The sequence below is a fragment of the Streptomyces sp. NPDC002835 genome, from assembly GCF_053591995.1.
This window is the reverse complement of sequence record NZ_JBSFUW010000001.1, coordinates 341367-454295: the sequence shown is the minus strand read 5'-3', so window position 1 is coordinate 454295 and position 112929 is coordinate 341367. Positions and strand designations below refer to the sequence as shown.

The 112929-nt window shown below is 72.2% G+C and carries 99 protein-coding genes, 4 tRNA genes and 1 pseudogene (2 of these 104 running past the window's edge); 47 read left to right on the top strand and 57 right to left on the bottom strand.

Annotation, left to right across the window (positions count from 1 at the left end; translation table 11 throughout):
• Positions 1-14, bottom strand: partial view of a sugar ABC transporter substrate-binding protein gene (locus ACWD01_RS02035; RefSeq protein WP_451157075.1) — the 5' end (the start) only. Its footprint begins 1102 nt before the window's first position; 14 of the gene's 1116 nt are visible here — the first part of the coding sequence; its start codon is at positions 12-14; its stop codon lies beyond the left edge, outside the window.
• 332 nt (positions 15-346) lie between these two features.
• Between ACWD01_RS02035 and ACWD01_RS02030 the strand changes: the two genes are divergently transcribed.
• The 3 genes from ACWD01_RS02030 to ACWD01_RS02020 all read left to right on the top strand — a co-directional run bounded on the left by ACWD01_RS02030 (position 347) and on the right by ACWD01_RS02020 (position 2528).
• Positions 347-664 (top strand): DUF6412 domain-containing protein, encoded by a 318-nt coding sequence (locus ACWD01_RS02030; RefSeq protein WP_451157073.1) that lies wholly within the window; start codon positions 347-349, stop codon positions 662-664.
• 99 nt (positions 665-763) lie between these two features.
• Positions 764-1504 carry a YidC/Oxa1 family membrane protein insertase gene (locus ACWD01_RS02025; protein WP_451157071.1) on the top strand — a complete coding sequence of 247 codons (741 nt, stop codon included), beginning with the start codon at positions 764-766 and terminating at the stop codon, positions 1502-1504.
• Positions 1505-1667: 163 nt separating this feature from the next.
• Positions 1668-2528, top strand: a complete 861-nt coding sequence (locus ACWD01_RS02020; protein WP_451157069.1) for a fumarylacetoacetate hydrolase family protein — start codon at positions 1668-1670, stop codon at positions 2526-2528.
• Positions 2529-2934: 406 nt separating this feature from the next.
• Here ACWD01_RS02020 and ACWD01_RS02015 read toward each other — a convergent pair whose 3' ends face one another.
• Positions 2935-3426 (bottom strand): heme-degrading domain-containing protein, encoded by a 492-nt coding sequence (locus ACWD01_RS02015; RefSeq protein WP_451157067.1) that lies wholly within the window; start codon positions 3424-3426, stop codon positions 2935-2937.
• Positions 3423-4514 carry a Gfo/Idh/MocA family oxidoreductase gene (locus ACWD01_RS02010; RefSeq protein WP_451157065.1) on the bottom strand — a complete coding sequence of 364 codons (1092 nt, stop codon included), beginning with the start codon at positions 4512-4514 and terminating at the stop codon, positions 3423-3425. Before ACWD01_RS02010 ends, ACWD01_RS02015 begins: the two co-directional genes overlap by 4 nt.
• Positions 4515-4582: 68 nt before the next feature.
• Between ACWD01_RS02010 and ACWD01_RS02005 the strand changes: the two genes are divergently transcribed.
• Together ACWD01_RS02005 and ACWD01_RS02000 are read left to right on the top strand one after the other, a co-directional pair.
• The gene (locus tag ACWD01_RS02005; RefSeq protein ID WP_451157063.1) at positions 4583-5776 is read left to right on the top strand and encodes an ROK family transcriptional regulator; all 1194 of its coding nucleotides are present in this window, start codon (positions 4583-4585) and stop codon (positions 5774-5776) included.
• Positions 5777-5905: 129 nt separating this feature from the next.
• A complete protein-coding gene (locus tag ACWD01_RS02000) occupies positions 5906-6853 on the top strand; it encodes a hypothetical protein (protein WP_451157061.1) in 948 nt (315 codons plus the stop codon).
• Between the two features lie 71 nt (positions 6854-6924).
• Here ACWD01_RS02000 and ACWD01_RS01995 read toward each other — a convergent pair whose 3' ends face one another.
• Entirely contained in the window at positions 6925-7704 is a 780-nt protein-coding gene (locus ACWD01_RS01995; protein WP_451157059.1) for an HAD-IIA family hydrolase, read from the bottom strand.
• Between the two features lie 251 nt (positions 7705-7955).
• Between ACWD01_RS01995 and ACWD01_RS01990 the strand changes: the two genes are divergently transcribed.
• From ACWD01_RS01990 to ACWD01_RS01980, 3 genes are all read left to right on the top strand, one after another.
• Entirely contained in the window at positions 7956-8612 is a 657-nt protein-coding gene (locus ACWD01_RS01990; protein WP_451157057.1) for a hypothetical protein, read from the top strand.
• Position 8613: 1 nt separating this feature from the next.
• Complete coding sequence (locus tag ACWD01_RS01985) at positions 8614-9318, top strand: class F sortase (protein WP_451157055.1); 705 nt, start codon at positions 8614-8616, stop codon at positions 9316-9318.
• A 173-nt stretch (positions 9319-9491) separates the two neighbouring features.
• Positions 9492-10520: a glycoside hydrolase family 6 protein gene (locus ACWD01_RS01980; protein WP_451157053.1), complete on the top strand. Its 1029-nt coding sequence runs from the start codon at positions 9492-9494 to the stop codon at positions 10518-10520.
• A 76-nt stretch (positions 10521-10596) separates the two neighbouring features.
• Here ACWD01_RS01980 and ACWD01_RS01975 read toward each other — a convergent pair whose 3' ends face one another.
• The 3 genes from ACWD01_RS01975 to ACWD01_RS01965 form a co-directional block, all read right to left on the bottom strand.
• The gene (locus ACWD01_RS01975; RefSeq protein WP_451157051.1) at positions 10597-12549 is read right to left on the bottom strand and encodes a galactose oxidase-like domain-containing protein; all 1953 of its coding nucleotides are present in this window, start codon (positions 12547-12549) and stop codon (positions 10597-10599) included.
• Entirely contained in the window at positions 12546-14495 is a 1950-nt protein-coding gene (locus tag ACWD01_RS01970; protein ID WP_451157049.1) for a glycosyltransferase family 2 protein, read from the bottom strand. Before ACWD01_RS01970 ends, ACWD01_RS01975 begins: the two co-directional genes overlap by 4 nt.
• Before the next feature lie 480 nt (positions 14496-14975).
• Positions 14976-15049: transfer RNA gene (locus ACWD01_RS01965), tRNA-Lys, on the bottom strand.
• 229 nt (positions 15050-15278) lie between these two features.
• On the opposite strand from ACWD01_RS01965, the gene ACWD01_RS01960 reads away from it, so the two are divergent.
• The 3 genes from ACWD01_RS01960 (at position 15279) to ACWD01_RS01950 (ending at position 18595) form a co-directional block, all read left to right on the top strand.
• Positions 15279-16580 carry a peptidoglycan-binding protein gene (locus ACWD01_RS01960; protein ID WP_451157047.1) on the top strand — a complete coding sequence of 434 codons (1302 nt, stop codon included), beginning with the start codon at positions 15279-15281 and terminating at the stop codon, positions 16578-16580.
• 94 nt (positions 16581-16674) lie between these two features.
• A complete protein-coding gene (locus tag ACWD01_RS01955; RefSeq protein WP_451157045.1) occupies positions 16675-17886 on the top strand; it encodes an SPFH domain-containing protein in 1212 nt (403 codons plus the stop codon).
• 121 nt (positions 17887-18007) lie between these two features.
• Positions 18008-18595 (top strand): lytic polysaccharide monooxygenase auxiliary activity family 9 protein, encoded by a 588-nt coding sequence (locus ACWD01_RS01950; RefSeq protein WP_451157043.1) that lies wholly within the window; start codon positions 18008-18010, stop codon positions 18593-18595.
• Between the two features lie 113 nt (positions 18596-18708).
• Here the strand turns inward: ACWD01_RS01950 and ACWD01_RS01945 are convergent.
• The 6 genes from ACWD01_RS01945 to ehuB all read right to left on the bottom strand — a co-directional run bounded on the left by ACWD01_RS01945 (position 18709) and on the right by ehuB (position 22786).
• Positions 18709-18782 (bottom strand) — tRNA-Lys (locus ACWD01_RS01945).
• Between the two features lie 91 nt (positions 18783-18873).
• The gene (locus ACWD01_RS01940; protein ID WP_451157041.1) at positions 18874-19632 is read right to left on the bottom strand and encodes an IclR family transcriptional regulator; all 759 of its coding nucleotides are present in this window, start codon (positions 19630-19632) and stop codon (positions 18874-18876) included.
• 167 nt (positions 19633-19799) lie between these two features.
• Positions 19800-20555, bottom strand: a complete 756-nt coding sequence (gene ehuA, locus ACWD01_RS01935; protein WP_451157039.1) for an ectoine/hydroxyectoine ABC transporter ATP-binding protein EhuA — start codon at positions 20553-20555, stop codon at positions 19800-19802.
• The gene (gene ehuD, locus ACWD01_RS01930) at positions 20545-21198 is read right to left on the bottom strand and encodes an ectoine/hydroxyectoine ABC transporter permease subunit EhuD (protein WP_451157037.1); all 654 of its coding nucleotides are present in this window, start codon (positions 21196-21198) and stop codon (positions 20545-20547) included. The genes ehuA and ehuD overlap by 11 nt, the downstream gene beginning before the upstream one ends.
• Entirely contained in the window at positions 21198-21935 is a 738-nt protein-coding gene (gene ehuC, locus ACWD01_RS01925) for an ectoine/hydroxyectoine ABC transporter permease subunit EhuC (protein ID WP_451157035.1), read from the bottom strand. The genes ehuD and ehuC overlap by 1 nt, the downstream gene beginning before the upstream one ends.
• Positions 21932-22786, bottom strand: coding sequence for an ectoine/hydroxyectoine ABC transporter substrate-binding protein EhuB (gene ehuB / locus ACWD01_RS01920; protein ID WP_451157033.1), 855 nt, complete (start codon positions 22784-22786; stop codon positions 21932-21934). Before ehuB ends, ehuC begins: the two co-directional genes overlap by 4 nt.
• 69 nt (positions 22787-22855) lie before the next feature.
• Here ehuB and ACWD01_RS01915 point away from each other — a divergent pair, with 69 nt between their 5' ends.
• On the top strand, positions 22856-23356 hold the full coding sequence (locus ACWD01_RS01915) for a DUF3830 family protein (protein ID WP_451157031.1): 501 nt from the start codon (positions 22856-22858) through the stop codon (positions 23354-23356).
• Positions 23357-23575: 219 nt separating this feature from the next.
• Here ACWD01_RS01915 and ACWD01_RS01910 read toward each other — a convergent pair whose 3' ends face one another.
• Together ACWD01_RS01910 and ACWD01_RS01905 are read right to left on the bottom strand one after the other, a co-directional pair.
• On the bottom strand, positions 23576-24958 hold the full coding sequence (locus tag ACWD01_RS01910) for an amidase (RefSeq protein ID WP_451157029.1): 1383 nt from the start codon (positions 24956-24958) through the stop codon (positions 23576-23578).
• The gene (locus ACWD01_RS01905) at positions 24939-25901 is read right to left on the bottom strand and encodes a D-2-hydroxyacid dehydrogenase (RefSeq protein WP_451157027.1); all 963 of its coding nucleotides are present in this window, start codon (positions 25899-25901) and stop codon (positions 24939-24941) included. Before ACWD01_RS01905 ends, ACWD01_RS01910 begins: the two co-directional genes overlap by 20 nt.
• Before the next feature lie 95 nt (positions 25902-25996).
• Here ACWD01_RS01905 and ACWD01_RS01900 point away from each other — a divergent pair, with 95 nt between their 5' ends.
• The 3 genes from ACWD01_RS01900 to ACWD01_RS01890 all read left to right on the top strand — a co-directional run bounded on the left by ACWD01_RS01900 (position 25997) and on the right by ACWD01_RS01890 (position 28765).
• Positions 25997-26830, top strand: coding sequence for a maleate cis-trans isomerase family protein (locus tag ACWD01_RS01900; protein WP_451157025.1), 834 nt, complete (start codon positions 25997-25999; stop codon positions 26828-26830).
• Positions 26827-27555 carry a maleate cis-trans isomerase family protein gene (locus tag ACWD01_RS01895; protein WP_451157023.1) on the top strand — a complete coding sequence of 243 codons (729 nt, stop codon included), beginning with the start codon at positions 26827-26829 and terminating at the stop codon, positions 27553-27555. Before ACWD01_RS01900 ends, ACWD01_RS01895 begins: the two co-directional genes overlap by 4 nt.
• Before the next feature lie 88 nt (positions 27556-27643).
• Positions 27644-28765, top strand: a complete 1122-nt coding sequence (locus tag ACWD01_RS01890) for an LLM class flavin-dependent oxidoreductase (RefSeq protein ID WP_451157021.1) — start codon at positions 27644-27646, stop codon at positions 28763-28765.
• Between the two features lie 44 nt (positions 28766-28809).
• On the opposite strand, the gene ACWD01_RS01885 is transcribed toward ACWD01_RS01890, so the two are convergent.
• The gene (locus ACWD01_RS01885; RefSeq protein ID WP_451157019.1) at positions 28810-30651 is read right to left on the bottom strand and encodes a putative bifunctional diguanylate cyclase/phosphodiesterase; all 1842 of its coding nucleotides are present in this window, start codon (positions 30649-30651) and stop codon (positions 28810-28812) included.
• A 472-nt stretch (positions 30652-31123) separates the two neighbouring features.
• Between ACWD01_RS01885 and ACWD01_RS01880 the strand changes: the two genes are divergently transcribed.
• Positions 31124-32302 (top strand): M6 family metalloprotease domain-containing protein, encoded by a 1179-nt coding sequence (locus ACWD01_RS01880; RefSeq protein WP_451157017.1) that lies wholly within the window; start codon positions 31124-31126, stop codon positions 32300-32302.
• A 50-nt stretch (positions 32303-32352) separates the two neighbouring features.
• Here ACWD01_RS01880 and ACWD01_RS01875 read toward each other — a convergent pair.
• From ACWD01_RS01875 to ACWD01_RS01845, 7 genes are all read right to left on the bottom strand, one after another.
• A tRNA-Lys gene (locus tag ACWD01_RS01875) sits at positions 32353-32426 on the bottom strand.
• Positions 32417-33034 carry a bifunctional DNA primase/polymerase gene (locus tag ACWD01_RS01870; RefSeq protein ID WP_451157015.1) on the bottom strand — a complete coding sequence of 206 codons (618 nt, stop codon included), beginning with the start codon at positions 33032-33034 and terminating at the stop codon, positions 32417-32419. Before ACWD01_RS01870 ends, ACWD01_RS01875 begins: the two co-directional genes overlap by 10 nt.
• Positions 33035-33382: 348 nt before the next feature.
• Positions 33383-33721, bottom strand: coding sequence for a hypothetical protein (locus tag ACWD01_RS01865; RefSeq protein WP_451157013.1), 339 nt, complete (start codon positions 33719-33721; stop codon positions 33383-33385).
• Positions 33722-33795: 74 nt separating this feature from the next.
• Positions 33796-35169, bottom strand: a complete 1374-nt coding sequence (locus ACWD01_RS01860) for an AAA domain-containing protein (protein ID WP_451157011.1) — start codon at positions 35167-35169, stop codon at positions 33796-33798.
• On the bottom strand, positions 35166-36794 hold the full coding sequence (locus ACWD01_RS01855) for a hypothetical protein (protein ID WP_451157009.1): 1629 nt from the start codon (positions 36792-36794) through the stop codon (positions 35166-35168). The genes ACWD01_RS01860 and ACWD01_RS01855 overlap by 4 nt, the downstream gene beginning before the upstream one ends.
• Positions 36785-37930, bottom strand: a complete 1146-nt coding sequence (locus ACWD01_RS01850) for a hypothetical protein (protein ID WP_451157007.1) — start codon at positions 37928-37930, stop codon at positions 36785-36787. Before ACWD01_RS01850 ends, ACWD01_RS01855 begins: the two co-directional genes overlap by 10 nt.
• Positions 37860-38738 carry a phosphatase PAP2 family protein gene (locus ACWD01_RS01845; protein ID WP_451157005.1) on the bottom strand — a complete coding sequence of 293 codons (879 nt, stop codon included), beginning with the start codon at positions 38736-38738 and terminating at the stop codon, positions 37860-37862. Before ACWD01_RS01845 ends, ACWD01_RS01850 begins: the two co-directional genes overlap by 71 nt.
• 140 nt (positions 38739-38878) lie before the next feature.
• Here ACWD01_RS01845 and ACWD01_RS01840 point away from each other — a divergent pair, with 140 nt between their 5' ends.
• Positions 38879-39475 (top strand): histidine phosphatase family protein, encoded by a 597-nt coding sequence (locus ACWD01_RS01840; RefSeq protein ID WP_451157003.1) that lies wholly within the window; start codon positions 38879-38881, stop codon positions 39473-39475.
• Positions 39476-39697: 222 nt separating this feature from the next.
• Here ACWD01_RS01840 and ACWD01_RS01835 read toward each other — a convergent pair whose 3' ends face one another.
• Complete coding sequence (locus tag ACWD01_RS01835) at positions 39698-41113, bottom strand: tetratricopeptide repeat protein (protein WP_451157001.1); 1416 nt, start codon at positions 41111-41113, stop codon at positions 39698-39700.
• Positions 41114-41352: 239 nt separating this feature from the next.
• Here ACWD01_RS01835 and ACWD01_RS01830 point away from each other — a divergent pair, with 239 nt between their 5' ends.
• Positions 41353-41811 carry a hypothetical protein gene (locus tag ACWD01_RS01830; RefSeq protein ID WP_451156999.1) on the top strand — a complete coding sequence of 153 codons (459 nt, stop codon included), beginning with the start codon at positions 41353-41355 and terminating at the stop codon, positions 41809-41811.
• An 82-nt stretch (positions 41812-41893) separates the two neighbouring features.
• Positions 41894-42757: a spermidine synthase gene (locus ACWD01_RS01825; RefSeq protein WP_451156997.1), complete on the top strand. Its 864-nt coding sequence runs from the start codon at positions 41894-41896 to the stop codon at positions 42755-42757.
• A gap of 25 nt (positions 42758-42782) precedes the next feature.
• On the opposite strand, the gene ACWD01_RS01820 is transcribed toward ACWD01_RS01825, so the two are convergent.
• On the bottom strand, positions 42783-43328 hold the full coding sequence (locus tag ACWD01_RS01820) for a hypothetical protein (RefSeq protein ID WP_451156995.1): 546 nt from the start codon (positions 43326-43328) through the stop codon (positions 42783-42785).
• A gap of 78 nt (positions 43329-43406) precedes the next feature.
• On the opposite strand from ACWD01_RS01820, the gene ACWD01_RS01815 reads away from it, so the two are divergent.
• The 4 genes from ACWD01_RS01815 (at position 43407) to ACWD01_RS01800 (ending at position 48895) form a co-directional block, all read left to right on the top strand.
• Positions 43407-44105 carry a response regulator transcription factor gene (locus tag ACWD01_RS01815; RefSeq protein WP_451156993.1) on the top strand — a complete coding sequence of 233 codons (699 nt, stop codon included), beginning with the start codon at positions 43407-43409 and terminating at the stop codon, positions 44103-44105.
• Between the two features lie 54 nt (positions 44106-44159).
• Positions 44160-45557: a sensor histidine kinase gene (locus tag ACWD01_RS01810; protein WP_451156991.1), complete on the top strand. Its 1398-nt coding sequence runs from the start codon at positions 44160-44162 to the stop codon at positions 45555-45557.
• Between the two features lie 163 nt (positions 45558-45720).
• Positions 45721-47127 carry a glycoside hydrolase family 18 protein gene (locus tag ACWD01_RS01805; RefSeq protein ID WP_451156989.1) on the top strand — a complete coding sequence of 469 codons (1407 nt, stop codon included), beginning with the start codon at positions 45721-45723 and terminating at the stop codon, positions 47125-47127.
• A 718-nt stretch (positions 47128-47845) separates the two neighbouring features.
• Positions 47846-48895 (top strand): LacI family DNA-binding transcriptional regulator, encoded by a 1050-nt coding sequence (locus ACWD01_RS01800; RefSeq protein WP_451156987.1) that lies wholly within the window; start codon positions 47846-47848, stop codon positions 48893-48895.
• Between the two features lie 67 nt (positions 48896-48962).
• On the opposite strand, the gene ACWD01_RS01795 is transcribed toward ACWD01_RS01800, so the two are convergent.
• The 4 genes from ACWD01_RS01795 to ACWD01_RS01780 form a co-directional block, all read right to left on the bottom strand.
• A tRNA-His gene (locus tag ACWD01_RS01795) sits at positions 48963-49035 on the bottom strand.
• A 95-nt stretch (positions 49036-49130) separates the two neighbouring features.
• Positions 49131-49733: an oligoribonuclease gene (gene orn / locus ACWD01_RS01790; RefSeq protein ID WP_356889560.1), complete on the bottom strand. Its 603-nt coding sequence runs from the start codon at positions 49731-49733 to the stop codon at positions 49131-49133.
• Between the two features lie 145 nt (positions 49734-49878).
• The gene (locus tag ACWD01_RS01785) at positions 49879-51078 is read right to left on the bottom strand and encodes a helix-turn-helix domain-containing protein (protein ID WP_451156985.1); all 1200 of its coding nucleotides are present in this window, start codon (positions 51076-51078) and stop codon (positions 49879-49881) included.
• Positions 51079-51466: 388 nt separating this feature from the next.
• A complete protein-coding gene (locus ACWD01_RS01780; protein WP_451156983.1) occupies positions 51467-51865 on the bottom strand; it encodes a hypothetical protein in 399 nt (132 codons plus the stop codon).
• Positions 51866-52213: 348 nt separating this feature from the next.
• Here ACWD01_RS01780 and ACWD01_RS01775 point away from each other — a divergent pair, with 348 nt between their 5' ends.
• Positions 52214-52735, top strand: a complete 522-nt coding sequence (locus tag ACWD01_RS01775; RefSeq protein ID WP_356889566.1) for a universal stress protein — start codon at positions 52214-52216, stop codon at positions 52733-52735.
• 183 nt (positions 52736-52918) lie between these two features.
• Positions 52919-53494: an acetate uptake transporter gene (locus ACWD01_RS01770; protein WP_451156981.1), complete on the top strand. Its 576-nt coding sequence runs from the start codon at positions 52919-52921 to the stop codon at positions 53492-53494.
• A gap of 393 nt (positions 53495-53887) precedes the next feature.
• On the opposite strand, the gene glmS is transcribed toward ACWD01_RS01770, so the two are convergent.
• The 3 genes from glmS to ACWD01_RS01755 all read right to left on the bottom strand — a co-directional run bounded on the left by glmS (position 53888) and on the right by ACWD01_RS01755 (position 57025).
• Positions 53888-55705 carry a glutamine--fructose-6-phosphate transaminase (isomerizing) gene (gene glmS / locus ACWD01_RS01765; RefSeq protein WP_451156979.1) on the bottom strand — a complete coding sequence of 606 codons (1818 nt, stop codon included), beginning with the start codon at positions 55703-55705 and terminating at the stop codon, positions 53888-53890.
• A gap of 50 nt (positions 55706-55755) precedes the next feature.
• The gene (locus ACWD01_RS01760; RefSeq protein ID WP_264243534.1) at positions 55756-56022 is read right to left on the bottom strand and encodes a hypothetical protein; all 267 of its coding nucleotides are present in this window, start codon (positions 56020-56022) and stop codon (positions 55756-55758) included.
• An 88-nt stretch (positions 56023-56110) separates the two neighbouring features.
• Positions 56111-57025 (bottom strand): DUF4429 domain-containing protein, encoded by a 915-nt coding sequence (locus ACWD01_RS01755; protein WP_451156978.1) that lies wholly within the window; start codon positions 57023-57025, stop codon positions 56111-56113.
• A gap of 132 nt (positions 57026-57157) precedes the next feature.
• Between ACWD01_RS01755 and ACWD01_RS01750 the strand changes: the two genes are divergently transcribed.
• Positions 57158-58777, top strand: coding sequence for a beta-N-acetylhexosaminidase (locus ACWD01_RS01750; protein WP_451156976.1), 1620 nt, complete (start codon positions 57158-57160; stop codon positions 58775-58777).
• Positions 58778-58849: 72 nt separating this feature from the next.
• Here the strand turns inward: ACWD01_RS01750 and ACWD01_RS01745 are convergent, their stop codons facing one another.
• From ACWD01_RS01745 to ACWD01_RS01720, 6 genes are all read right to left on the bottom strand, one after another.
• Positions 58850-59695: a siderophore-interacting protein gene (locus ACWD01_RS01745; protein ID WP_451156975.1), complete on the bottom strand. Its 846-nt coding sequence runs from the start codon at positions 59693-59695 to the stop codon at positions 58850-58852.
• 2 nt (positions 59696-59697) lie between these two features.
• A complete protein-coding gene (locus ACWD01_RS01740; protein ID WP_451156973.1) occupies positions 59698-60732 on the bottom strand; it encodes an ABC transporter substrate-binding protein in 1035 nt (344 codons plus the stop codon).
• A gap of 176 nt (positions 60733-60908) precedes the next feature.
• Positions 60909-62069: an acyl-CoA dehydrogenase family protein gene (locus ACWD01_RS01735; RefSeq protein ID WP_451156972.1), complete on the bottom strand. Its 1161-nt coding sequence runs from the start codon at positions 62067-62069 to the stop codon at positions 60909-60911.
• Between the two features lie 6 nt (positions 62070-62075).
• Positions 62076-63020 (bottom strand): hydroxymethylglutaryl-CoA lyase, encoded by a 945-nt coding sequence (locus ACWD01_RS01730; RefSeq protein ID WP_451156970.1) that lies wholly within the window; start codon positions 63018-63020, stop codon positions 62076-62078.
• Entirely contained in the window at positions 63017-65053 is a 2037-nt protein-coding gene (locus ACWD01_RS01725; protein WP_451157365.1) for an acetyl/propionyl/methylcrotonyl-CoA carboxylase subunit alpha, read from the bottom strand. The genes ACWD01_RS01730 and ACWD01_RS01725 overlap by 4 nt, the downstream gene beginning before the upstream one ends.
• 20 nt (positions 65054-65073) lie before the next feature.
• Complete coding sequence (locus ACWD01_RS01720; protein ID WP_451156968.1) at positions 65074-66690, bottom strand: carboxyl transferase domain-containing protein; 1617 nt, start codon at positions 66688-66690, stop codon at positions 65074-65076.
• Positions 66691-66778: 88 nt separating this feature from the next.
• Between ACWD01_RS01720 and ACWD01_RS01715 the strand changes: the two genes are divergently transcribed.
• Together ACWD01_RS01715 and ACWD01_RS01710 are read left to right on the top strand one after the other, a co-directional pair.
• Positions 66779-67375, top strand: coding sequence for an SACE_7040 family transcriptional regulator (locus ACWD01_RS01715; protein WP_451156966.1), 597 nt, complete (start codon positions 66779-66781; stop codon positions 67373-67375).
• A gap of 136 nt (positions 67376-67511) precedes the next feature.
• Complete coding sequence (locus ACWD01_RS01710) at positions 67512-68300, top strand: phosphatase (protein WP_451156964.1); 789 nt, start codon at positions 67512-67514, stop codon at positions 68298-68300.
• Positions 68301-68346: 46 nt separating this feature from the next.
• Here the strand turns inward: ACWD01_RS01710 and ACWD01_RS01705 are convergent, their stop codons facing one another.
• Positions 68347-68475, bottom strand: a complete 129-nt coding sequence (locus ACWD01_RS01705; protein ID WP_451156962.1) for a hypothetical protein — start codon at positions 68473-68475, stop codon at positions 68347-68349.
• 324 nt (positions 68476-68799) lie between these two features.
• On the opposite strand from ACWD01_RS01705, the gene ACWD01_RS01700 reads away from it, so the two are divergent.
• Entirely contained in the window at positions 68800-69477 is a 678-nt protein-coding gene (locus ACWD01_RS01700; RefSeq protein ID WP_451156960.1) for a response regulator, read from the top strand.
• Positions 69474-70538 (top strand): sensor histidine kinase, encoded by a 1065-nt coding sequence (locus ACWD01_RS01695; protein WP_451156958.1) that lies wholly within the window; start codon positions 69474-69476, stop codon positions 70536-70538. Before ACWD01_RS01700 ends, ACWD01_RS01695 begins: the two co-directional genes overlap by 4 nt.
• A gap of 111 nt (positions 70539-70649) precedes the next feature.
• Here the strand turns inward: ACWD01_RS01695 and tesB are convergent, their stop codons facing one another.
• The 3 genes from tesB to ACWD01_RS01680 form a co-directional block, all read right to left on the bottom strand.
• Positions 70650-71525: an acyl-CoA thioesterase II gene (tesB, locus tag ACWD01_RS01690; protein ID WP_356889596.1), complete on the bottom strand. Its 876-nt coding sequence runs from the start codon at positions 71523-71525 to the stop codon at positions 70650-70652.
• A 28-nt stretch (positions 71526-71553) separates the two neighbouring features.
• Positions 71554-72711: an acyl-CoA dehydrogenase family protein gene (locus tag ACWD01_RS01685; RefSeq protein ID WP_451156956.1), complete on the bottom strand. Its 1158-nt coding sequence runs from the start codon at positions 72709-72711 to the stop codon at positions 71554-71556.
• A gap of 202 nt (positions 72712-72913) precedes the next feature.
• A complete protein-coding gene (locus tag ACWD01_RS01680; RefSeq protein ID WP_451156954.1) occupies positions 72914-73405 on the bottom strand; it encodes a hypothetical protein in 492 nt (163 codons plus the stop codon).
• A 234-nt stretch (positions 73406-73639) separates the two neighbouring features.
• Between ACWD01_RS01680 and ACWD01_RS01675 the strand changes: the two genes are divergently transcribed.
• The gene (locus ACWD01_RS01675; RefSeq protein WP_451156952.1) at positions 73640-74239 is read left to right on the top strand and encodes a hypothetical protein; all 600 of its coding nucleotides are present in this window, start codon (positions 73640-73642) and stop codon (positions 74237-74239) included.
• A gap of 10 nt (positions 74240-74249) precedes the next feature.
• On the opposite strand, the gene ACWD01_RS01670 is transcribed toward ACWD01_RS01675, so the two are convergent.
• Together ACWD01_RS01670 and ACWD01_RS01665 are read right to left on the bottom strand one after the other, a co-directional pair.
• Complete coding sequence (locus tag ACWD01_RS01670; protein WP_451156950.1) at positions 74250-74465, bottom strand: DUF397 domain-containing protein; 216 nt, start codon at positions 74463-74465, stop codon at positions 74250-74252.
• Positions 74458-75252 (bottom strand): helix-turn-helix domain-containing protein, encoded by a 795-nt coding sequence (locus ACWD01_RS01665; protein ID WP_451157363.1) that lies wholly within the window; start codon positions 75250-75252, stop codon positions 74458-74460. Before ACWD01_RS01665 ends, ACWD01_RS01670 begins: the two co-directional genes overlap by 8 nt.
• Before the next feature lie 173 nt (positions 75253-75425).
• Here ACWD01_RS01665 and ACWD01_RS01660 point away from each other — a divergent pair, with 173 nt between their 5' ends.
• On the top strand, positions 75426-75716 hold the full coding sequence (locus ACWD01_RS01660) for a hypothetical protein (protein ID WP_451156948.1): 291 nt from the start codon (positions 75426-75428) through the stop codon (positions 75714-75716).
• Positions 75713-76054: a hypothetical protein gene (locus ACWD01_RS01655; RefSeq protein ID WP_451156946.1), complete on the top strand. Its 342-nt coding sequence runs from the start codon at positions 75713-75715 to the stop codon at positions 76052-76054. The genes ACWD01_RS01660 and ACWD01_RS01655 overlap by 4 nt, the downstream gene beginning before the upstream one ends.
• Here the strand turns inward: ACWD01_RS01655 and ACWD01_RS01650 are convergent.
• Together ACWD01_RS01650 and ACWD01_RS01645 are read right to left on the bottom strand one after the other, a co-directional pair.
• Positions 76000-76485: a hypothetical protein gene (locus ACWD01_RS01650; protein ID WP_451156944.1), complete on the bottom strand. Its 486-nt coding sequence runs from the start codon at positions 76483-76485 to the stop codon at positions 76000-76002. The genes ACWD01_RS01655 and ACWD01_RS01650 overlap by 55 nt on opposite strands.
• Positions 76486-76601: 116 nt before the next feature.
• Positions 76602-78026, bottom strand: a complete 1425-nt coding sequence (locus ACWD01_RS01645; protein WP_451156942.1) for a PucR family transcriptional regulator — start codon at positions 78024-78026, stop codon at positions 76602-76604.
• Positions 78027-78248: 222 nt separating this feature from the next.
• Between ACWD01_RS01645 and ACWD01_RS01640 the strand changes: the two genes are divergently transcribed.
• From ACWD01_RS01640 to ACWD01_RS01630, 3 genes are all read left to right on the top strand, one after another.
• Positions 78249-79724, top strand: a complete 1476-nt coding sequence (locus tag ACWD01_RS01640) for a sodium:solute symporter (RefSeq protein WP_451156940.1) — start codon at positions 78249-78251, stop codon at positions 79722-79724.
• 79 nt (positions 79725-79803) lie between these two features.
• Positions 79804-80775, top strand: coding sequence for an agmatinase (speB, locus tag ACWD01_RS01635; protein WP_451156938.1), 972 nt, complete (start codon positions 79804-79806; stop codon positions 80773-80775).
• Entirely contained in the window at positions 80772-82454 is a 1683-nt protein-coding gene (locus ACWD01_RS01630) for a thiamine pyrophosphate-binding protein (protein WP_451156936.1), read from the top strand. Before speB ends, ACWD01_RS01630 begins: the two co-directional genes overlap by 4 nt.
• Before the next feature lie 31 nt (positions 82455-82485).
• On the opposite strand, the gene ACWD01_RS01625 is transcribed toward ACWD01_RS01630, so the two are convergent.
• Complete coding sequence (locus tag ACWD01_RS01625; RefSeq protein WP_451156934.1) at positions 82486-84528, bottom strand: TerD family protein; 2043 nt, start codon at positions 84526-84528, stop codon at positions 82486-82488.
• Positions 84529-84866: 338 nt separating this feature from the next.
• Here ACWD01_RS01625 and ACWD01_RS01620 point away from each other — a divergent pair, with 338 nt between their 5' ends.
• On the top strand, positions 84867-88625 hold the full coding sequence (locus ACWD01_RS01620; RefSeq protein ID WP_451156932.1) for an ABC transporter ATP-binding protein: 3759 nt from the start codon (positions 84867-84869) through the stop codon (positions 88623-88625).
• A 136-nt stretch (positions 88626-88761) separates the two neighbouring features.
• Positions 88762-89172, top strand: a complete 411-nt coding sequence (locus ACWD01_RS01615) for a hypothetical protein (RefSeq protein WP_451157361.1) — start codon at positions 88762-88764, stop codon at positions 89170-89172.
• Positions 89173-89273: 101 nt separating this feature from the next.
• Here the strand turns inward: ACWD01_RS01615 and ACWD01_RS01610 are convergent, their stop codons facing one another.
• The 7 genes from ACWD01_RS01610 to ACWD01_RS01580 form a co-directional block, all read right to left on the bottom strand.
• Complete coding sequence (locus tag ACWD01_RS01610) at positions 89274-91106, bottom strand: glycoside hydrolase family 3 protein (RefSeq protein ID WP_451156930.1); 1833 nt, start codon at positions 91104-91106, stop codon at positions 89274-89276.
• A gap of 896 nt (positions 91107-92002) precedes the next feature.
• On the bottom strand, positions 92003-92914 hold the full coding sequence (locus ACWD01_RS01605; RefSeq protein WP_451156928.1) for a LysR family transcriptional regulator: 912 nt from the start codon (positions 92912-92914) through the stop codon (positions 92003-92005).
• Between the two features lie 395 nt (positions 92915-93309).
• On the bottom strand, positions 93310-94083 hold the full coding sequence (locus ACWD01_RS01600) for a sugar phosphate isomerase/epimerase family protein (protein WP_451156926.1): 774 nt from the start codon (positions 94081-94083) through the stop codon (positions 93310-93312).
• Positions 94080-95018, bottom strand: a complete 939-nt coding sequence (locus ACWD01_RS01595; RefSeq protein WP_451157359.1) for a bifunctional helix-turn-helix transcriptional regulator/GNAT family N-acetyltransferase — start codon at positions 95016-95018, stop codon at positions 94080-94082. The genes ACWD01_RS01600 and ACWD01_RS01595 overlap by 4 nt, the downstream gene beginning before the upstream one ends.
• Before the next feature lie 141 nt (positions 95019-95159).
• A complete protein-coding gene (locus ACWD01_RS01590) occupies positions 95160-96449 on the bottom strand; it encodes an ion channel protein (protein ID WP_451156924.1) in 1290 nt (429 codons plus the stop codon).
• A gap of 102 nt (positions 96450-96551) precedes the next feature.
• Entirely contained in the window at positions 96552-96986 is a 435-nt protein-coding gene (locus tag ACWD01_RS01585; protein ID WP_451156923.1) for a DUF7144 family membrane protein, read from the bottom strand.
• 756 nt (positions 96987-97742) lie between these two features.
• Positions 97743-98816, bottom strand: coding sequence for a LacI family DNA-binding transcriptional regulator (locus tag ACWD01_RS01580; RefSeq protein WP_451156921.1), 1074 nt, complete (start codon positions 98814-98816; stop codon positions 97743-97745).
• Positions 98817-98955: 139 nt separating this feature from the next.
• Here ACWD01_RS01580 and ACWD01_RS01575 point away from each other — a divergent pair, with 139 nt between their 5' ends.
• The 8 genes from ACWD01_RS01575 to ACWD01_RS01540 all read left to right on the top strand — a co-directional run bounded on the left by ACWD01_RS01575 (position 98956) and on the right by ACWD01_RS01540 (position 108237).
• Complete coding sequence (locus ACWD01_RS01575) at positions 98956-100107, top strand: Gfo/Idh/MocA family protein (protein ID WP_451156919.1); 1152 nt, start codon at positions 98956-98958, stop codon at positions 100105-100107.
• Positions 100104-101258 carry a dihydrodipicolinate synthase family protein gene (locus ACWD01_RS01570; RefSeq protein WP_451156917.1) on the top strand — a complete coding sequence of 385 codons (1155 nt, stop codon included), beginning with the start codon at positions 100104-100106 and terminating at the stop codon, positions 101256-101258. Before ACWD01_RS01575 ends, ACWD01_RS01570 begins: the two co-directional genes overlap by 4 nt.
• A gap of 32 nt (positions 101259-101290) precedes the next feature.
• A complete protein-coding gene (locus tag ACWD01_RS01565) occupies positions 101291-102088 on the top strand; it encodes a sugar phosphate isomerase/epimerase family protein (protein ID WP_451157357.1) in 798 nt (265 codons plus the stop codon).
• Between the two features lie 113 nt (positions 102089-102201).
• On the top strand, positions 102202-102846 hold the full coding sequence (locus tag ACWD01_RS01560; RefSeq protein ID WP_451156915.1) for a hypothetical protein: 645 nt from the start codon (positions 102202-102204) through the stop codon (positions 102844-102846).
• A gap of 111 nt (positions 102847-102957) precedes the next feature.
• Positions 102958-103488 carry a SigE family RNA polymerase sigma factor gene (locus ACWD01_RS01555; protein ID WP_451156913.1) on the top strand — a complete coding sequence of 177 codons (531 nt, stop codon included), beginning with the start codon at positions 102958-102960 and terminating at the stop codon, positions 103486-103488.
• Entirely contained in the window at positions 103485-104186 is a 702-nt protein-coding gene (locus tag ACWD01_RS01550) for a hypothetical protein (RefSeq protein WP_451156911.1), read from the top strand. The genes ACWD01_RS01555 and ACWD01_RS01550 overlap by 4 nt, the downstream gene beginning before the upstream one ends.
• 298 nt (positions 104187-104484) lie before the next feature.
• A complete protein-coding gene (gene recD2 / locus ACWD01_RS01545) occupies positions 104485-106701 on the top strand; it encodes an SF1B family DNA helicase RecD2 (RefSeq protein WP_451156909.1) in 2217 nt (738 codons plus the stop codon).
• 246 nt (positions 106702-106947) lie between these two features.
• Positions 106948-108237, top strand: coding sequence for a citrate synthase (locus ACWD01_RS01540; RefSeq protein WP_451156907.1), 1290 nt, complete (start codon positions 106948-106950; stop codon positions 108235-108237).
• Positions 108238-108655: 418 nt separating this feature from the next.
• Here the strand turns inward: ACWD01_RS01540 and ACWD01_RS01535 are convergent.
• The 3 genes and pseudogenes from ACWD01_RS01535 to ACWD01_RS01525 form a co-directional block, all read right to left on the bottom strand.
• Positions 108656-109166 (bottom strand): annotated as a pseudogene (locus ACWD01_RS01535) (HAD-IC family P-type ATPase); the annotation flags it as partial.
• A 117-nt stretch (positions 109167-109283) separates the two neighbouring features.
• Entirely contained in the window at positions 109284-109604 is a 321-nt protein-coding gene (locus ACWD01_RS01530; protein WP_451157355.1) for a heavy-metal-associated domain-containing protein, read from the bottom strand.
• A 118-nt stretch (positions 109605-109722) separates the two neighbouring features.
• On the bottom strand, positions 109723-110454 hold the full coding sequence (locus ACWD01_RS01525) for a TetR/AcrR family transcriptional regulator (RefSeq protein WP_451156906.1): 732 nt from the start codon (positions 110452-110454) through the stop codon (positions 109723-109725).
• A gap of 163 nt (positions 110455-110617) precedes the next feature.
• Between ACWD01_RS01525 and ACWD01_RS01520 the strand changes: the two genes are divergently transcribed.
• A protein-coding gene (locus tag ACWD01_RS01520) for an MMPL family transporter (RefSeq protein ID WP_451156904.1) crosses the window boundary here: on the top strand, positions 110618-112929 show its 5' portion. It continues 199 nt past the right edge of the window; 2312 of the gene's 2511 nt are visible here — the first part of the coding sequence; its start codon is at positions 110618-110620; its stop codon lies beyond the right edge, outside the window.

Here is a 112929-nt window from a genome sequence, read left to right as displayed (position 1 = left end):
AGAAATGCGTTCATTGGTTGAATCCAACCTCCCTGACAGGCTGCATCATTTGCAGCCAAGGTGGCCGAAAGCCAACTCTGTGGGGGTGGAGGCGTCAAGGGCTGCATGGCGAACGTGACCGCAACGTGATTCTGCGTAATCAAGCGTTCAAGCAGTTGTGTTCGGGGGCCGGCCGCCGCGCGGCGTGACGGGGGCGTGGCGGGGTGTGCGCAACTCCCTTTCCCGGGGCGCGATTCGGGAACTCCGCGCCGGGGCCGCTCGTATACTCGGTGTCCGGCGCCACGTGGTTACCAGCGGCGCACCAGAGGGACCACGGGTGGGGCGGATCGTGACAGGGGAGGGGCGCATGGCCGGTCGTACGGCACGGCTGCTCCGGCCCGCCGCGCTGCTGCTCCTCCTGCTCCTCGAGATCCTCCTCGTCGACGGCGGCAGCCTCTCCGCCGCCGTCGCGCTCGCCGCGACGGCCACCGCCGCGGCCGGATCCGCGCTCGTCGTCTGCGCCGTCATCAGCGCGCGCTGCGCCCCCGCCGTGCCACGCACCCGTGTTCGCACGGCCCTGCGCGACCGTGAGAAACGCACCGCCTTCCTGCCGCAGCGCGACCCCGACGCCCGGGGCCGCAGGCGCCCCCGAGCGCCCGGCCGTCTCCTCCTGACGGCCCCGTAGGCGCGCTGCCCCTCAGTACCGCCACGCACCGCCCCCGCGGGTCGTCATGCCGTCATGTCTTCTTCTCCCGGCACGACGAGACCCCCGGAGGACTCACCCATGTCCGTTTTCGCCACCCTGGTCGAGCAGCTCGCCGACCTGCTCCAGCCGCTGTTCGCCGCCACCGCCACCGCCGCCGCGATCGTCGTCTTCACCGCGCTCGTACGGCTCGCGGTGCATCCGCTCTCCCGCGCCGCCGCCCGTGGCCAGAAGGCCCGCACCCGCCTCGCCCCGCAGCTCGCCGCACTGCGCGCCAAGCACGGCAAGAACCCGGAGCGGCTGCGGAAGGCCACGCTGGAGCTGTACGCGAAGGAGAAGGTGTCGCCGCTGGCCGGCTGCCTGCCGAGCCTGCTCCAGGTGCCGGCGTTCTTCCTGCTGTACCACCTGTTCTCCAGTGCCGAGATCGGCGGCGAGCCCAACGGGCTCCTCGGCCACTCCCTCCTCGACGCGCCGCTCGCCGACCGCTGGACCGACGCCCTCGCGCACGGCGGGCTGCTCGGCGGCGCCGGGCTCGTCTACCTGGCCCTCTTCGTGACCGTCGCCGCCGTGGCGACGTTCAACTACCGGCGCACCAAGCAGCAGATGGCCGCCGCGCCTGCCACGCCCGCCGTCGGCGAGCAGTTGCCGGGGATGGGGGCGATGACGAAGGTGATGCCACTGATGTCGTTCCTCACGCTCGCCACCGTCGCCGTCGTGCCGCTGGCCGCCGCGCTGTACGTCGTCACCTCCACCACCTGGGCCGCGGTCGAGCGGGTCTTCCTCTACCGGGACACGCCGGTACCGCTGGCGGCACAGATGTGAACGCGCCCCGGGCGGCGGCCTACTGGCGCGTAACGGTCCAGGTTGTGAACAGGGTCTTGCGGAGTGGTCGGCCACCTTGGAGGATCGGCCAATCCTCCGATCCTCCGACGGCCGCACCTGTCGGGCCGGGCCGGGCTCGCACTCGACCAGAGGAGAGAAGATCATGAAGCTGCTGCGTGTCGGAACGGCAGGTGCCGAACGCCCCGCGCTGCTCGACCAGGACGGGACGACGCTGCGCGACCTGTCCGGTCTTGTCGCGGACATCGACGGAACGCTGCTCGCCGACGCCGCCGCCCTCGACCGGATCAGGGCCGCGGCCGCCGTCGGCGAACTGCCCGTACTGGACGCGACCGGGCTCCGCGTCGGGCCGCCGGTCGGCCGGGTCGGGAAGGTGGTGTGCATCGGGCTGAACTACCACGACCACGCCGCCGAGACCGGAGCGGCGGCCCCGGCCGAGCCCGTCGTCTTCCTCAAGGCCGCCGACACCGTGGTCGGGCCCGCCGACACCGTGCTCGTACCGCGCGGCAGCCGCAAGACCGACTGGGAGGTCGAGCTCGCGGTCGTCGTGGGGCGTACAGCGCGCTACATCGAGCCCGACGAGGACCCGCTCTCGTATGTCGCCGGGTACGCGGTCGCCCACGACGTCTCCGAGCGCGAGTTCCAGATCGAGCGCGGCGGCACCTGGGACAAGGGCAAGAACTGCGAGACGTTCAACCCGCTCGGGCCGTGGCTCGTGACCGCCGACGAAGTGCCGGACCCGCAGGCCCTCGGCCTGAAGCTGTGGGTCAACGGCGAGCTCAAGCAGAACGGGACCACTGCCGACCAGATCTTCCCGGTCGCCGAGGTCGTCCGTTACCTGAGCCGGTTCATGACGCTCCACCCGGGCGACGTCATCAACACCGGTACGCCCGCGGGAGTCGCCATGGGCCGGCCCGAGCCGAAGCCGTACCTGCGCGCCGGCGACGTGGTCGAGCTTGAGATCGACGGCCTCGGCCGCCAGCGCCAGGAGCTCAAGGACGCGTAGCGCGCGCGGGGCGCGCGGGAGGTTGGGGGCGCGCCTGTGGCCCGGGCGCGCGCCGGCGCTCGGCAGGTGGGGCCGGGCCGCAGCGCCAATGGGCATGGCCCGGCGGGTCCGGCCCTGCGCGGCTCGTTCCGGTGGGCCCGACCCGCTGTCGGGCCTGGCCGCCCCGCCGGACAGAGTCCGTCTCCGCCCGCCCGGTCGCTCGCACCCAGGCGGGTCGGCGTACCCGAGTGCACCCCGCCCGCGGCACGGCGCCCACCGCGCCGGCCCGCGCCAAGAGCTCAAGGACGCGTAGCGTCCGGCGGCACGCGGAAGGCTGGGGAGCGCCGGCTGCGGCCCGAGCCGGCAGACCCGCCCGCGCCTGTCGGGCCGCCCGCCCGCCGAGCCGGGCGACAGCCCGCGCCGCCCCTCACCTCGCGATGAACCGCTCCAGCGCCTCGACCACCATCGCGTGGTCCTCCGCCTGCGGCAGGCCCGAGACCGTGACCGAGCCGACCACGCCGGCACCGTCGACCGTGAGGGGGAACGAGCCGCCGTGTGCCGCGTACCGGTCCGGGTCCAGGCGGGAGGACTCCTCGAAGGTGGTGCCCTTGGCGCGGTGCCGCGCCCCGACCAGGTACGAGCTCTCGCCGTACCGCTCGACGACCCGGCGCTTGCGGTCGATCCACGCGTCGTTGTCCGCGCTGGAGCCGGGCAGCGCGGCGTGGAAGAGCTGCTGGGCGCCGCGGTGTATGTCGATGGCCACCGGCGCCTCCCGCAGATGCGCCATCTCCACCAGCATGCTGCCGAGTGCCCACGCGTCCGAGTACGTGAACCGGCGGAGCGTGAGCCGGCGCTCCTGCTCGACGATCTCGTCGACACTCAGGTGGGGGACCGGCTTCATCGTGTCCAGCGTGTTCATGCGGTGACCTCCACGGTGACGGTGATCCCTTCACGGGCGGAGCGACGGGCGGCCTCCAGCACGTCCAGTGCCGCGGCCGCCTCCTCCGCGGTGACCGGCGGGGCGGTCCTGCCGCGCACGGCGGCGGCGACCGCCGCGTAGTACGCGGGGTAGTCGCCCGGCACGGTCTCCACGGGAACGCCGCCGCCGGTCAGCGGTGACTCTCCCGAACCCACCCGGCCCCACAGCGACTCCGGCTCCACGCCCCACGGCTCGCCGTCCCCCGGACGGCGGCCGGCGCGCAGCGCGTCCTCCTGCGGGTCCAGGCCGTACTTCACGTACCCGCCCGTGGAGCCCAGAACCCGGAAACGCGGGCCGAGCTGTGCGGTGGTGGCGCTGACGTACAGATGTGAGCGGACACCGTTGGTGTGGGTGATCGCGATGAACGTGTCGTCGTCGGCCTGCGCGCCGGCGCGGCGTACGTCCGACTCGGCGTACACGCGCGCCGCCGGGCCGAAGAGGGTCAGCGCCTGGTCGACGACGTGGCTGCCCAGGTCGTACAGCAGGCCGCCGATCTCCGCCGGGTCGCCGGACTCGCGCCAGCCGCCCTTGAGCTGCGGGCGCCAGCGCTCGAAGCGGGACTCGAAGCGCTGCACCTCGCCGAGGTCACCGGACTCGACGAGCTGCCGCAGGGTGAGGAAGTCGTTGTCCCAGCGGCGGTTCTGGAAGACGGAGAGCACGAGGGAGCGCTCGGCGGCGAGCTCCGCCAGCGCGCGGGCCTCCGCCGCGGTGCCGGCGATGGGCTTGTCGACGACGACCGCGACCCCCGCTTCGAGGGCGGCGCGGGCGAGCGGGACGTGCGTCTTGTTGGGCGAGGCGATGACGACGAGATCGAACTCGTCCGCGCGGGCCCACAGCCGGTCGGGGGAGGCTTCGACGCGGATTTCGGGGAACTCGGACCGTGCCTGCTCCGCCCGCTCCGGGCTGGAGGTGACGACCGTGTCGAGTACGAGACCGTCGGTGGCGGCGATCAGCGGGGCGTGGAAGACGGAGCCCGCCAGGCCGTAACCGACGAGGGCGACGCGGAGGGGAGAGCCGGTACCAGTCATACCGACCACTTAAGCAACGGTGTTGCTAAAGTGCAAGCGGTGGTGAGAATGGGAGGGTGAACAGGAGCATGGCGGGAGTGGGAGCCAATCTGCCCGCGCTGCGCAGCCACAATGCGGCGCTCGTCCTCGACCTGCTGCGGACCGCCGGTGAGGGCGGCATAAGTCGGCTCGAGCTGGCGGACGCGGCCGGGCTCACGCCGCAGGCCGTCAGCAAGATTGTCGCCCGGGTGCGGGAGGAAGGGCTCGTCGAGGAGGCGGGCCACCGGGCGTCGACCGGCGGCAAACCGCGCACGGTGCTGCGGCTGGTGCCCTCGGCCGGTCACGCCATCGGCCTCCACCTGGACCGCGACGAGCTGACGGTCGTCCTCCTCGACCTCGCCGGCACCCGTGTCGACACCCGCACCGTCCCTCTCGACCTGGGCGCCGGCACGGAGACGGTCGTCGCGACGGCCGCGACGGAGGTCGAGACCCTGCTGACCGGACCGGCCCCGGAGGCCCTCGGCGGCGGGCTGCGGGTGCTCGGCCTCGGGATCGCCATGCCCGGACCGCTCGACCACTTCAACGGGGTGACGCAGAAGGTCACCGGCTTCCCGCAGTGGGAGGGCTTCCCGCTGCGGGACGTGCTCTCCGCACGCCTCGGGCTGCCCGCCGTCCTCGACAAGGACACCAACGCCGCCGCCCTCGGCCTCGCCCTCCACGGACCCATGGCCTCCTTCGCGTACCTCCACCTCGGTACGGGGCTCGGCGCCGGCCTCGTCCTGGACGGTGCGCTCTACCGGGGCGAGCGCACCGGCGCCGGGGAGTTCGGGCACCAGGTCATCCAGCTCGACGGCCCCGAGTGCGGCTGTGGCAGGCGCGGCTGCATCGAGGCGCTCTGCCTGCGGGCCGTCGCCCGGGGCGACCTGGCCGAGGCCGCCCGCGTCCTCGGCGTCGGCGCGACCAACCTCGTCGAACTGCTCGACATCGACCGGGTGCTCCTCGGCGGCCGCGTCGTCGCCGCCGCGGAGGACGAGTTCGTACGGGGAGTGGGCGCCGTGCTCGCCGAACGCAACAAGGTCCCGGTGGGCGCCGCACGGGGCGGCGAGCACACCGTCGCCGACGGCGCCGCGCAGCTCGTGCTCGCCCCGGTCTTCGGCCGCTCGGAGGCGGACTCGGCCCCGCTCGCGGCCCTGGCCGTGGACGATCTCATCGAGGACGACGCCGGCCTCGGCGCGTCCCACGCCGGCCTCGCCGCCAGTCACGAGGACCCGGAAATACGCTGACACGAGGGACGTCGCGCCGCCGGCCGGGCGTACCGGGCCGGGCGCGGGCAGGTCCGCCGGGCACAGATGGGAGGGCCCCGGGCTTGTTCCGGGGCGACCCGGCAGTACGCGAGCGATCAAAGGCCTCTCATGCGAACGCGCAACGCCCTCGCCCTCACAGCCGCCGCGGCACTCGTCTCGCCCGCGGCCGTCAGCGACACCGCGGCGGCCGCCGCGGTGACCTCCCGGGCCGCACCCCACGCGGCCCTCTCCGCGCAGACCGTCGCCCTCGCAGTTCCCGCAGACCCGGCAGCCCCCGCGGCGCCCGCGCCCACCTGCGGCAAGGCGACCGACCCCGACTTCCCGATCAAGACCCGCATCCGCGGCGGCCCCGCCACCGTCCGCGCCGGCTCCGGCTTCCACACCTGGTCGGTGGAGCTGACCAACAGAACCCGGGAGGGCTGCGACCGGATCCACCCGGTGCTCGTCATCACCGCGGAGGACCGGATGCTCACCGCGGACCGCGTCAGAGTCGAGTTCCACGACGAGGAAGCGGACCGCTGGCGGCCGGTCACCCTGGAGCGGACCACGGAGGACGAGTTCGTCGGCGTCTTCGACGACGGCTTCAAGGGCTTCGTCGTACCGGCCGGCGGCACGGTCACCGTACGCACCAGGCTCTCGGTCGCCGCCGGCACGGCCGCGAACCGTGTCACCGTCAACGCCGCGATCGTGCAGCGCAAGGGGGACGACGGCGACTGGGTCGGCGAGTCGGGCGACTACCGCTTCGCCGTCCTGGAGGGCGAGGGGGACGAGGAGCGGGAGGGCGAGGACGACGGCGTACGGTCCGCGTCGCCCACCCCCGCACGCTCCGCCGGACAGCCCGCGACCGCGTCCCCGACCACCCTCCCGGCCGAGCCCCCGACCGCGCCGGCGAGCGCGCCCGCCGAGAAGCCGTCGCCCAGCACCCACGAGCAGCTCGCCACCACCGGCTCCGGCTCGCTCGCCCGGATCGGCGTCGGCACCACCGTGATCCTGCTCAGCGCCGGACTCCTCGTACTCGTCGCCCGCCGGCTGCGCCCCGGGACCGGCCGTCGCTGAACGGTCGTCCGGGCGCGGCCGGGTCCTGCCCTCCCGGGCGCCCGCCTGTTGCGGCTCAGGGCGCGACGGCCTCAGATGAGGTCGACCAGGTCCGCGATCGAGTCCGCCACCTCGGTCGGTCGGTACGGGTAGCGCTCAAGGTCCCCGACCCTCGTCAGACCGGTGAGCACCAGGAACGTCTGCATACCGGCCTCGAGGCCCGCGAGCACGTCGGTGTCCATGCGGTCACCGATCATGGCGGATGTCTCGGAGTGTGCCCCGATGACGTTCAGTCCGGTCCGCATCATCAGCGGGTTGGGCTTGCCCACGAAGTACGGGTCCTTCCCCGTCGCCTTCGTGATCAGTGCGGCGACGGAGCCGGTCGCCGGAAGGGCGCCCTGGGGGGAGGGCCCCGTGTTGTCGGGATTGGTGGCGATGAACCGGGCCCCGTTGTCGATCAGACGGATCGCCTTCGTCAGCGCTTCGAACGAATAGGTCCGCGTTTCCCCCAGGATGACGAAATCGGGCTCATGGTCGGTCATCACGTAGCCGACGTCGTGCAGCGCCGTGGTGAGCCCTGCCTCACCGATGACATAGGCCGTACCGCCCGGGTGCTGGCTGTCGAGGAACTTGGCTGTCGCAAGTGCCGAGGTCCAGATGTTCTCCGCGGGGACTTCCAGACCGATCCGGTGCAGCCGTGCCTGAAGATCGCGCGCCGTGTACATGGAGTTGTTCGTAAGGACCAGGAACGGCCGGCCGGACCCACGCAGCTTCTTGATGAAGGCGTCGGCGCCGGGTACGGGCACGCCCTCGTGCATCAGTACGCCGTCCATGTCGGTGAGCCACGACTCGATGGGCTTGCGATCTGTCATGCGTGGGCTCCTGCCGTCAGCGGACATGGGACGGCCATGCTATTCAATCGCCGTTGGCACGGCTCAAACGTTTCGGCACTCGGACGGGACGCCGGAGTCGGCCCGGGCCCCCACTCGCGGCCGTGTACCCGATCGCGGATCTCGTCGAGCGCGTCTGAGCAGCTCAGCGGCGCCGCCGGGCGCCGGCGGCCGGCTCTGCGGATGCGGAAACGGGCCAAGCGCGTGACTCTTGCGGTATCAGGAGGTTCACGATGCGTACTGGTTCCATAGCTTTCCGTGTGGCAGGGGCGGCCGCCGTTCTCGTCATGGCGCCCGCGACCGCCGCATTCGCCGGCAGCTCCGTGAAGGCCACGGTCAGCCCGGCCGCGACCGCGCCCGGCGGCGAGGTCGAGATCCGCGTCGTGGGCTGCCGGGACAGATCCGGCGGCGCCCGGTCGGAGGCCTTCGCCACGGAGGCCGCGCTGTCGCCGAACGGCCGGGACGGCTGGCTCGTCGGCAAGGCCAGGATCAGATCCGATGTGAAGCCGGGTACGTACGACGTCCGGGTGCGGTGCGATCTGGGCGAGCACCCCCGAGCGGGCAGCGTCGACGTCACCCGGCACCACTCGAAGCCCCACCCGCCGCCGGAGCCGGCGCCCTCGAAGACCTCCCGGCACGACGAGCCGGGCCCGTCGCACCCCGCCGCCCCGCGCCCGTCCGCGCCGCAGTCCCACGCGTCGCCCGTGGCCCCCGTGCAGGCGGGCGGCGGCGGCACGGCCGTGCTGGCGGCGCCGGTCTCCACCGTCGACGCCGACGAGACCGGGCCGAGCACCTCGCAGACCGTCACCGGCCTGGTCCTCGCCGGTGCGGCCGCGGTCGCCGTGGCCGTACGCAGCTCCCGCCGCCGGCGCCGTACGGACTCCGACTGACATGCCGTCCGCCGACGCCTGCCCCGCCCCCGCCCCCACCCCCGCCGCGAGCCCCGGCAACGGCCGGCTGATCACCGGAACGGTCTGGGCGGTGCTGGTCCTGATGCTGTGGCTGTGGGGGAGCGAGGCGCCCGGCGCCCACGGCGGCGGTTCGTCCGCGCCGACCACCGGCGACATCGCCGCGGTGGGCCGCCCGCCCGGCGTCCCGCTGCCGCCCGCGCACGCACCGCTCCACGGCGCCGCAGAGCCGCGCCGCGTGTCCGTCCCCGCCCTCGGCATCGCCGCGCCGGTCGTCCCGCGCGGCCTCGACGCGTCGGGAGCGGTGGACCCGCCCCCGCTGGAGACGCCGCGGACCGTCGGCTGGTACGGCGACGGCACCGTGCCCGGCGAGCCCGGCGCGGCGCTGCTCGTCGGGCACGTCGACACCGAGACGCAGCCGGCGGTGTTCTACGGACTGAGCGCCGCCCGGCCCGGCGAGAGCGTCGAGGTGACCCGGGCGGACGGCTCGGTCGCCGAGTTCACCGTCGACGACGTCCAGGTCGTCACCCGGGACCGGTTCGACGCCCGGGAGGTCTACGGCCCCCGCCGCACCGGCCGCGCCGAACTGCGCCTCATCACCTGCGGCGGCACCTTCGACCGGGCGAGCGGGGCGTACACGGCGAACGTCGTGGTCTACGCGTACCTGACGGACGTCTCGGCGGCCTGAACGCGGCCCGACCGCGGCCCGACCACCGGCTGCCGGGGCGGCGTCACGGTACGCCCACAACACCCGGCGATTCCGGGACGCCCGGCGAGCGTGTGCCAGGATGGTTCGACCGGTCTTGTCCGGGGGGAGTCCACAGGGCCGGGCCGAAAGCACAGTGCACCAAGGGGGAGTGGATGTACCGCAGTTTTGTCGGCCGCCGTGCCCGGACGGGAGCGGGACTGGCCGCCGCGGGGGCGGTCCTGCTGACGGCGGGGTGCTCCTCCGGCGGCGACGGCGACGGTGGAGACAAGAACGCCGGGCCGGTCGTGGGCCAGCAGCCCAAGGCGCGGGCGCCCTACTGGGTCAACCCGGACAGCAAGGCCGCCGGACAGGTCGCCGCCTACCGGGAGAAGGGCGAGACCGAGAACGCCGAGCTGATCAAGAAGATCGCGGAGCAGCCGGTCGGCGAATGGATCAGCCCCGACGACCCGGAGGCGGAGGCCAAGGGCTTCACCCGGGCCGCCGCCGAGGCGGACCGCGACGCCCTGCTCGTCCTCTACAACATCCCGCACCGCGACTGCGGCCAGTTCTCCAAGGGCGGCGCCGCCGACGGCGACGCCTACCGGGCCTGGGTCGACGGCGTCGCCAAGGGCATCGGTGACCGGCGCGCGACGGTGATCCTGGAGCCGGACGCGGTGCTGCACCTGGTGGACAGCTGTACCCCGCAGGAGTTCCACGAGGAGCGGTACGACCTGCTCAAGGGAGCCGTCGAACGGCTGAAGCAGCAGCCCAACACCAAGGTCTACCTGGACGCGGGCAACGCGGGCTGGTCCAACCCCGACGCGCTGTACGAGCCGCTGAAGCGGGCCGGGGTGGAGCAGGCCGACGGGTTCGCGGTGAACGTCTCCAACTTCTATCCGACCGACGCCGGCAGGCAGTTCGGCAGGAAGCTGTCCGAGAAGTTCGGCGGCAAGCACTTCGTCATCGACACCAGCCGCAACGGCAACGGCCCCTACACCGAGGGCGATCCGGCGGAGAACTGGTGCAACCCGCCCGGCCGCGCGCTGGGCGAGCCCCCGACCACGAAGACCGGCGATCCGCTCGTCGACGCCTATCTGTGGGTCAAGCGGCCCGGCGAGTCCGACGGCGACTGCAAGGGCGGCCCCCAGGCGGGCGACTGGTGGCCCGAGTACGCGCTCGAGCTGGCCCGCAACACCGAGTAGCACGGGCGGACGACGAGGGCCCGGCAGCCGGGACGAGCTGCCGGGCCCTCACCCGTGTCCTCACCGTGGCCGGGTCCTACGGGACCTCGACCCACACCGCCTCGGACGGTGTGCCGGCCTCGTCCGTCACGAAGAACATGTAGTAACCCGACGGAACGAGCGCCCTGTTGCCGGGCACCGTGATCTCCACGCCGTCCGCGGTCTTCTTCATCTCCAGGGCGATCGTGCGCTGGTCGACGTCGGTGACATGGGTGACGGCGCTCGGCCGCATCAGCTTCGCCGACTTCAGGGCCTTGTCGCTCTTGACCTTGAAGGCGCCCTTCTCGCCGCGCTCGACGGTCTTCGGGCCGCCGGTCACCTGCGGCCGGGCGTCGCGGTAGAGGTAGGGCGGGGTGTAGATCTCGATGCGCTGCTCGAAGACGCCGGGCCTGGTGTTCTCCTTGTCGGAGAAGAGCGAGTCCGAGCCGAAGATCATGACCCGGCCGTCGGGCAGCAGCAGCGAGCCCGAGTGGTAGTTGCGCCCCACGTTCGGGTCGGCCACCCGCTTGTAGGTCTGGGTCTTCGGGTCGTAGGTGCGGGCCTCGAGCACGTTGGAGCCGCTGCGGCCGCGGTAGTCCTCGGAGCCGCCGGTGACGAGCACCGTGTCGTCGGGCAGCAGCGAGGCGCTCGGGTAGCGGGTGCCCTTCTCCAGCGCGGGGCCGTCCTTGAAGCGCGGGTCGTCGGCCTTCAGGTCGACCAGCCGGGACTTCTCGCTCGACTTCTCCGACTCGCCGACCCCGCCGCCGCCGATGACCATGAATTTCTGGTCCTGGGCGGGCGGCAGCATGACGGTCGCCGAGGTCTCCATCCGGTCCGGGTCGGACAGGCCGGGGATCTTGGTGAACCTGTTGGTGTCCAGGTCCCAGACGCCCGGGTCGCGGCCGACGTCGGCGGGCCCGTAGCCGGCGTTGGAGCCGGAGTAGAAGAGCTTGCCGTTGTCCATCAGGAAGATCGCCGGGTAGGTGGGGAACTTCCTGACGACGCCGGTGTACTCCCAGGTCTTCGTCTTCGGGTCGTAGATCTCGTCCTTGCCGGGGACGATCTGGCCGATCTCGTCGAGGCCGGAGAGCGAGAGGACCCTGCCGTCCTCGAGGGTGGTCAGCGTCGGGTACCAGCGGGCCTCGTTCATCGGGTCCACGGGGATGTACTTCTCCGCGACCGGGTCGAACTCGAAGGCCTCCTTGATGCCCTGGAAGTCCTTCTTGTCGAGCGCCAGTTTCTGCGCGATGCCGTAGATGTTGCGGGCGTCGGAGCCCTTCAGGCCCGCCACCCGGTAGTTGTCCTCGGTGCCGGTCTCGTGCTGCTTGCCGGACTCCTCGGCCTCGACGTAGATCCGGCCGAGGCCGGCCTCGGTGCGCAGGAAGGTCCCGGTCTTCGGGTCGAAGACCTTCTTCGCCTTCTCCACCAGGACGGGGTCCTTGGAGACGAACGTCTTGCCGTTCTTCTTGCCGGTGAACCTGGTGCCCGCGGGGAGGGTCTTGGGCTCGTCCGGGTCCTCGTTGTGGACGATCATCAGGCCGCCGGCCTTAGTGACGTCGCCCTCGAGCTTCTCGTACCGCTTGGTGCCGCCCGCGACCAGCAGTTTGCCGTCGGGCAGCTGGGTGTGGCCGGCGCAGAACATGTCCTTGGGCGTGGGTATCTTCTTGAACGTGCCGGTCTTCGGATCCCACAGCACCGACTCGAACTTCTTCGCGTCGAAGTTCTTCTGGTTGTTGCCGGACCCGGCGATCAGCAGCACCTTGCCGGTGTGCAGCAGCGCCGCGTGGATCGTGTTGATCCGGAATTCCGCGGGGACGTCGAGGAAGTCCCAGTGGCCGTTCTCCGCCTTGTACTCCGGCTTGTTGATCTTGTACTCGTGGTACTGCTCCGAGCCGAAGCGCCAGATGGCGGGGCCGTTGAAGCCGGCGATCACCACGATCACCGCGGCGCCGACGGCTATCCGGCGTGCGCGGTTCCTGCGGTGGTTCGGCCGCGCGGGCATCGTGCTCATTTCTTACGTCCCCCAAGGGCGATCTGCATGGTCTGTTCCGTGGCGCCGGTCGGTGCGCCTGCCGCGGGTCGCGGGCTCTGCCGGGGCACGGTCGGTACGCCAGGACCGGGTCCGGCCGGCGGCCCGGCTCCCGCGGGTCCGCGCCCGGCCTTCTTCTTCTGCGCGGCGATGCCGTACCGCCAGGCGAAGATGGGCGCGGCCGTGATCAGCAGCGCGAGCGAGGCCCAGGTGATCATCGCCGGGTGGTTGTGCCCGAACCAGAACGAGGAGGCGAGCGAGCCGCCGAAGACGGCGATGAAGAACAGGTGGATGCGAAACGTCCCGAACAGGGTGTCCGGACTGGACGAGTCGCCCTTGGGCGTCACCACGAACGAGCTCTTGCGCCGCAGCACGGCGTCCATCAGGGAGCGGGCGTAGATAGGGGCGGAGAGCGCCGACATCACCATGCCCGCGAGGCCGCCGGAGCCCTCGGGCTCGTGCGGCGAGACGTTGTGCCGGCGGTTCCAGACGTAGAGCCCGATCTGGAGGGCGGAGGCGTTGCCGTAGAGCATCATCCAGATCGTCGGGTCGATCTGCACACCCGAGGCGCCCATGCCCAGGAACAGCGCGCAGCTCAGCGCGGCGAGGATCCAGTTGAGGGCGGACATCGGATAGAAGATGATCATCATCGTGTAGTTGAAGAGCTTTCCGGGCGGCAGGGTGCCGAAGCCCCGCCAGTACTGCTTGAGGATCGTCTCGTACGTGCCCCGCGACCAGCGCAGCTGCTGGGTGAAGAAGTCGGTCCAGGCGGTCGGGCCCTCGCCGACGGCCAGCACGTCGGGCGTGTAGACCGAGCGCCACTTGTTGCCGGTGGCGGGGTTGGTGGCCCGGTGCATCTCGAAGCCGGTGGCCATGTCCTCGGTGATCGAGTCGTACAGGCCGCCGATCTGCTTGATGGCCCTGATCCGTACGGCGTTGGAGGTGCCGACGAACATCGGGGCGCCGTAGCGGTTGCCCGCGCGCTGGATCAGGGCGTGGAAGAGGAACTGCTGGGACTCGGCGGCCTTGGTGACGAAGGTGTCGTAGTTGCCGTAGACCTGCGGGCCGATGACGAAGCCGACGTCGGGGTCGCGGAAGTAGCCGAGCATCCGCTCCAGGTAGTTGGGGAGCGGTACGTGGTCGGTGTCGACGGAGGCGAAGAAGTCGTAGTCGCCGCCGTGCGCGTCGAGCCAGGCGTTGTAGTTGCCGTGCTTGGTCTTCGCCCGGTGGGCGCCCTTCGCCTGGTTCCACTTCGCTATGCCCTTGCGGGAGAAGTGGTGGACGCCGAGGCGGGCGCAGACCTCCTTGACGGCGGGGTCGTCGCCCTCGTCGAGCAGCCAGACGTGCATCAGCCCGCGGTGACGGATCTTCACGGCCGCCTCGAGCGTCTTCGTCACCATCTCCAGGGGCTCCTTGCCCGGCACGAAGGAGGTGAGGAAGGCGACGCGGGTGCCGGTCTCCGGCACCACGGGCACCGGGTCGCGGGCGACCAGCGTCGCGTGCGCGTTGGACAGCACGTTCATCGTCCGGAAGAGCTCGATCAGGCCGATCGAGACGAGCATGACGATGTCGAGGGCGAGCAGCAGGTCGTTCTGCAGGTTCGGATCACGCTCGGTCCAGTGCTGCGGCTGCATCAGCCATGCGAACAGGCCCAGCGAGAGCAGCGGCGCGGCGCACAGCAGCAGGGCCGCGCGGATGCGGTGCGGCTCCTGCGAGAGCAGCGAGCGGTACCGGACTTTGTACGGCCGGGTCGGGTCGGGCTGGGTCAGGGGGCCCGCCAGCCGGCTGTAGTGCTCGTAGTCGTAGCGCGGGAGCGCCTTTTTGGGGCGCAGCCTCGCGGTGGCGGCGCGCAGATGCGCGGGTACCCGTAGCTGGGTGGTCCGCGATGAGTCTTCCGGCTGCCCGGCGCCGTCCGGCGTCGACGTCATTGATCATCCCCCCGCACGCCGGTCAGAGCGTGCTGTGGTCGGTCGTGTCACCCGGGCCGGCAGGATCCCCTGTACCTGCTGTCCCGGGCGTGTCAGTGGCGGCTCGCCGCCGCCCCTACAGACATGAAACGGTCACCTTTCGGTTGCACGATGCCCGCTCTGTGTTCGGTTCGTGTCCGAGCCCCCGCCCCCTGGCGTTCCCCGTCGGCAGGCTCCCCCGAAGTACTGCCAACTGCACAAAACAGGCGTCCCCTTGGGCCACCGGCTTCAGCATAGGCTCTCGGAGCCCAGTCATGATCGCAAGGTTGACATGACCTGTTAATCAGCCGTATGAGCGAATTGTGGCCTGCTTCTTTCGTCAGTTTCTGGCCGGTAGCTACTGGCTGAAAATGATCGTACAGACGACCGTGTGTGCAGAGGTGGTTGTGGCGGGAACGGCCGAGGCCCCCTCGCCTGTGGCGAGGGGGCCTCGGTTGCGCGTGCGCCGCCAGGGACTCGAACCCCGGACCCGCTGATTAAGAGTCAGCTGCTCTAACCAACTGAGCTAGCGGCGCCTGCTGACCCGGAGAACTTTACCCGACGGCCGGGAGTGCTCCGTGCGCGGCGCCATCGCGCCGCCTCCCTCGCGAGTCGGGACTCCGTCGTTCCCGGTGACGCGCCAGGATCGGGCAGATCATCGTTTTTACCTTTTGATCCGTCAAAATGCGTTATGTCCATACCGCTGTGACACTGACGCCCGTGAGACATCGTCAGAAGATCTTGCTGAGTGCGGAGGAGTCCCGCATGGCTGCCCTACTGGTCTTCGAGGAGTTCGAGCCCGCCCCCGCCTGCCGCTGCGCAGGCTGCGCACACCGGTGCCGCGCGCTGGGCGCCGGAGAGCACCCTGCTGCCCAGAGCCGCCGCAGGGCACTGGCCGTGGTCATCGCCGCGGGCCTGGTGCTGGGCGCCACGGCGACGAATGCCGCGGCCGTCGGCGCCGACCCGCCCTCCACCCGGCTCGGCGGCCCGGCCGTGGAGCCGGGACCGCCGCCCACCGAGCAGGGCCGCACCTCGCCGCTGCACGGCCCCAGCGGCGGGCCCGCCGTCGCGCAGACGCCGCTGCGCGCCGCCACCCGGGCCGAGATCATCAACCGGGCCAAGGTGTGGGTGGACGCCAAGGTGCCGTACAGCATGACGAAGTACTGGTCCGACGGTTACCGCCAGGACTGCTCCGGCTATGTGTCGATGGCCTGGAACCTGCCGAAGAACGAGTGGACCGGAAGCCTCGCCCAGTTCGGCGACCGGATCGCCCACGAGGACCTGCAGGCCGGCGACATCCTGCTCTTCCACAACCCGGCCGACCCGGGAGGCGGCTCGCACGTCACCATCTTCGGCGGCTGGACCGACTACACGCACACCTACTACACGGCCTACGAGCAGACCAAGCCGCACACCCGCAGACAGGCCACGCCCATGGCCTACTGGAACCACTCCGCCTCCTACGTCGCCTACCGCTACAAGGGCATCACGGGCAGCACCGGCGAGGGCACCGGCGGCGGTGAGAGGGAGGCCGCGCCCTTCCCGGGCGCGGCCGCCTTCGGCCCGGGGGCGGAGACCGCGTCCGTCACCCGCCTCGGCGAGATGCTGGTGGCGCGCGGCGGCAAACGCTTCTACCGGCAGGGCCCCGGCCCGCGCTGGACGGAGGCCAACCGCCGCGCCACCGAGGCCTTCCAGCGCGCCCAGGGCTGGCGCGGCAAGGAGGCCGACGGCCTGCCCGGCCCCCACACCTGGCGGCTGCTGGTGAACAAGCAGGGCAAGGACATCCCCGCCGCACAGCCCTCGGACACAAAGGCCTCCAAGACCCGCGTGCCCGCCTTCCCCGGCCGCGACCACTTCCGGCCCGGCCGGTCGAACACGTACGTCACCCAGCTCGGCAAGCGGCTCGTGGCGCGCGGTTACGGCAGGCACTACGCGGCGGGGCCGGGCCCGCGCTGGAGCGAGGCGGACCGGCTGGGCGTCCAGGCGTTCCAGCGCGCCCAGGGCTGGCGGGGCGCGGCGGCCGACGGCTACCCGGGTCCGGAGACCTGGAGGCGCCTCTTCTCCTAGGCCGGCTCCGGGCTGGGCCCGGCGGACTCCGGGCCCGGCCCGGTGACCCGAACACGCACGACGACAGAACAGAGCGACCAGCTAAGGCGGCAGCATGAACACCACGACGTCGGAGCCGGAGGGCACGGTGCCGTCCGAGAGCCCGCGGCGCAACTTCGTCATCGCCAGCGAGACGACGACCGAGATCCCGGTCCATCTGCTGTTCCGGGAGGACACGGGCCCCCGTGACCTGCGGCCCGCCGTCGTGGCCCGGCGGCAGGGCACGGGGGAGCAGCCGAAGGTGGTGCAGGACGAACCGTCCGCCACCACCGGGAAGCCGCACCCCGGCGAAGGAGCTCCGCAGAACCCCGACCGGTCCGGCGGCCGGCTGACGGCAGTCCGGAGCCGTCCGGCGCCGCCCGACCCCGAGCTGACCGAGCGTCCCGGGCCCGTGCTGCCCGGCTGGACCGCGCTCGTCGCCGGCGGCTGCTCGCTCGCCGGGATCGGTGCGGTGCTCTGGGGGACCGGCGCCGTGCCGGGCACGCTCGCGGAGATGTTCGGGCTGACCCCGCCGCCGTACCGGGGCATCGGGATCTGGCTGTGGTGCCTGCTCACCCTCGGGGTGGTCCTCGCCCTGTTCTCGCTCGGCGGGCTCGGCCGCGGCCTGGCCGGCCGGGCGTGGGTGCTCACGCTCTGCGGCGACTACCGGGGCAGCGTGCGGCGCACGGGGCTGGTGTGGGTGAGCCCGCTGGTGCTGCGCCGGCGGATCGACGTACGGGTGCGGCACTGGCGCAGCGGGCCGATGCCCGTGGTCGACGCCGAGGGCACGCCGCTGCGCGCGGTGGTGCTGGTGGTGTGGCAGGTCAAGGACACGGTGCGCGCGGCGCTCGGCGTCGCGGACCACGAGGCGTACCTGGGCGAACAGGTGGAGGCGGCCACCGCGCGGGTCCTCTCGCAGCTTCCCGCCGACGCGTTCCTCCCCGGGGCCGCGACCCTGCGCGACGCGGAGGCGGTCGGGGACCGGCTGACCCGGACGCTGGCGGCGGAGTGCGCCGCCGTCGGGATCGAGGTCTTCTCCGCACAGCCCGTGGTCATCGACTACGCGCCCGAGGTGGCGGCCGCCATGCAGCGCCGCCGGGTCGCGGCGATCGACGCCAGGCACCGGGAGACCGTGCTGACGTCGGTGGTGGACGCGGTCGACGAGACGGTGGGCAGGCTGACCGAGCGCGGCCTGGTCGAGCTGGAGGACTACGAGCGCAAGGCGTTGGTCAAGGACCTGACCGTTGCCTTCTACACGGGTCGGGCGGGGGCCGTCGAGGCTCCGTGATTGGTCTGGACAACCTCAACCGGCGTCAATACATTGGAACTTGGTCTAGACCGGAACAGGCAGTACCGCACGCGTGCAGCAAGTGCCTCTGAACTCCCCCACGTTCTCCCAGGAGCCCAGCATGCGAAAGAAGATAGGCGCGGTCGTGGTCGGCCTCGCCGTGACGGGGGCGACTCTGGTCGCCACCGGCAGTGCGAGCAGCCACGGCTACACGGACTCACCGATCAGCCGCCAGAAGCTCTGCGCCAACAAGACGGTGAGCAACTGCGGCCAGATCCAGTGGGAGCCCCAGAGCGTCGAGGGCCCGAAGGGCTTCCCGGCGGCCGGTCCCGCCGACAGCCAGATCTGCGCCGGCGGCAACGGCCAGTTCGCGCAGCTCGACAACCCGCGCGGTGGAGCGTGGCCGGCGACCCGGGTCGGCTCGGGCCAGAACTACACCTTCCGGTGGCAGTTCACTGCCCGGCACCGCACCACCGACTTCAAGTACTTCATCACCAAGCAGGGCTGGAACCCCAGCAACCCGCTGACCAGGGCGGACCTGGAGTCGCAGCCCTTCCTCACCATCCCGTACGGCGGCCAGCAGCCGCCGGCGACCCTGTCCCACTCCGGCAACCTTCCCCAGCGGTCGGGCCGCCATCTGATCCTGGCGGTGTGGACGGTGCACGACACGGCGAACGCGTTCTACGCCTGCTCCGACGTTCAGTTCTGACAGCTGCCTGTCATGGACGCGGCGGCCCTCTTCCGCCTGGGGGCCGTCGCGTCCGCCCGTGCGAAAAACCTTGTGGGCTCTCCGGAAGACCGGAGAGCCCACAAGGTGAGGTGTGCGCCGCCAGGGACTCGAACCCCGGACCCGCTGATTAAGAGTCAGCTGCTCTAACCAACTGAGCTAGCGGCGCCTCTTTCGTCCGCCGCTCGGCGGCCGACGCATCAATAGTACCTGGTCCACGGGGGTGCTTCGGACCAGGTGCGGGGCGGGGGCGGCAGGGCCTAGATCGCGAGCGAGAGCACCACCGGGGCGGCGCGGCGGTTCAGGGCGTCGGCGGCCGAGCGCAGCCGGTGCGCGTGCTCGATCGGGAGTGACAGCGCCAGGCAGCCCACCGAGGAGCCGGCCGTCAGCGGCACGGCGGCGCAGACCGTGCCCACCGCGTACTCCTGGAGATCGAGGACGGGGACCGTCGGCGGCTGGCTGTCCAGCTTGGTGAAGAGCAGCCGCTCGCTGGTGATCGTGCGGGACGTCAGCCGGGCGATCCGGTGGCGCGAGAGATGGTCGCGGCGCCCGTTCACGTCGAGCTGGGTCAGCAGGCACTTGCCGACCGCGCTCGCGTGGGCCGCGGAGCGGAAGTCCACCCACTCGTTGACCTTCGGGGTGCGCGGGCCGTCGGCGAACTGGGTGATCTTGACCTCGCCGTCGATGTAGCGGCTGATGTAGACGGCGGCTCCGACCGAGTCGCGCAGCTCGGTGAGGATCTCCTGGAGCTTGGCGGACAGCGCTTCCTTGCGGGTGGCGCCCGAGCCGAGCAGGACCAGTGAGTCACCCATCACATAGGCGCCGTCGGCGACCTGCTCCACGTATCCCTCGCGGCGGAGCATGGCCAGCATGGGGGCGAGATGGCCGGTCGGCAGACCGGTCTCCCGTGCGATCTGGGCGTCGGTGACCCCGCCACCGTGCTTGGAGATCGTCTCGAGGACACGCAGGACGTAGTGCACCGAGTGGAACGGCGCGGTCGGCTCGGGCTTCAGCGCCACGGTTTCCCCCCTCGCAGGTTGTTACCGCCGGCTTCCCTACCACGATAGCCGCCAAGCGCCCTTTCGGAGGCGGCTGTCGGTGTAAATGATGAGCGCCCCAGCCGCATAAGCTGGGGCGCTTCTCATTGGCATATGCCAGGGGAATTCGTGACCGGCGGAGTGAGAGGTCAGAGCACCGCGCCGAGGAACTCGCGAGTACGCTCGTGCTCCGGATCCGAGAAGATTTTCTCCGGCGGGCCGGACTCGATGACCTTCCCCGCGTCGAACATGAGCACGTCGTCCGAGATGTCCCGGGCGAAATTCATCTCATGGGTCACGCAGAGCATGGTGATGTCCGTGGTGCGCGCGATGTCACGCAGCAGGTCCAGCACCCCGGCGACCAGCTCGGGGTCGAGCGCCGAGGTCACCTCGTCCAGCAGCAGCACCTGCGGCCGCATGGCCAGCGCCCGGGCGATCGCCACCCGCTGCTGCTGGCCGCCGGAGAGCTGCGTCGGCTTGGCGCCCGCGCGATCGGCCAGCCCGACCATCTCCAGGAGATCCTTGGCGCGCGCCTCCGCCTCGTCCTTGGACATTCCGAGGACCCGCACCGGCGCCTCTGTGAGATTGCGCAGCACGGTCATGTTCGGGAACAGATTGAACTGCTGGAAGACCATGCCGATCTGCTTGCGCGCCTCACGGCGCTCCTTCTCGTCGGCCGGGAAGAGCTTCTTCCCGTTCACCGTGATCGTGCCCTCTTCAGGGCGTTCCAGGGTCATCAGCAACCGCAGGATCGTCGTCTTTCCGGAGCCGGACGGGCCGATCAGAGTGACGTGCTTGCCCGGGCGGACCGAGAAGCACAAATCGTCCAGGACCGTGTTGTCGCCGAATCTCTTGGTGACGTTGTCGAACCGGATCAGTGCATCGGGAGTGGTGTCAGCGGACAAGACGGCGCTCCAGGGCTCGTACGAGAAGGGAAGCCGGGTAGGCGATGAGGATGAAGGCGACACCGACCACGGTCAGCGGCTCGGTGTACTGGAAGGTCTGCGCGCCGAACTGGCGTGCTTCGTTGAGCATCTCCAGCACGCCGATGGCGAGCAGGATCGGCGTGTCCTTCAGCATCGCGATGACGTAGTTGCCGAGAGCCGGCATCACCCGGCGGAAGGCCTGCGGCAGGATCACCGCGATCCAGGTGCGGTGGGTGGGCAGGCTCAGTGCCGTCGCCGCCTCCCACTGGCCCTTCGGCACGGCTTCGATGCCGGCCCGGTAGACCTGAGCGGTGTACGTCGAGTAGTGGAGCCCGATGGCGAGCGTGCCCGTGGTCAGCGCGGAGAACTGGATGCCCGCCTCGGGCAGCACGAAGAAGAAGAAGAACAGCTGCACCAGCAGCGGGGTGGTGCGGATGAACTCGGTGAAGAGGTTCACCGGCCACCGTACGAACCGGGTGGGCGCGCGGAAAAGGAGCGCCCACACCAGGCCCAGGGTGAAGGAGAGAAGCGAGCCGAGCACCAGCACCTGGAGCGTGACCAGGAGGCCGGCCCAGAAGTCCGGCATGAAGTCCGCCACTGCGGACCAGTCCCAGGTCTTCATCAGGACGCACCTCCCGGCATGGTGGTGCCGGCGACCTTGTCCTGGGCGCGCCCGTTGAGGATCCCGCCGAAGAAGCCGGGCCCCGGTTCAGAGCCGATGTTCAGTTTCGTCTTCCGCTCCAGCGCCTTCATCGAGCGCGTCAGCAGCAAGGCGATGATGAAGTAGATCACCAGGCTGATCGTGTAGATCTGGGCGCTCTCCTGCGTCGCCAGCCGCACGAGGTTCGCGGCGAAGGAGACGTCACCCACACCGAGCAGCGACACCAGGGCGGTGCCCTTCAGCAGCTCGATCAGCAGGTTGCAGAAGGACGGCATCATCTCCGGCACGGCCTGCGGCAGCAGGATCAGCCGCATCCGCTGAGCCGGGGAGAAGCTGAGAGCGATGCCCGCCTCGCGCTGCGCGGGGGACACCGAGTTCAGCGCGCCGCGCACGATCTCGGCGCCGTACGCGCCGTAGGAGAGGCCGAGCGCGAGAACGGCCGCGTACATGGGAACCAGCTGCCAGCTCAGAAGCAGCGGCAGCACGAAGAACAGCCAGAACATCAGCACCAGAGCGGAGGTGCCGCGGAAGATCTCGGTGTAGAAGCCGGCCAGGAACCGGACGACCCGCGAGTGGTGGGTGCGTGCGATGCCGACCGTGAAGGCGACGACGGCCGCGAGGACGGCGCTGTAGACCAGCAGTTGAATGGTGATCCAGATACCGGGCAGCACCCAGTTCTGCCAGAGTCCGGCTGTCATCGGCACAGCTCCTCGGCAGTAAGGGTGGTCATCTCGTCCTTCGTGAAGCCGAACGGCTTCAGGATGCGGAAGAGCTCACCGCTCTTCTTCATCTTGTGGATCTCGACGTTGAACGCGTCGCGCAGTTCCGTGTCGGTCGGGCGGAAGGCGAAGCCGCCGCCGTCGACCTGCTTCTCGCCGTCGACCACCGCGGCGAACGGCTCGGTCGACTCGGCCCTCGTGCTCTTCCTCACCACTTCGCGGGTGGTCAGCGCGGTGCCGGCGAAGACGTCGACGCGCCCGGACTCGACGGCGTTCAGCCCGGCCACCTGGTCCCGCAGGATCACGATCTTCTCCTCCGGTATCCCGGCGGCAACCGCGTAGCCGATCTCGGCGTAGCCCGTTCCGGTGGAGAATCTCGCGTTCTTCTCGACGACGTCCTCGTAGCTGCGCAGGTTCAGCGGGTTCCCCTTGCGCACGATGAAGGCGTCGAGCATCTGGTACTCGGGGTCCGAGAAGATGACCTGTTGGCACCGTTCCTTGTTGATGTACATCCCGGCCGAGACCACGTCGAACTGCTGCGAGTTCAGTCCCGGAATGAGGGAGGCGAAGTCGGTCGCGACGGGCTGGACGCTGTCGATCCCGAGCCGCTTGAAGATGACCTTGGCCAGCTCAGGGGCCTCGCCCGTGAACTCGCCCTGCTCATCCACATAGCCGTACGGCACCTCGCCCGCGATGCCCAGGCGCACGGTGCCCTGGGACTTGAGCCGGGCCAGCGCATCGCCCGACGGCACACGACTGCACCCCGCGGCACCGGCGACGGTCAGCGCGCCTGCGGCCGCCGTGCCGAGCAGCAGGGCGCGTCTGCTCATCGATCCTGGTTCTCTTGTACGAGCCATGGGCGCGCGGCTACCCGGGCGTTCGTGGGGTATGCGTAGCAGATGGCCGACCGATACCTGACCGTTGCCTTGAGCAAGCGCGGCGTGGAGTGCACCGCCCGCCTGCTCGTCGACAAAGCCCCACTGACCTGCGCCGCTGTCTGGCATGCACTGCCTCTCGCCGGAGATGCGTATCACGCGAAGTATGCCCGAAATGAGATTTATGCGCTTCTGCCGGCCTTCGCCGAGGAGGAGCCTCCGCTGGAGAATCCGACGGTGACGCCGATCCCCGGCGATCTGTGCTATTTCACCTTCACGGACGTGCAGTTGGGCACGGACTCCTACGGCTACGAGTCCGCCGCCGCGCACCGTGGCCGCACCACCGTCGTCGACCTCGCGCTCTTCTACGAACGCAACAACCTGCTCCTGAACGGCGACACCGGCTGGGTCCCGGGCATCGTCTGGGGCGAGGTGGTCGAGGGCCTGGACGCGATGGCCGACGCCTGCCAGGACTTGTGGCGCACGGGGGCGGCGGGGGAGACGCTGTCGTTCCGCAGGGCGTAGGGGAGTTCGAGGCGCGGGGGTCCTCTGGGCGGAGCCCGACGGGGACGGCACGGGGCCGGCCCCGTCGGCGATCGAGGCGCGGGGGTGCAGGGGCGGAGCCCCCCGAAACGCCGCGCGGAGCACGGTGGTCGGGACAGGGCGGTGCCTGTCACACGGCGGAGCCGCATACCGGTACAGCGGGAAAGGGAGGGGGTGGGGGGAACGGCTCCGCGCGGGCCCCTACGCCGGGACGCCCGCCGCGTACAGCGCCTCCGCGGCCCGCAGCACCAGCCCGTCCGCGTGCCGCGCGCCCACCAGCTGGACGCCGACCGGCAGGCCGTCCCCGTCCAACCCGCACGGCACCGTCGCCGCCGGCTGCTGCGTCAGGTTGAAGGGGTAGCTGAACGGGGTCCAGCCCGTCCAGCGGTGGTGCGGCGAGCCCGCCGGGACCTCGGCGCCCGCCTCGAACGCGGTGATCGGCAGCGTCGGCGTGACCAGCAGGTCGTACGACGTGTGGAAGCGGCCCATGCGCCGGCCCAGCGCCATCCGGGTGTCGACCGCCGCCAGATAGTCCAGCGCGCTGTACCGCGCGCCCGCCTCGACGATCTCCCGCAGCCCGGGGTCGAGCAGCTCGCGCTGGTCCGCGGGGAGGTGCTCCACCACCCGGGCCGCGCCGCTGAACCACAGGGTGTGGAAGGCCTCGACCGGGTCGGTGAAGTCGGGGTCGGTCTCCTCGATGTACGCACCGGCCTCCGCCAGCGCGGTCACCGCCCGCCGGACCGCCGTGGCGACCGCCGGCTGGACCGCGACCTGGCCGCCGAGCGTGGGCGAGTACGCGATCCGAAGGCCCTTCACCCCTTCGGCCAGCCCCGCCCGGACGCCCTGCGCGGGGCCCAGGTGCGACCAGTCCCGCCAGTCGTCGCCGCTGATCACGTCGAGCATCAGCGCCGCGTCCGCAGCGTCCCGCGTCATCGGCCCGACGTGGGCCAGCGTCCCGAACGGGCTCGACGGATACATCGGCACCCGCCCGTACGTCGGCTTCATGCCGAAGATCCCGCAGAAGGACGCGGGGATGCGCACCGAGCCGCCGCCGTCCGTCCCCAGCGACAGCGCGCCCGCGCCGAGGGCGACGGCCACCGCACTCCCGCCGCTGGAGCCGCCCGCCGTGCGCGACGGGTCGTGGGGGTTGCGCGTCACGCCGTGCCGGGGCGAGTCGGTGACACCCTTCCAGCCGAACTCGGGCGTCGTCGTCTTGCCAAGGAACACCGCGTTGTGCTCCCGCAGCCGGGCCACCGACGGGGCGTCCTCCTCCCAGGGGCCGTCCTCGCGGATCGTCCGGGAGCCCCGCAGCGTGGGGCCGCCCCGCTGGAGGAGGAGGTCCTTGACCGTGACGGGCACCCCGTCGAGCAGGCCCTCCGGCTCACCCGTCCGCCAGCGCCGCGCCGACGCCTCCGCCTGGGCCAGGGCCGCCTCCGCGTCGACCCGGACGAACGCGTTGACCCGAGGTTCGACGGCCTCGATCCGTTCCAGCGCCGCGCGGGTCGCGTCGACGGGGGAGAAGTCGCCCTTCTCGTAGCCGGCCAGCAGTTGACGTGCGGTGAGGTCAGTCAGGCGAGTCGTCATGCATGGGGACGTACCCACGTTTCTTGTCCACCACGTTCGGCAGGGGCTTTCCGGAGGACCACAGTTCGTACATCTCGACGAACTGCTCGCCGAGCCGGTCACGCCAGCCGACGGTGTCGCCGCTCATGTGCGGCGAGACGATCAGCCCCGGCACGTCCCACAGCGGGCTGTCGGCGGCGAGCGGCTCGTGCTCGAACACGTCGAGCGCCGCGCCGGCGATCCACCGCTTCTCGAGCGCGGCGGCCAGGTCCTTCTCGACGACGAGGGGGCCGCGGCCGACGTTGACGAAGTGCGCGGAGGGCTGCATCAGGTCGAAGCGCCGGGCGTCGAACATGCCCCGTGTGTCGTCGGTCAGCGGAGCCGCGCACACCACCCAGTCGGCGCGCGCCAGCAGCGGATCGAGGTCGCGCGTGCCGTGGATGCCGTCGCGCGGGGTCCGTCCGACGACCGCGGTCCGGACACCGACCGCCCGGAGCGTGCGGGCCACCGTGCGGCCGATGGGCCCCGCGCCGACGACCACGGCCCGCGTCCCGGCGACCGCCAGTCCTTCCCGGTGGTGCCAGCGCCGCTGCCGCTGGAGTTCGAGGGTGCCGGGCAGATCCTTGGCCATGGCCAGGACGAGCGCCGCCACGTATTCGGCGATCGGCGCCTCGAAGATGCCGCGGGCGTTGGTCACGACGGTGTCGGATTCAGCCAGTTCCGGACAGAGCAACCGGTCCACCCCGGCGCTCGGGGTGTGCACCCAGCGCGGCCGCGGACCCTCGCCCGGCCAGGCGCGACGGACCGCTTCAGACGTGAAGTCCCATACCAACAGGGCGTCCGCGGAGGGAAGTTGGTCGGCGAGCGTGGCCTCGTCCGCGTATGTCACACGGACCTGTCCGGTCAGCCGGCCGAGCCGCGGAGGAGGGTCCGCGGTCAGTACGAGAAGTGTCGGTTCGGACATCGGTCGGAAATCGCTTCCTGACGTCTGACATATACGGATTGACCACGCTCGCACCCCAACCTACCGTCGTCAACAAGACACCAAGGGGGCCTGCGATGGACGTCTCCTTCATCGGTGGACCACAGCCGCAGCATGGTGTCGGCGTGGTGGCCCCGTTCGATTTCGCTCTGGACCGTGAGCTGTGGCGCTGGGTGCCCGACGACGTCTCGCTGCGGCTCACCCGCACCCCCTTCGTGCCGGTCGGGGTCTCCCTCGACCTGGCCCGTCTGGTGAGCGAGCACGAGACGCTGCGCGAGGCCGTACGAGCCCTGGGAGCGTCCGAGCCCGAGGTTGTCGCCTACGCCTGCACCTCGGGCAGTTTCGTGGGGGGCATCGCCGGGGAACGCGCCATGTGCGAGGTGATGAACACCGCGGGCGAGGTGCCCTCCCTCACCACCTCGGGAGCGCTGCTCCAGGCGCTCACGGAGCTGGGCGCCACGCGCATCGCCCTGCTCACGCCCTATACGGAGTCGGTCACCCGCTCATTGGAGGAGTATCTGGGAGAAGCTGGAGTGACGGTGACGGGCCGCGCCTTTCTGGGACTGACCCGGCACATCTGGAAAGTCCCTTACCGGGCGGTGGTCGACATGGCGCGCGAGGCGGTGATCGGCGCGGCCGACGCGCTGTTCATCAGCTGCACCAACCTGCCGACGTACGACGCGATCCCGCAGCTCGAGGCGGAGCTGAGGATGCCGGTGCTGTCCGCCAACCAGGTGACGATGTGGGCGGCGCTGCGCGCCATAGGCGCCAAGGCCGTCGGCCCTTACCAGGCACTCCTGATGGAGCCGGAGGCGCTCGCGGGGACGCTGCCGGAAGTGCCGCCGGCGACGGCCTCCGCGGCCGAGGCGGGTCCGGAGACGTTCCCCGAAGAACAGGAAGGCTGGACATGACGACGGTCGGACTTCTCTACCCGGGACATTCCGCGGAGGACGACTACCCACGGCTCGAGGTGCTGCTCGACGGCGACATCAGGCTGCCCCTCGTGCACACCGACATCGGCGAGGACGCGCACCGCGTCGACGCGCTGCTGAAGATCGGCTCGCCGGAGCGGCTGGCCGCGGGTGTCGAGGCGCTGCGCCTGGAGGGGGCCGAGTCGGTCGTGTGGGCGTGCACCAGTGGAAGCTTCGTCTTCGGCTGGGAAGGCGCCCATGAGCAGGTCCGCGAACTCGCCCGGGTGGCGGGGATGCCGGCGTCCAGCACCTCCTTCGGCTTCGTGCACGCCGTACGGCACCTCGGCACGCCGAAGGTCGCGATCGCCGCGACCTATCCCGCGGACGTCACCGAGCACTTCGCCGCCTTCCTCGAGAAGTCCGGCGCGGTGGTCGTCGCCGGCCGGGACGCCGGCATCCTGACGGCCGAGGAGGTCGGCACCTGGGGCCGCGACGAGGTCCTCGAACTGGCGCGCTCCGCCGACCATCCCAACGCCGACGTGGTGCTGATGCCGGACACCGCGCTGCACACCGCGGCGCATCTGGCCGATCTGGAGTCCATGCTCGGCAAGCCGGTCGTCACCGCCAACCAGGTGACCGTGTGGGAGGGTCTGCGGCTCGCGGACCGCCGTGCCTGGGGGGACAGGCTGGGCCGGCTCTTCGCCCGCCCCGAGCCTCTGGAGTAGGGCCCCTCGGCCCGGGGCCCCGGGAATAACCGGAGAGTCCCTCCTGTTAACCGCCTGCCAGGTACGACGGACGCAGGAGGGCCCAGCGGTGAACGCAGGCGCAGAGGACAACGCAGACGCACAGGACGCGGCGCACGAGATCCGGGGCGCGGTGGCCGGGACCGCCCCCGTACCCCTTTCCGTGCTCGACCTCGTCACCGTCGGCAGCGGACGCACCGCCACCGATGCGCTGCGCACCAGCGTCGACATCGCCCGCCTCGCCGAACGCCGCGGCTACCACCGGCACTGGGTCGCCGAGCACCACTCCATGCCCGGCGTCGCCTCCTCGTCCCCGGCCGTGATCCTCGCCCACCTCGCAGCCCACACCGAGCGCATCCGCCTCGGCTCGGGCGGCGTCATGCTGCCCAACCACGCGCCGCTCGTCATCGCCGAGCAGTTCGGCACGCTGGAGGCGCTCGCCCCCGGGCGCATTGACCTCGGCCTCGGCCGGGCGCCCGGCACCGACGGCGCGACGGCGGCGGCACTGCGGCGCACCGACCGGCTGAACGAGGGCGCCGACGACTTCCCGGAGCAGCTCGCCGAACTGACCCGCTTCCTCGACGACGACTTCCCCGACGGGCACCCGTACGCCCGGATCCACGCCGTCCCCGGCCCTGTCCAGGCCACCGCGGCCGGCGGCGTCCAGTCCCCGGCCCGCCCGCCCATCTGGCTGCTCGGCTCCTCCGGCTTCAGCGCGCGGCTCGCGGGGGTGCTCGGTCTGCCGTTCGCCTTCGCGCACCACTTCTCGGCGAAGAACACGATCCCGGCGCTCGACCTCTACCGGGAGTCCTTCCGGCCGTCCGCCGTGCTCGACGCCCCGTACGCCCTGATCGGCGTCGCGGCGCTCGCCGCGGACGAGGAGCACGAGGCCCGCCGCCAGGTCCTCACCGGCGCCCTGTCCATGCTCCGGCTCCGCACCGGCCGGCCCGGGCTCGTCCCGACGCCGGAGGAGGCGGAGGCGTATCACTTCAGCCCGATGGAACGTGAGTTCGTCGACAGCTGGCTGGCGAACATCGTCCACGGCACACCGGGGGCGGTCCGGGCGGGCCTGGACGACCTCCAGAAGCGGACGGGTGCGGATGAGCTGATGCTCACGGCGAACGCGCATGGTGGGGTGACGCGGGTGCGGAGCTTTGAGCTGATCGCGGACGCGTACGGGTTGCCGGGCTGAGCCGGCCCGCTGCGGGGGCGTGGCGCCTGCGGCGGGCGTATCCCCTACCCTCCCCCAGGCCGCAGGGGGAGGGTAGGGGAACACGTACCCGCAGCCGACGTCGCCGCCCCCGCGCCCAGCATCTCGGCGATCCGTTCCGGCGCCACCGCCCGGGAGTACAGCCAGCCCTGGCCCGTGTCGCAGCCGATACGGCGCAGGCGGGTCGCCTGGCCGGAGGTCTCCACGCATTCCGCGGTGACCGTGAGGCCCAGCCGGTGGGCCAGTTCCACCAGGGCCTGGACGATGGTCTCGTCGGCCGGGTTGGCCGGGGTCTCGTCCTGGAAGCCGCGGACGAACGTTCCGTCGAGCTTCAGTACGGACACCGGCAGCCGGCTGAGATACGCCAGGTTCGAGTAGCCCGTACCGAAGTCGTCGATCGCGATGTGGACGCCCATGTCGCGGAGCGCCTGCAGCACCTGCAGGGGGCGTCCGGCGGAGCCCATCACCGCCGACTCGGTCAGCTCCAGTTGGAGCAGGTGCGGCGCCAGTCCAGTCTCGGCCAGGATCTCCGCGACGTCCGCGACCAGGTCGGAGTCCCAGACCTGGCGTACGGCGACGTTGACGCTGACGAAGAGCGGCGGTACACCGGGGTGGTCGAGCTGCCACTGCCTCGCCTGCCGGCACGCCGTACGCAGCACCCACCGCCCGAGCTGCACGATCGAGCCGTCCTCCTCGGCGATGGCGACGAACCGATTCGGCGTGAGCGTGCCGAACCGGGGGTGGTTCCAGCGCACCAGCGCCTCCACGCCCCGGGTCACCCCGTCCGCCATGCCGACCAGCGGCTGGTACTCGAGCGTGAACTCCCCACGCTCCACGGCGGGACGCAGCATCGAGGAGAGCACCTGGCGGGTCATCCGGTGCGCGTTGCGCTCGGGGTCGAAGAGGGTCCAGCGGGACTTGCCGTCCTCCTTCGCCCAGTCCAGCGTCGTGTCCGCGGCCTGCATCAGCCCCGTGGCGCTGGTACCGGTCACCGCGCGCTCGACCACGCCGATCGACGCGGACACCGAGAGGCGCTGCCCGGCGAGGTCGAACGGCTCCTGGAGCGCGGCCAGTACCGACCTGGCGAGGTCGGCGACCTGCTCGGTGCCGGTGGAGTCCTCGACGAGGATGGCGAACTCGTCGCCGCCGAGCCGGGCGACCAGGTGCCCGCCGCTCGCGCACTCGGTCAGCCGGGTGGCGACGGCGGCCAGCAGCCGGTCGCCGACGCGGTGCCCGAGGGTGTCGTTGACGGCCTTGAACCCGTCGAGGTCCAGGTAGCACAGGCCGATCCGGCCGGTGGAGCCGTGGTCGTACGGGGACGATTCGAGCGCGGCGGTCAGCCGCTCGAAGAACAGCGTCCGGTTGGGCAGCCGGGTCACCGGGTCGTGCATCTGGAGGTGCCGCAGCCGGGCCCGCAGTTCGCGGCGGTCGCTGATGTCCGCGACCGACAGCAGCACGGTGCTGCTGTCGGGCACCGGTGCGACGGTGACCTCGGCCCACAGGACGCGCCCGTCCGGGTGCTTGAGCCGGCGGGTGCAGCGGAAGCGCGAGCGGCGGCCGCGCAGGGCCTCGCGGTAGGCGTGCCAGGTGCGGGCGTCGGAGGCGAGGTCGATGAGGTCGGCCGCGTGCCGGTCGCGCAGCTCGACGGGGCGGGTGCCGAGCAGCGCGGCGAGCGCTTCGTTGGCGCTGACCACCACGCCCTCGGGGTCGACGACGGCCATGGCCAGCTGGGCCGCGTTGAAGGCGGCACGGTAGTCGCGCAGTTCGGAGTACTTCCGGCCGAAGGTGTGACGCTCAGTGACCGTGGGTCGGATGCTTCCGGGGACTGCGACGCCCGCGGGCCCTTGTCCTTCGGAGGTTCCGCTCACCGCTCACTCCCGCAGTGCAGTTGTGTCGTACAGGGTCGTACAAATGTGGTCGGGGGATGGCCCGCCGAGGCATTCGACGAAGAAATCCAGCAAGAACTCGGGGAAAGTGTGCCGATCATAGAGCCAGCGGAGCCGGCCGTTCCAGCGTGACCATCATGTGACAGGGCCTCCTGAGGGAGTGGTCGATCGTTTCTGCGCGGATCGGGAGCGGGGTCTGCCGACCGCTGACCACTTGTGACTTTCTGTGAGCCATCGGAGTGTCGCCTTCCGCCGGCGGGGGTTCGGGCCCGTGTCGGGTCGGTCACCCGAGTGGGGCACTGGAACAGGGCGTATCACCAGAAAACATCACAGGGTGGGTGGCGCATCCCGTATTCCGCTGCCGGAGGTCCACGTGGAGGGTCAGCAGTCGCCCCGGGGAACACCCGGGAGAGTGGAACGACTGCGCAATGCCGCGGCCGCGCTCACTTCTCTCATGGCCTTCACGGCCACCTCCCTGGTGGCCGGCCCCGCGGTCGCCGACACGATGGGCGGCCCGTGCGCGCTGCCCCGGACGGCCGCGCACCACTCACTGGGCCTCGACACCTGGAACACGGCGTACACCCGGCCGGTCACCGAGCTCGACGCGGTCATGATCTTCCTGTCGTTCCCGGACTCAGTGCCGCTGTACCGGCCCCATGAGCTGGCGGCCGACCACTTCCCCGCCACCAGCGACTTCTTCCGGCGGGCGTCCTACGGCGCCTTCTCCCTGCGCGCCCACCCGCTGGCCGAATGGCTGCCGATGCCGAAGCCCTCGGTCGCCTACGGCATACAGCGGGACTGGGAGCCCGAGCACCGGGCCGCGTATCTGCGCGACGCCGTCGCCGTGGCCGACGACCGGGTCGACTTCTCCGCGTACGACATCGTCTATCTGGTCGCCGACCCCGACGCGCCCGGCGTCGACTCCGACGCGACCAAGGTCGTCAACTTCGACCAGCCGCTGCGCGCCGACGGCACCGACATCCGGCGGGTCGTCACCGTCTTCGAACGCCATCCGCCGGACCGCAACGTCCTCGCCCACGAGACCGGGCACGTCTTCGACCTGCCGGATCTCTACCACCGTCCGGTGGACGGCTACGGCGACTGGGACACCCACGTCGGGGACTGGGACGTCATGGGCAGCCAGTTCGGTCTGGCCCCCGACCTCTTCGCCTGGCACAAGTGGAAGCTCGGCTGGCTCGGCAGGTCCGAGGTGCGGTGCGTCAACGCCGAGCGGGGCGGCGACCCGGTGACCCTCGAACCCGTCGCCGCCGCGCCCGCGCGCGGCGGCAGCGTCGGCACCCGGCTGGCGGTCGTACGGACGGGACCGCACAGCGCGCTCGCGATCGAGGCACGCGGCGCCACCGGCAACGACGCCTACACCTGCACCGAGGGCGTGCTGCTCTACCGGGTGGAGGGCGAGACCGCGTCGGGCGGCGGTCCCATCGAGGTCGTCGACACGCATCCGGAGACGGAGGCCTGCCGGGAGGACTCGGTCTACCCGCCGCTCGCGGACGCGCCGCTGCAGGTCGGCGAGACGTTCACCCTGCCGGGGCCGCCGGGCGGGCGGGTGCGGGTGGAGGTCTCTGAACGCACCCGGACGGGGTCGTGGACGGTGAAGGTCACCACGGCCTAGGAGAGCACGAAGAAGGCCCCCCGCTTGCGCGAGGGGCCTTCTTCCGTCTGTGCGCCGCCAGGGACTCGAACCCCGGACCCGCTGATTAAGAGTCAGCTGCTCTAACCAACTGAGCTAGCGGCGCCTGCTGACGTCGTAGACCTTAGCATCCTGATCGACGGGAGGAAAAATCGATAAAGCCGCTCCTGCGGAGGCCTTCGCGCGCACCGCCCGCACACACGCCCACAGCAGGACCTCCGGCCCCGGCAGCCAGGGCTGACGGGTGTCGGGCGCGACCAGCCAGCGGGGCTCGGAGGCGTCTTCCGTGGGGGTCAGGGGCGGTACGGTCACCGCGTCGCCCACGCCGTGGCAGAGCAGCGGCGGCACGGCGTCGCCCCACTCCTCCCAGTCGAGCAGCGACGGCAGCCGCCGGGCCGTGCCGGGCGCGGCGAACAGCATCATCCGGCCCCGGTGCATCGCCACGGGCCCGGAACCGGGGCCCGGTGACCACAGCCGGTCGAGCATCCGGCGCCCGAACATCGTGGGCACGTTCACCACGTCGAACACCGAACCGCACGGCAGCACGGCGGGTGCGGTCGGCCGCTTCTCCCACTGTGCAAGCGCCGAGCGCGGATACGTCTCCGCCGAGGCGAGCCAGCCGGCGCCGGGGGGCGTCACCCGGGCCGCCGTGCGGTCCTGGCCGTCGAGGACGGCGTCCGTCAGGGGGGAGGGGTCTCGCAGCCATGCGGTCATGTACTCATGCTTACCGCGAGTGACGCTGCAATTTCACTTCGTTCCGCGAAACGGGGACAGGACGGGGCGGAGGGGGGTATCTTTCGCCCCGCCACCTTCGACTGGCATATGACGGACGGGTGGGCGCAGGCGCACTGGGCGGGTTCGAGACGCTCTCGCGTCCGCGCCGTCACCGGCCTCGACCGGCCGGGCCGCTGCTCTCCAGGCGGACGTCCTTGCCGACGAGACGCGCCGTTTCGCCGCGTTGCTCACCAAGTTCGTGGACAGTCTCGACGAGGAGTGCCCGCGCCGGGCGACGCCAGGGGCGGCGAGGCTCAGGCCGCCATGGTTCCCGCGGCCGACGGTGCGTCAGTGGACCCCGCGCAGCAGGTCCCTGCCGAAGTCGATCATCTTGCGGGCGTAGTCCTCCGTCCAGCCCGCCCGCTCGCCGATGTCCGCCGGCGTCAGCCGGTCGAAGCGGCGGGGGTCGGCGAGCTGGGCCGCCGCGAGGGCCTGGAACTCGACCGCGCGGTCCGTCGCGGCCCGGAAGGCCAGCGCCAGTTCCGTCGACCGGTCCAGCAGCTCGCGCGGGTCCTCCATGGACTCCAGGTCGAAGAAGTGCTCCGGGTCGGCGGCAGCCTCCGACGGCTCGAACAGCAGGGGGGCAGGTCGCACCCTGCGCTCGGTCGTCCGCTCCGGTTCCGCCATGTCCGTAATCCTCCTCGCGTCGCGGTCCGCACTCCCGGACCGCCCTCCATTGTCCCGCCCCGCGCAAGACCGTCTCAGGCCGTCCCCGGGTCCCACCGCACCCGGTGCTCGGCCAGATGCGCCAGCACCGCGTGGTTCGCCTCCCAGCCGTCCGGGAACTTGACCGTCACACCGAGCTGTACCGGCTCCGTCGACGGGTGCTCGTCCAACAGCTCCTCCACCCCTTCCCGGCACACGACGATGCACGCGTGCCGGTGGCGGGAGGCGAGCACGCACAGGCGCCCGGTCTCCAGATGGAACGCCGTCGCGTCCGGCCGCCCCGACAGGGGGTGGAGCACGACCGTCACGTCGTACTCCCGGCCCTGGAGGCGGTTGGCGGTGTCGACCGTGACGCCGGCGACCCCCAGCTCCGCCAGCGCGGCGCGCACCACCGCCGCCTGGTCGCGGTGGGCCGTGCCGACGGCGATCCGGTCGGCGGTGAGCGGCACCGGCTCCGCGGACCGCTCGGAGACCGCCGCGCCGCCGCGGTCCAGCAGCCGGCGCACGACCAGGGCCACGGCCCGCACCGCCTCCGGGTCGGTGCGCGGGGTGTGGCGCGCGGGCAGCTCCAGCAGGCCCCACCCCGACTCCGCGGCCTCGTCGAGGACCCGGTCGGGCCCCGACCCGTCCGACGGCACACCGAAGGCTAGCCGCCGATCACCGTCGCCGGTGCCGCTCCGGAAGGGCGTGTACGGGTAGAACGCGGCGGACACCAGCGGCGCCGCCGACGCCGGCAGCCGCCAGGACACGGGCAGCCGGTGCTGCGGCAGGTCCGGGTTGTGCGCCAGCAGCGTGGACACCGCGCTGGCCGACGGATCGTACGAGAGCCCCGCCCACTGCTCGGAGCCGACGATCGAGAACGGGTCGAGCTGCCCCGGGTCGCCGACGAACAGGGCCCGCTCGAACAGCCCGGCGACGGCGAGCAGCGCGTCGGAGCGCATCTGGTACGCCTCGTCGACGATGGCGTGCCGCCAGGGCTCGACGCCCTGCACATGGGCCCACTTCGCGGCCGTGGAGATGACGACGTCCAGACCGGCGAGGTCGCCCGCCTTCGCCGACTTACGGACGTTGTCCAGCCCGTCGAGCGCCTTGTCGTACGGGTCGGAGTCGTTCGAGTGGAGCCGGCCGACGGGCAGCTCGGGCTCCTTCTCCGCGAGCCGCAGCACCAGGTCGTCGACCTGCGCGTTGGTCTGCGCGACGACCATCAACGGGCGCCCGGCGGCGGCCAGTTCGAGCGCCGCGCGGACGACGAGGGTGGACTTGCCCGCGCCCGGCGGCGAGTCGACGACGACGCCCCTTGCGGAGCCGTGGAGCGTGTCGTGCAGGATGCCGGCGGTCGCGCGCGCCGCCTCGGCGCCGGGGTCGGGCACCGGGCGGCCGGGTGCGGGCAGCTCACGGGCGGACGTCACAGCAGGTCCTCCGGGGTGACGCGGTCGGGGATCTCGGCGGTGTCGGACCTCGGGGGGCCGCCGTGCGTCCACGGGGTCTCCTCCGGGTCCGGCAGCTTCGGCCCGCCCCGCTGGTCGTGCTCGAACAGGGTCCAGGCGATCCGGTCGCCCTTGACGGGCACGGAGCCCTCCGCGGGGACCTTGGCGCGGCCCATCCGGTCGGTGACGCGCAGCACCAGCGTCCCGTCGTCCTCGTACCGCACGAACTCCGCCGTCTGCGGCTTGCCGTCCAGCGAGCGGTACACCTTGATCCGGCTCTCGCCCCCGGCCGGCGGCGCTCCCGTAGCGCTGTGCCCGCCGAGATGCGGGCGGTCGTCCGTGCGCACGGTCAGCAGCGGGCGGGGGCTCGGCCGCTTCGAATCGGACCAGGCCATCTCCACGTCGATCACCTCGGAGAGGAACGCCTCGCCGGCGAGGCGGCGGCCGGCCAGCACCAGCGGATCGTCCAGCGCCTCCTGGGCCTCCAGCTGCGCCTGGGCGGTCTCCCGCGCGGCGAGCTTCTGCGCCGCGGTCACGGCGTCGTCGCGCCGCGGCTGCGGCGGTTCACCGGCGCGGACCCGGTCGCGGTGGGCGGTGAACGACCAGCGGTCGCGGGCCCAGCGGTCCTCGACACGGGAGCCCTCGGGGAGCTCGCGCACGAGATCGAGAGCCCGCCACACCGCCTGCCAGGTGGGCCGCATCTGGTCCGCGACCATCCGCCTGACCTCCCGCTCCGCACGGTGCAGTTCGCCCAGCCGCTCGTCGGCGCTCTCGCCGTCCTCGGCGGCCGCGAGAAGCTGCCGGGCCCGGTCGTAGCGCTCCATCGCGGGCGCCAGGCGCCGGTTGTCGAAGACGGGATCGGTCGCCGGTCCGGCCGGCGGGCAGAGCAGCATGCCCTCCCGGTCGCGGCCCAGCTCGGCCCGGAGCGCCGCCTCGGCGCCCGACTCGCCCTCCGCCGCGTCGATCCAGGCGAGCAGCGCGCCCAGATGCTGGTCCTCCAGCGACGACTGACCCGTCGCCCAGTGTCGGTTCAGCAGGTCCGTCGCGGCGAGCAGCAGGGACGAGCCGGGAACGCGGGCGCGCTCGCCGTAGTGGGTCAGCCAGCGGCCCAGCAGCGGCACCCGCGGCGGCGCCGGATACGGCGTGTCCGGGTCCTGCTCCGCCGTACGCCGGAACCGCATCGAGCGGCCCAGCAGCCGTACGAACTCCACACCGGCGCGGCTCGGCACGATCAGCTGCGGCGCGTCCGCGCACAGCTCCACCTCGACAGTGACCTTCTTGCCGGTCTCCGCGTCGGTCTCCTTGCGCTCGACGAGCTCGACGTCGTCACCGAAACCGTCCAGATACGGCAGCAGCACATCGGCCAGCTCGGCCAGGAACGCCGAACGCAGGTCGCGGTCGCGGGGCTGTGCCACGACCAGCAGCCGCGGCTCCTCGCGGTCCGTGCCCACCAGCGCGCCGAGCGGCGCCCCGGCCTCGCCCGCGGTCGTCAGCGGTACGAACACCATCGGACGCGGCGACACCCGCCGGTGGCGGACCGTCGCCAGCGGCTGGGCGCGGCCCGTCTCGACGGCCTCCAGCCGGGCCAGCGTGGCGATCAGCGACATCCGCCCGCCTCCTGTGCTACGGCCGCGTCGGCCAGTGCCTCCGACCGCAGGGCCGCGGCCCGCCGGAGCGCCGCCACCGCCGGGTCGGCCGGGTCGCCGGCCTCGCCGCGCGCGGCCGCCAGCACGCCGCCCACCGTCGTCAGCCCGCCCAGCTCGCCCCGGACCGACCGGCCCAGCGCCTCCACCGCACCGTCCTGGCGGGCCCGGTCGCGGCAGTGGAACGCCAGCTCGCAGGCGGCCAGGCACTCGGGTGCGTACGCGTGGGGGACCGACTCGACCGCGGCCGTCAGCTCGTCGGCCGAACACGCCTCCAGGTCGAAGGTGAGCCCCTCGGGCAGCGCGGCGGCGATGTCCTCGACGCGGGTCAGCCTCGCGAGCTGACGGCGGGTCACGGACAGCTGCTTGCGCACGTCCACGACCGACGCGGTCGGCAGATTGGAGAAGTCCTTCGGGCAGACCAGCAGGATGCTGTGCGCGACCCGCGCGTCGTCCGTGACGGCGGCGACCCGCTCCAGGGCCAGTACGTACACCGCGGCCTGACGGGCGGCCGCGCCGACCTTCGACGCGTCCGCCGACGCGTCGATCATCGGGAACGACTTGATCTCCACGACCGTCCACCGGCCGTCGGGGCCCACGACCACCGCGTCCGGCTCCAGATACGCGGGCGAGCCCGCCACGTCCAGGGCGAGCAGCGGATGGTCGAGCAGCGTCCACGCCCCGGCCGCCGTCGCCTCGCGCAGCGCCAGCGCCGTCCGCGCCGCGCGGCCCTCGGGCCCGGCCGCCGCCAGATCCGGCACCAGCGCGCCGGCCGGGTCCTCCAGACCGAGCAGGCGCAGCAGCTCCTTGCCGCCGTCCGCCTTCACCTTCGCCTCGAAGGCGTTGCCCCGCATGAACGCGAACTGCGACTGCCCGAACGTCCCCGGCGAACCGAGCGCGGACGCCAGCGCCGCCTTGTCCACCCCGGCGCCGTCCAGCAGCGCCCGGCGCTCGCACCCCGGGTTGGCGGCGAGCGCCGCCAGGGCGCGGGCATCGAGCGGATGGGGCTGCGCGGCAGGACCGCGCAGCTCAGCGAGCCGCTGCCGGAGTGCTGTCGTCGGCGCCTGCGGAGGGGGTCCGCTGTCCAGGGATTCGCTCACCCGCGGAAGTCTCGCATCCGCCACCGACAACGGTGGGCCTCGAGGCGGTGGCGGCGGACCCGAACCGCTGCCGCGTGAGGTCGGCGAGCCGCATTGCGGGCCTGGTCAGCAGCGCGCCGACGCCCATGACGGCCGCGCCGGCGACCGCGTCGAGGAAGTAGTGGTTCGCGGTGCCCATCACAACGATCGTGGTGAGCAGCGGATAGCCGACGGCCAGCGCCCGCAGCAGCGGCGTACGGCCGTGCCGCCACAGCATCACACCGCACCACAGGGCCCAGCCGACGTGCAGGCTCGGCATCGCCGCGTACTGGTTCGTCATCCCGCCGAGCCCGCGCGGCGCGCTCGCCTCCGTGCCCCACCAGCCGTACGAGCTGTACTGCGCCATCGTGTCGACGAAGCCGTGCGCGGCGTCCAGCAGCCGGGGCGGACAGGTCGGCATCAGCGTGAAGCCGACGAGCCCGAGGAGCGTGGAGACCATCAGCCAGGTGCGGGCCGCGCGATACCGGAGCGGCCGGCGGCGGAAGAGCCACACCAGCACGGCCGGGGTGACCACGTAATGGAGGGAGGCGTAGACGAAGTCGGCGGGTATGCCGAGGGCGGGGACGTCGGTGAAGAGACGGTTCAGCGGATGCTCGGCGTTGAGCAGGAGCGCCTTCTCGGCCCGGAGTATCGCGAGACCGTGGTCGATCGCCGTCGCGACGTCGCCGCGGGCGAGCAGACGACCGGCCGAGTACGCGGCGTAGACGACGGCGATCAGCAGCAGCTCGGTCCACCAGCGGGGCCGGTGGTGAGGTGCGGTCTGCGGCATCCGTCGGTCTCCGTCTCAGTGGTCGTGATCGTGATCGGGCGTACTGGAGGGGGGACGCCGAGATCGACGGGGAGGTTGCCTGTCATTCATGTGCGCGATGATGGGACGACATCCGATCGTGAACCTCAGGAGAGCCACCCATGGCACCGCGGATCCTGCTCGCCCGGCACGGCCAGACCGAATGGTCAATGCTCGGCAAACACACCGGCAGGACGGACATCCCCCTGCTCGAAGAGGGCCGGCGCGGCGCGAAACTGCTCGGCGAGCGGCTGCACCGCGCGCCGTGGTCCGGCCTCGAAGACGTCGAGGTCCGCACCAGCCCGCTGGTACGGGCGAGCGAGACCTGCGCGCTCGCGGGCTTCGGGGAGCGGGCGGAGCCCTGGGACGCGCTGATGGAATGGGACTACGGGGCGTACGAGGGCCTCACCCCGCCCGAGATCCACGCACTTCAGCCGGGCTGGCTGCTCTGGAAAGACGGCGCTCCCGGCGGCGAGACCCTCGCGGCGGTCTCGTCCCGCGTCGACGAGATCGTCGAATGGGCCCGCTCCGCAGACCGCGACGTCCTGGTCTTCGCCCACGGCCACGTCCTGCGCTCCCTGGGGGCGCGGTGGCTGGGCGAGGACATCTCCTTCGGAGGGCGTATCCGGCTGGACCCGACGAGCCTGTCGGTACTGGGGTGGGCGTACGGGGCGCCGGCGATCGAGCGCTGGAACGACACGGGGCATCAGGAGGGGTGACGGGGGTGCGCCGCGGGTGGGGGCCGCTGCGCGGGGCTTGTCCCCTACCCGCCCCTTCCCGAACCGGGGCAGGCCCCGGACCCCGTACGGCCTCGGCCGTGCCCTCAATCGCCGGGCGGGCTGACTGTGTCAGCCCCGCCGGCGTTTGAGGCGCGGGTCCGGGCAGAGCCCGGTTACGGGAAGGGGCGGGGTGGGGAACACGCCCGCCGCACCCGCACCCCGTCACGCCGGGTGCGGCGTCGCCCGCCGGTGGAGGAAGGACGCCACCGCCGGCGTCCGGCTGTGCGGACGCAAGACGCGCGCCGTGTCCGTCAGCATCGACTCGATCCGGGACGACCGGACCTCGCCCAGCAGATCGAGCACCTGCTCACCCGCGACCGCCGCCTCCTCCGGCGCCCCCGCCCGCGCCAGATCCGCCGCCAGTTCGGCCCGGTAGAGCGCGAGGTTGCGGGTGAAGCGGCGGTCCTGGAGCGTCGCCGCGCGCTCGGCGTGGCGGGCCGCGCGGGACCATTCGCCGAGGGTGGACCAGCACTGGGCCTGGAGGGCCTCCAGCTCGGGTTCGGCGAAGAAGGACATCCACTCCGGGTCCGCGCCCGACGCGCCCCGCGCGAAGTACGCGTGCGCCCGCGCCAGCGACTGCTCGCAGCTCGCCCGGTCGCCGAGCCCCGCCCAGCCGCCCGCCTCCCGCAGCGCGAGCAGAGAAAGCAGCCGGTGCGAGGCCACCCGCCGGGCCGCCCGCTGGCCGGCCTGAGCGGTGCGTACGGCCTCCCGCGGCCGGCCCGCGTCCCTGGCCAGGAACGACGTGTTGCAGAACGCGTGGGCCTCCAGGCCCGGGTCGCCCGCCACGCGGGCCGTGGCCAGCGCCTCGGCGTAGTGGGAGCGGGCGTCCTCGAAGCGACCCGAGTCGTGGGCGAGCCAGCCCACCGAGATGGCGAGTTCGCCGGCGCCCGCGTGCAGCCGTTGCTCCGTCGATCTGCGTGCCGTCGTGCCCGCGTCGAGCAGTGCGTAGGCGGCACGCAGGGGTTTCGCCGCCTGCCGGTAGAGACCGTCGGCGCCGTGCCGGTCGTCGATGAGGCGGATCCGGCGTACGGCCTCCTCGACGGCGCGGACCTCGCTCTCGCCGACCCGTGGCCGGCCGGACACGGACTCGGGCACGGGTCCCAGTCCCAGGGACGCGGCCGCCACCGTGGTGGAGCCGCTCGTCATGAATGCGCGACGCAGCACGTCGCTCTCCTCGTCGCTGTCACGTGCGCCACTGCCCATGGGGACGGGGCAGCAGGAATGGTGGTTCGGTCGGGCGGCCGGTTCCCCCGCGGGCCCGGGCCCGGACGCCGCCCGGCCGCGCGCACCGCGCCCCCGTACCTGTTCCCGGGCGGTGAAGCCCATGTCCGTCAGCGCGAGGCCGGGGAACATGTGCAGGAACACCCGCTCGTACGCGTAGTTCGGGCAGCGGATCTCACCGGACTCGACGCGCCCGATGTAGCGCGCGTCGCAGGAGACCTGCTCGCCGATCTCGCGAGCGGCCCTGCGGACGACCGTCGCGAACTCGTTCGGTGAGCGGTGTCCCCGCAGCCGGCGGAAGGCCAGGTTGGGGACGGGAGGGGCAACTGCCCGTGATGCCTTGGACGATGACGCCATGGCCGAGCCCTCTCTTGGTGCGGCCGGATTCCGGCGGGCAAGAACGTACCTGCTGTGAGAGGTCCCTCACACGGGGTTTGGCAACAAAAGGGACATCTCGTCGGCGATCTGCCATGAACTGCCATCCTTTGCGGCGGCGTGCCGCCGTAGCCGTTGACGCGCACGGGCGTTGAACCGTACGGAGGCGCATCACGTGTCTCCACTCGAGCGAGGAGGGGATCGCCTTGTTGGAGGTCGGCATGGAGACCAGAGCGACACCCGCGACCACGGCCGGACATCTGCCCAGCCCGGACCGCAGCGCACCGCCCGCGTGCGGCGCGGTGGGGACGGCGGGCCCGGCAGGGGCCGCGGAACCGTGCGACCTGGTGACCGTCCCCGCCCGGCAGGGCCTGGAGGCGGTCGACATCCTGCGCCGTGCCGCCGCGCCCGCGGTCGGCCCGGTGCTCCACGACGGGGCGTGCGACACCCTCGGCTTCCTCGTCCCGCCGGGCACCGCCGACGCCTGGGACATGCCGGGCAGCGCGTGCACGCAGACGTCGGGCCGCGGCCTGCGCATTCCGCCGGAGCCGCCCGTCACCGGCTCCGGCTGGCTGCTGCCGCCCGGTGACGGCGCCGACGCGGTCACCGACCCGGCTGTCCTGCGGGAGGCGCTCGGCGAGGCGGCCCGGCTGATCGAGGCGGCGGACAACTGCCGCTGACCCCCGGACCCGCGCTTTCCCCGGGAAGGCCAGGGCGGGCCGCCCGGACGCGGCACCCCGGCGGCCGGGCGATAATGGACGCGTGGCGAAGAACAGGCGGCGTGGGGGCGGTGGCGCGGAGGCCGTCGTCGCGGCCGTGGACGGCGGACTCGCGGAACTGGTCCCCGACCGGGACCGCCCGCGCGGCTGGACGCTGCTCGTCGACGGCGCCCCGCAGTCGCACGTCGATCTCGACGACCCGGCCCACCTGTCCTTCGAGTACCAGCGCAGGCTCGGTCACGCCGTGGATCTCGCCGCGCCCGCCGGGCGGCCGCTGCACGTCGTGCATCTCGGCGGCGGAGCCCTCACCCTCGCCCGCTACGTCGCCGCCACCCGCCCCCGCTCCACCCAGCAGGTCGTCGAGCTCGACGCGGCCCTCGTCCAACTCGTACGGGAACGGCTCCCCGTGGACCCCGGAGCCCGGATACGGGTGCGGTCGCTCGACGCCCGGGCCGGGCTGGCGAAGGTGCCGGACGGCTGGGCGGACGTGGTGATCGCGGACGTGTTCAGCGGTGCGAGCACCCCGGCGCATCTGACCAGCACGGAGTTCCTCGCGGAGGTGCGCAGGGCGATGAGGCCCGGCGGCTGCTACGCCGCCAACATCGCCGACGGGCCGCCGCTCACGCATCTGCGGGCCCAGATCGCCACGGTCGCCGCCGTCTTCCCGGAGGTCGCGCTCGCCGCGGACCCGACCGTGCTGCGCGGCCGCCGCTTCGGCAACGCGGTGCTGCTGGCGTCGAACGCCGCGCTGCCGGTTGCCGAGTTCACCCGTCGCGTGGCGAGCGACCCGTTCGCCGGCCGGGTCGAACACGGGCGCGCGCTGGCCGACTTCACGGGCGGGGCGGTGCCCGTCACCGACGCGAGCGCCAAGCCGTCGCCCGCGCCCCCGCCGGCCGTCTTCCGCTGAACCGTTCCGGCGCCGTCCGGCTGCCTCAGCGTTCGTCGAACTGGACCATCGGCGGATGCCCGTTCCAGGTGCAGAACACCGACACCTCGCGCCCGTCCTGCGTGAACGTGACCCGGATCCACGTCGGCTGCTTCCACACCTGCATCTGCCAGTCCGCCGCCGGGGTCGCGGAGACCAGCTCCGCGGAGTTCTCGCCGATGTCGAAGACGACCCGGCCGCCCTTGACGTTGTAGCCCTCCACGTTCCCCGACTCCGGCCCGGCCGTCGCGGGGGAGTCCTCGGGCGGGCCCGGCTTCGCCGGTGGAGCCTGCGGTGTGGTCGCCGGCTTCCTGCTCGGCGGACGCGACGGCGACGGGGAGGGGGAGCGGCTCGGCGGCCGGGCCGTCGACGCCGCCTGCGGCTCGACGGCCTGCGCCGTCGGGGTCTGAGCCGTGATGGGCAGTGCGCGCGGCCGGTCGTACGCGGTTCCGGCCATGACCGTGTGGACGCCCCACCACGACAGCGTCACCGCCGCGCCGGTGGACAGCGACCACGCCATGGCATGTACGAGTCCTCGATGCATCCGGGCCATAGTGCACCACCCGCACCGGCGTTGTCCCGGACGGGAGGGGCGGGACCGGTGTCCCCCGGATGGCGTACGGTGCCGCCCATGGCAAGTGTGCTCGTGGTCGAGGACGACCAGTTCGTGCGCTCCGCCCTCATCAGGCACTTGACCGAGGCCTCCCACACGGTACGGAGCGTCGGCACGGCCCTCGAGGCGCTGCGCGAGGTGGCCCATTTCCGGTTCGACGTGGTCATTCTCGATCTCGGACTGCCCGATCTGGACGGCGCGGAGGCCCTGAAGATGCTCCGCGGCATCACCGATGTGCCCGTGATCATCGCGACCGCGCGGGACGACGAGACGGAGATCGTACGGCTGCTCAACGACGGCGCCGACGACTATCTGACCAAGCCGTTCTCCGTCGAGCACCTGTCGGCCAGGATGGCGGCCGTACTTCGGCGTTCCCGCGCGGCCGGCGAGGCCCCGCCCTCGCGGGTCATCCAGGTCGGCGGACTGTCCATCGACCCGCTGCGCCGCCAGGCCGAGCTGGACGGCGGCCGACTGGACCTCACCCGCAGGGAGTTCGACCTGCTGGCCTTCCTCGCCGGCCGGCCCGGAGTCGTCGTGCCCCGTAAGGAGCTGCTGGCCGAGGTCTGGCAGCAGAGCTACGGCGACGACCAGACCATCGACGTCCATCTGAGCTGGCTGCGCCGCAAACTGGGCGAGACGGCGGCGCAGCCCCGCTATCTGCACACGCTGCGCGGAGTGGGAGTGAAGCTCGAACCGCCGAACGGACAGCGGCCATGAGCGCAGGACGGCAGCCATGAGCGAGGCGCCGGCCATGAGCGAAGGACACCGGCCATGAGATGGGCGCTCGTCAAGGTCGCACTGGCCGTCACGGTGATGGTCGTGATCGCCTTCGCGCTCCCGCTGGGCATCGTCATCAAGGAGATGGCCCGCGACCGCGCCTTCTCCAACGCCGAGCGGCAGGCGGCGACCATCGGCCCCACGCTGACCGTCACCACCGAACGCCGCATGCTGGAGCGGGCCGTCGAGTCCACGCCCGCCGGCGCGGTCGGCCGGATGGCCGTGCACATCCCGGCGTCCGGTAAACCGGGCAGCCTGCCGCTGGAGATCGGCAAACGGCGCGCGGCCAAGAAGGACCTGGCCATCGTCGAACTGATCGGCCGCGCCTCGATCGCCGAGGTGTCCGGCGGGTCCGTACTGCTGCAGCCGACCGCGATCGGCACCGGCCAGATCGCCGTCGTCGAGATCTTCGTACCCGAGGGCGAGGTCTCCAACGGCGTCGACACCGCCTGGCTCGTCCTCGCGGGCGTCGGCATCGCGCTGATCGTCGGCTCCGTCGCGGTCGCCGACCGGCTGGGCGTACGGATGGTGCAGCCGGCGCAGCGGCTCGCGGGCGCCGCGCACGACCTGGGGGAGGGCCGGCTCGGGGCGCGCGTCCCCGAGGAGGGCCCGCCCGAACTGCGGTCCGCGGCCGTCGCGTTCAACTCGATGGCCGACCAGGTCGTTCAACTCCTCGCCAACGAACGCGAGCTGGCCGCCGACCTGTCGCACCGGCTCCGCACCCCGCTGACCGTGCTCCGGCTGAACGCGGCGTCACTGGGCGAGAGCACCGCCGCCGAGCAGACCCGCGCGGCCGTCGCCCAACTCGAGCGCGAGGTCGACACCATCATCCGCACCGCCCGCGAGGCCAAGCCGCAGACCGCGGCGGCCGGACCCGGCGCGGGCTGCGACGTCTCCGAAGTGGTCCGCGAGCGGATGGGATTCTGGTCGGCGCTCGCGGAGGACGAGGGCCGCAAGGTCCGGCTCGCCGGGGTCGACCGGCCCGTACGCATCCCGGTCGCCCGCCCCGAACTGGCCGCCGCGCTCGACGCGCTGCTCGGCAACGTCTTCCGCCACACGCCCGAGGGCACGGCCTTCTCGGTCGACGTCCACAACGGCGACGACGCGGTCATCGTCCTCGTCTCGGACGCGGGCCCCGGCATCGCCGACCCGGCGGCCGCCATGGCCCGCGGCAACAGCGGGGCCAGGGAGGGCTCGACGGGGCTCGGGCTGGACATCGTGCGCCGGGTCGCCGAGTCCACCGGCGGCGACGTACGCATCGGCAGCTCCGTGCTCGGCGGCACGGAGGTACGGATCTGGATCGGCCTCGACCCGCGCGAAGCGGCCGCGGAGGGCCGACGGGGACGGCGGCGCGGGCGGGTGCAGCGGCGACGGAGGACGGCGCCGCGGTAGCCGTCGGGCCTTGGGCGTCGGCCAGCATTAATCGCTTCCGATGCCTCCCTTAAGCGCGCCCTAAGAAGCCCGACCGCTGCCCCTGATCGGTCATTTGTCCGGTTCGGGGCCGCTAGCGTGCAGCGCACCACCCCCGACTCCGTAACGCAGAGGCAGGCACGCGATGGGCAGCAGCACGCACCGGCGCAGGGCGAGCGTCAGGACCAAGGCGGTCGGCGCGGTCGTCGTGACCGCGGTGATCGGCGGCGCCGCGATCTTCCTCACCGGCACCGCCCAGGCCGCCTCTGTGGGCGCCGCGTACACCAGGACCAGTGCCTGGGACGGCGGTTACACCGGCCAGTACGTCATCACCAACGAGACCGGCACGGCGCAGACGGACTGGACGCTCGAGTTCGACCTGCCCGCCGGTACGGAGATCGGCTCGCTGTGGAACGGCGAGCACACCGTGGACGGCCGGCACGTCACGGTCAGGCCCGCGAGCTGGAACAAGAGCCTGGCGCCGGGCGCATCGGTCACCGTCGGCTTCGTCACCTCCGCGAGCGGGGAAGCCGCGGACCCGACGGCGTGCCTCATCAACGAGGTCACGTGCTCGGCCGGCGGCGGGGCGACGCCGCAGCCGACGCCGACGGTCCCGCCGACGCCGACGCCGACCGCTTCTGAGACGCCGAAGCCGGGCGCGGCCGCGCGCTACGCGCCGTACATCGACACCTCGCTCCACCCCGCGTACGACATGCTCGACACGGCCGCGAAGACCGGCGTCAAGGACTTCAACCTCGCCTTCATCACCTCCGGCGGAAGCTGCGCCCCGCTGTGGGGCGGCGTCACGGACCTCGCCAACGACAAGGTTGCCTCCCAGATCGGCGCCCTACGCGCCAAGGGCGGCGACGTCCGCGTCTCCTTCGGCGGCGCGGCGGGCCACGAGCTGGCGCTCAACTGCTCCTCCGCCGCCGACCTGGCGGCGGCCTACGGCAAGGTCGTCGACACGTACAAGCTCACCAAGGTCGACTTCGACATCGAGGGCGCGGCGCTGCCCGACACCGCCGCCAACACCCGGCGCTCGCAGGCGATCGCGCAGCTCCAGAAGGCCCACGCGGACCTCGACGTCTCCTTCACCCTGCCCGTCATGCCCGAGGGCCTCACCCAGCCGGGCGTCGACCTGATCGCCGACGCGAAGCGGAACGGCGTCCGGGTCGACGCGGTCAACATCATGGCGATGGACTACGGCCCGGCGTACAGCGGCGACATGGGCGACTACGCGATCTCCGCGGCCACCGCGACCCAGGCACAGCTCAAGGGCGTGCTCGGCCTCTCCGACACGGCCGCGTGGCAGACGGTCGCGGTGACGCCGATGATCGGCGTCAACGACGTCGTGACCGAGATCTTCACGGTGGAGGACGCCACGCAGCTCGTGGCCTTCGCCGAGTCGAAGGATCTGACGTGGCTGTCGATGTGGTCCTCGACGCGGGACAAGCAGTGCGCGGGCGGGGAGAAGCCGGCGGCGGACGCGACGTGCAGCTCGATCCTGCAGCAGCCGCTGGCCTTCACGAAGGCCTTCGGCGCCTACAAGTAGCCACCCCTCCCGCCCCCCACGGGCGCCGCCCCTTGCCGCCCCACCGGCCGGGGGCGGCGCCACGCCGTCGTCTTGCGCGGGGGCACGCCGGTCTTGTCGGGGCGCTGCCCCGAACCCCGTGCCTCAATCGCCGGCGAGGCTGGATGTGCCCGGGCCACGCACCCCCGTGCCTTATACGCCCCGGGGGCTGGAGCCGGCCGGTCTTGTTCCGCTGGATCGACGTCTGCTCGATCCTGATCTCCGGGTGGAGCCGCATGTACTCGTGGTACAGGCCCGCCTCCTCGAGGCCGAAGGCTCCGAAGACGCCGACGGTGAGGGTGGTCCTGCCGTCGCCCGCGGCTCCGCCGTCCCGGCGCAGCCGGTGAGCAGCCCGGCGCCGAGCGCGGTGACGACGGCGGCGGCGACGACCGCGCGGATGGCCTGCGCATCGCGTCCTCCTTCGCGGGGTGCGGGAGGTAGGGGGTACGGGCCCGAGACGCGTGTGCGGGGGCGCACCCGGGCGGCCGACCGCGCCGCATTTGTTCGGGAACCGTACTTTTAGCACGCCGACGGCCGCCCGCGGCAGGCCGGTGACCTGCGGATTCTGTGGGACATCGCACACCGGAGCATGGGAGCGCTCCCATGTGCGATTCGGCCGGATCGTCGGCCGGGAACCGGGGTGCCGAGGGCCCCGGACGCGTTATGTTCTCCGCCTGGGCAGCCTGGGGAGGCGGACGCGATGTCTCGGACCATCCGCGCGGGAAACGGCGGGGGACGGGCCACCGGCCTGCCCACACTCGAGCAGGTGGCCGCACGCGCGGGCGTCGGCCGCGGCACCGTCTCCCGGGTGATCAACGGCTCGCCGCGGGTCAGCGAGGAGACCCGCGCCCTGGTCGAGGCGGCCGTCGCGGAGCTGGGCTACATACCGAACCGGGCGGCCCGCGCGCTCGCGGGGAACCGTACGGACGCGGTCGCCCTCGTCGTCCCCGAGCCCGAGGACCGTTTCTTCGCGGAGCCGTACTTCTCCGAGATGGTGAGCGGGGTCGGGGCGGCGCTCGCCGACACCGAGATGCAGCTCCTCCTGACGCTCGCCGGCAACGACCGGGAGCGCAAGACGCTCGCCCAGTACCTGGCCGCGCACCGGGTCGACGGAGTGCTGCTGGTCTCGATGCACGCGGGCGACCCGCTGCCGGACCTGCTGGAGCAGCTGTCGATCCCCGTGGTGATCAGCGGCCGCCGTTCGGCCGGTGAGACGCTCGCGGCGGTCGACTCGGACAACTTCGGGGGCGCGCGGGAGGCGGTGGCCCATCTGGCGGCCCGGGGCCGCCGCACCGTCGCGACGATCGCGGGCCCACTGGACGTGTACGGCGCGGAGCGCCGGCTGGACGGCTACCGCTCCGCCGTCGCCGGGGCCGGCCTGGACGCCGACCCCCGGCTGACGGCGGTCGCCGACTTCACCGAGCAGGGCGGCCGGCTCGCGATGCGCACACTGCTGGAGGCCCGCCCCGACCTCGACGCCGTCTTCGCCGCCTCCGACGTCATGGCCTCGGGCGCCCGGCACGTGCTGCGCGAGTCGGGCCGCCGCATTCCCGACGACGTGGCCCTGGTCGGCTTCGACGACTCGGCGGTGGCCCGCCACATGGACCCGGCGCTCACCAGCGTGCGCCAGCCGACGGAGGAGATGGGCCGCACCATGGCCGGCGTGCTGCTCCAGGAGATCGCGCAGCCGTCCCCGGAGCGGCCCCAGATCGTGCTGCCGACGGAGCTGGTGGTGCGCGACTCGTCGTGACGGTGCGCCGCCACGGCGGGCGCACGGCAAGGGCCCCGGTCCGAAGACCGGGGCCCTTGCCCGTCAGGGTGAGTAACGGGACTTGAACCCGCGACATCCTGGACCACAACCAGGTGCTCTACCAGCTGAGCTATACCCACCACGACCGGTCGCTTTCCTGACCGGCCGAGAAAAAGTGTACAGGGTCCGAGAGGGTGCTCGCGCCCACGTTTCCGTTGGGCGCCGAGCCCGGCGGCTACTGGGCCGGCAGTACGTGCTTGGCGGCGATGGCCTTCGCCGTCTCGGAGTCGGGTCCGGGCTGCGGGACGAAGACCGCCTCACGGTAGTAGCGGAGTTCGGCGATGGACTCGCGGATGTCGGCCAGCGCCCGGTGGTTGCCGCTCTTCTCCGGGCTGTTGAAGTACGCCCGCGGGTACCAGCGGCGGGCCAGCTCCTTGACCGAGGAGACGTCGACGATCCGGTAGTGGAGGTAGCCCTCCAGCGTCGGCATGTCCCGCAGCAGGAAGCCGCGGTCGGTGCCGACCGAATTGCCGCACAGCGGGGCCTTGCCGGGCTCCTTGACGTGCTTGCGGACGTAGGAGAGGACCTGCTCCTCGGCCTGCGCCAGGGTCGTGCCGCCCGCCAGGGCGTCGAGGAGGCCGGAGGCGGTGTGCATACGGCGCACCACGTCGGGCATCGTCTCGAGCGCCTCGTCCGGCGGGCGGATCACGATGTCCACACCTTCGCCGAGTACGTTCAGTTCCGAGTCGGTGACCAGCGCGGCCACCTCGATGAGTGCGTCGTCCGTCAGCGAGAGCCCGGTCATCTCGCAGTCGATCCACACCATGCGGTCGTTCATGCGTCCTACCTTACGGGGGTGTCGGTGCCGCGTTCCCGGCGTTGTGCGGCCCGGCCCGTGAACGCCGCCGGCCCGGCCGGGACGCCGCCCTGTGCGAGGGGCGTCCCGGCCGGGCCGGGCCGGGTCGGGCTGTGGGCCGCGCGGCCTACGGTGCGCTGCGCGGTCCGGGCATGCTCGGGCGGCCGTGACCTGCCGCGTACGCCTCCGGGGCCGGTTTGCCCAGGTCGGCGGCCGACGCGAGGGTGGATGCCCCGGCCGGTGCGCGCCTGGCCCCGGGGCCCGCCTGCGCGGGCACCACGGCGTCCATCATCGGTGTCCGGTCCGGATCGCCCTGCGGGCGGCGGGCCCGGTACGCGGCCCGGTAGGCGGCCGGGGAGGACCCCAGCTGCCGCCGGAAGTGCCCGCGCAGGGCCACCGGGGAGCGGAAGCCGCAGCGGCCCGCGACCTCGTCGACCGAGTAGTCGGAGGTCTCGAGCAGCCGCTGCGCCTGCAGCACCCGCTGGGTGATCAGCCACTGCAGCGGGGCGGATCCGGTCAGCGAGCGGAACCGCCGGTCGAAGGTGCGCCTGCTCATGTACGCACGCGCCGCCAGCGTCTCCACGTCGAACTGCTCGTGGAGGTGTTCCAGTGCCCAGGACACGACCTCTGCCAGCGGGTCGGAGCCGATTTCCTCAGGTAAAGACCTGTCGAGGTAGCGCTCCTGGCCGCCACTGCGCCGCGGTGGGACGACGAGCCTGCGGGCGAGAGCCCCGGCCGCCTCCGTGCCGTGGTCGGTGCGCACGATGTGCAGGCAGAGGTCGATGCCGGCCGCCGTCCCAGCGGACGTGAGCACATCGCCGTCGTCGACGAACAGCTCACGCGGATCCACATGGACGGACGGGTAACGCTTGGCCAGCGTCGGCGCGTACATCCAGTGGGTGGTTGCCGGGCGCCCGTCGAGCAGGCCGGCCGCGGCCAGGACGAACGCCCCGGTGCACAGGCCGACGATGCGGGCGCCCTCCTCATGGGCCCGGCGCAGCGCGTCGAGCGCCTCGGGCGGTGGCGGCGAGGTGATCGAGCGCCAGGCGGGCACCACGACGGTGCCTGCCCTGCTGATCGCCTCGAGGCCGTACGGTGTGGTCAGTTCCAGACCGCCCGTGGTTCTCAGTGGTCCGTCCTCGCCCCCGCACACCAGCAAGCGGTAGCGAGGAACTCCGGCGTCCTGACGGTCAATTCCGAACACCGAGAGCGGGATGGAACTCTCGAATATAGGGCCGCCGCTGAACAGCAGCACGGCGACGACTTCGCGTCGCCGGCGCCCGGACAGCTTCCGTGCCGTCTCCGGCGCGGCGGAGTCCTGACTCATGACGCTAAACCCCCCTCGAAGTGCGCGTCTCCCCGTTCGTTTCGGGCCTTTCGCTCCTGCACGTTTCCCCTCGGTTCTGCACGAGTCCCCCGGCCGTCGATACTCATGATCGAATCTACTGCGTCCCATGGCGTCGGTGTGACACGTTCGGGATGCCCCGCTATGTCGACATGGCAACTTGGCGCGATGCATTCGATCACGAAGCGTTCCACTCAGGGGGCCCGCAGGGAAGGGCGCGGGACGGGCATGGCCCGTCCCCGTAGGGTGCGGACGCCGTCTTCAGCCCTTTCCTCCCTGGTGACAAGGGGGTTGGCAGGCCATTTCGGCAAGGTTCGGCCTGTGTGGTGAAGTTGGCTGAAAATATACGGTGGAGCGGCACACGAAACCGTCAGCCGCCCGGCGTGCGCCTCGATCCGTGCCGTGCGCCGCGGTGCGCCCTCGGGACGGTACCGGAGTCTTGGCTTCCGGTGAGCGTCGGCTCCGGCGCCGCACGGCACCGCGCCGCGGTCCGATCGGAGTGGCGCAGCAGGACCCGGCAGGCCCCGGTGACCGCCGCGAGACCGAGCGCGGCGGCGGCCGCGCCGCCGACGGACGTCCCGTACACGACCAGCACGACGAGTACGAGCAGACAGCTGAACGCGCCCCAGCGGACGACGTCGCTCGCCGGGTCCGACGGCCGGCCCGACGGCGGCCGGGAGGGGCCGCGCCGTGAGGAGGGCGGCCGCGAGGGGGAGGGGCCGGCGGCGCGGCGGGGCGAGCGGGCGGGGCGGGGCGGTCGTGCGGGCACGGGAGCTCCTGGGTGCGGCGGGGAGGGAGGCGGAGGGGGTGACGGGACGGCAGGGCGGCGGGCGGTGCGGCGGGGGTGGCTCAGTGGGCAACGAGGACCGCGGTCATCCGGTCACCGGGCGGCGCGCAGACGGCTGTAGTGACCAAGCGGCATTGCGATCCCGGGCGCGCTCGGGCATGCTCCCTGGAACGTCGCGCATGGGGGCAGCGGGCCCTGGGCAGGAGAGGAGTGTCGCCGTACCCTTGGGGTATGGGGTTGGGAAGATGATTCCCGGACACAGCTCCGCCGCTCCACCGACGCACCCCCCAGTCGATTCCTCCGAAGAGGACCTCCTTCGCCGAGACACCGATGGCCGGTCACGAAATCCCCGAACCCGCGGACCGCAAGCAGGTAGCCGATCCTCTGTCGGACCTGCGGGCGGCGGAAGAAGCACGCCATTCATGCGATCCCGCCTTCCGGCACGGAGTCGTCGTCGGTTTCGACGGCTCCACCTCCAGTGAGCGGGCGCTCGCCTACGCCATCGGCATGGCGCGCCGGAACGGGTCCGGGCTGATCATCGTCCACGTGGCCAACCGGCTGCCGACCACCGTCTGGGCCGGCTGCGAGCCGCCCGTCTTCGTGGATGTGCCCGACCACCGCACCGAGGTCCTCGGGCTGGAGCTGGCCTGCGCGGACTACCTCGCGGAGGTGCCCTGGATCCTGGTCGAGCGCGGCGGCGACATCTGTCATGAACTGGAAGAGGTCGGCCGTGAGTACTCGGCCGACGCGATCGTGGTCGGCTCCACGCACGGGATCGTGGGCCGGCTCTTCGGCTCGGTCGCGGGGCGGCTCGCGAAGCGCGCGCAGCGCCCGGTGGTCGTCATCCCGTAGCCGGGGCCGTCGCCTTCCGGCTGAGGTCGCGTCAACTTCCTGCGCGGCTCCCCGACTTCCTCTCGACTCCGCGGAACCTACCCATCCGTAGCAGGTGGATTGTGCGCTTGTGAAGGGTACATACCGGTCCTGGGAACAGCAGCACTTGCAGCACAACTGCACAGGACAGGAAGGGAGCCCGCCGTGGACAACGACGTCTCTGCGGGAAGCGCTGGTTCTACTTCGACTCTCGGCCGTCTCGCCCTCGGACTGACCCTGTTGGCGTTCGGCGTCGGCAACACCGGCGTGATCGACAACGTGACCGCGGCCGACACGGCCGCGCTCGCCACCTGGGTCGGCGGCGTGGCGCTCTTCGTCGTCGGACTGCTCGAGTTCCGCGCCGGGAACGGCGGTTCCGGCACGGCGTTCGCCGGTCTGGGCGCGTTCTGGTTCACCTGGGGCACCGCCGTCGGCGCGGAGACCTCGGCCGAGGCGGCGGGCCTCTTCATGCTCCTGTGGGCGCTGCTCGCCCTGACCCTGACCGCCGCGGCCTCCGGCAGCGGCGTGCTGGACCAGGGTGTGTACGGGCTGCTGACCCTCGCCCTGCTGCTGGGCGGCATAGCCGCCTTCGCGGGCAACGAGGGGCTGGCCAAGGCCGGTGGCTGGGTCGGCGCGGTGGCGGGCCTGGTGGCCTGGTACGGCGCGACGGCCGCGCTCGCCAAGTGGCCCACCTTCACCGGACGCGCTGCCGGCCGCCGGGGAGTGACGGCCACCGGCTGAGGCACGCGGCCTCACTGCAGCATGACGGGCCGGTGCTTCGGGGTCTCGCACCGGCCCCCTATCTTCCGGGCTCGGTTCTCCCTCTGGCTTCGCCGGGGGGACCCCCACCGGGCGCTCTGTGCGTGTGTCGACGGTCGACCGTGCTTGATCCTCCCCCAGACTCCGTCCGGGAGGTGCCCCCACGTTCCTCGGGATCTCCGCGCGTCCTCCCTTTCGCTGTATCCACAGCGGCCTCCGGCCGCGGGCCGCGCACCCCTTCGGCTCACTCGCCATGAGTCCAGCGGGATGAGTCCAGTGGGCCGGCGGGGTCGTCCTGTTCGACGCCCGCGCGGAAAGAGACGCCCCCTGTGCGCGGCCGGCCGCACACAGGGGGCGTCTTCCTGCGGAGTCGTTCTACTCGACCGTGACCGACTTCGCGAGGTTGCGCGGCTTGTCGATGTCCCGGCCGAGGGCCAACGCCGTGTGGTAGGCCAGCAGTTGGAGCGGGATGCCCATCAGGATCGGGTCCAGCTCATCCTCGTTCTTCGGCACCACGATGGTGTGGTCGGCCTTCTCCTGCTCGCTGTGGGCGACCGCGAGGATCCGGCCGCTGCGGGCCTTGATCTCCTCCAGCGCCGCCCGGTTCTTCTCCAGCAGCTCGTCGTCCGGCACGATCGCGACGGTCGGCAGCGCGGGCTCGATCAGCGCGAGCGGGCCGTGCTTGAGCTCGGACGCCGGGTAGGCCTCCGCGTGGATGTAGGAGATCTCCTTGAGCTTCAAGGACGCCTCCAGAGCCACCGGGTAGCCTCGCACCCGGCCGATGAACATCATCGACTTGGCGTCCGCGTACTGCTCGGCCAGCTTCTTGATCTCGCCCTCGGTCTCGAGGATCTCGCTGATCTGGGCGGGCAGCCTGCGCAGACCGTCGATGATCCGGCGGCCCTCGGAGACCGACAGGTCGCGGATGCGGCCCAGGTGCAGGGCGATCAGCGCGAAGGCGACGACCGTGTTGGTGAAGCACTTGGTGGAGACGACGCAGACCTCGGGGCCGGCGTGGACGTACGTGCCGCCGTCCGCCTCGCGGGCGATCGCCGAACCGACGACGTTGACGACGCCGAGCACCCGGCCGCCCTTGCGCTTCAGCTCCTGGACGGCCGCGAGGACGTCGTAGGTCTCGCCGGACTGGGAGACGGCGATGTAGAGGGTGTCGGGGTCCACGACCGGGTTGCGGTAGCGGAACTCGGACGCCGGCTCCGCGTCGGCCGGGATACGGGCGAGGGACTCGATGAGCCCGGCGCCGATCAGACCGGCGTGGTAGGAGGTGCCGCAGCCGAGGATCTTCACGCGGCGGATGGAGCGCGCCTCGCGGGCGTCCAGGTTCAGACCGCCCAGGTGCACGGTGTTGAACCGGTCGTCGATCCGGCCGCGCAGCACGCGGTCGACCGCGTCGGGCTGCTCGGAGATCTCCTTGTGCATGTACGTGTCGTGGCCGCCCATGTTGTACGACTCGGCCTCCCACTCCACGGTGGTCGGCGTGGCCGTCGTGCGCGATCCCTCGGTGGTGTACGTACGGAAGTCGTCGGCCTTGAGGGTGGCCATCTCGCCGTCGTCGAGCGTGACGACCTGGCGGGTGTGGGCGACGAGGGCGGCGACGTCGGAGGCGACGAACATCTCCTTCTCGCCGATGCCGAGGACGACCGGGGAGCCGTTGCGGGCGACCACGATGCGGTCGGGGAAGTCGGCGTGCATGACGGCGATGCCGTACGTGCCGTCGATCAGCTTCAGCGCCTCGCGGACCTTCTCCTCGAGGGTGTCGGCCTGGGCGCGCGCGATCAGGTGTGTGAGCACCTCGGTGTCGGTCTCCGAGGCGAAGACGACGCCGTCGGCCTCGAGCTTGGCGCGCACCTCGGTGGCGTTGTCGATGATGCCGTTGTGCACGACGGCGACCTGGTTGTCGGCCGACAGGTGCGGGTGGGCGTTCTCGTCGCTCGGGGCGCCGTGGGTGGCCCAGCGGGTGTGCGCGATGCCGGTGGTGCCGGCGAAGCGCTTCGGGACGCGGGCCTCGAGGTCGCGGACGCGGCCCTTGGCCTTGACCATCTTCAGCCCGGCGGACCGGGGGCTGTTGATCACCACGCCCGCGGAGTCGTAGCCCCGGTACTCCAGCCGCTGCAGGCCCTCCAGCAGCAGCGGAGCCACATCACGCCTGCCGATGTATCCGACGATTCCGCACATACGGTTTCTGCCCCTCCATAGTTCTGGGTGTGCCCGGCCCGACAGGCTGTTCAGCCGTAGACGATGCGGCGCAGCTGGCGGAGCGAGAGCTCCGGCGGCGCCACGGCGCGGTGCGGCAGTTCGGCCGCGATCCGCTCGAAGATCGCGGAGTTCACGGCGCCGCCGGACTGCAGTTCGCGGTGGCGGCGGCGGACGAACTCCTCGGTCGTCTCGTCGAAGTACGCCAGCACGTCGAGGATCACCCGGGCGGCCTCCCCGCGCTGGAGCGCGGTGCTGCGCACCAGGTGGTCGATGAGGTCGTCGTGCGACGTGCGCACTGACTGGCGAGGTTCGAGCACCCGTCGATATTGGAGGGTGGGAGCTGTTGCCTGCAAGAATCCTGCCCGTTATCGGGCAGGAGATAGCTCACATTCGTCTGAGGACGGCCTGCTTCGCGGTGCTGAACTCGTCCTCGGTCAGTATCCCGGCCTGATGCAGCTCGCCCAGTTCACGCAGTCGCCGCAGCAGCACATCGTGATCGTCCGCCGCGCCGGAACCGCCGGAACCGCCCGGCTCGAGAGAACCGGCGGTCTCGTGGGCCGCTGCCGTGAGCGCCGGCGCCGGCCGCGCCGCGTCGGCCGCGTACGGGTGCGGCATACGCGCCACGACCGCCGCCGCGACCAGCGCCATGAGGGGATCCTTGCGGAAGCCCCACAGCTCCACCGCGTGCGGATCGTGCTTGGGCGGCGTCCGGACCGGCTCCGGGGTGACCCGGAAGCGCAGATAGCCGTTCTCCAGTCCTGCGGCGGGCAGCCACTCCACCGCGCGGACGTCGTCGAGCGCCAGCGTGCGCGGGCCGCCGGACTGCTTCGACTCCTCCGTCTTCCAGTTCCACTCCAGGCGGATCCGCTCGCCGTCGAACGCGACCGTCCCGTCGCCCGCGCCGACCGTGATCGGCAGCGGCGGCCCCGGCAGCGCGTAGGCGTCCAGCGGGCCCGACTCCACCTGGTCCAGCAGCAGCGCCCGGCGGACCTCGTCGACGAAGTACTCGGCGACCCCGGTGCGCCCCGGCTCCACGCTCAGCCGGTACGGGTCCCAGGCGTCCTCCAGCCTGCCGGCGGTGATCTGGAGCAGCGGGTCCGCGCCGTCACGCAGTCGCAGCCGCAGCCGGCCCGCCTTCTTGCCGGGTTCGAACGAGATCCCGGCCAACGCCCTCAGCGGCACCGCGACTTCCCCGAGCGCGCGGCGCAGTGCGCTCACGCTCTTGTCGCTGCCCGGCACGATGCGCACCGTGTCCCCGTCGAACGTCCAGGTCCCGTCCTTCTGGATGATTTCCGCCATGAGGGGATTCTTTCACCGGCGGAACGAGTAAGTGGTCTACACCTTGACCGCAGTTGAGGCGCACGGTACGCATGGTGACAGTCCGGTTGCTCTGCGCACAGACGAGACACCCCGTCGAAGGGACCCCAGCCTGTGAGTCAGCCCCGACCGATTCCCCGACTGCTCGGTTCGCTCCTGCTCGTCACGGTGGCAGCCCTCTCCGGCTCCGTCCCCGCGGCCGCCGCCTCCGGCGCGGAACGCGCCCCGGCCGTCCGGCCGCTCGGCCAGATCGTCCCCGCCCCCGCCTCCGTCAGCCCCGGCGGCGCGCCCTACACCCTGACCGCCGCCACCCGCATCCGCACCGACGCCTCGCCGGAGGCGCGGGCCGTCGGCGAACGTCTCGCCGAGGTGCTGCGCCCGTCGACGGGCTACGCCCTGCCTGTCACCACCGAGCCGGCGGCGCGCTCCATCAGGCTCCGGCTGGCGGCGGAGGAGAGCGGCCTGGGGGAGGAGGGCTACCGGCTCCGCTCGGCGCCCAGCGGTGTCACCGTCACCGCCCACCGGCCCGCCGGTCTCTTCCACGGCGTGCAGACACTCCGTCAGCTGCTGCCCGCCTCCGTCGAGTCGGACACCCGGCAGACCGGCCCCTGGCAGATCGCGGGCGGCACCATCACCGACAGCCCCCGCTACGCCCACCGGGGCGCCATGCTCGACGTGTCACGGCACTTCCTCACGGTCGGCCAGGTCAAGCGCTACATCGACCATCTGGCCCTGTACAAGATCAACACGCTGCATCTGCATCTCTCCGACGACCAGGGCTGGCGCCTGGCGATCGACTCCTGGCCGCGGCTGGCCACGTACGGCGGCTCCACCGAGGTCGGCGGCGGCCCCGGCGGCCACTACACGAAGGCCCAGTACCGGGAGATCGTCCGCTACGCCGCCTCGCGCCATCTGGAGGTCGTGCCGGAGATCGACATGCCCGGCCACACCAACGCCGCCCTCGCCTCGTACGCCGAACTGAACTGCGACGGCGTCGCCCCGCCCCTCTACACCGGCACGGCCGTCGGCTTCAGCTCGCTGTGCGTGGACAAGGAGCTCACGTACGACTTCGCGGACGACGTGATCCGCGAGCTGGCCGCGCTCACCCCCGGCCGGTACATCCACATCGGCGGCGACGAGGCGCACTCGACCAGCCATGAGGACTATGTGGCGTTCATGAACCGGGTGCAGCCGATCGTCGCCAAGTACGGCAAGACCGTCATCGGCTGGCACCAGCTCACCGGCGCGACCCCGCAGCGGGGCGCGCTCGCCCAGTACTGGGGCCTCGACGGCACCCGGCAGGCCGAGAAGGAGCAGGTGGCACAGGCGGCCAGGAACGGCACCGGGCTGATCCTCTCGCCGGCCGACCGGGTCTACCTCGACATGAAGTACGACAAGAACACCAAGCTGGGCCTCGCCTGGGCCGGTTACGTCGATGTGCGGCGCTCCTACGACTGGGACCCGGCGACCTATCTGCCGGGCGCGCCCGCGAGCGCGATCAAGGGCGTCGAGGCGCCGCTGTGGACGGAGACCATCTCGAGCGACGCGCACATCGACCAGATGGCGTTCCCGCGGCTGCCCGGCGTCGCCGAGCTCGGATGGTCGCCGGCGGCCACGCACGACTGGGACGCCTACAAGGTGCGGCTCGCGGCGCAGGGGCCGCGGCTGTCGGCGCTCGGGATCGACCACTACCGCTCGCCGCAGGTGCCGTGGCCGGCGGAGCAGGTGCGGTAGCCCGCTCCAGGAAATTGACGCGTGCCGCCCCGGGGACCGTCCCAGGGCGGCACGCGCTCGTCTCGGGGTCCGTCACCGCTCGGCCTCCTCGCGCAGTCCGTCCTCGCTCAGCCCGCGCTTCCAGTAGCCGACGAACGTGACCCGGCGCCGGTCGAACCCGCGGTCGTTCACCAGATGGCGCCGCAGGGCCTTGACGCTCCCCGACTCCCCAGCGATCCACGCGTACGGGACGCCCCCGGGCAGTTCGGCGGCGGCGACGGCTGCCACGGCCGGCGGCGCGCCCTGGTCGCGGACGAGCCAGGTGATCTCGGCGTCCGCGTCGGTCCTCAGCGGCAGCCGGTCGCCGGAGCACGGCACCTCGATCCAGACCCTGGCCTGCTGGCCGGGCGGCAGCCACCCCAGGATCGCCGCGGCGGCGGGCAGCGCCGTCTCGTCCGCCCAGATCAGCACCCAGTCGGTGTCCTCGGGCGGCCGGCAGCGCACCCCGGTGTTGTCGGCGACGGCCGGTCCGAGCACCGTCACCCGGTGCCCCGGCTCCGCGGCCGGCGCCCAGCGGCAGGCCGGACCGCCGTCCTCGTGGACGGCGAAGTCGATGTCCACCTCGCCCGCCTCCGGCCGCTGCTCCCGCACCGTGTACGAGCGCATCACCGCCCGCACGTCCTCGGGCAGCGCCCGGTAGGCGCCGAGCACCGCGTACAGGTCGCCCGCGTCGACGGGGACGACGGGTGCGTCCTGGCCCGGGTGCGGCAGGAACAGTGACAGCGACTGGTCGCGGCCGCCGGACGTGAAGTCCCGCAGGCCGGCGCGGTCCTCGGCGCCCGTGAAGGTGACCCGGACCAGCGACGGGCCGAGCCGCCGCGTCCGTGCCACCCGGAGGCCGAAGAAGCGGAACGGGGCGGGCTCTGCCGCGCTCGCCATCGTCAGGAGACCTTCTTCGCGTTCTCGATGGCCTCGGCGAGATCCTCCAGGATCGGCGCGCACTTGTCGTACGAGTAGATCGGCTCGGTGACGCGCGGGACGACCTGACCGGCCTTCACGGCGGGCAGCCCGGCCCACGTGGGCTTGGCCTTGAGGGTGTCGGGCTGGAGGGTGCCGGTGCGGTTGTCCAGCATGATGACGTCGGCGTCGTACTTGCCGGCGTTCTCCCAGCTCAGCTCCTCGAAGAAGCCCTGGGCGTTCGCCTTGGGCTCGACGAACCTCACGCCGAGCTCCTGGAAGTAGAGCGTGTCCGCGGACATCTTGGGCACGGAGACATAGAAGAGGTCCTGGCTGCCGGAGCCGATGAGGACCTTCACGTCCGGCTTGGACTTGGCCGCCCGGCGCAGCCGCTCCGCGGCCTTCTCGAAGCGGGCCTTGGCGTCCGTGACCTTCTTGGCCTTCAGGTCGGCGCCCAGCGCGCCGGCGAGGTCCGCGCGGCGCTGGAGGGCGCCCGGCATGTTGATCCGGCCCGCCCAGAGGGCGACGCTCGGGGCCAGGCCCAGGATCTTGTCCTTGGACTGGTCCGGCACGTACCAGAGGGCGTCCTTCTCCCACATGTCCGTCACCAGGAGCTCCGGCGCGAGCGCCGCGTACTTCTCGACGTTGAACTCGCCCCAGACGTTGCCCAGGATCTCCAGCTTGGTGACGTCCATGTCGCCGGCCTGGACATCGGCCTTGCCGTCGGCCGTCTTCGTCGGGCCGAACACGCCCGCGACCTCGATGCCGTAGTCGTACAGGGCGGCTGCGGCGCCGGTGAAGGCGACGATGTTCTTCGGGGTGGACTTCGCCTCTGCCGTCGTGCCGCGGTCGTCCTTGAAGGACCAGGGGCCGGACTCCGCGGCGGACTTGGCCGAGGTGCCCTTCGTGCCGTCCTTCTTCTCCTGGCCGCAGGCAGCGAGCGCCACGCCGAGCCCGAGGGCGCCGCCGGCCGTGAGCAGGCCGCGTCGAGTGAGATGGGATGCTCGGGCGTTGGGCATGGTGAGTCCGCTTTCGTACGTGCCGCACAGGCCACTGGCAAGGTCGAAGATAGGTTAGCCTAACCTTACGAGCTGTCCAGTGGGGGCGGCGGAAGCGGCCCGGCAGCGCACGCGGCCTTGAACGCGCGACGGCGCGCGACCCCCTGCCGGGATGCCGCGCGCCGTTCGCTGCCCGATCAGTTGGGGAGGCCCAACTCCCTTGCGATCAGCATCCGCTGGACCTCGCTCGTGCCCTCGCCGATCTCCAGGATCTTGGAGTCGCGCCACATGCGGGCCACCGGATACTCGTTCATGAAGCCGTAGCCGCCGTGGATCTGGGTCGCCTCGCGGGCGTTGTCCACCGCGACCGTCGACGAGTACAGCTTGGCGATGGCCGCCTCCTTCTTGAAGGGCTCGCCGGCCACCAGCCGTGACGCCGCGTCACGCCAGCCGACGCGCGCCATGTGGGCCTTCATCTCCATGTCGGCGATCTTGAACTGGATCGCCTGGTTCGCCCCGATGGGCCTGCCGAACGCGTGCCGCTCGTGGGCGTACTTCACGGACTCGTCCACACAGCCCTGCGCCAGGCCGGTCGCCAGCGCCGATATGGCGACGCGGCCCTCGTCGAGGATGCGCAGGAACTGCGCGTACCCGCGGCCCTCCTCGCCCAGCAGGTTGGCGGCCGGGACCCGGACGTCCGCGAAGGACAGCTCACGGGTGTCGGAGGCGTTCCAACCGACCTTGGAGTAGGGGGCGGCGACCGTGAAGCCCGGTGTGCCGGAGGGGACGATGATGGCCGAGATCTCCGGCCGGCCGTCCGCCTTGCGGCCGGTGACCGCGGTGACCGTCACCAGACCGGTGATGTCGGTGCCCGAGTTGGTGATGAAGCACTTGGAGCCGTTGATGACCCACTCGTCGCCGTCGCGCACGGCGGTGGTCTTCGTGCCGCCCGCGTCGGAGCCGCAGTCCGGCTCGGTCAGGCCGAAGGCACCGAGGAGCTCGCCCGAGCACAGCCGGGGCAGCCACTGCTGCTTCTGCTCCTCGGTGCCGAACAGATGGATGGGCATCGCGCCGAGCGAGACGCCCGCCTCCAGGGTGATGGCCACGGACGAGTCGACGCGGGCCAGTTCCTCCAGGGCGATGCCGAGGGCGAGATAGTCGCCGCCCATGCCGCCGTACTCCTCGGGGAACGGCAGCCCGAACAGGCCCATCCGGCCCATCTCGCGGACGATCTCGTAGGGGAACTCGTGCCGCTCGTAGAAGTCGCCGATCTTGGGGGCGACCACGTCGTGCGCGAACTGCTCGACCGTACGGCGGAGTTCCTCGTGCTCGGCGGAGAGCCGGTGGTCAAGGGACATCAGGAGTCACTCCTTGTGGGAGAGGGCGCGGACGGTACGGGAAGGGCTGGGGCGGCCCAGCTGTTCGGCCATCCACACGCTTGTGGCGGTGAGCCGGCCGAGATCGACCCCGGTTTCGATGCCGAGGCCGTGAAGCATCCAGACGAGGTCCTCGGTGGCCAGGTTCCCGGTCGCGCTCTTCGCGTACGGGCAGCCGCCGAGGCCGCCCGCGGAGGAGTCGACGACGCTCACGCCGTGCTGGAGCGCGGCGAGGGTGTTGGCGAGGGCCTGGCCGTAGGTGTCGTGGAAGTGCACCGCGAGCCGGTCGCTCCCCACGCCCGCCTCGTTCAGCGCGGTGAGCAGGGCGGCCACATGGCCGGGCGTGGCGACGCCGATCGTGTCGCCGAGACTCAGCTCGTCGCACCCGATGTCGGCGAGGCGGCGGGTCACCCGGACGACCTGCTCGACGGGGACCGGGCCCTCCCACGGGTCGCCGAAGCACATGCTGAGATAGCCGCGCACCCGCAGCCCGTGCTCGACGGCCCGGGTCACCACCGGCTCGAACATGGCGAGCGCCTCGTCCACCGTGCGGTTCAGGTTGGCCTTGGCGAACGACTCCGTGGCGCTGGCGAACACGGCCACGTCGCGGGCCCCGAGACCCAGCGCCCGGTCCAGGCCCCGGTCGTTGGGGACCAGCACGGGCAGCCGTACGCCGACGAGGTCGCTGACCAGCGGGAACAGCTTCTCGGCGTCGGCCAGTTGGGGCACCCACTTGGGGTGGACGAAGCTGGTCGCCTCGACGGTGGTCAGCCCGGCGCCGGCGAGGCGGCGGACGAACTCCGCCTTGACCTCGGTGGGCACCACCGCCTTCTCGTTCTGCAGGCCGTCGCGAGGGCCCACCTCGTGGATGCGCACCCGGGCGGGCAGGCCCTCGGCGCGCACGGCCATGGGGAGTCCTTCGGTTCCGGTCATCGCGGGGCCTCCTCTGTCGTCCCGTCCGGTACAGCCGTCCTGTCGGGCACCGTCCCGTCGGGCACAGCTGCCCCGTCCGGTGCGGCCGTCTCGTCCGGTACGACCACGGCGAGCACCTGGTCCATGGCGACGGTCGAGCCCGCGGTGACGTCGAGCTCGGTGACCGTCCCGGCGTGCGGCGCGGAGATGACGTGCTCCATCTTCATCGCCTCGACCACCAGCAGGCTCTGCCCGGCCGTCACCACGTCGCCGACGGCGACCTTGACGACGGTGACCGTGCCCGGCATCGGCGCGGCCAGGGTGTCCACGCCGGAGCGGGCGGCCCCGCTGAGCGACGCCTCGACCGGGTCGTGGTCCATGACCTGCCAGGAGTCGCCGTCCCGGCCGAGCCAGTCGCCCGCGCGGTGGAAGGTGTGGGTGACGCCGTGCATCTCCACCGAGACGGTGTGCTCCTCGACCCGGGGCGCCGTCTGCCGGTCCGCGGCGTGCGTGACGGGCTCAAGTCCCGGTACGCGCAGCGGGAAGGCGAGCGGGACCGGCCGGCCGCCCATCCGCCAGCCGTTGGGCACCGAGAACGGGTCGGTCCAGCCGCCCGTGTCCGGCGCGAGCGCCTGCGCCCTGACCGCGGCCGCCGCCTCGTACACCTCCTCCGGGACGCCGTCCGGCACCAGGGTGTCCGCCTCGCGCTCCACCAGGCCGGTGTCCAGCTCGCCGGACACCACCGCCGGATGAGCGAGCAGACGGCGCAGGAAACCCGCGTTGGTCGGGACGCCCAGCGTGACGGTGTCCGCGAGGGCGGCCCGCAGCTTGCGCAGGGCGGTCGGGCGGTCGGGGCCGTACGCGATGACCTTCGAGAGCATCGGGTCGTACAGGCTGCCGACCTCCGAGCCCTCGGTGAGGCCCGAGTCGGTGCGCACGCCGTCGCCCTGCGGCTCCTGGAGCCGCAGGACCGTGCCGCCGGACGGCAGGAAGCCGCGGGCGCCCGCTTTCAAAGACACAGTCTCGGCGCAGACACGGGCCTCGACCGCGTGCCCGGTGAGGGTGATGTCGTCCTGGGTGAAGGCCAGCGGCTCGCCGGCCGCGACCCGCAGCTGCCATTCCACCAGGTCGAGGCCCGTGACCAGCTCGGTCACCGGGTGCTCGACCTGGAGGCGGGTGTTCATCTCCATGAAGTAGTACTGCGAGGGGTCGGTGCCCGGGACGATGAACTCCACCGTGCCCGCGCCCTGGTAGCCGCAGGAGCGGGCCGCCTGCACGGCCGCCTCGCCCATCGCGGCGCGCGTCGCCTCGTCGAGCAGGACGGACGGCGCCTCCTCGATGATCTTCTGGTGGCGGCGCTGCAGCGAGCACTCGCGCTCGCCGAGGTGGACCACATTGCCGTGGCCGTCGGCCAGCACCTGGATCTCGATGTGCCGGGGGCGGTCGATCCAGCGCTCCACCAGCAGTGTGTCGTCGCCGAAGGAGGCACGGGCCTCGCGCCGGGCCGCCGCGATCTCGTCCATCAGCGCGGACTCGACGCGGGTGAGCCGCATCCCCTTGCCGCCGCCGCCCGCCGACGGCTTGAGCAGCACCGGCATGCCGATCTCCCGGGCCGCAGCGGCCAGTTCGTCGTCGCTCAGGCCGCTGCCGGAGGAGCCGGGGACGACCGGGACACCAGCCGCCTTCACGGTCTCCTTGGCGCGGATCTTGTCGCCCATGAGGGAGATCGCGGAGGCGGGCGGGCCGATGAAGACCAGCCCGGCCTCCGCGCAGGTCTGGGCGAAGCCCGCGTTCTCCGCGAGGAAGCCGTAGCCCGGGTGGACGGCCTGCGCGCCGGTGCGGGTCGCGGCGTCCAGCAGCCGGTCGATCGAGAGATAGCTCTCGGCGGCCGGCGCCGGGCCGATGCGGACGGCCGTGTCCGCCTCGCGCACATGGCGGGCGTCGGCGTCCGCGTCGCTGAAGACGGCCACGGAGCGCACGCCGAGCGACCGCAGGGTGCGGATGACCCGTACGGCGATCTCGCCCCTGTTGGCCACCAGAACGGTGTCGAACATCGTCATCGTCTTGAGGTCCCTCACATCCGGAAGACGCCGAAGCCGGCGTCCCCCAACGGGGCGTTGGCACACGCGGTCAGAGCGAGCCCCAGCACCTGCCGGGTCTCCATCGGGTCGATCACACCGTCGTCCCAGAGGCGGGCCGTCGCGTAGTAGGCGTTGCCCTGGGTCTCGTACTGGGCGCGGATCGGGTCCTTGAAGGACTCCTCCTGCTCGGCGGACCACTCTTCGCCGCGGCCCTCCAGCTGGTCCCGCTTGACGGTCGCCAGCACGGACGCGGCCTGCTCGCCGCCCATGACCGAGATCTTGGCGTTGGGCCACATCCACAGGAAGCGGGGACCGTACGCCCGGCCGCACATCGAGTAGTTGCCCGCGCCGTACGAACCGCCGACGACGACCGTCAGCTTCGGCACCCGGGTGCAGGCCACGGCGGTGACCATCTTGGCGCCGTGCTTGGCGATGCCCCCCGCCTCGTAGTCCTTGCCGACCATGAAGCCGGAGATGTTCTGCAGGAAGAGCAGGGGGATGCCGCGCTGGTCGCACAGCTCGATGAAGTGCGCGCCCTTCTGGGCCGACTCGGCGAACAGGATGCCGTTGTTGGCGACGATGCCGACCGGGTGGCCGTGGATCCTGGCGAAGCCGGTGACCAGCGTCTGGCCGAACTCCGACTTGAACTCGGCGAAGCGCGAGCCGTCCGCGATCCGGGCGATGACCTCGCGGACGTCGTACGGCGTGCGGGAGTCGACCGGCACCGCGCCGTACAGCCCCGCCAGGTCGACCTTGGGCTCCTCGGCCGGCTCGACCGTCCAGGGCAGCGGGCCGCGCGCGGGCAGCGTCGCCACGATGTTCCGCACGATCCGCAGCGCGTGCGCGTCGTCCTCCGCGAGGTGGTCGGTGACGCCCGAGACGCGGGAGTGCACCTCGCCGCCGCCGAGCTCCTCCGCGGTGACGACCTCGCCGGTCGCGGCCTTCACCAGCGGCGGGCCGCCGAGGAAGATCGTGCCCTGGTTGCGCACGATCACGGCCTCGTCGCTCATCGCCGGGACGTACGCCCCGCCGGCGGTGCACGAGCCGAGGACCGCCGCGATCTGCGGGATGCCCGCGCCGGACATCCGGGCCTGGTTGTAGAAGATCCGCCCGAAGTGGTCCCGGTCGGGGAAGACCTCGTCCTGCATCGGCAGGAACGCGCCGCCCGAGTCGACCAGATAGACACAGGGGAGGCGGTTCTCCAGCGCCACTTCCTGGGCCCGCAGATGCTTCTTCACCGTCATCGGGTAGTACGTGCCGCCCTTGACGGTCGCGTCGTTCGCCACGACGACGACCTCGCGGCCGCTGACCCGGCCGATACCGGCGATCACCCCGGCGGCCGGGGCCTGCCCCTCGTACATCCCCTCGGCCGCGAGGGGCGCCAGCTCCAGGAAGGGCGAGCCGGGGTCGAGCAGGGTGTCCACCCGGTCCCTCGGCAGGAGCTTCCCGCGCGCCGTGTGCCGGGCGCGCGCCTTCTCGCCGCCACCGAGGCGGGCCGCCGCGAGGCGTGACCGCAAGCCGTCGGCGAGCTCCTGGTGTGCCGCCTCATTGGCCTGCCAGGCCTCGGACGCCGGGTCCGCGGCGCTCGTCAGCACTGGTGCCTGCTGCATCGATCGAGCTCCCTTGCTCGGTTAATGAGCGTTAACGTGTTGCGTCCAGGTTAACGACCGCTAACCGCTCTGTCTAGAATGAATGTTCATGAGCACAAGGACCGCGGCGCCGACCCGCCGCGAGCAGATCCTCAAGGAGGCCGCGCGCCTCTTCGCGGAGCGCGGTTTCCACGGCGTGGGGGTCGACGAGATAGGAGCCGCGGTCGGCATCAGCGGCCCGGGCCTGTACCGCCACTTCGCGGGCAAGGACGCGATGCTGGCGGAGCTGCTGGTCGGCATCAGTGAGCGCCTCCTCGACGGCGGGCGGCTGCGGGTCGAGGAGGCGGGAACCGGGGCCGAGGCCCTGCTCTCCTCGCTCATCGACGGCCACATCGACTTCGCACTCGACGACCGCCCGCTGATCACCCTGCACGACCGCGAGCTGGACCGCCTCCGGGACAGCGACCGGAAGCGGGTGCGCCGGCTCCAGCGCCAGTACGTGGAGCTGTGGGTGACCGTGGTCCGCGAGCTGTACCCCGAGGTCGCCGAGTCCGAGGCGCGGGCGGCCGTGCACGCCGTCTTCGGCCTGCTGAACTCGACCCCGCACCTCCAGGCGGGCGGCGGCGGCCCGCTGCGCCGCACGGCGACGGAGGAGCTGCTCAGGCGCCTCGCGCACGGCGCGTTCGCGTCGCTCGCGACGCCGTAGGCACGTCCGGGCCGCTGCCCCGGTGCCGTGGCGCCGTGAGGCGCACACGCGGCCCGGAAGCGCCCCGTGCGGCGCCCCGCGTCCCACGGGCCAATACGGTCGACACGCTCCGCGCACCCCACGGCACAATGGGTCCATGCCGATACCCAGCCGCGCCGCACTTGTCGACCACCTCGTCCGCTCACGTATCGCCGGAGACGTCGCCACACCACGCGACAACAACCTCTCCCACTATCGCAAGCTGGCCAACGGCGACCGGCACTACTGGCTCGGGCTGGAGCTCGGCGACCGCTGGAGCGACGAGCAGGACGTGCTCGCCGTCATGGCCGAGCGGTGCGGCGTCAGCGACGACCCGGAGCACCGGCAGGGGCAGGACACCATCGACCCCGAGCTCACCGTCGACGCGCTCGAGCGCATGGCCGCGCGGCTGCGCAAGGCGGCCGCCGCCAAGGAGCGGGTGCTCTTCGCGACCGGGCACCCCGGCGGGCTGCTCGACGTGCACCGGCAGACCGCCGCGGCGCTGCGGGCGGCCGGCTGCGAGATCGTACGGATTCCGGGCGGGCTCTTCGCCGACGAGGGCATGGTCTTCCAGTTCGCCGACGTCGCCATGCTGGAGCGCGGCGCGACCCTCTGGCACACCCACTCGCCGGCCCCGATGGCCGCGATCCTCGACGGCCTGGCGCGGGACCACCGGCCCCTGCCGGACCTGGTCGTGGCCGACCACGGCTGGGCGGGCTGCGCGGGCCAGCGCGGGCTGGACTCCATCGGCTACGCGGACTGCAACGACCCGGCGCTGTTCATCGGCGAGGCCGAGGGCACCCTCCAGGTGACCGTCCCGCTGGACGACCACGTCACCGACCCGCGCTTCTACGACCCGATGACGGCGTACCTGCTGGATGCGGCGGGCCTCACGGCACAGGCATGACGGCGGGGGCGGCCGGTGTCGGCCGCGCCGGTGCGCGGTGGCGGTGTCAGCGGCGCCAGCGGCCGCGCACGACGCAGTACGTGCCCGCCAGCAGCATCAGGGCGAGCGCGCCGCGGGCGATGAGCCTCAGCGCGTAACGGAACCCCGTGGTGAAGTCCGCAGTCCACTCGCGCACGAGCGGGACAGCGCCACCGCCACGACGATCAGTACGGCGCCACCGATGGTCCACGCCGCCCGGGCGTGGGGGGACGCCTGCGCCCATCCGTCGGTCCCGGCCGCGTCACGCGCCGGTTCGGCGGCGTGCGACGGTTCCTCCTCGGCCGGGGGTACCGCACCCATCGGTTCCCCTTCCCGGGACGGGCCCGGCTGCCCGGGCGGCGTGGCGGTCCCGGAGGGCGGTCGGGCCCCCGGGGATCCGGGCGGGCGCTTGTGGCGTCCTAGGATCTGCATCCAGGCTCGCAGCAGCAGGCACCGCATCGCTCACACCACAGGACGACCTTTGCTCTACGACTTGAGGCCGCCGGTGCGTGTGCTCCTCGTCGACGACGAGGAACTCGTACGTACCGCGCTGCACCGCATCCTCGATTCCGCCGACGCCGTGACCGTCGCCGCCGCCTGCGACGGGCCCGACGCCGTCGCCGCGGCCCGGCGGTTCGCCCCCGACGTGGTGCTGCTCGACATCGACATGCCGGGAGCGGGCGGCCTCGATGTGCTGCGCGACCTGCGGGCGCTGCCCGAGCCGCCCGTGGTGGCCATGCTCACGGCCCTCGACCGGGCCGACCATGTGGAGCGCGCGCTGCGCGGCGGCGCGTCCGGCTTTCTGCTCAAGACGACGGAGCCGCGCCTCTTTGTGGACGCCGTGCGGCTGCTGGCCGCCGGCGGGGTGATCTGCACGCCGCCCGGCAGCGCCGCGGTCCTCGGCCGCTGGACCCGCTCCGCCCCGGCCGCCGCGCCCGCCGGCCCCGACGAGCTGTCCGGCCTCACCGACCGGGAGCGCGACGTCCTCGAGTTGATCGCGGCCGGGCTTCCCAACGCCGACATCGCCACGCACCTCGGCATGGGCGTGACCACGGTCAAGACGCACATCGGCGCGCTGAAGCGGAAGCTCGCCGTCACCAGCCGGGTGGGCCTGGCGGCCGTCGTCCACCGGGCGAGGAGCGGAGGGCACCAGGGATGACCCCGCGATCCTGGGCGGTCGAAGCCCTCGTCGTCACCCTGGCCGTCGCCGAGGTCCTGGCCACCCGCGCCTGGCTGGCCGACTGGATGGCCGCGGGCGGGCTCGTCGTCGCCGGCGCCCTCGTCCTGCGCAGGCGCTTTCCCCGGACCGTGCTCGTCCTCGCGCTGCCCACCCTCGCGACCGGCGTGCTGTGGCTGCCGACGCTGTGCGCGCTGCACGCACTCGCCGCGTCCGAGCGCCGCCGCGGCGAGGTGGTCGCCGGGTCGGCGGCCGTCGCCGTCGTGGCGTTCGTGCCGTGGCGGGACCTCGGGGAGTACGTCTGGACGCTGCCCGACACCGTCCTCGGCGTCATGCTCGCCGGGCTGCTGGCCGTCGCCCCGGCCGCCCTCGGCCTGCTGGGCCGCGCCCGCGCCGAACTCGCCGGCCGCCTCGCCGAACTGGCCCTGTCCCGGGAGCGGGAGCGCCGCTACGCCGCCGAGCAGGCCGCGCTGCGGGAACGGGAGCGGCTGGCCCGCGACGTGCACGACACGGCCGCCCACCATCTGAGCCTGATCAGCCTGCGCTGCGGCGCGCTCGCCGCGACGGCGGAGTCCGCCCCGTACCGGGAGGAGGCGGCCGCCCTGGGCGAACTCGGCCGCCGGGCCGCGGCCGACCTGCGCCGGGCCATCCGCCACGACGGCCCCGGCCTGGACCGGCTGCCGGAACTGCTCGAAGCGGCCCGCGACATCGTCCACTCGGCGCACCTCGATCCGGGCGACTGCCCGCCGGCCGTCCAGCACACCGCGTACCGCATCGTGCAGGAAGCGCTGACGAACATCCGCCGCCACGCCCCTGGCGCCTCGGCGGCGGTCTCGGTCCGCCGCGCCGGCGACGGCCTGCGCATCACCGTCAGCAACGCCCCGCCGCCGTCCCCCTGCCCGGCCCCGGACGAGGGCGGCCACGGCCTCCCCGGCCTGCGCACCCGCGCGGCGGCCCTCGGCGGCACCCTGACCACGACCCCGACCCCGGACGGCGGCTTCCTCCTGTCGGCCCTCCTGCCGGTCCCGACGGCGGGGCGCTGAGGCGGGGCGGGGGAGCGGCCCGTGGACGGTGACACCTCGCGTGTGGTGTTCAACGCGCACACGCCCGCTGCCTGAGCAGCGGGCGTGCGGGCGTGCGAGTGCGGGGGGTTCTCAGCGGCGGGGGACGCGGACCACGCCCTCCTGAATGACCGTGATCGCCAGGCGTCCGTCCTGGGTCCAGATGCGGGCCTGGCCCAGGCCGCGGCCGCCGGAGGCGGACGGTGACTCCTGGTCGTACAGCAGCCATTCGTCCGCGCGGAACGGCCGGTGGAACCACATCGCGTGGTCCAGCGACGCGCCGACCACGTCGCCGACCGCCCAGCCACCCCGCCCGTGCGCCAGGAGCACCGAGTCGAGCAGGGTCATGTCGGAGACGTACGTCGCCAGGCAGACGTGCAGCAGGGAGTCGTCGGCGAGTTTGCCGTTCGCGCGGAACCACACCTGGGAGCGCGGCTCGCGCGGCCGGCCCGCCGTGGCGTACGGCGGCTCGTCCACGTACCGCAGATCCACCGCCGCCCGTGCTTCGAGCAGCCGGTCCACCACGCCCGGATCCATGAACCGGTCCGCGTAGCGCGGCAGCAGCTCGGCCGCCGTGGGCAGCGTCTCCGGCGCCGGGGCGGCCGGCATCTCCGCCTGGTGCTCCAGGCCCTCCTCGTACGTCTGGAACGACGCGGAGAGGTGGAAGATCGGCTGCCCGTGCTGGACCGCGACCACGCGGCGGGTCGTGAACGAGCCGCCGTCGCGGATGCGGTCGACCGTGTAGACGATCGGCGCGCCGGGGTCTCCCATGCGCAGGAAGTACGAGTGCAGGGAGTGCGCCGTGCGGTCCGCCGGGACCGTGCGGCCCGCGGCGACCAGCGCCTGGGCCGCGACCTGCCCGCCGAAGACCCTGGGGACGACGGCGGACCGGGAGCTGCCGCGGAAGATGTTCTGCTCGATCTGCTCCAGGTCGAGCAGATCGAGCAGCTCGTCGAGTGCTGAACTCATGGAAGGAACGTACTGGTTCGGGCTGTGCCTACAGGCCCATGTCCTTGGCGATGATCATCTTCATGACCTCGCTGGTGCCGCCGTAGATGCGGTTGACACGGTTGTCGGCGTACAGGCGGGCGATCGGGTACTCGTTCATGAACCCGTAGCCGCCGTGCAGCTGGAGGCAGCGGTCGATGACGCGGTGCGCGACCTCGGTGCAGAACAGCTTCGCGGACGCGGCCTCGGCGGCGGTGAGCTCACCGGCGTCCAGCGCCTCCGTGGCGCGGTCGACGACGGCCTCCGCCGCGTCCACCTCGGCCTTGCAGGCGGCCAGCTCGAACTTGGTGTTCTGGAAGGACGCCACGGTCTTGCCGAAGACCGTGCGGTCCTGCACGTACTCCTGGGCGAACCGGACGGCCGCCTTCGCCTGGGCGTACGCGCCGAACGCGATGCCCCAGCGCTCGGACGGCAGGTTCTGGCCGAGGTAGTAGAAGCCCTTGTTCTCCTCGCCCATCAGGTCCTCGACCGGGACCTTGACGTCGACGAAGGCCAGCTCGGCGGTGTCCGAGGTCTTCAGGCCCAGCTTGTCCAGCTTGCGGCCGACCGAGTAGCCCGCGGACTTGGTGTCCACGGCGAAGAGCGAGATGCCGTGGCGGCGGTCCTCGGCGGTCGGCGCGTCCGTACGGGCGCACACGATCACGCGGTCCGCGTGCACACCGCCGGTGATGAAGGTCTTGGAGCCGTTGAGGACGTAGTGCGTGCCGTCCTCGGAGAGCTTGGCGGTGCTCTTCATGCCCGCGAGGTCGGAGCCGGTGCCCGGCTCGGTCATCGCGAGCGCCCACATCTCCTCGCCGGAGACGAACTTCGGCAGGTAGCGCTTCTTCTGCTCGTCGGTGGCGAGCGCCTTGATGTAGGGCAGGGCGAGCAGCACGTGCACGCCGGAGCCGCCGAAGTTGACGCCCGCGCGCGCGGTCTCCTCGTACAGCACGGCCTCGAACTTGTGCGTGTCCAGGCCCGCGCCGCCGAACTCCTCGGGCACGTTGATGCCGAAGACGCCCAGCTCACCGAGCTTGTAGTAGAAGTCGCGCGGCGCCTGGCCCGCAGCGAACCACTCGTCGTAGACGGGGACGACCTCCGCCTCGATGAAGGCGCGGATGGTGTCCCGGAACGCCTCGTGGTCCTCGTTGAAAACGGTACGGCGCACGGACGCCTCCTCGTGACTGAGTCAGTGACTGGGTGGATACGCAGCAATCGCCACAATTTCTAAGCGCTTGCTCAGTCAAAGTTACCGGGCGGTTGTTGAAAGTGTCCATAGTGATGCTGCCCACGCCCGCGATGTGACGAGGGCCCCGTCACATGACGGGGCCCTCGTTCGGGTGTCGGTGTCGCGAGTGCCGGGACCGCTGTCAGCAGGCGATTCCCTGCGAGCGCAGCCACGTGCACTGCGTCTCCCCGGACGTCCTGCCGCCGTCGTACGCGCGGGGGTCCTTGTAGCCGGGGCCGACCGGCTCGTGCGCCTCGAAGACGCCGTCGCCGTCGAGATCGCCGCCGTCCGGATCGATCGTGCCTCCGGGGTTACGGCAGTTCTGGCGGTCGGCGGGGTCCGTGGTGCAGAGGCCCTCGTTGCCGGTGGAGGTGGAGGTGGAGGCGGTGGTGGGCCGGGCGTCGCGCGGCTGAGCGGCGGCGTTCTCGGCGGCTGCGTGCTGGGCCGTGGCCTGGACCGCGAGGGCCGTGTCCAATGAGGACGTTCCGGCCTGCAGGGCGACCTGCGGAGCGCGGTCGGCCGCGGGCTCGGACGCGGAGCTCTGCGCCCCGCAGGCGGTGAGTGTGGAGAGCAGGAGCGCCGCGAGTACGGCAGTGCCGGTGAATATGCCACCCCTGCGGGGATTTTCGCGCAAAGTACCCATAGTCCGACCAATGCAAGATTGTCCGCTGGTGTGACGCACGTTACGGCCGCTCTGCCCGGCCGGTCAATGTGTGGCCGGGTCCGGCGTCCGGGAAGGTCCCGGCACGACCCCGGCACGACAACGAACGGGACACGGTCCCCACGGCGGCGAACGCAGTGCGACACCATGATCCCCATGGAGCCTGCTGCGCGTCTGCCGCGCCCTCTGTTGCCCGTGACTGCCGCGATGTCCGGCGCAGTGTCCGTCGTGCTGGCCGGCTGCGGCACGGAGACCGCCGGGAGCGGAGCCGACCGGGCCGAGCTGGAGTCACGCGCCCGGGCCGCCCAGGTGGCGATCGAGAACGTGTACGTCACCGAGGTGCCGGGCTACGAGCTCGCCAAGCAGTCCGTGGGCGTCCTCGGCGGCGACGGCTTCTCCGCGACGTACGTGAAGCAGGGCGCGGACGCGCAGATACGCCTCGGCGTCGACCGGGGCTCCATGGACGCCGCGACCTGCCCGAAGGTCCCCGTCGGCGTCGGCACCGGCGGCACGGGCGGCGCCGTCGACTGTGTGCGGGACGGCGAGAGCTGGTACCGCACGAGCGGCACGCAGCACGAGTACGCGACCGAGGTGGACGGCCGCCTGGTACGTCTCAACGCCGACACGGCGGCGGTCGACCGGCCCACCCTCCGCAAGGCGGCCGAGGCCGCGCACGCCGCGAGCGACGCGGAGCTGGACGACGTCCTGCCCCCGGCGCGCGAGGACGCCGGCCAACCGGTCGAACGCGGCGACCTGCCCCCCGAGGGCGACGGGGCGCCGAACAACGGGGTGGGCGCGGGCGGTTGAGCGGGGCGCGTTAGCGGCCGGGGCGCTTCAGGTCCGTGATGAATGCGGACCAGGCCGCGTGCTGGAACGCGAGTGCGGGGCCGTGCGGGTTCTTGGAGTCGCGTACAGGGACGTCGGTGGGGTGGCCGTCCAGAACCTCGACGCAGCTGCCGCCGTCGCCGCCGCTGTAGGACGACTTGCGCCAGCTGCGCAACTCCGCCCCGTTCGGGAAGGTGCGCTCAGTCATGGTGCTCGTATTCCTTTGCCTTCGCCCGTAGAAGCGCGATCGAATCCTTGCGGGTCAGTGCATCGCCCAGGGCGAGAGTGTATGTGCGCTGCAGTGTCTCAACCAGGGCAGGGGAGTCGTGCAGCCTGCCCATGAGTACTCCTTCGCCGTAGGCGGCGGGAGGCTGGTCGTCGAACGCCATGAGCGACAACATTCCTTGTAGGAGCGGGTGGTGGCCGACATCGAACGGGAGTACATGCACGCGGATGCGGCCCCGCTCGGCCAGGTGAACGATGTGGGCGAGCTGTTCGGCCATGACCTTCGGGCTCCCGACGTGGCGGTGCAGCACTGCTTCGTCCAGGAGGGCGCAGAACAGCGGAGTGACCGGGTCGCTGAGCACCTTGCCTCGCTCCAGCCGTGTGACAAGGAGCCTGTCACACTCCCCTTCACTCCGGAGAGGGAACCATGGGGCCAGAACGGCACGTGCGTACGCCTCGGTCTGGAGGATGCCGGGCACGTACGACAGTGCGAACTCCTGGATCACCGTCGCCTGTTGTTCGAGTTGGCGCGCCGCCTCGAAGTAGTCCGCGACCGCCACGTCCTCCTGCGGCAGAAAGCTGCTCAGCACGTTTCCCGTGTTCAGCGCCCTGTCCAGCCGTCGCGCGTCCTCTTTGGACGGCATGCGGCGGCCCGCCTCGATGTGGGCGATGTGCGAGCGGGTCATGATCGCCGAGTCGGCCAGCTCCTGTTGGGTCAGGCCGGCCGACTCGCGCTGGGCGCGGAGCCATTCCCCATAGGTGTTACTCATCGTCAACTCCCGTGCGACAAAAGCGCTGTCACCTCGTAACCCCTGGTCAGCGTAGTCCGGGACGTCTCACTCTGTGAGTGGATCGCTACACAGCGATGCCGAAAAAGGCAGGACCCCCGCGACCGAGTGACCGGTCCGGGGGCGTGGCCATCAACCACACTGGAGTTGACGACGTGTTGCACCGTATCGCGCGCATTCTCGAGCCGCTGCTGCGGATCATGTGGCCCCCGCCGGGGCGTCATCGGGCGCGGACCGCGGTGGCTGTGCCACCGCCCAGGCCGACCTGTGCCCCCGACCCGGTACCGCGGGTCGAGGACAGCCCGCTCGTCCGCCCGTATCTCGTCGCGCACGAGCGGCGCGAGGAGGCTCGTCGGCAGCGGGTCCGGCGGCGTGCCCTGTGGCTGGCGGTGCACGGGATCGACATCGGGCCCCGGCTGATCCACGGTGTGGAGGTGACCGCGTGACCGGGGCCGGGGTCGGGGCCGGACGGCTTCTTCCCTGGGCCACGCCGGAGGGCAAGCCCTGCTATGTGCTCGGCGACGGGACCGGTTACGTCTCACGGGTCGCCGACAACGTCGAGAGCGTGCAACTCGGCATGGCCGTTGATCTGCTCGACCACGTGGACGACCTGCTCGCCGACCGCCGGGCCACTCCCGACCAACTCCGTTACGTCGTGGCGCGGATGGCCGAAAGTCTGCGGGACGTGCACCGCATCGCGCGGAGCCGGGGCGCGCGCCTCGGGCCCGTTCAGGCCGGGGGCAGTGCGGGCGGCGGAGTCGGCGGCGGGTCCTCGGCGTCGTAGGCGGACAGCGCGGCCTGGCGGCAGTCGAGCAGTTCGCCGAGGTCCTCGGGCGTCAGGCGCTCGTGCGTCAGCTTCAGCGTCGCCCGGCCCTCGACCGCTGCCCACGCGTGACGGGCGCGCTTGTTGGCGCGGCAGCGGACGTCGCCGCGGAGGAAGCCCGCGCCCGCCGCGAAACCTGCCGAGGCGAGGGCGAGCAGGGCGGCCGGGATGCGGGCGTCGGCCGAGGCCAGACCCGCCGCGCCGGCCGTGCCGGCGAGCAGCGCGGCGGGGAACCCGAGGAGGATGTTGGCCTTGTTCCAGCGTTCGGCCCGCCGGTCGGCGAGGACCTTCTGGCGTGTCGCCTCGTCCCGTATCCGCTCGATCTCGGTGCGCAGACGACGCGCGGGCTCGCCCGGTTCCGCAAGCAGTGTTCCGTCAGCGGGAGTCACCATGCGGAAATTCCAACACACGGGCGAGGCAAGGGGATTGGTGCGGGGCCACAGCCTTCGGCGGTGACAGCCGTCGGATTCCCACGGAACCACGGCGGTCCAGATACCGCGCCCGCCACTCACTCGTGCCGCAGTGCGAACCACAGCTCCATCCGGACATCCACGTCGTCCAGATCGGCGTCCAGCAGCGCCGCGCAGCGGCCGATGCGCTGGCGGACGGTGTTGCGGTGGATGTCCATGGCCGCGGCGGTGCGGTCCCAACTGCCGTGCAGGGAGAGCCAGGTGCGCAGCGTCTCGACGAGGGCGGGGGAGTCCGCGAGGGGGGCCAGGCGCAGGCGGGCGGCGTCGAGGGAGAGGGGGTCGGCGGTCCGGTGATGGACGAGGTCCTTGCGGGTGGCGACCGCGTGGCGGACGGCCCGGGCCGCCTGGGCGTCGGCGGCCGCGAGTTCGCCGGGGCCGGCGGGGGCGCTCACGCCGAGCGTCCAGCCGGGCTGCGGCGTCGCCTCGGGGCCGGTCGGGAGCAGGACCCGTACGGCGCCGTCCGCGTCGGGGTCGACGAGCGCGCTGCCGAGGGCCGCGCCGAGCGCGGCCGCCGCGAAGGGGGAGCGGTCGCCGCGGGCGTGGACCACCGTCCACGGGCCCGGACCGAGCAGCGGGGCCGTCTCGCCGGGTGACGCGCCGAGCAGCAGCCGTACGAGCGCGGCGCTGCGGCCGGCGGCGTCGGCGCCCTGGTGCGGGGCGGTGAGCAGGGAGAGGAGCACGACGGCGACCCCGGCGACGGTGTGGTCGCCCGGCTCGCGGGCGGGCGTGGCCAGCCCGAGGGCGAGGCCCTGGCTGCCGCCGAGGACGTACGCGGCGAGGTGCGCGTCGGCGACCCGGTCGGTCGCGGAGGCCGGGGCGGGGCGTGGCGACGCACCGGGGCTCACCACGCGCGCCAGCCGGGCCACGCCCGCCGCGACGTCGGCCGCCGGTTCACGGCCCGCCGCGTAGAGCGGTGTGCCGTCCGGGCCGAGCAGGACCGCCCAGCCCTCGAGCCGTACCGCGAGCTGGTGCAGTACGGCCGGTACCGGGTCGGGGCGGGCCGCCGCCGCGGCCAGGCCCTGCTGGGCGCGGGTCACCCGGCGCAGCTCGCGGTGGCGGGCCTCCGCCATCAGCCGCCACACAGCTCGCGCGACGGCGGTGAACGTGGTCGCGGGCGGCACCTCCAGCAGCGCCAGCCCGTGCCGCTCGCACGCGTCGACCAGCGCCGCGGGCACCGTGTCGTGGACGGGGGCCACGCCGAAGCCGAGCGCCACCGCGCCCGCCTCGACGATGCGGGAGACGTAGCGGTCCGCGTCGTTCAGCAGCACGCCCGCGCTGAGCAGCAGCTCGCCGCCCAGCAGATAGGGATACGGGTCGGCCATCTCCGAGGTGTGGACCATATGGAGGACCGCGCCGTCGGCTGCGGGCGGGCCCGCGAGCTGGCGCAGACCCAGCTCCCGGTCGGCGAGGAGCGCGGCCAGCGGGATCGGCGGGGTGGGTGGGGCCGCTGCGGGCTCCGGCATGGACGGTCCATCCATCGGTGGCGGGAAGAATGGATAAAACGTACACTTCAACGCCGCTTTCCGGCCACCTACCGTCGACTCTCACCAGCGCCACGAAGCCTGCGCCACCAAGGGCCGCGCCACCAAGGACCGCGTGACCGGCCGCCGAGGACCACGCGACCACGGGCGGGGCGACCAGGGACTGTTCGGACTGTTCCGGGGGACGAGACGGAAGGAAAGCCGATGGCTGTCGACTACGCAGTGATCGTCGTCTATCTGGCCGGCATGCTCGGCATGGGGTGGTGGGGCATGCGCCGCGCCAAGTCCAAGAGCGAGTTCCTGGTGGCGGGCCGCCGCCTCGGCCCCTGGATGTACTCCGGCACCATGGCCGCGATCGTCCTCGGCGGCGCGTCGACCATCGGCGGCGTGGGCCTCGGCTACAAGTACGGACTCTCGGGCGCCTGGATGGTCTTCACCATCGGTCTCGGGCTCCTGGCGCTGTCGGTCTTCTTCTCCGCGCGCATCGCCCGCCTGAAGGTCTACACCGTCTCCGAGATGCTGGACCTGCGCTACGGCGGCAAGGCCGGGGTCATCTCGGGCGTCGTGATGTGGGCCTACACCCTGATGCTCGCGGTCACCTCGACCATCGCGTACGCCACGATCTTCGACGTCCTCTTCGACCTCAACCGCACCGCCTCGATCATCCTCGGCGGTGCCATCGTCGTCGCGTACTCGACGCTCGGCGGCATGTGGTCGATCACCCTCACCGACATGGTGCAGTTCGTCGTCAAGACGATCGGCGTACTGCTGCTCCTGCTGCCTATCGCGGTCGTCAAGGCCGGCGGCTTCAGCGAGATGAAGGCCGCGCTGCCCACCGAGTACTTCACCCCCCTCGGCGTCGGCGGCGAGACGATCTTCACCTACGTCCTGATCTACACCTTCGGCATGCTGATCGGACAGGACATCTGGCAGCGGGTGTTCACCGCCCGCAGCGACAAGGTCGCCCGCTACGGCGGCACCGTCGCCGGTACGTACTGCCTCGTCTACGCCCTCGCCGGCGCGGTCATCGGCACCGCGGCCAAGGTCCTCTACCCGAACCTCGCCAACGCCGACGACGCCTTCGCCACCATCGTCAAGGACGAGCTCCCCATGGGCGTGCGCGGCCTGGTGCTGGCCGCCGCCCTCGCCGCCGTGATGTCCACGTCGTCCGGCGCGCTCATCGCGTGCGCAACCGTCGCCAACAACGACATCTGGTCGCGGCTGCGGGGCCTCGCGCACAAGGGCCCGGAGCGGGACGAGGTGAGGGGCAACCGGGCGTTCATCCTGATCATGGGCGTCGGCGTCATCGGCATCGCCATCGCGCTCAACAACGTCGTCGAGGCGCTGACCGTCGCCTACAACCTGCTCGTCGGCGGGCTGCTCGTACCGATCCTCGGCGGCCTGCTGTGGAAGCGCGGCACCGTGTACGGCGCGCTGTCCGCGGTCGTCGTCGGTGGCTGCTCGGTGATCGGCCTGATGGCGGCGTACGGCATCCTGGCCAACCAGCCCGTCTACTACGGGCTGCTCGCCTCCCTCGCCGCGTACGTGGCCGTCAGCCTGGCCACCCCGCCCACCGACGCGGCGGTGCTCGCCCACTGGCGCGAGCGGCTCGCGGGCCGCGGCGGCGAGGAGGAGCGGCCCGAGCCCCCGGCGGCTGAACCGGCCGCCGTACACAGCTGAGCCGTGCCCAGTTAAAGTCGTACAACCGCACTGAAGCGCAATGAAGCGCCACGAAGCGTAGGAAAGAAGGCATCTTCACATGAGCAGCAACGAGCAGCCGCGCGGCCCCGTCGACTCCTCCCGCATCCCGCGGTACGCCGGACCCGCCACGTTCGCCCGGCTGCCCAGGCTCGACGAGGTCGGCCGCGCCGACGTCGCAGTGGTCGGCGTCCCCTTCGACTCCGGGGTCTCCTACCGCCCCGGCGCGCGCTTCGGCGGCAACGCGATCCGCGAGGCGTCGAGGCTCCTGCGCCCCTACAACCCGGCGCAGGACGCCTCGCCCTTCGCGCTCGCCCAGGTCGCGGACGCGGGCGACATCGCGGCCAACCCGTTCAACATCAATGAGGCCGTCGACACCATCGAGGCCGCCGCCGACGACCTGATCGGCAGCGGCGCCCGGCTGATGACGCTCGGCGGCGACCACACCATCGCGCTGCCGCTGCTGCGCTCGGTCGCCAAGAAGCACGGCCCGGTCGCCCTGCTGCACTTCGACGCCCACCTCGACACCTGGGACACCTACTTCGGCGCGGAGTACACCCACGGCACCCCGTTCCGCCGGGCCGTCGAGGAGGGCATCCTCGACACCTCCGCCCTCTCCCACGTCGGTATCCGCGGCCCGCTGTACGGCAAGCAGGACCTCACCGACGACGAGAAGATGGGCTTCGGCATCGTCACGTCCGCGGACGTCTACCGCCGCGGCGCCGACGAGGTGGCCGACCAGCTCCGCCAGCGCATCGGCGACCGCCCGCTGTACATCTCCATCGACATCGACTGCCTCGACCCGGCGCACGCCCCCGGCACCGGCACCCCCGAGGCGGGCGGCATGACCTCCCGGGAGCTGCTGGAGATCCTGCGCGGCCTCGCGTCCTGCAACCTGGTCTCCGCCGACGTCGTCGAGGTCGCCCCGGCCTACGACCACGCCGAGATCACGTCGGTCGCCGCCTCGCACACCGCGTACGAGCTGACCACGATCATGTCCCGGCAGATCGCGGACGCGAGGGCGTCGCAGTGACCCACGACCACGACCTGGTGCTGCGCCCCACCGCCGCCCAGACCGAGGCCGCGCTGAATCCTCCGGCCGGCCGCAACGGCGGCGACCTCGTCGTCGAGACCCTCTCCGGGCTCGGCGCGACGACCGTCTTCGGCCTGCCCGGCCAGCACGCGCTGGGCATGTTCGACGCGCTGCGCCGCTCGCCCCTGCGGTACGTCGGGCTGCGAGTGGAGAACAACGCGGGCTTCGCCGCCGACGCGTACGGCCGGGTCACCGGCGAGGCCGCGCCGCTGCTGCTGTCGACCGGGCCCGGCGCGCTGATGTCCCTGGCCGCCCTCCAGGAGGCGGCCGCGGCGTCCGCGCCCGTGCTGGCGATCGGCAGCCAGGTCCCCACGGCCGGGCTCGGCGGCGGCCGCCACGGCTATCTGCACGAACTGCGCGACCAGCAGGCGTCGTTCCGCGACATCGTCAAGTCCGTGCACGTGGTGCGCACCGCTTCCCAGATCCCGTCCGCCATCGCGGCCGCGTGGGAGTCGGCGCTGACCGCCCCGCACGGGCCGGTGTGGGTGGAGATCCCGCAGGACGTCCTCCTCGCGGAGACGACGCTGCCGGTGGTCACCGCCATGGACGCCGCGCCCGAGGACGTCGTGCCGCGCCCCGAACTGACCGCCGTCGCCGCCGACCTGCTGTCGAACGCCGCCCGGCCGGCGATCATCGCGGGCGGCGGAGTCGTCCGCTCCGACGCGTCCGGCAAGCTGCTCGCGCTCGCCGAGAGGCTCGACGCTCCGGTCGTCACCACCTTCGGCGGCAAGGGCGCCTTCCCGTGGGAGCACCCGCTCTCCCTCCAGTCCTGGCTGGAGGACCGGCACACCACCGACTTCCTGGAGTCGGCCGACGTGCTGCTCGTCGTCGGGTCCGGGCTCGGCGAACTCTCCTCGAACTACCACACGTTCGCCCCGCGCGGCCGGGTGATCCAGATCGAGGCGGACCTCGGCAAACTGGAGTCCAACCACCCGGCGCTCGGCATCCACGCGGACGCGCGCCTCGCACTGTCCGCCCTGCTGGAGACGGTGCCGGAGCGCGAGGACCCGTCGGCCGCCGAGTCGGTACGGGGCGTGCTGAGCGCGGTACGGGCCCGGATCGACGCCCAGGAACTGACCCTGGAGCAGCAGATCCTCGCCTCGGTGCGCGCGGCGCTGCCGGACGACTCGCCCAGCTTCTGGGACATGACGATCCTGGCGTACTGGGCCTGGTCGGCGTTCGACGCCCGCCGCCCGGGCACCATGCACTCGGCGCAGGGCGCGGGCGGCCTCGGCTACGGCTTCCCGGCGGCGCTGGGCGCGGCGGTCGCCGACCCCACCCGTCCGGTGCTCGCCGTCTCCGGCGACGGCGGCGCGATGTACTCGATCGCGGAACTCGCCACCGCGCGCCAGTACGACCTGCCGGTGACCTGGCTGATCGTCGACGACGGCGGCTACGGCATCCTCCGCGCGTACATGACGGACGCCTTCGGCGAGGCCACGGCGACCGAGCTGGCCCGCCCGGACTTCGTCGCCCTCGCCGAGTCCTTCGGCGTCCCGGCGGTCCGCACGAGCCCCGAATCGCTCGCGGAGGACCTGACGAAGGCGTTCGCCGGACCGGGTCCTTCGGTGGTCGTCCTCCCGGCCCTGCTGCGGATGTTCGCCCCGACACACCTGTGACGCTCGGGCGCGGGCCCGGGGCGGCGGCGGATCAGCCGGCGGCCGCGGGCGCCGCGCTCTGGGACCGGTTCGCCGCGCGGCGTTCGAGGGTGGACACCTGCGCCACGACCGTGGCGTAGAACCGGTCGACGGCGTCGTCCACGCTGCGGATGAACCCCGATTCGGTGTTCCCGCGCGTGGCGCCCATGCCCTTGAACAGGGAGAGCCGGAAGCCGGTGATGCGCGATCCGTCCTTGGGGACGAGGTCGCCCGGCTCGGGACGCAGACGCTCCAGCGTGCCGCGCGGGCCCTTGCCGTCCTCGATCAGGGTCTCCACGTGGAGGTCCGCCGGGGCCTCGGACAGGGCTCGGACGAGGCGCTTGACCGAGGTGAGGGGGTAGCCGCCCTCGGGCGGCCGGACGTCGACGGACGTGCGCAGCTTGCCGGTCCTCAGGTCGGCGACGACGGCGAGGACACCCGGGGTGTCCTCGATGCGCAGCTCGGCCGTCAACCGGCCGTCGTCGCACAGCTGGTCCGCCAGCGCGAGCCGTCGCTGCTGAGGATCGGCGCCACGCTTGGCGCGCTGTACGGGAAGGGCCTTGCGGCCGAGTTCGCCGCCCAGGCGCAGACAGACCTGCCGTACGAGCTGCTCCCAGCTCTCCACGACTTCGAGCGCCCGCTGGTCCCCCTGGCACAGCGTCTCCGTGTCGATGCCGTTGCGTACGGGCACCCAGGCGCGGCCCATGTTCTGGAAGCCGTGGCAGCCCGAGTTCTCGTGCTGGAGGTAGTGCAGCAGTTCCTGGAGGAGCCATGCGTGCGTGGTGTTGCCGACTCCCTCGTGGCGGATCAGCAGCTGTGCCTGGTGGGCCACCTCCGCCCAGGAGAGGTGCCAGAGGGCGACCTTGTGCTTGCGCCGCCCGTCGGTCCGCACCTCGACGAGCGGCCGGCCCTCCAGCGCCACGTCGTTGGACAGGGTGATCACTGCTTCGTACGCGCGCCGTGCGGCGATGTCCATGTAGTTCTGGACCTGCTCGGACTTGAGCGCGTTCCCGTTGGTCTTGGTCTCGACAAGTGCCGTCCAGAGTTTGCCGGCGCGCTCCACACGGATGACGCCGTCCGGGCGCTTCGGGGTGTCCCCGTGCGGAAGGGAGACTTCGGTGAACGTCTGCATGCGCCCGGCCGGCGCACCGAACGCGGCGGTGAGCCGGCGTCCCAGCTCGGGGACCTCGGCCATGACGGACAGCAGCACCGACGTGGCCCGCGTCTCGCGCTCCTTGTCGCTCTTGAGCGACGACGCCGGAAACAGCCGGGCGGTCCTCCAGGAGTCGTTCTCGGCGAGCGACGGCCTGACCGTCTTGGGCAGCGTGACCTTCTTCTTGCTCGTACGGGGGCCGCGGGACCGCGTCGGCGTGGCCGTGGTCTCCTTGGTCGGCCGGGCCGCGGAACCGGCCTGTTCCGGGAGGACCACCGGCGGCTCGGCCGCTGCTTCGGCCGCAGGCAGGGGGCCGGTGGCGGCGGGAGGTCCCTCCGTGAGCTCCTCCGCCGCCTCCTCCTCGTCCACGGTGATGCCGAAGTCCGTCGCCAGGCCCGCCAGTCCGGTCTCGTAACCCTGTCCGACCGCGCGGAACTTCCAGTCCTCCGCCCGCCGGTAGAGCTCACCGAAGATGAACGCGCTCTCCACGGTCGCGTCAGTGATCGAGAAGCCGAGCAGCGGTTCCCCCGCTCGGTCCGCGACGGTCACCCTGAGGTCGTTCAGTTCCCCGAAGGTCGAGCCCCCGTACTGACTCGCGGCGACGACGATCCGTTCGACGTCGGCGGGCACAGCCGTCAGATCCAGGCTGATGCGGTCCTCGTTGCCGTCGTCGGTCGGCTTCTTGCCCAGCAGTTGCACGCTGCCGTCCGGCGCGGCCGGGTTGTTGTAGAAGAAGAAGTCCGCGTCGCCGCGTACCTTGCCGTCGCGGTCGACGAGCAGGACCGAGACGTCGGCGTCGCCGTCCCCGGTCGAACTGTTCCAGCGCAGGCTCACTACCACCGAGTCGGTGTCTTCGCTCAGGGCCGCCAGGCCGACGTTGGATCCCTTGGCCATTTCCTGCATGGAAGCCCCCAGGCTCGGCCGCATCCGGGCACGCCGAAGCGGCCCCCATGCGTCATCTGTGACGTCGTTCGCACTCTGCGTGCGCACGCTGTGAACCGTAGCGCCCGGAGGGCGTCCGTGTGGAGGAGAAGTGAAGACTCGGTATCCGGCGCGATCCGGTGTCTTCTGCAGACCGGACCGGGACCGGACCGGACCGGCCCTCGGGTCCTAGGTCTGGGGACCGGTCTTTGCCGCTCTTTGCCGCGGCGGGATGAAATCCGGGGCCGGCCGCGTTGGTGCATTCCGGAAGATCAGGTCTTCAGGGGCCGTACGCAGAACCGACGGGGAGGAACCACGTGGTGGCGGAGCCAGCAGCGCAGGGATGGGCACGGCGGCTGTCCGGGTACGCATGGCGGTACCGGACGAACGTCGTGCTCGCGCTCGGTTCGTCACTGGGCGGCATGGCCGTCATGGCGCTCGTGCCGCTGATCATCAAGGTCGTCATCGACGATGTGATCACCGCCGGGACGCGGTCGCTGACCACGTGGACCGGGCTGCTGGTCGCCGCCGCCGTGGCCGTCTACGTCATGACGTACATCCGCCGCTACTACGGCGGGCGGCTCGCCCTCGACGTGCAGCACGACCTGCGCACCGACATGTACGGGACGATCAGCCGGCTCGACGGCCGGCGGCAGGACGAGCTGTCCACCGGTCAGGTGGTCGGCCGGGCCACCAGCGACCTCCAGCTGATCCAGAGCCTGCTCTTCATGCTCCCGATGACGATCGGGAACTTCCTCCTGTTCGCCATCTCCCTCGCCGTCATGGCATGGCTGTCCATGCCCCTGACCCTGATCGCGCTCGCCGTCGCCCCGGCCCTGTGGATCATCGCCAAGCGCAGCCGCACCCGGCTCCACCCCGCCACCTGGTACGCGCAGAGCCAGGCCGCGGCCGTCGCCGGCGTCGTCGACGGCGCCGTCAGCGGTGTGCGCGTGGTGAAGGGCTTCGGACAGGAGGAGCAGGAGACCGGGAAGCTGCGCGAGGTCAGCAGGAAGCTCTTCGCGGGCAGGCTCCGGACGATCAAACTCAATGCCGTGTACACCCCCGCACTGCAGGCGGTGCCGGCCCTGGGCCAGGTCGCGATGCTCGCCGTGGGCGGCTGGCTGGCCACCAAGGGCGACATCACGCTCGGCACGTTCGTCGCCTTCTCGGCCTATCTCGCGCAGCTCGTCGGACCGGTCCGGATGCTCGCGATGGTGCTGACCGTCGGCCAGCAGGCCAGGGCCGGTGTGGAGCGGGTCCTGGAGCTGATCGACACCGAGCCGAGCATCAAGGACGGGACGAAGGAGCTTCCGGCGGACGCCCCGGCCACCGTCGAGTTCGACGACGTGAGCTTCGAGTACGCGGACGGCAAGCCGGTCCTGAAGGGCTTCTCGCTGGAGATCGCCGCCGGCGAGACCGTCGCCGTCGTCGGCGCGTCCGGCAGCGGCAAGTCCACCGTGTCGATGCTGCTGCCCCGCTTCTACGACGCCACCCGCGGCGCCGTCCTGGTCGGCGGCCACGACGTGCGCGAGCTGACGTTCGACTCGCTGCGGGCCGCCATCGGCCTCGTCCCGGAAGACAGCTTCCTCTTCTCCGACACGGTCCGGGCGAACATCGCCTACGGGGCCCCCGGCGCCACCCAGGAGGAGATCGAGACGGCGGCCCGCGCCGCCCAGGCGGACGGTTTCATCGCCGATCTCCCCGAGGGCTACGACACCAAGGTCGGCGAGCACGGGCTCACGCTCTCCGGCGGCCAGCGCCAGCGCATCGCCCTCGCCCGCGCGATCCTCACCGACCCGCGGCTGCTGCTGCTCGACGACGCGACCTCCGCCGTCGACGCCCGGGTCGAGCACGAGATCCACGAAGCGCTGGCGCGCGTCATGGCGGGGCGTACGACGCTGCTCATCGCGCACCGCCGCTCGACGCTCAACCTCGCCGACCGGATCGCCGTCCTCGACGGCGGCCGGCTCGCCGACATCGGCACGCACGAGGAGCTGGAGCGGCGTTCCGCGCTGTACCGGCGACTGCTGACCGACCCGGACGAGCTGGGCGGCGTCTCGCCCGGGCACATCCTGCCGCCCGCCGGCCGCGAGCCGGACGAGGACCGCACCGTACGGGACGAGCTGGACGCCGAGTTCGACGTGGAGCGCGGCATCACCCCCCGGCTGTGGGTCCGCGACGAACGCGCCGAGGAGGCCAAGGAGGACACGGGCGCCACCCCCGAACTGCTCGCGCAGGTCGAAGCCCTGCCGCCGGCCACCGACACCCCCGACATCGACGAGGCAGCCGCGACCCGCCGCGAACCGGCGGGCGCGGCGGCCGGCGAGAGCGGACGGCTGCGGGGCGTGCTCCGCGGCTTCGGACTGCCGCTGCTGCTCAGCCTCGCCCTGGTCGCGGTCGACGCCGGCATGGGGCTGCTGCTGCCCGTGCTGATCCGGCACGGCATCGACGAGGGCGTCGAGCAGACGGCGCTCGGCGCCGTGTGGGCGGCCTCCGGTCTCGCGCTGGTCACCGTCGTCGTCCAGTGGGCCGGTCAGATCGGCGCGATGCGGATGACCGGCCGCACCGGCGAACGCGTCCTGTACTCCCTGCGCCTGAAGATCTTCGCGCAGCTCCAGCGGCTCGGCCTCGACTACTACGAGCGGGAGCTCACCGGCCGGATCATGACCCGGATGACGACGGACGTGGACGCGCTGTCGACGTTCCTGCAGACCGGTCTCGTCACAGCCTTCGTCTCGGTCGTCACCTTCTTCGGGATCATGGTCGCCCTCGTCGTCATCGACGTGGATCTCGCCCTCGTGGTCTTCGCGACCCTGCCCGTCCTGATCTTCGGCACCTACTTCTTCCGCAGGCAGAGCGTCAAGGCGTACGAGCTGGCGCGCGAGCGCATCGGCGTCGTCAACGCCGACCTCCAGGAGTCCGTCGCCGGGCTGCGGATCGTGCAGGCGTTCGGCCGGGAACGCGCCGGGCGCGAGAACTTCGCGGCCCGCAGCGACAGCTACCGCCAGGCCCGGGTCCGCGGCCAGTGGCTGATCTCGGTCTACTTCCCCTTCGTCCAGCTGCTCGCGGCGATCGCCACCGCCCTCGTGCTGATCGTGGGCGCGGGCCGGATCGAGGCGGGGACGCTGACCACCGGCGCGCTCGTCGCCTATCTGCTCTACATCGAGCTGTTCTTCGCGCCGGTCCAGCAGCTCTCCCAGGTCTTCGACGGCTACCAGCAGGCGGCGGTGTCGCTGCGCCGCGTGCAGGAACTGCTGCAGGAGCCGCCCTCGACGGTCGCGCCGCGCGAGCCGGAAGAGGTGCGGACACTGCGCGGCGACATCGCCTTCGAGAACGTGTCCTTCGCCTACGGCGACGACGAGGAGGCCCTGACCGGCGTCGACCTGCGCATCCCCGCCGGCCAGACCGTCGCCTTCGTCGGCGAGACCGGTGCGGGCAAGTCGACCGTCGTCAAACTGGTGGCGCGCTTCTACGACCCGACCGGCGGCCGGGTCACCGTCGACGGCAAGGACCTGCGGGACCTGGACCTGACCGCGTACCGGCACCGGCTCGGCGTCGTCCCGCAGGAGGCGTACCTCTTTCCCGGCACCGTCCGTGACGCCATCGCCTACGGCCGCCCCGGCGCGAGCGACGCCGAGGTGGAGGCCGCCGCACGGGCCGTCGGCGCGCACGACATGATCGCCACGCTCGAGGGCGGCTACCTCCACGAGGTCGCCGAACGCGGCCGGAACCTCTCGGCGGGCCAGCGGCAGCTCATCGCCCTGGCCCGCGCCGAACTCGTCGCCCCCGACGTGCTGCTGCTCGACGAGGCGACGGCCGCGCTCGACCTGGCCACCGAGGCGCAGGTCAACCAGGCGACGGACCGGCTGACCGGTCGGCGTACGACCCTGGTCGTCGCCCACCGGCTCACCACCGCCGCGCGCGCCGACCGGGTGGTCGTGATGGACCACGGCCGGGTCGCGGAGGACGGCACCCACGACGAACTGCTCGCCCTGGACGGGCGGTACGCCGCGCTGTGGCGCACCTTCATCGGCGAGGGCATAGGAGGGCTGGGGGAGGACGAACCGGCGGCGGTGTGAGGGCGGCGGGCCCGGAGCGGTAGGGGCGCGGCGGGTCGGGGGTCGGCGGGTCGGAGGGCGACGGGTCGGGGTCGCAACCAACCACGGCTCCTGTGCGTCGTACGCATGTACGGAGCAGTGGCAGTTGGGGGCGAGTGTGTTCGGTGGGGCATGGAGCAGGAGCACAGGATGGCCGGGGCGCGCGGCGCGCGGGCTGGCGCTGGTCACGGCAGTCGCGGCGCTGACCGTCGCCGCCCCCGCCGTCCCGCAGGCCGAGGCGGCGTCGCCCTGCCCGGGCCGGCTGGCGAAGACGGTCTCCTTCTCGACCGGGGAGCTGCGCGTCTACGAGCGCGGTGACTACGCCTGCGCCGTCACCCTCGCCAAGCGCCCCGGTGTCAGGCGGTCCATGGCGGTGTCCCTTCAGCCCCGCGGCGGACGCGCAGCCAACGACAGCGGCAGGTTCACCCGGCAGGCCGGACCGGTCACCGTGCACTCCCTCAACCGCTGTGTCCGCGCCACCGGTTCGGTCTCCGGGGTCTCCCGCTCCACCGGGTGGATCCTGTGCTGACGCGCCACTGACCGTGCGCCCCGCTGACCGTGCTCCACTGACCGTGCCCCGCCGCTCGTCACGAGCGGCGGGGCACGGTTCTGTCGGCCTGGGTCAGCGGTTCAGCGGTACGACAGCCCGTGGCCGACCGGGAACAGCACCTGCGACGGGTCGTCCGCCCGCTGCACCGGGACCGGCAGGCGTCCCTCCGGCTCCGCACTGCCCGCGATCACCCGTGCCGCCGCGCGCAGTTCGACATCCGTCCACGCGTAGGCCGCGAGCGCCGCCGCCACCCCGTCGAGCCGTGCGATGTCGTACGGATTGCGGATGGCCAGCGCCACGACCGGCACGCCCGTCGCGACCAGCCGGGCCACCAGCGTGCGCTGCGAACTGGTCGCCGAGACGTTGTACGTACCGACGACGACCACGTCCTTGCCCTGCGCGGCGGCCACCGCCTCCGCGATCTTCGTGCTGCTCGGCGCGGTCCCGGTCGGCAGCGCGGTCGCCCGGAAGCCCAACTCGCCCAGGGCGTTCGCCAGTACGGCCGTCGGCGGCCCGGTCGTCCCGCTGGGCGACGCGAGATCGGGGCCGACGACCAGGACGTCGCCGTGGCTGCGGCGGCTCAGCGGCAGCAGCCCGTCCGGGTTGGCCAGCAGCGTGGTCGTACGCTCGGCGATCCGGTCGGCGGCGGCCAGGTGCGCGGGTGCGCCGACGGTGCGGTCCACCTCCCGCCCGGAGACGAACGGGTCGCGGAACAGGCCCAGCTTCTCCTTGAGCAGCAGGATGCGCAGGATCGATTCGTCGAGCCGGGCCTCGCTGACCTCACCGCTCCTGACCGCGTCCATCACACCGTTCCAGGCGACTGCCAGGTCCGGCGGGTTGAGCAACTGGTCCACGCCCGCGAGCAGCGCGAGCACCGGCACCCGGTGGTCCCCGTACTTCTCCCGCACACCCTCCATGTTGAGCGCGTCCGTGACCACCACACCGTCGTAGCCCAGCTCCTCGCGCAGGATGCCGGTGAGGATGGGGCGCGACAGCGTCGCCGGGTCGTTGCTGGGGTCGAGGGCGGGGAACTGGATGTGCGCCGTCATGATCGAATCGATCCCGGCCGCGATCGCCGCCCTGAACGGCGGCGCGTCGATCTCCTCCCACTCCTGGCGGGTGTGCGAGATGACCGGGATGCCGGTGTGGCTGTCGACCGTGGTGTCGCCGTGCCCGGGGAAGTGCTTGGACGTCGCCGCGATGCCCGCGCTCTGGTAGCCCTTGACCTGCGCGGCGACCATCCGGGCCACCGCGGCCGGGTCCGCGCCGAAGGACCGTACCCCGATGACCGGGTTGGCCGGATTGACGTTCACGTCGGCGACAGGCGCGTAGTTCTGGACGATGCCCATCGCCGCCAGCTCGGCGCCCGCGATCTGCGCGGCCTTGCGGGCGGACGAGGCCGAGCCGCCCGCCCCGAGCGCCATCGCGCCCGGCATCAGGGTCGCCGGCTTGCCGACCCGGGCGACGATGCCGTGCTCCTGATCGGTGGAGATCAGCAGCGGCAGCGGGGTGCGCTGGGCGAGCCCGGCCCGCTGGATACCGTTGGAGAGGCCGGCGATCTGGTGCGGATCGCGGGTGTTGTGGGCCCAGGCGAAGTAGATGATGCCGCCGACGTGGTACTCGGCGACGAGCTCGGCGGCGTTGCGCACCCCCATCTCTTTGAGGTTGAGGTCGACGTCGGCCTGGTCGGGGTCGGTGGCGGAGTGGCCGTAGACCCTCATCACGAAGAGCTGGCCGACCTTCTCCTCGAGGCTCATCCCCGAGATGATCCGCTCGAGCCGGTGCCGTGTGCCGTGGGACGCGGTGACGGCCGCCGCGGCCGCCGCCGAACTGGGGGCTGCCGTGGCGATCACGCCTGCGGCGACAGCGGTCGCGGTGAGAAGGGTGCGTCTGGAGAGGTTCCGGTCGTGCACTGGTGCTCCTTCCGGGCCTTGCTGGACATGCTCGACAGGGGCGTTGCACAAGGGAGTTGAAGGAAACTTCCAAGGTGTCACGGATATCTGGAAACTAACTGCCAGGTCAAGGCCCCGCGCACAAACATCACCGGACCGGCGGGCCGGAGCGGGTGCCCGGAACCGGCGCCTGGGGAGACGGAACCCGCGCCCGGAGGCCGCGCCAGACCCCGCGCGTGAGCCCGCGCCAGAGGCCCGGTGGCCGTGCCAGGCCCCGCGCGTGGGGCTGCGCCGGAGGCCGGTGGCCGTGCCAGACCTCGCGCGTGAGCCCGCGCCGGAGGCCCGGTGGCCGTGCCAGGCCCCGCGCGTGGGGCTGCGCCGGAGGCCGGTGGCCGTGCCAGACCTCGCGCGTGAGCCCGCGCCAGAGGCCCGGTGGCCGTGCCCGCTCCTTCCCGCTGTACCGGATGTGCGGCTCCGCCGCGTGGCGGGCAGGGCCCGGACCGCTATCGCCCTCCGGGCGGGGGGGCCAGGCGGCCCTCCGAGCGGCGGGCCGGGCTTCGCTCAGGCGCCCGGTACCGCGTTTCGCGCGGTGGCCTCAACTCCCCCTACGGCCTGGTGGCCGTGGGGGGGGGTACTCCCAAGCCGGGCTTGATATGCGCTGCGCGGCAACCAGCCCGAGCCGGGCACATCCGGCCCCGCTGGGGGCACGCCCCCTACGCCTGGCGTTGTGGGTTCGGGGCGAGCCCCTGGGCTTGCGCGGAAGCTGTCGCTGGGCGGCGCGCAGCCCGCGCTGAGGGCCCGTCACCGGTGGGCTGTGGCTGGGGCTGCGGCGGGCGTACGCGCCGTCGCTGCGGCAGGGCGGCCGAACTGCGGGCGCGGGCGGGCGCGGCCGGTCGGCAGGCTTGCGCGGCGCGCGCTCATGTGGCGGTGGCGACCTCCGGCCAGAGCTTCTGCAGCGTCCGTACCGTCTCCGTGATCGCGGGCCGCCTCGCCGCTCCCGTACGCCACAGGGCGTGCAGCCGGCGGGTCGGTACGGGGGCCAGCCGTACGGCCACGACCTGCGGCGGAAGCTGCCCACGCCCCAGCCGGGGGACCAGCGCCACGCCGAGCCCGGCGGCCACGAGGGCGACCTGGGTGTGGTTCTCCTCCGCCTGATGCGCGATCAGGGGCTCGCAACCGGCGACCCGCAGGGTGCGCAGCAGCCAGTCGTGGCAGACCGTTCCGGGCGGCTGGGAGATCCACCGCTCGTCCGTCAGGTCCTCGCGGCGCACGGAGTCGGCGTCGGCGAGGGCGTGCCCCGCCGGGACCAGCACGTCGCACATGTCGTCGCCGATGACGGCCTGCTCGACGCCCGGCGGGGCCGGCAGCGGGGCGATGTCCCAGTCGTGCGCCACCGCCAGGTCGATCGCGCCGCGCGCGACGAGATCGACGGACAGGTGCGGGTCGACCTCGTGGAGCCGGGCGTCCAGCTCGGGGTGGCGACGGGCGAGGTCCGCGAGCACACGCGGCATCAACCCGCGGGAGGCGCTGGCGAAACAGGCGATGGACAGCCGCCCGGCCGGCTCGCCGCGCCGCTCCTCGAGACGCACCTCCGCCTCTTCGACCAGGGACAGCAACTGCTGTGCGGTGGCCGCCAGTTGCGTCGCCTCGTCGGTCAGCCGGACGCCGCGGCCCTCGCGTTCGAGGAGCGTGGTGCGCGTCTCACGCTCCAGCTTGGCGATCTGCTGCGAGACCGCGGAGGGCGTGTAGCCGAGCGCGGCGGCCGCCGCGCCGACCGTGCCGTGGACGGAGACGGCGTGCAGGGCGCGCAGCCGGCCGAGGTCGAGCATGGTCGCTCTCCTTTCGACGCACCTTCACCAGCGTTCCATTAGCGTCGCTTCATCCAACCATGAACGAATGCGTGCTGGTGCTACACGGTGCCCGTATCACCGCCGTCGTTTCGGTTGCCGCCGGCTGGTCGCTGGTCGCTGCTCGCCGGTCGCCTTCGCGGCGCTCGGCGAACGGCCGGGGTGGGTGAGGGGCGTCGCGGGCATGCCCGGTATTGCGGCCGGCGCCATCGGCGAGGGCACCCTGGACTCATCGCCGCGGCGGTCTCCAGCGTCCCGCCCCGCATGGCATCCCCGACCCGAACGGGCCGCCGGCGCGCGCTCGCACCGGGGACGGACGCGTCCGGCGCGCGCCTGACGGGTCGGCGCCTGACGAGCCGCCCGGGCGCCCCGGGGGCTCAGGTCACCGCGAGCAGATGCTCCCGGCCCGCCGTCAGCAGGCCCGGCAGCTCCTGCGCCGCGGGGTACCAGCGCTTCTCGTACTCCCAGCACACCCAGCCGTCCGGGTCCGCGAGCGCCAGGCACTCGTCCAGCGGCAGCACCCCCCGGCCCAGGGGGAGCGGTGTCCGGTCCTCCCGCGAGGCCACGTCCTTGACCTGTATGTAGCCGAGGAACGGGCTCAGGGCCGCGTGGCTCACCTCCGGTGCCTCATTGCCGAGCCATGTGTGCATCACGTCCCACAGCGCGCCCGCGTGCTTGTGGCCGACCAGGCCGAGGACTCGGCTGACATCGGCGCCCGTGCGGTGCGAGTCGTGCGTCTCCAGCAGGATGCGTACGCCGAGATCGGTCGCGGTCTCCGCGGCCGCGCCGAGCCGGCGGGCCGCGATCGCGTCGGCCTCGGCCCGGTCCAGGTCGCCGCCGGGGAAGACGCGGACGAACGAGGCGCCGAGGTCCTTGGCCAGGCGGCAGAGGCTCTCCATCTCCTTGATCACGGGGCCGTCGTCGCCGGCCGCCGCGACCCGCGCATACCCGGCGACGGTCAGGATCTCGACGCCCGCGCGCTCGAACTCCCGGATCGCCTCCGCCCGTTCCGTCGTACCGATGCCCGGATGCACCGGCTCCTCCGGGTGGGCCCGCAGCTCGACGCCCTGGTATCCGCTGTCGGCGGCGAGACGGGCCACCTCCCTCAGCGGCCTGCCCGGCACGCCCAGGGTCGAGAAGGCGAATTTCATCCATCCGTTCCTTCCTGTAGCTCCAGCCGCCAGTCCTGACCGAGCAGATCCGCTCCGTACGAGCGGTGCGGCTCCTCGGCGACGAGGGTGAACCCGGCCCGCTCGTAGATCCGGCGGGCCGCGGTCAGCACGTCATTGGTCCACAACACCATGTCCCGGTACCCGGCCTCGCGCGCGAAATCCACCGCCGTGCGCACCAGCCGGTCGCCGAGTCCGTGGCCACGCGCCTCGGGCTCGACCAGCAGCAGCCGCAGCCGGGCCGTGGCCGGGGTCTCGTCCCGTACGCACATCACGGAGCCGACCGGCCGGCCGTCCAGCTCGGCTATCCACACCCGCTCCAGGAGCGGATCGTGGTCCTGCGCGAAATCCGCGACTATGCGCGCGACCAGGCCCTCGAAGCAGGCGTCCCATCCGTACTCCGCGGCGTACAGCGCGCCGTGCCGCTGGACCATCCACCCCAGGTCACCGGGGCCGGGGCCGCGCAGCACCGGCTCCGGCGGCGCGGCGTCACCCCGGGCCGCGGACAGGAGCTCCCGGACGGTGCGCAGCGCCCCGGACAGCCGCTCCCTCTCCTGCTCGGGCACCGCGTCGATCAGCGTGCCGACCGCCTGCCGCGACCGCTCGTCGAGCAGCGCGGCGGCCTCTCGGCCCTGCTCGGTGAGGGTGATCCGCTGCCGCCGCGGATCCCGCTCGGACGGCGCCCGTTCCACGAGCCCGTCGCGCTCGAACCCCGCGAGCAGCCGGCTGAGATAGCCGGCGTCGAGCGACAGCTCGCCGCGGAGGTCGGCGGCGTCGGTGCGGGGGCTGTGCGCGAGCTCGTACAGCACCCGGGACTCGGTGAGCGTGTACGGCGTGTACAGATGTCTGCCGTAGTCGAGCGCGCCGATGAGGTTGGTGTAGAAGCGGTTGAAGGCGCGGATCTCCTGGACCGGCACGAGCGGCGTGGCCGGGGCGGGCGGGGTGGTGGCGGGTGTGACCGGCGTGGGTGGTGTGGTCGGCATGATCGACTCCGAGCGTTATCTTTGACTCAGTCAACGCTACGTCGCACGTCCGCTCCCGACAAGACCCCATTCGGGTTACGTCGTGCCGCGGATCTCCATCTCCGGACGGCCGGTGACGATCAGCCAGGCGGGCAGGATCGCCACGCACAGCATCGGCAGCAGATGAAGGTCCCCGACGAGGACGACCGCGATGAACAGGCTCAGCCAGCCCTGCCGCGTGACGGCCACCAGCATCCCGAGCACGGCGGCAGCCGTCGCCAGAGCCATCGGGACCGAGCCCACGAGCGTGTGGGCGAGCATGCCGAGGGCCACCCCGACGAAGACCGCCGGGAAGATCCGACCGCCCTGGAAGCCACAGGACGCGGCGACGACGAGCGCGACCAGCTTGACGAGGGCGAGCAGCAGCAGATTGCCCGCGCCGTGGTCCTCCGGGTGCGCGGTGAGCTCCTGCATCTGCTCCAGGCCCCTGAAGAGGGTCAGTTGTCCGCCGAGCACGCCCAGCGCGCCGAGCGTCAGTCCGCCGGCGGTCAGCATGAGTACCGGATGCCTCAGCCGGTGGAAGACCCGGTGCACGAGCGGGAAGACGTACACCGCGGCCAGTCCGGTGATCGCGGCGGCCGAGGCAATGGCCACGGCGGAGACCGCGTCGATCAGCCGCGGCCCCGAGTACTGGGCGACGCGCACGGTCAGCATCGGACCGGCGAGCAGCACGGTCGTCAGGGCCCCGGCGCCCGCCGCGATCAGCGGCGCGAACAGCCGGTCCCACAGGGGCCGTGGGTCCGGCCCGGTGGCGACTTCGGAGAGGATGAGGGCGGCGGCGACCGGTGTGCCGAACAGTGCCCCGATGGTGCCGGCGGCCGCCAGCGTGACCCAGACGGCGGCGGGGCTGCGCGGCATGACCTTCAGGCCCAGCGCGCAGGCGAGCGCGACGTTGACCGAGGTGATCGGGTTCTCCGGACCCAGACTCACCCCGCCGGCCAGGGTGATGAGGACGGCGAGCACGACGCCGGGCAGCACCCGGACCGGCAGCGGCGGATCGACGAGGCCGCGGGTGGCGGGGTCGGGACCGGTGCCGCCGGGGAACTTCCAGACGATCAGGCCCGCGGCGAGCCCGGCCACGGTGAGGACCGACAGCGTCCAGAGCGCTGAGGCGGGGGAGACGCCGAGGTCGTGGGGCAGGTCCTGCCAGAGCCAGTGCTGGACCCGCTCCGCCAGTCGGCTGACACCGAGGAGTACGAGCCCCGTGCCGACGCCGACGATCAGCGCCGGCACCACGAGGGGGACGAGGGCGCGGGCCTGCGGCGGCCAGAGCCGCCGGTACGACGCGGCGACGGGCGGGCCGGGCAGCGGTGCTTCGCGCGTCATGGCTCCCTCACGCGACGGCGGACGAAGGGCGGCGCGGCCCCGGGCCCCTTGTCTTGGCCCTGGCCGCGCCCGGCGCGCGCCCCGTCGGTCGAAGGCGCTGGATCAGGGCGCGCCCGTACGGCCGCGGTCGGTGCACAGCGCCCAGATGACGAACACGCCGATCGCGATGGACACGACCGCCCACACCGGCTGGTACGGCAGCCACATGAACTGGAAGACGATGGCCAACGCGGCCAGTCCCACGCCGAGCCCCCGCGCCCAGGCGGCGCCCTGAAGGATGCCCCAGCCGGTGACGGCCAGCAGGACACCGAGGATCAGGTGGATCCAGCCCCACGTGGTGAGGTTGAACTCGAAGACGTAGTCGCCGACCCGCGTGTACACGTCGTCCTCGGCGATGGCGGCGATCCCGGCCACGATGCCGAGGATGCCTTCCATCAGCAGCAGGACGCCGGCGAACACCGTGCCGCCGGACGCCCAGGCGCGCCCGGCGCCTCCGGTGTCCGAAGCGTGATGGGAGCCTCGGGTTGCGTTGGTCATGTCCGTTCTCCGTCCTTCCGGCTCCGTCCCTGCGGAGCAAGGGCTCCAGCCTGCGTTCGGGCCGCAGGGGCGGCGAGCGGGTATGGGCCGATGGGGTGACGATCGGCGCCGCGCCGGCCACGCAGGGCCGCGCCGGCGCGGCGGTGGGGGCGCGTCCGTCACCATGAGCGGCCACGCCGGGTGCGCCCGCCCGTTACCGTCCGGGCGTCGTTCCGGACGGGGCCTGTGGCCGTCACCGGGTGGGCCCGGTCCGCCGGGGTGCCCCAGCCTGTCCGCGCCGGGGGTGCGCGGCGTCACCCGAAACTGGAGCCGGCGCGGTCGTCCGTCACGTCGGCGCGGGCCGCCGGCGGGTGAGCGCCTGCAGAGGCAGGCGTCGCGCCCAACCGCACTGGCATCCCCGGCTGTTCCCTCAGGGGCCCGATGCCGCGCCCGGTCCCGTTGGCGCCCCGACCCGTGGCCGTCGTCGGCCGGATGAGGTCCGGGCGGGCCCCCGGTACCGTCGCAGGCGCAGGCGCCACGCGGGCTTTTCGACTGCTTCCCGCAGGGGCGCCCCGGCGCCCGGGTCACCGCACCGATGGCTGCTGGTGACCCCGCCCGTTAGCGCACGGGGCGCCGCGCCCGACCCCGCCGGTGCCCCGGGACCGGCCAGGCCGGACCGAGGGCCCGCGCCCGTAACGTCGCCCGGGCCGGGCGACCCGCCGCACGGCCTCCGCCAGTACCCGGCGCGTCACCTTCCGCGCGCCGCGCCGCGCCCCGTCACCGCTCGCGCGGTGCCGCCGTCGAGTCGCGGGCCATCAGTTCCGCGGCGATCGTGGCGATTCCTCCCGGCGGAGGCGTCTCGTTGTCCATGGCCAGGCGCCCGGCCCGCGCGCCCGCCTCGAAGAGCGGGAGGCGGACCGTCGTGAGCGACGGGACCGCGTCCGCGGAGAAGGGGAGGTCGTCGAAGCCGGCGACGGAGATGTCCTGGGGTATCCGCAGTCCCTGGTCGCGCAGCGCGGCACACGCGCCCAGCGCGACGGTGTCGTTCGCGGCGACGATCGCCGTCAGACCGGGGTCCCTGCGCAGCAGTTCGAGGGTGGCGTCGTAGCCGGACCGGCGGTCGTACGGCCCGTGCACGGTGAGCCGTTCCTGCTCGGCGGCGTCCCCGCCGAGCCCGGCCGCCGCCATCGCGGCCCGGTGGCCCTCCAGCCGGTGGCGGGTCGTGGTGCGTTCCGCGGGGCCGGCGACGTAACCGATGCGCCGGTGGCCGAGCGAGATCAGATGCTCGGTGAGCCGCCGTCCGCCGCCCCGGTTGTCGAAGGCGAGCGAGGCGACGACCGCGTCGCTGCCGGGCAGCGGCGGGCGGCCGCACAGCACGATGCGCGTCCCCGCGTCGGCGAGTCTGCCGAGTTTCACGGTCATGGCTTCGAGGTGGCCGGGGTCCTCCAGCGCGCCGCCGGTGAGGATGACGGCCGCGGCCCGCTGCCGCTGGAGCAGGGTGAGATAGGTGAGTTCACGCTCGGGTGAACCGCCCGTGTTGCAGACGACGGCGAGCTTCTCGCCGCCTCCGCGGCCCGTGCCCTCCTGTCCGCCGATCTCGGTCTGCGCCGCGCCGGCCATGATTCCGAAGAAGGGGTCGGCGATGTCGTTGACGAGGATGCCGACGAGGTCGGACGTCGCGGCGGCGAGCGAGCTCGCCGGGCCGTTGAGGACGTAGTCGAGATCGTCCACCGCGCGCAGCACCCGTTCACGCGTGGACGCGGCGACCGGGTAGTTGCCGTTCAGCACGCGCGAGACGGTCGCCGGGGACACCCGGGCGCGGGCCGCCACATCCGCCAGGGTGACTGTCATCGCTTTCCTCCGCAGGAGATGGGGCGACCCCCTTGTCCGGGCCGCTGTCGGCAGGCTAGCTTCATTTCGCGTAGAAAGCGCTTGCTACGCTCATATCGAGGGAACTCGGGAGAACCGAGATGAAAGATGGAGGCACTTCGTGACACGCAGGACAGTGCGGATCGCCATGAACGGCGTCACCGGTCGGATGGGCTACCGCCAGCACCTGGTGCGCTCCGTACTCGCGATCCGTGAACAGGGCGGTCTCGACCTCGGCGGCGGCGAAGTGCTCTGGCCGGAGCCGGTGCTCGTCGGACGGCGCGAGCACGCACTGCGCGAGATCGCCGAGCGGCACGGACTGACGGAGGTCTCCACCGACCTCGACGCCGTCCTCGCCGACGAGAGCATCGACATCTACTTCGACGCGCAGGTCACCTCGGCCCGCGTCGAGGCGCTGAAGAAGGCCATCGCGGCCGGAAAGCACATCTACACCGAGAAGCCGACCGCCACCGACCTCGCCGGCGCGCTCGAACTGGCCCGCCTCGCCCGGAGCGGGGGCATCAAGCACGGCGTCGTCCAGGACAAGATCTTTCTGCCCGGCCTGCTGAAGCTGAAGCGCCTCATCGACGGCGGCTTCTTCGGGGAGATCCTTTCCGTGCGCGGCGAGTTCGGCTACTGGGTCTTCGAGGGCGACTGGCAGGAGGCCCAGCGGCCGAGCTGGAACTACCGCGCGGAGGAAGGCGGCGGCATCACCGTCGACATGTTCCCGCACTGGGAGTACGTGCTGCACGAGCTGTTCGGCCGTGTCACCTCTGTCAACGCGCACATCGCCACGCACGTTCCCCAGCGCTGGAACGAGCAGGGCAAGCCGTACGCGGCGACCGCGGACGACGCCGCGTACGGCATCTTCCAGCTGGAGAGCGGCGCCGTCGCCCAGATCAACTCCTCCTGGACGGTACGGGTCAACCGCGACGAGCTCGTGGAGTTCCAGGTCGACGGCACGCACGGCTCGGCCGTCGCCGGGCTGCGCAACTGCCGTGTCCAGCACCGCTCCGCCACCCCGAAGCCGGTGTGGAACCCGGACCTGCCCGTGACCGAGTCCTTCCGCGACCAGTGGCAGGAGATCCCGGACAACGCCGAGTTCCACAACGGTTTTAAGGCCCAGTGGGAACTGTTCCTGCGCCACGTCGCCACCGACGAGCCGTACCACTGGGACCTGCTGGCGGGCGCGCGCGGCGTACAGCTCGCCGAGCTCGGCCTGCGCAGCTCCACCGAGGGGCGGCGCCTCGACGTACCGGAGCTGACGCTGTGACGATCGGACTGCCGCGCGCCGACGGGTCCTTGTTCTCGTACGAGCCGCGCACCGAGCCCCTGTGCCTCACCGCGGGTGCCCAGCTCACCTCCCGTACGGTCTTCTCCGCCGCCCATGTGGTGGCCGACCCGTACGCCGACACCAGCCCCGACTCGCCCGCCGCCGTCGACTGGGACGCCACACTCGCGTTCCGCCGCCACCTTTGGTCGCACGGACTCGGCGTGGCCGAGGCCATGGACACGGCGCAGCGCGGCATGGGGCTGGACTGGGCGGGCGCGGCCGAGCTGATCCGTCGCTCGGCGGCGGAGGCGAAGGCCGTCGGCGGTGCCATCGCCTGCGGCGTGGGCACCGACCAGCTCACCGGGCCGGCCTCGCTCGACGCGGTGCGTGACGCCTACGAGCAGCAGCTCGCCCTGGTCGAGTCCACCGGCGCGCAGGCGATCCTGATGGCCTCCCGTGCGCTCGCCGCTGCGGCGGCCTCGGCGGACGACTACCTCGCCGTGTACGGGCATCTGCTGCGGCAGGCGGCCGAGCCGGTGGTCCTGCACTGGCTGGGCCCGATGTTCGACCCGGCGCTGGAGGGCTACTGGGGCTCGTCCGACCTGGACACGGCCACGGAGACCTTCTTGGAGGTCATCGCGGCACACCCGGACAAGGTCGACGGCATCAAGGTCTCCCTGCTGGACGCGCGACGGGAGGTGGAGCTGCGCCGCCGCCTGCCGCAGGGCGTGCGCTGCTACACGGGCGACGACTTCAACTACCCGGAGCTGATCGCGGGCGACGAACGCGGCTTCAGCCACGCCCTGCTGGGTATCTTCGACCCGCTGGGCCCGCTGGCGGCGGAGGCCGTACGCGTCCTGGACACGGGCGACACGGCAGGCTTCCGCAAGCTCCTCGACCCGACCGTCGAACTGTCCCGCCACCTGTTCCAGGCGCCGACCCGGTACTACAAGACGGGCGTGGTGTTCCTCGCCTGGCTGGCGGGCCACCAGTCCCACTTCACGATGGTCGGCGGCCTCCAGTCGGCACGCTCGCTGCCCCACCTGGCCCGGGCGTACGAACTGGCCGACGGCCTCGGCCTGTTCCCGGACCCGGCGCTCGCCGAGGCGCGCATGAAGTCCCTGCTCGACGTGTACGGAGTCCCCCGGTGAGCCCTGACCTGAGCCGCTTCAGCATCAACCAGATGACGGTCAAGCAGCTGTCCCTGCCCGAGCTGACCGAGGCATGCGTCCGGCTCGGCGTCCCGGCCGTGGGCCTGTGGCGCGAACCGGTCGCCGCGTACGGGCTGGACGCCACGGCCAAGCTCGTACGGGACGCCGGCCTGACCGTCACGTCCCTGTGCCGGGGCGGCTTCCTCACCGCGCAGGACGCCGCCGACCGGGCCCGCGCCCTGGACGACAACCGGGCCGCGATCGACGAGGCGGCGACCCTGGGCACGGACACGCTCGTCATGGTCTCGGGCGGCCTCCCGCCGGGCAGCCGCGACCTGGTCGCGGCCCGCGAACGCATCGCGGACGCCCTCGCCTCGCTCGCCCCCTACGCGGCCGAACGCGGGGTTCGTCTCGCCATCGAGCCCCTGCACCCGATGTTCGCCTCCGACCGCTGCGTCGTCTCCACCCTCGACCAGGCCCTCGACCTGGCGGAACGCTTCCCGGCCGACCAAGTGGGCGTGGTCGTGGACACCTACCACATCTGGTGGGACGACCGGGCCCCGGCGGCCGTCGCCCGCGCGGGAGCCGCGGGCCGTATCCACTCCTTCCAACTGGCGGACTGGACCACCCCCCTGCCCGCCGGCGTCCTCAACGGCCGCGGCCAGCTCGGCGACGGCGCGATCGACATGCGCGAGTGGCGGGAGCGGGTACAGGCGACGGGCTGGACGGGGCTCATCGAGGTGGAGCTGTTCAACGACGGGCTGTGGGCGCGGGAGGGGGTGGGGGTGCTGGAGGAGACGGCGGAGCGGTTCGTGTCGGAGGTGTTCTGAGCACCGGCCGCCGCCGCTTCGGGATCCGGAAGGAAATTCTCCGCCGCTGACATAGATACGCGGGCCGCCCGTCGTCTGAGACGTGAAGGCAAGACCCGATCAGCGGAGGACACATGAAGACCAAGAGGCTCGTCATGGCAGGGGTCATGGCGATGGCTCTCGCGGGTGGCGCCGGCACGGCGCTCGCCCTCGGCGGCCCGGCCCAGCCGGCGGAGGCTGCGGCCGAGGCCGCCGAGGCCGCGACCGGCAGCGCCACTACCGGGTCGGAGGCGGACACCGATGCCGCACCGGCCGACGCCGCGAAAGCGCCCGGACCGCGCGTCGTGCAGCCGTACGAACCCGTGGAGATAGGCCAGGGCGCCAGGATGGGGCTGCTGCCGCAGGGCAGGCAGAACTATGTGGTGGCCCGGGGGGACGACGCTTTCGCGGAGTCGGTCGCACAGTCCAAGAAGTACGTGGGGGACAGCATCCGCCCCAACAGCCTCAGCGGCGGGCTGCACACCGACGGTGACGACGCCCTGTTCACCGGCGCGTTCAGTACCGACACGGTGCCGGCACGCATCACCGTCCGCGTCGACGCCGGTCCGGAGCAGGACGCCGGCGTGCTCATGCTGCCGGGCGAGCCCGGCTGGGGCACGTACTACCTCGACGCCGCCGGGGCCGGAGCCCCGAAGGAGAGCACCGAGGTCACCGCGTACGGCGCCGACGGCGCGGTGCTCGCGACGCTGTCGTTCAAGCCCTTCCCCGCCGGCCGCTGACAGACGACACAGCCGCCCGGGTGCGGTCATGTCACGCTGTCGTGCCGGCGACGAGGGAGCGGTACGACAGCGTGGCGTGGGCCTGACGGGACGGCGAATCCGAGGACTCGATTGAAGAGCAGCACGGAGGCGGAGTTCCGGGCGTTTGTGGTCAGCCGCTGGCCGCGGATGCTGCGGACCGCCCATCTCCTGACCGGACATCACCACGACGCGGAGGACCTGGTGCAGGCCGCCCTCGCCAAGGCGTATGTGAAGTGGGAGCGCGTCCAGGACGCCGACGATCCCGACTCCTATGTATGGCGCATCATGATCAATGCCAATGTGGACCGGTTGCGGCGGCTGCGGCTGCGCGAGTGGCTGACCACCCGCTTCCCGGAGTCGCCGGGGCCGGACCGCGCCGACACCGTCGCCGAACGCAGCGCCGACCGCAGTGCCGTTCTCGCCGCGCTCGCCCGACTGCCCGCGAAACAGCGCGCGGTGGTCGTGCTCCGCTATCTGGAGGACCGCAGCGAGAGCGAGGTGGCACGGCTGCTGGGAACGGGCGTGGGTACGGTACGCAGCCATACGGCGCGGGCGCTGAAGAAGTTGCGGGCGCAGCCGGGGCTGGTACCGGTCAGTGCGATGGGGGAGCGGCGGCCGTGAACGACGACGACATGCGACTTCGGGACGCGCTGCGCCGCGAGGCGGACACGGTGCCGCACGGTTCGCCGCCGGTCGAGGACGTGGTGCGCCGGGGGCGTACGGCGCGCCGCAGGCGCACGGCCGCGCTGGCCGGGACGGCCACGGCGGTGGCCGCGCTGCTGACCCTGGGCACCCTTGGCGACCGGTCTCCGGCCCAGGACACGGCGCCCCCGGCCACGGCGGCCCCCACGACGCCACCGGAGCCCACCCCGCCGCCGGAGGTTCGCACGGTGCGGCCGTACGAACCGGTGCCGCTCGGGGACGGGTACAGCATGGCGCTGCTGCCGGAGGGCAGGCAGAACTACGTCCTGGAGACGGGCGATCTCCGCGATGCCGTGGAGGACAACAGGCAGTACGCGGGCGACAGCATCCGGCCGAACAGCGTCAGTTCGGGACTGAGCAGCGGAGACGGACGCCCCCTCTTTTGGGGCGCCTTTCGTACGGACACGGTCCCCGCCAGGGTCGAAGTCCGCCTCGACTCGGGCGAGCGGCTCCCGACCGCCGCCCTTCGTCTGCCGGGCGACGTGGACTGGGGGACGTACTACGCCTTCGGCGACGCGGACCATGAGCGCGGGGGCTGGACGGTGACGGCGTACGCGGGCGACGGCTCCGTGCTGGTGGGACAGCACTTCGAGGGAATGGAGGGCTTCGGGCGGTGACGCCGGCGCCGCGGGGACACCCGATCCGCCGGCGGGACACCGGATGTTCGACCGGTGGCCAGAAGTGTGCGGGAAACATGGCGAAAACTACTCCCCGCGATCGTGCAACCATATTTGCGTGACCGCTGTCGTATGTGTCGTCGGGTTCACGGGGGGAGCCATCCGGGGGGAGGGCACCGAACCTGACGGTGGGGGAGCGCGAGGGGCCCGGTCGTCGACCGGGCCCCCTTGGCGCTTGCCGGGGCCGGGTTTTCCACAGGCCCGCCGCGGTGTCGGACCGTGGCGATAACGTCGGGTCATGTCCAATCCGCCCGTCTTCCAACCAGCCGTGCTCGAGGGCGTCCTCGAGCGGATCACGTATGCCAACGAGGACAACGGCTATACGGTCGCGCGTGTCGACACCGGGCGCGGCGGTGACCTTCTCACCGTCGTCGGCTCGCTGCTCGGCGCGCAGGTCGGCGAGTCGCTGCGGATGGAGGGCCGTTGGGGCTCTCATCCGCAGTACGGCAAGCAGTTCACCGTGGAGAACTACACGACGGTCCTGCCGGCCACCGTCCAGGGCATACGGCGGTATCTGGGCTCCGGGCTGATCAAGGGCATCGGGCCGAAGATCGCCGAGCGGATCGTCGACCACTTCGGCACCGGCACGCTCGACGTCATCGAGCAGGAGCCGAAGCGGCTCATCGAGGTGCCCGGGCTGGGCCCGAAGCGGAGCAGGATGATCGGTGCGGCGTGGGAGGAGCAGAAGGCCATCAAGGAGGTCATGGTCTTCCTCCAGGGCGTGGGCGTGTCGACGTCCATCGCGGTGCGGATCTACAAGAAGTACGAGGACGCCTCGATCTCCGTCGTGAAGAACCAGCCGTACCGCCTGGCGGCCGACGTGTGGGGCATCGGCTTCCTGACCGCCGACCGGATCGCCCAGGCGGTCGGCATACCCCACGACAGCCCGGAGCGCGTCAAGGCCGGGCTCCAGTACGCCCTGTCCCAGTCCACCGACCAGGGGCACTGCTTCCTGCCCGAGGAGCAGCTGATCTCGGACGCCGTGAAGCTGCTCGCGGTCGACACGGGCCTGGTCATCGAATGCCTCGCCGAGCTCGCGGCCGACGACGAGGGCGTCGTACGGGAGCGGGTGCCCGGGCCAGAGGGCGGCGAGCCGGTGACGGCCGTGTATCTGGTCCCCTTCCACCGTGCGGAGCTGTCCCTCGCCGGGCAGGTGCGGCGGCTGCTGACGGCGGAGGGCGACCGCATGGCCGCCTTCCAGGACGTGGCGTGGGACAAGGCGCTGGCCTGGCTCGCGGAGCGTACGGGGGCCGAGCTCGCGCCCGAGCAGCAGGCGGCGGTGCGGCTGGCGCTCACCAGCAAGGTTGCCGTCCTGACCGGCGGACCCGGCTGCGGCAAGTCGTTCACCGTCCGCTCCGTCGTGGAGCTGGCGCGGGCGAAGAAGGCCAAGGTGGTGCTCGCCGCTCCCACCGGGCGCGCCGCGAAGCGTCTCGCCGAGCTGACCGGGGCGGAGGCGTCGACCGTGCACCGGCTGCTGGAGCTGAAGCCCGGCGGCGACGCGGCGTACGACAGGGACCGGCCGCTCGACGCCGACCTGGTCGTCGTCGACGAGGCCTCGATGCTGGACCTGCTGCTGGCGAACAAGCTGGTGAAGGCCGTGGCGCCGGGCGCGCACCTGCTGATGGTGGGAGACGTCGACCAGCTGCCGAGCGTCGGCGCCGGTGAGGTGCTGCGCGACCTGCTCGCCGACGGCGGTCCCGTACCGAATGTGCGTCTCACGCGGATCTTCCGGCAGGCCCAGCAGTCCGGCGTCGTCACCAACGCCCACCGGATCAACTCCGGGCTGCAGCCCGTCACCACGGGGCTCGAGGACTTCTTCCTCTTCGTGGAGGAGGAGACCGAGGACGCGGGCCGGCTGACGGTCGATGTGGCGGCGCGCCGTATCCCCGCGAAGTTCGGTCTCGATCCGCGCCGCGACGTGCAGGTGCTGGCGCCCATGCACCGCGGCCCGGCCGGCGCCGGGACGCTCAACGGGCTGCTTCAGCAGGCGATCACGCCGGCCCGGCCCGAGCTCCCGGAGAAGCGGTTCGGCGGCCGGGTCTTCCGCGTCGGCGACAAGGTCACCCAGATCCGCAACAACTACGACAAGGGACTCAACGGCGTCTTCAACGGCACGGTGGGCGTCGTCACCTCGCTGAACACGGACGACCAGCGGCTCACCGTCCTGACCGACGAGGACGAGGAGATCGCCTACGACTTCGACGAGTTGGACGAGCTGGCACACGCGTACGCGGTGACGATCCACCGCTCGCAGGGCAGCGAATATCCGGCGGTGGTGATCCCTGTCACTACCGGAGCCTGGATGATGCTTCAGCGGAATCTGCTCTACACGGCGGTCACCCGGGCCAAGCGGCTCGTGGTCCTCGTCGGGTCCCGCAAGGCGATAGGCCAGGCGGTCCGGACCGTTTCCGCAGGCAGACGGTGCACCGCCCTCGCGCACCGGCTCGCCGGCTGACCGCCGCCGGCCCGTGCCGCCAGCCGACGCGACGATTGGGGCACCCTCGGGGGTGGGAAACACCACCTCGACCCCCCCCGGCTTCCGGAACCGGGGCGAACGGGGCAAGATGAGCAGGTTGGCGGCACTGAGTGCCGCCGATAGGCCCAATGGTCGACCCCGAGTGCACTCTCCTGAGCCAAATGGGGGATGGTAGAGACAGTCAGGGCACCTCGAAGAAGAGGCACTACGTCGGTGAGGGATGACGTGAGCGACAACTCTGTAGTACTGCGGTACGCGGACGGTGAATACACCTACCCGGTGGTCGATAGCACCGTCGGCGACAAGGGCTTCGACATCGGGAAGCTCCGAGCCCAGACCGGTCTGGTCACCCTGGACAGCGGATACGGCAACACCGCCGCCTATAAATCCGCCATCACCTACCTCGACGGCGAGCAGGGCATTCTCCGCTACCGCGGGTACCCGATCGAGCAGCTTGCCGAGCGCTCCACCTTCCTCGAGGTTGCGTCGCTGCTGATCAACGGTGAGCTGCCGACCGTCGACGAGCTGGCGTCGTTCAAGGGTGAGATCACGCAGCACACGCTGCTGCACGAGGACGTCAAGCGCTTCTTCCAGGGATTCCCGCGCGACGCCCACCCGATGGCCATGCTGTCCTCCGTGGTCAGCGCGCTGTCGACGTTCTACCAGGACAGCCACAACCCGTTCGACGAGAAGCAGCGCCATCTGTCGACGATCCGGCTGCTCGCCAAGCTGCCGACGATCGCGGCGTACGCCTACAAGAAGTCGATCGGCCACCCCTTCGTCTACCCGCGCAACGACCTCGGGTACGTCGAGAACTTCCTGCGCATGACCTTCTCGGTCCCGGCGCAGGAGTACGAGCTCGACCCGGTCGTGGTCTCCGCGCTCGACAAGCTGCTGATCCTGCACGCGGACCACGAGCAGAACTGCTCCACGTCCACCGTGCGCCTGGTCGGCTCCTCGCAGGCGAACATGTTCGCCTCGATCTCCGCCGGCATCAGCGCCCTGTGGGGCCCGCTGCACGGTGGCGCCAACCAGTCGGTGCTGGAGATGCTCGAGGGCATCCAGGCCAACGGCGGCGATGTCGACTCCTTCATCCGCAAGGTGAAGAACAAGGAGGACGGCGTCCGGCTGATGGGCTTCGGCCACCGGGTCTACAAGAGCTTCGACCCGCGCGCGAAGATCATCAAGGCGGCGGCGCACGATGTCCTCTCGGCCCTCGGCAAGTCCGACGAGCTGCTCGACATCGCGCTGAAGCTCGAGGAGCACGCGCTCTCCGACGACTACTTCGTCTCGCGCAACCTCTACCCGAACGTGGACTTCTACACGGGTCTGATCTACCGCGCCATGGGCTTCCCGACCGAGATGTTCACCGTGCTGTTCGCGCTCGGCCGGCTGCCCGGCTGGATCGCCCAGTGGCACGAGATGATCAAGGAGCCCGGCTCCCGCATCGGCCGCCCGCGCCAGATCTACACCGGCGAGGTCCTGCGCGACTTCCTTCCGGTGGAGGCCCGCTGAGCCGCGCACCGTCCGGGCCGGGCCGCTGAGGCTCGGCCCGCCTGTTCTTCCCGGGCCACTCCGGCCCCGGAACACAGAGCAGTGGAAAGCGCCCCGCTGCCGATCCCCCCACGGGTCGGCGGGCGGGGCGCTTCCCATTTCCCCGACAGCGGATTCCCCCCACGGGATCCGGCCGGGCGTCTGTGGACCGCGGAAACCTCACCGCGGTATGCCGGGGTACGTACGGGAGGGCCGCTCAAAGCTCCCCAGTGCACGTGCCCCGGCCAACGCTTGCCTGGGACGTCCCCCAAGACATCCCATGAACGTCCCCCAAGACGTTCTCGGCATCGCCCATTCAGACTCGCGGCGAGCCTGAATGGTTACCCCCAAATATCTGTGATCTAGGTCTCGTTGTGAAGGTCTTGTGACCTGTTTGTAGTCACGAGGAGGAGCGGGGGCGCATGCTGTTGGGCACCGCAAATGCGGAGGAAAGGGCCATGGTAAAACCCGCGATCATGGGGTTGAGCAGGCCCGATGTCGTCCGCGGCGGTGTGGTGACGTTCCAGCCAAAGGCCCAGTAAAGATTGCCTTTGATCGTGGCCGGAGTCCGCCTTGCGATGGATCGCGACGGCTGTGACGTGCAGATCACCCCGTACGAGCGTGAGGTCTCCGCCTCGATCGCCACATCGGTATCGGTGCCCATCCCCGGCCCCGGATCGGCGGTCGCCGGTGCGGCGGCGTCGTTGATCCCGTCGCCGGCCATCGCGCCGGTGCGGCCCTCGGTCCGTAGCCGTTCGACGACCTCGGCCGTCTGCTCGGGCATGACCCGCGCGCACACCTCCTCCGCACCGGCCTCGGCGGCGACCGCTTCAGCCACGGCCCTGGTGTCGCTCGTCAGCAGCGCCGCGGGTGCGCCCGAGTGCCCGGGGCTCCCGTACGGCCTCGGGAGCCCGCCATCGGTGGCCGGACCTGATTGCAGCCGGGCCGGGCCGCACCCCGCCAGTTTCCTTACGGTCGGGGTGCGGCCCGGCCCGCGCTGGGTCCGGGCGTCCGTTCCCGGGTGCCGCTCAGGCCTTGTCCGCGAGCTCGTAGCCGGCCTCGTCGACGGCCGCGCGTACCGCGTCCTCGTCCAGTGGCGCGTCGGAGACCACGGTCACCTCGCCGGTGGCGGCGACGGCGGTCACGGAGGTGACGCCGGCGATCTCGGAGATCTCGCTGGTGACGGCCCCCTCGCAGTGGCCGCAGGTCATGCCGGTGACCTGGTAGACGGTGGTCACGCCGTCCTGCGGGGCGGCGGCGCTGTCGTGGCAGGAGCCGGTGGGCGAGCAGCAGGAACCGGCCGCCTTGGTGTCCTCGATCTCGATGGCGGTGTTCGTCTCCGCGGTCATGGCGTTCTCCTCTTCGAGGGGTTCGACGCGTACGTGGGTGACGCGTACGCGGGTCCGGGCACGGTGCGCCAGGGGGCTGCGGGCGACCGCATCCTCCTGCCGTGCGCCCACTATACCCCTAGGGGGTATGGATCGGAGTGTCCGCCCCGTCGATGAGGGGGTGCAGATAGCGGAACATGATCGTCTTCAGCTCCTGGGTGTACGCCACGCGCTCCGCCCCCTCGTGGGCGAGGATCAGGTCGAGTCCGGCCTTGAAGACGGCGAAGGTCATGGTCGACACCCGGTGGACCTCCTCGGCGGGGGTGCCCGGGAGGTATCCCGCGAGGATCTCCTCGATCCTTTCGAGCAGGCCCGCGTGGACGGTGTCGAACTCCTGGGTGATGCGCCCGGGGATGTCGGGGCCGTGCATCAGTACGGCGAAGGCCGGATTCTCCTCGTTGAAGGTGATCAGTGGATCGAGTACGGCTTCGAGGAGCTGCTCCAGCGGGAGGTCCAGGTCCGCCGCGACGAGGGCCGCGCCGTGGGAGTCGCGCCACTGGTGGAGGAGGCGGTCGCCCAGCTCGATCGCGATGGCCTCCTTGTTGGGGAAGAACTGGTAGAGCGTGCCGGGGGACACGCCGGCCTCGCGGGCGATCGCGTTGGTGCTGGCGGCGGTGTAGCCGGTGGTGCAGAAGACGCTGGCCGCGGCGTCGAGCAGCTGGGCGATGCGCCGCTCGCCGCGGGCCTGGCGGCGGCGCGGCCGGGCGTTCTGCGACTCGCCCTCCAATGACTCGCTCCCAGGTGTGTTGGCGGGCTCCGGCGACTCGCCTCCCGGTGTGTTCGCGGGCTCCGGCTTGATCTGCTCCGGCACGTGTTGTCCCCAGCTTCCTGACACGGTTGACAAACGCGAGCGCTCACTCGCATTCTTGGTTAATGCGAGTAATGACTCGTGTTTGCCAGTCTATGGCAATGGTCGACCCATGCTGCCTGCCGGGAAGCCTGCGCACGGGTCACGGTGAAGGGGACACCGCACCATGTCCGAAGTCAACAGCCCACCCCGCCCTGCGGGGGCCTCCCGCGACGGCGGTCCGACGGGCGCAGGAAGCCCGTCCGACCCGGGCGTTTCGTCCGGCGCGGATGGTTCGTCCGGCACCGGTGGTCCCGCCCGCGGCGGCACGGGGCGCCGGGGCGGGGACGGGTCTGACGGCGCGGCGAGCGTCGGGGGATGGACCCGTTTCGTCACCGCGCGGCCGCGCCTCGCCCTGCTGGCCGCCCTGGTCCTGACCGCCCTGGCCGTCTTCGCCGGCGGCGGCGTCGCCGACCGTATGGGCAGTGGCGGCTGGGAGGACCCCGCCGCCGAGTCGACGTATGCGAAGGAGGCCGTGGAGCGGGCGTTCCCCGCCTCGCAGCCGAATCTGCTGCTGCTCGTCGACGCCGGCGAGGCCGGCGTCGACGACCCGGCGGTCGGCGCGGAGGCCGCCCGCCTCGCGCAGCGGCTCGCCGCGGAGGACGGCATCACGGGAGTCGGCTCGTACTGGCAGAGCAAGGCGCCCGCCCTGCGCGCGGAGGACGGGACGCAGGCGCTGATCGCGGCCCGGATCGAGGGCGACGAGAAGACCGCGGCCGAGGTGCTGGACCGGATCGCGCCCTCCTACCGGGGCGGGCACGGCCCGGTGGAGGTCTCCATCGGAGGCCCGGTCGCCGTGCAGCACGAGATGACGACGATCATTCAGGAAGACCTGCTCCGCGCCGAGATGATCGCCCTGCCCGTGACGCTGGTGCTGCTGGTGATGGTGTTCGGCAGCGCGGTGGCGGCGCTCCTGCCGCTCGGCGTCGGCATCGTCGCCATCCTGGGGACCAACGCGGTGCTGCGCGGCATCACGGAATTCGCCGACGTCTCGGTCTTCGCCCAGAACCTCACCACCGCGCTCGGCCTCGGACTCGCCATCGACTACGCGCTGTTCATCGTCCGCCGCTTCCGGGAGGAACTGGCAGGCGGCGCGCAGGTGCGCAAGGCGGTGGGCGCGACGCTGCGCACCGCGGGACGCACCGTCCTCTTCTCGGCCCTGACCGTGGCCGTGTCACTGGCCGCGATGCTCGTCTTCCCGCAGTACTTCCTCCGTTCCTTCGCGTACGCGGGGATCGCGGTCGTGCTGCTCGCCGCCGCTGCCGCGCTCATCCTGCTGCCCGCCGCGCTGATGATCCTCGGCCACCGGGTCAACTCCCTGGACCTGCGGCGCCTCTTCCGACGGGGTCTGCTCCGACGGGACCGCGGCGCCGTCGGCACCGCGCCCGCAGTCCGGGACGCGGCCGCGGCGGAGGGCGCCGGCTGGGGGCGGTTCGCCGGGCTGGTGATGCGCCGGGCCCCGCTCTTCGCCTTCGCCACCGTCGCCGGCCTGGTGCTGCTCGGACTGCCCTTCCTGGGTGTGAAGTTCGGTACGCCCGACGACCGTCAGCTGCCGTCGACCGCCGAGTCCCACGTCGTCCAGCAGCAGATACGGGACGGCTTCCCGGGCAGCCCCACCGGCGGCCTGGAGGTGTTCACCGAGCCGGCCGCAGGCGCGGCGTCCGGGCCGACGCCCGACCAGTACGGGCAGTACCGCGACCGGATCGCCGCCCTCCCGGACGTCCTGAGGGTCGACGGCCCCGTCACCGCGGGCAGCTCGGCGTACTTCACGGTGCTGCCGGAAGGGGAGGCGGTGGGGGAGCGGGCGCAGCGGCTGGTCCATGAACTGCGCGACGTCCCAGCCCCGTTCGAGACGTCGGTGACGGGCAGGGCGGCGGTCCTGGAGGACTCCAAGGCCGCCATAGCCGACCGGCTGCCACTCGCGCTGGGAATCATCGCCGTGGCGACCCTGCTGCTGGTCTTCCTGCTGACCGGGAGCGTGCTCATCCCCGTCCAGGCCGTCGTGCTCAACGCCCTGAGTCTCACCGCGATGTTCGGGGCGGTCGTCTGGATCTTCCAGGACGGCAACCTGTCCGGGCTGCTCTCCTTCACCTCCACGGGAGACATCGAGACGACCCTGCCGGTGCTGATGTTCTGCATCGCCTTCGGGCTCTCCATGGACTACGGGGTGTTCCTGCTGTCCCGGATCAAGGAGGAGCACGACCGCACCGGTGACCACGAGCACTCCGTACGGTTCGGGCTCCAGCGCACCGGTGGACTGATCACCGCCGCGGCCGTGATCCTCGCGGTCGTGATGGTCGCCATAGGCACGTCCCGGGTGACCAACACCAAGATGCTCGGCCTCGGGATCGCGCTCGCCGTCCTGATGGACGCCATGGTGGTGCGCAGCCTGCTGGTCCCCTCGGTGATGAAACTGACCGGTGCCGCGACCTGGTGGGC

Bases quoted from the DNA above. Each gene is read 5' to 3' on its own strand.
- ACWD01_RS01805 (WP_451156989.1), top strand. From the start codon at position 45,721: ATGGGCAGCAGCACGCACCGGCGCAGGGCGAGCGTCAGGACCAAGGCG.
- ACWD01_RS02025 (WP_451157071.1), top strand. From the start codon at position 764: ATGTCCGTTTTCGCCACCCTGGTCGAGCAGCTCGCCGACCTGCTCCAG.
- ACWD01_RS01585 (WP_451156923.1), bottom strand. From the start codon at position 96,986: ATGACCAACGCAACCCGAGGCTCCCATCACGCTTCGGACACCGGAGGC.
- ACWD01_RS01800 (WP_451156987.1), top strand. From the start codon at position 47,846: ATGTCTCGGACCATCCGCGCGGGAAACGGCGGGGGACGGGCCACCGGC.
- ACWD01_RS01715 (WP_451156966.1), top strand. From the start codon at position 66,779: ATGAGCACAAGGACCGCGGCGCCGACCCGCCGCGAGCAGATCCTCAAG.
- speB (WP_451156938.1), top strand. From the start codon at position 79,804: ATGAGCAGCAACGAGCAGCCGCGCGGCCCCGTCGACTCCTCCCGCATC.
- ACWD01_RS01980 (WP_451157053.1), top strand. From the start codon at position 9,492: ATGTACCGCAGTTTTGTCGGCCGCCGTGCCCGGACGGGAGCGGGACTG.
- ehuB (WP_451157033.1), bottom strand. From the start codon at position 22,786: ATGAGCAGACGCGCCCTGCTGCTCGGCACGGCGGCCGCAGGCGCGCTG.
- ACWD01_RS01730 (WP_451156970.1), bottom strand. From the start codon at position 63,020: ATGACCGGAACCGAAGGACTCCCCATGGCCGTGCGCGCCGAGGGCCTG.
- ACWD01_RS01975 (WP_451157051.1), bottom strand. From the start codon at position 12,549: ATGAGCACGATGCCCGCGCGGCCGAACCACCGCAGGAACCGCGCACGC.
- ACWD01_RS01740 (WP_451156973.1), bottom strand. From the start codon at position 60,732: ATGCCCAACGCCCGAGCATCCCATCTCACTCGACGCGGCCTGCTCACG.
- glmS (WP_451156979.1), bottom strand. From the start codon at position 55,705: ATGTGCGGAATCGTCGGATACATCGGCAGGCGTGATGTGGCTCCGCTG.
- ACWD01_RS01720 (WP_451156968.1), bottom strand. From the start codon at position 66,690: ATGCAGCAGGCACCAGTGCTGACGAGCGCCGCGGACCCGGCGTCCGAG.
- ACWD01_RS01590 (WP_451156924.1), bottom strand. From the start codon at position 96,449: ATGACGCGCGAAGCACCGCTGCCCGGCCCGCCCGTCGCCGCGTCGTAC.
- ACWD01_RS01670 (WP_451156950.1), bottom strand. From the start codon at position 74,465: ATGACTGAGCGCACCTTCCCGAACGGGGCGGAGTTGCGCAGCTGGCGC.
- ACWD01_RS01880 (WP_451157017.1), top strand. From the start codon at position 31,124: ATGGCCTTCACGGCCACCTCCCTGGTGGCCGGCCCCGCGGTCGCCGAC.
- ACWD01_RS01650 (WP_451156944.1), bottom strand. From the start codon at position 76,485: ATGGTGACTCCCGCTGACGGAACACTGCTTGCGGAACCGGGCGAGCCC.
- ACWD01_RS01600 (WP_451156926.1), bottom strand. From the start codon at position 94,083: ATGAAATTCGCCTTCTCGACCCTGGGCGTGCCGGGCAGGCCGCTGAGG.
- orn (WP_356889560.1), bottom strand. From the start codon at position 49,733: ATGAACGACCGCATGGTGTGGATCGACTGCGAGATGACCGGGCTCTCG.
- ACWD01_RS02020 (WP_451157069.1), top strand. From the start codon at position 1,668: ATGAAGCTGCTGCGTGTCGGAACGGCAGGTGCCGAACGCCCCGCGCTG.
- ACWD01_RS01855 (WP_451157009.1), bottom strand. From the start codon at position 36,794: ATGTCGCTGATCGCCACGCTGGCCCGGCTGGAGGCCGTCGAGACGGGC.
- ACWD01_RS01605 (WP_451156928.1), bottom strand. From the start codon at position 92,914: ATGCTCGACCTCGGCCGGCTGCGCGCCCTGCACGCCGTCTCCGTCCAC.
- ACWD01_RS01755 (WP_451156978.1), bottom strand. From the start codon at position 57,025: ATGGCGGAAATCATCCAGAAGGACGGGACCTGGACGTTCGACGGGGAC.
- ACWD01_RS01560 (WP_451156915.1), top strand. From the start codon at position 102,202: ATGAAGACCAAGAGGCTCGTCATGGCAGGGGTCATGGCGATGGCTCTC.
- ACWD01_RS01745 (WP_451156975.1), bottom strand. From the start codon at position 59,695: ATGGCGAGCGCGGCAGAGCCCGCCCCGTTCCGCTTCTTCGGCCTCCGG.
- ACWD01_RS01645 (WP_451156942.1), bottom strand. From the start codon at position 78,026: ATGCCGGAGCCCGCAGCGGCCCCACCCACCCCGCCGATCCCGCTGGCC.
- ACWD01_RS02000 (WP_451157061.1), top strand. From the start codon at position 5,906: ATGCGAACGCGCAACGCCCTCGCCCTCACAGCCGCCGCGGCACTCGTC.
- ACWD01_RS02005 (WP_451157063.1), top strand. From the start codon at position 4,583: ATGGCGGGAGTGGGAGCCAATCTGCCCGCGCTGCGCAGCCACAATGCG.
- ehuD (WP_451157037.1), bottom strand. From the start codon at position 21,198: ATGAAGACCTGGGACTGGTCCGCAGTGGCGGACTTCATGCCGGACTTC.
- ACWD01_RS01725 (WP_451157365.1), bottom strand. From the start codon at position 65,053: ATGTTCGACACCGTTCTGGTGGCCAACAGGGGCGAGATCGCCGTACGG.
- ACWD01_RS02030 (WP_451157073.1), top strand. From the start codon at position 347: ATGGCCGGTCGTACGGCACGGCTGCTCCGGCCCGCCGCGCTGCTGCTC.
- ACWD01_RS01970 (WP_451157049.1), bottom strand. From the start codon at position 14,495: ATGACGTCGACGCCGGACGGCGCCGGGCAGCCGGAAGACTCATCGCGG.
- ACWD01_RS01815 (WP_451156993.1), top strand. From the start codon at position 43,407: ATGGCAAGTGTGCTCGTGGTCGAGGACGACCAGTTCGTGCGCTCCGCC.
- ACWD01_RS01950 (WP_451157043.1), top strand. From the start codon at position 18,008: ATGCGAAAGAAGATAGGCGCGGTCGTGGTCGGCCTCGCCGTGACGGGG.
- ACWD01_RS01915 (WP_451157031.1), top strand. From the start codon at position 22,856: ATGGCCGACCGATACCTGACCGTTGCCTTGAGCAAGCGCGGCGTGGAG.
- ACWD01_RS02010 (WP_451157065.1), bottom strand. From the start codon at position 4,514: ATGACTGGTACCGGCTCTCCCCTCCGCGTCGCCCTCGTCGGTTACGGC.
- ACWD01_RS01910 (WP_451157029.1), bottom strand. From the start codon at position 24,958: ATGACGACTCGCCTGACTGACCTCACCGCACGTCAACTGCTGGCCGGC.
- ACWD01_RS01845 (WP_451157005.1), bottom strand. From the start codon at position 38,738: ATGCCGCAGACCGCACCTCACCACCGGCCCCGCTGGTGGACCGAGCTG.
- ACWD01_RS01995 (WP_451157059.1), bottom strand. From the start codon at position 7,704: ATGACAGATCGCAAGCCCATCGAGTCGTGGCTCACCGACATGGACGGC.
- ACWD01_RS01625 (WP_451156934.1), bottom strand. From the start codon at position 84,528: ATGCAGGAAATGGCCAAGGGATCCAACGTCGGCCTGGCGGCCCTGAGC.
- ACWD01_RS01710 (WP_451156964.1), top strand. From the start codon at position 67,512: ATGCCGATACCCAGCCGCGCCGCACTTGTCGACCACCTCGTCCGCTCA.
- ACWD01_RS01830 (WP_451156999.1), top strand. From the start codon at position 41,353: ATGGAGACCAGAGCGACACCCGCGACCACGGCCGGACATCTGCCCAGC.
- ACWD01_RS01835 (WP_451157001.1), bottom strand. From the start codon at position 41,113: ATGGCGTCATCGTCCAAGGCATCACGGGCAGTTGCCCCTCCCGTCCCC.
- ACWD01_RS01840 (WP_451157003.1), top strand. From the start codon at position 38,879: ATGGCACCGCGGATCCTGCTCGCCCGGCACGGCCAGACCGAATGGTCA.
- ACWD01_RS01865 (WP_451157013.1), bottom strand. From the start codon at position 33,721: ATGGCGGAACCGGAGCGGACGACCGAGCGCAGGGTGCGACCTGCCCCC.
- ACWD01_RS01810 (WP_451156991.1), top strand. From the start codon at position 44,160: ATGAGATGGGCGCTCGTCAAGGTCGCACTGGCCGTCACGGTGATGGTC.
- ACWD01_RS01530 (WP_451157355.1), bottom strand. From the start codon at position 109,604: ATGACCGCGGAGACGAACACCGCCATCGAGATCGAGGACACCAAGGCG.
- ACWD01_RS01990 (WP_451157057.1), top strand. From the start codon at position 7,956: ATGCGTACTGGTTCCATAGCTTTCCGTGTGGCAGGGGCGGCCGCCGTT.
- ACWD01_RS01775 (WP_356889566.1), top strand. From the start codon at position 52,214: ATGGCCGGTCACGAAATCCCCGAACCCGCGGACCGCAAGCAGGTAGCC.
- tesB (WP_356889596.1), bottom strand. From the start codon at position 71,525: ATGAGTTCAGCACTCGACGAGCTGCTCGATCTGCTCGACCTGGAGCAG.
- ACWD01_RS01580 (WP_451156921.1), bottom strand. From the start codon at position 98,816: ATGACAGTCACCCTGGCGGATGTGGCGGCCCGCGCCCGGGTGTCCCCG.
- ACWD01_RS01735 (WP_451156972.1), bottom strand. From the start codon at position 62,069: ATGTCCCTTGACCACCGGCTCTCCGCCGAGCACGAGGAACTCCGCCGT.
- ACWD01_RS01870 (WP_451157015.1), bottom strand. From the start codon at position 33,034: ATGACCGCATGGCTGCGAGACCCCTCCCCCCTGACGGACGCCGTCCTC.
- ehuC (WP_451157035.1), bottom strand. From the start codon at position 21,935: ATGACAGCCGGACTCTGGCAGAACTGGGTGCTGCCCGGTATCTGGATC.
- ACWD01_RS01820 (WP_451156995.1), bottom strand. From the start codon at position 43,328: ATGGCCCGGATGCATCGAGGACTCGTACATGCCATGGCGTGGTCGCTG.
- ACWD01_RS01665 (WP_451157363.1), bottom strand. From the start codon at position 75,252: ATGAGTAACACCTATGGGGAATGGCTCCGCGCCCAGCGCGAGTCGGCC.
- ACWD01_RS01675 (WP_451156952.1), top strand. From the start codon at position 73,640: ATGTCCGGCGCAGTGTCCGTCGTGCTGGCCGGCTGCGGCACGGAGACC.
- ACWD01_RS01900 (WP_451157025.1), top strand. From the start codon at position 25,997: ATGGACGTCTCCTTCATCGGTGGACCACAGCCGCAGCATGGTGTCGGC.
- ACWD01_RS01960 (WP_451157047.1), top strand. From the start codon at position 15,279: ATGGCTGCCCTACTGGTCTTCGAGGAGTTCGAGCCCGCCCCCGCCTGC.
- ACWD01_RS01955 (WP_451157045.1), top strand. From the start codon at position 16,675: ATGAACACCACGACGTCGGAGCCGGAGGGCACGGTGCCGTCCGAGAGC.
- ACWD01_RS01895 (WP_451157023.1), top strand. From the start codon at position 26,827: ATGACGACGGTCGGACTTCTCTACCCGGGACATTCCGCGGAGGACGAC.
- ACWD01_RS01640 (WP_451156940.1), top strand. From the start codon at position 78,249: ATGGCTGTCGACTACGCAGTGATCGTCGTCTATCTGGCCGGCATGCTC.
- ACWD01_RS01905 (WP_451157027.1), bottom strand. From the start codon at position 25,901: ATGTCCGAACCGACACTTCTCGTACTGACCGCGGACCCTCCTCCGCGG.
- ACWD01_RS01785 (WP_451156985.1), bottom strand. From the start codon at position 51,078: ATGAGTCAGGACTCCGCCGCGCCGGAGACGGCACGGAAGCTGTCCGGG.
- ACWD01_RS01565 (WP_451157357.1), top strand. From the start codon at position 101,291: ATGACGGTCAAGCAGCTGTCCCTGCCCGAGCTGACCGAGGCATGCGTC.
- ACWD01_RS01985 (WP_451157055.1), top strand. From the start codon at position 8,614: ATGCCGTCCGCCGACGCCTGCCCCGCCCCCGCCCCCACCCCCGCCGCG.
- recD2 (WP_451156909.1), top strand. From the start codon at position 104,485: ATGTCCAATCCGCCCGTCTTCCAACCAGCCGTGCTCGAGGGCGTCCTC.
- ACWD01_RS02015 (WP_451157067.1), bottom strand. From the start codon at position 3,426: ATGAACACGCTGGACACGATGAAGCCGGTCCCCCACCTGAGTGTCGAC.
- ACWD01_RS01695 (WP_451156958.1), top strand. From the start codon at position 69,474: ATGACCCCGCGATCCTGGGCGGTCGAAGCCCTCGTCGTCACCCTGGCC.